88 protein-coding genes and 1 tRNA gene (1 of these 89 cut by a window edge) are annotated in these 115,343 nt (G+C 44.8%); 32 read left to right on the forward strand and 57 right to left on the reverse strand.

The window, feature by feature from the left end; genetic code table 11:
- The 3 genes from feoB to ABIE50_RS03055 form a co-directional block, all read right to left on the reverse strand.
- Positions 1-2,001, reverse strand: the 5' portion of a protein-coding gene (gene feoB, locus ABIE50_RS03045) for a ferrous iron transport protein B (RefSeq protein ID WP_209856060.1). 132 nt of this gene lie to the left of the window's left edge; 2,001 of the gene's 2,133 nt are visible here — the first part of the coding sequence; the start codon lies at positions 1,999-2,001; the stop codon falls past the left edge of the window.
- Positions 2,002-2,181: 180 nt separating this feature from the next.
- A complete protein-coding gene (locus tag ABIE50_RS03050) occupies positions 2,182-3,936 on the reverse strand; it encodes a PspC domain-containing protein (protein ID WP_209856058.1) in 1,755 nt (584 codons plus the stop codon).
- 34 nt (positions 3,937-3,970) lie between these two features.
- The gene (locus tag ABIE50_RS03055; RefSeq protein ID WP_089890425.1) at positions 3,971-4,309 is read right to left on the reverse strand and encodes a PadR family transcriptional regulator; all 339 of its coding nucleotides are present in this window, start codon (positions 4,307-4,309) and stop codon (positions 3,971-3,973) included.
- Between the two features lie 382 nt (positions 4,310-4,691).
- On the opposite strand from ABIE50_RS03055, the gene ABIE50_RS03060 reads away from it, so the two are divergent.
- From ABIE50_RS03060 to ABIE50_RS03070, 3 genes are all read left to right on the forward strand, one after another.
- Positions 4,692-4,985, forward strand: coding sequence for a hypothetical protein (locus ABIE50_RS03060; protein ID WP_142684557.1), 294 nt, complete (start codon positions 4,692-4,694; stop codon positions 4,983-4,985).
- 208 nt (positions 4,986-5,193) lie between these two features.
- Positions 5,194-6,843, forward strand: a complete 1,650-nt coding sequence (locus ABIE50_RS03065; RefSeq protein ID WP_209856053.1) for a SulP family inorganic anion transporter — start codon at positions 5,194-5,196, stop codon at positions 6,841-6,843.
- A 76-nt stretch (positions 6,844-6,919) separates the two neighbouring features.
- On the forward strand, positions 6,920-7,597 hold the full coding sequence (locus ABIE50_RS03070) for a carbonic anhydrase family protein (RefSeq protein ID WP_209856050.1): 678 nt from the start codon (positions 6,920-6,922) through the stop codon (positions 7,595-7,597).
- Between the two features lie 123 nt (positions 7,598-7,720).
- Here ABIE50_RS03070 and ABIE50_RS03075 read toward each other — a convergent pair whose 3' ends face one another.
- The 3 genes from ABIE50_RS03075 to ABIE50_RS03085 all read right to left on the reverse strand — a co-directional run bounded on the left by ABIE50_RS03075 (position 7,721) and on the right by ABIE50_RS03085 (position 11,021).
- Positions 7,721-8,857 carry a methionine aminotransferase gene (locus ABIE50_RS03075; protein ID WP_209856048.1) on the reverse strand — a complete coding sequence of 379 codons (1,137 nt, stop codon included), beginning with the start codon at positions 8,855-8,857 and terminating at the stop codon, positions 7,721-7,723.
- A gap of 95 nt (positions 8,858-8,952) precedes the next feature.
- A complete protein-coding gene (locus ABIE50_RS03080) occupies positions 8,953-10,044 on the reverse strand; it encodes a mannose-1-phosphate guanylyltransferase (protein ID WP_209856044.1) in 1,092 nt (363 codons plus the stop codon).
- A gap of 2 nt (positions 10,045-10,046) precedes the next feature.
- Positions 10,047-11,021, reverse strand: a complete 975-nt coding sequence (locus ABIE50_RS03085) for a KpsF/GutQ family sugar-phosphate isomerase (RefSeq protein ID WP_142684552.1) — start codon at positions 11,019-11,021, stop codon at positions 10,047-10,049.
- A gap of 156 nt (positions 11,022-11,177) precedes the next feature.
- Between ABIE50_RS03085 and recQ the strand changes: the two genes are divergently transcribed.
- The 4 genes from recQ (at position 11,178) to ABIE50_RS03105 (ending at position 17,352) form a co-directional block, all read left to right on the forward strand.
- Complete coding sequence (gene recQ, locus ABIE50_RS03090; RefSeq protein WP_209856041.1) at positions 11,178-13,379, forward strand: DNA helicase RecQ; 2,202 nt, start codon at positions 11,178-11,180, stop codon at positions 13,377-13,379.
- Positions 13,380-13,408: 29 nt separating this feature from the next.
- Positions 13,409-14,176 (forward strand): DUF3050 domain-containing protein, encoded by a 768-nt coding sequence (locus tag ABIE50_RS03095; RefSeq protein WP_209856038.1) that lies wholly within the window; start codon positions 13,409-13,411, stop codon positions 14,174-14,176.
- Between the two features lie 82 nt (positions 14,177-14,258).
- Positions 14,259-14,331, forward strand: a tRNA-Phe gene (locus tag ABIE50_RS03100).
- A 195-nt stretch (positions 14,332-14,526) separates the two neighbouring features.
- The gene (locus ABIE50_RS03105; RefSeq protein ID WP_209856034.1) at positions 14,527-17,352 is read left to right on the forward strand and encodes a beta propeller repeat protein; all 2,826 of its coding nucleotides are present in this window, start codon (positions 14,527-14,529) and stop codon (positions 17,350-17,352) included.
- 240 nt (positions 17,353-17,592) lie between these two features.
- On the opposite strand, the gene ABIE50_RS03110 is transcribed toward ABIE50_RS03105, so the two are convergent.
- The 3 genes from ABIE50_RS03110 to ABIE50_RS03120 form a co-directional block, all read right to left on the reverse strand.
- Complete coding sequence (locus ABIE50_RS03110; protein WP_209856031.1) at positions 17,593-18,078, reverse strand: hypothetical protein; 486 nt, start codon at positions 18,076-18,078, stop codon at positions 17,593-17,595.
- 110 nt (positions 18,079-18,188) lie between these two features.
- Complete coding sequence (locus ABIE50_RS03115; RefSeq protein WP_209856028.1) at positions 18,189-18,989, reverse strand: lipid II flippase Amj family protein; 801 nt, start codon at positions 18,987-18,989, stop codon at positions 18,189-18,191.
- 33 nt (positions 18,990-19,022) lie between these two features.
- Entirely contained in the window at positions 19,023-21,428 is a 2,406-nt protein-coding gene (locus tag ABIE50_RS03120; protein ID WP_209856026.1) for an ABC transporter permease, read from the reverse strand.
- Positions 21,429-22,129: 701 nt separating this feature from the next.
- Here ABIE50_RS03120 and ABIE50_RS03125 point away from each other — a divergent pair.
- A complete protein-coding gene (locus ABIE50_RS03125; RefSeq protein WP_209856024.1) occupies positions 22,130-23,083 on the forward strand; it encodes a carotenoid biosynthesis protein in 954 nt (317 codons plus the stop codon).
- A 40-nt stretch (positions 23,084-23,123) separates the two neighbouring features.
- Positions 23,124-24,602: a cardiolipin synthase gene (gene cls, locus ABIE50_RS03130; RefSeq protein ID WP_209856021.1), complete on the forward strand. Its 1,479-nt coding sequence runs from the start codon at positions 23,124-23,126 to the stop codon at positions 24,600-24,602.
- Between the two features lie 3 nt (positions 24,603-24,605).
- On the opposite strand, the gene ABIE50_RS03135 is transcribed toward cls, so the two are convergent.
- The 5 genes from ABIE50_RS03135 to ybeY all read right to left on the reverse strand — a co-directional run bounded on the left by ABIE50_RS03135 (position 24,606) and on the right by ybeY (position 32,656).
- Entirely contained in the window at positions 24,606-25,019 is a 414-nt protein-coding gene (locus ABIE50_RS03135) for a hypothetical protein (protein WP_209856018.1), read from the reverse strand.
- Positions 25,020-25,129: 110 nt separating this feature from the next.
- On the reverse strand, positions 25,130-26,485 hold the full coding sequence (locus ABIE50_RS03140) for an outer membrane beta-barrel protein (RefSeq protein ID WP_209856015.1): 1,356 nt from the start codon (positions 26,483-26,485) through the stop codon (positions 25,130-25,132).
- A complete protein-coding gene (locus ABIE50_RS03145; protein WP_209856012.1) occupies positions 26,478-27,065 on the reverse strand; it encodes an RNA polymerase sigma factor in 588 nt (195 codons plus the stop codon). The genes ABIE50_RS03140 and ABIE50_RS03145 overlap by 8 nt, the downstream gene beginning before the upstream one ends.
- A 343-nt stretch (positions 27,066-27,408) precedes the next feature.
- The gene (gene mnmG / locus ABIE50_RS03150) at positions 27,409-29,277 is read right to left on the reverse strand and encodes a tRNA uridine-5-carboxymethylaminomethyl(34) synthesis enzyme MnmG (RefSeq protein WP_209856009.1); all 1,869 of its coding nucleotides are present in this window, start codon (positions 29,275-29,277) and stop codon (positions 27,409-27,411) included.
- A gap of 2,953 nt (positions 29,278-32,230) precedes the next feature.
- Entirely contained in the window at positions 32,231-32,656 is a 426-nt protein-coding gene (ybeY, locus tag ABIE50_RS03155) for an rRNA maturation RNase YbeY (RefSeq protein ID WP_209856006.1), read from the reverse strand.
- A gap of 163 nt (positions 32,657-32,819) precedes the next feature.
- Between ybeY and ABIE50_RS03160 the strand changes: the two genes are divergently transcribed.
- On the forward strand, positions 32,820-33,056 hold the full coding sequence (locus ABIE50_RS03160) for a FeoA family protein (protein WP_209855995.1): 237 nt from the start codon (positions 32,820-32,822) through the stop codon (positions 33,054-33,056).
- A gap of 1,516 nt (positions 33,057-34,572) precedes the next feature.
- On the opposite strand, the gene nadA is transcribed toward ABIE50_RS03160, so the two are convergent.
- Positions 34,573-35,574: a quinolinate synthase NadA gene (gene nadA, locus ABIE50_RS03165; RefSeq protein WP_209855992.1), complete on the reverse strand. Its 1,002-nt coding sequence runs from the start codon at positions 35,572-35,574 to the stop codon at positions 34,573-34,575.
- Positions 35,575-36,346: 772 nt separating this feature from the next.
- Here nadA and ABIE50_RS03170 point away from each other — a divergent pair.
- On the forward strand, positions 36,347-38,440 hold the full coding sequence (locus ABIE50_RS03170) for a peptidylprolyl isomerase (RefSeq protein ID WP_209855989.1): 2,094 nt from the start codon (positions 36,347-36,349) through the stop codon (positions 38,438-38,440).
- 141 nt (positions 38,441-38,581) lie between these two features.
- Positions 38,582-39,088 carry a DUF2480 family protein gene (locus tag ABIE50_RS03175; RefSeq protein WP_209855986.1) on the forward strand — a complete coding sequence of 169 codons (507 nt, stop codon included), beginning with the start codon at positions 38,582-38,584 and terminating at the stop codon, positions 39,086-39,088.
- Here ABIE50_RS03175 and corA read toward each other — a convergent pair.
- Together corA and ABIE50_RS03185 are read right to left on the reverse strand one after the other, a co-directional pair.
- Positions 39,085-40,191 (reverse strand): magnesium/cobalt transporter CorA, encoded by a 1,107-nt coding sequence (gene corA, locus ABIE50_RS03180; protein ID WP_209855983.1) that lies wholly within the window; start codon positions 40,189-40,191, stop codon positions 39,085-39,087. The two genes, ABIE50_RS03175 and corA, sit on opposite strands and share 4 nt — an antisense overlap.
- Positions 40,192-40,705: 514 nt before the next feature.
- Complete coding sequence (locus tag ABIE50_RS03185; RefSeq protein ID WP_209855980.1) at positions 40,706-41,965, reverse strand: DUF3472 domain-containing protein; 1,260 nt, start codon at positions 41,963-41,965, stop codon at positions 40,706-40,708.
- Positions 41,966-42,121: 156 nt separating this feature from the next.
- On the opposite strand from ABIE50_RS03185, the gene ABIE50_RS03190 reads away from it, so the two are divergent.
- Entirely contained in the window at positions 42,122-42,826 is a 705-nt protein-coding gene (locus ABIE50_RS03190) for a type 1 glutamine amidotransferase domain-containing protein (protein ID WP_354027854.1), read from the forward strand.
- Between the two features lie 35 nt (positions 42,827-42,861).
- On the opposite strand, the gene ABIE50_RS03195 is transcribed toward ABIE50_RS03190, so the two are convergent.
- Positions 42,862-43,251, reverse strand: a complete 390-nt coding sequence (locus ABIE50_RS03195; protein ID WP_354027855.1) for a septal ring lytic transglycosylase RlpA family protein — start codon at positions 43,249-43,251, stop codon at positions 42,862-42,864.
- Between the two features lie 149 nt (positions 43,252-43,400).
- Here ABIE50_RS03195 and ABIE50_RS03200 point away from each other — a divergent pair, with 149 nt between their 5' ends.
- Positions 43,401-45,137 (forward strand): thiamine pyrophosphate-dependent enzyme, encoded by a 1,737-nt coding sequence (locus ABIE50_RS03200; RefSeq protein WP_209855977.1) that lies wholly within the window; start codon positions 43,401-43,403, stop codon positions 45,135-45,137.
- Positions 45,138-45,183: 46 nt separating this feature from the next.
- Here the strand turns inward: ABIE50_RS03200 and tamL are convergent, their stop codons facing one another.
- The 9 genes from tamL to ABIE50_RS03245 all read right to left on the reverse strand — a co-directional run bounded on the left by tamL (position 45,184) and on the right by ABIE50_RS03245 (position 65,627).
- Positions 45,184-47,688, reverse strand: coding sequence for a translocation and assembly module lipoprotein TamL (gene tamL / locus ABIE50_RS03205; protein WP_209855974.1), 2,505 nt, complete (start codon positions 47,686-47,688; stop codon positions 45,184-45,186).
- The gene (locus tag ABIE50_RS03210) at positions 47,672-52,750 is read right to left on the reverse strand and encodes a translocation/assembly module TamB domain-containing protein (RefSeq protein WP_209855971.1); all 5,079 of its coding nucleotides are present in this window, start codon (positions 52,748-52,750) and stop codon (positions 47,672-47,674) included. Before ABIE50_RS03210 ends, tamL begins: the two co-directional genes overlap by 17 nt.
- A gap of 859 nt (positions 52,751-53,609) precedes the next feature.
- On the reverse strand, positions 53,610-54,221 hold the full coding sequence (locus ABIE50_RS03215; RefSeq protein ID WP_209855968.1) for a DUF6563 family protein: 612 nt from the start codon (positions 54,219-54,221) through the stop codon (positions 53,610-53,612).
- Between the two features lie 265 nt (positions 54,222-54,486).
- The gene (locus ABIE50_RS03220) at positions 54,487-55,962 is read right to left on the reverse strand and encodes a glutamate synthase subunit beta (RefSeq protein ID WP_209855965.1); all 1,476 of its coding nucleotides are present in this window, start codon (positions 55,960-55,962) and stop codon (positions 54,487-54,489) included.
- Between the two features lie 63 nt (positions 55,963-56,025).
- Positions 56,026-60,555: a glutamate synthase large subunit gene (gltB, locus tag ABIE50_RS03225; RefSeq protein ID WP_142684529.1), complete on the reverse strand. Its 4,530-nt coding sequence runs from the start codon at positions 60,553-60,555 to the stop codon at positions 56,026-56,028.
- 510 nt (positions 60,556-61,065) lie between these two features.
- Positions 61,066-62,607, reverse strand: a complete 1,542-nt coding sequence (locus ABIE50_RS03230; RefSeq protein WP_209855960.1) for a glycoside hydrolase family 10-like protein — start codon at positions 62,605-62,607, stop codon at positions 61,066-61,068.
- Between the two features lie 89 nt (positions 62,608-62,696).
- Positions 62,697-64,562: a mechanosensitive ion channel family protein gene (locus ABIE50_RS03235; protein WP_209855956.1), complete on the reverse strand. Its 1,866-nt coding sequence runs from the start codon at positions 64,560-64,562 to the stop codon at positions 62,697-62,699.
- 49 nt (positions 64,563-64,611) lie between these two features.
- On the reverse strand, positions 64,612-65,064 hold the full coding sequence (locus ABIE50_RS03240; protein WP_209855952.1) for a methylglyoxal synthase: 453 nt from the start codon (positions 65,062-65,064) through the stop codon (positions 64,612-64,614).
- Between the two features lie 47 nt (positions 65,065-65,111).
- Complete coding sequence (locus ABIE50_RS03245; RefSeq protein ID WP_209855949.1) at positions 65,112-65,627, reverse strand: ferritin; 516 nt, start codon at positions 65,625-65,627, stop codon at positions 65,112-65,114.
- Between the two features lie 154 nt (positions 65,628-65,781).
- Here ABIE50_RS03245 and ABIE50_RS03250 point away from each other — a divergent pair, with 154 nt between their 5' ends.
- The 4 genes from ABIE50_RS03250 to ABIE50_RS03265 all read left to right on the forward strand — a co-directional run bounded on the left by ABIE50_RS03250 (position 65,782) and on the right by ABIE50_RS03265 (position 69,397).
- Entirely contained in the window at positions 65,782-66,378 is a 597-nt protein-coding gene (locus tag ABIE50_RS03250) for a NifU family protein (protein WP_079471504.1), read from the forward strand.
- Between the two features lie 110 nt (positions 66,379-66,488).
- A complete protein-coding gene (locus tag ABIE50_RS03255) occupies positions 66,489-68,186 on the forward strand; it encodes a PNGase F N-terminal domain-containing protein (protein ID WP_209855946.1) in 1,698 nt (565 codons plus the stop codon).
- Positions 68,187-68,255: 69 nt separating this feature from the next.
- A complete protein-coding gene (gene pnuC, locus ABIE50_RS03260) occupies positions 68,256-68,876 on the forward strand; it encodes a nicotinamide riboside transporter PnuC (RefSeq protein WP_142684522.1) in 621 nt (206 codons plus the stop codon).
- Positions 68,873-69,397, forward strand: coding sequence for an AAA family ATPase (locus ABIE50_RS03265; protein ID WP_209855943.1), 525 nt, complete (start codon positions 68,873-68,875; stop codon positions 69,395-69,397). The genes pnuC and ABIE50_RS03265 overlap by 4 nt, the downstream gene beginning before the upstream one ends.
- Here ABIE50_RS03265 and mtgA read toward each other — a convergent pair whose 3' ends face one another.
- The gene (gene mtgA, locus ABIE50_RS03270) at positions 69,398-70,114 is read right to left on the reverse strand and encodes a monofunctional biosynthetic peptidoglycan transglycosylase (protein ID WP_209855940.1); all 717 of its coding nucleotides are present in this window, start codon (positions 70,112-70,114) and stop codon (positions 69,398-69,400) included.
- A gap of 75 nt (positions 70,115-70,189) precedes the next feature.
- Between mtgA and ABIE50_RS03275 the strand changes: the two genes are divergently transcribed.
- Together ABIE50_RS03275 and ABIE50_RS03280 are read left to right on the forward strand one after the other, a co-directional pair.
- Entirely contained in the window at positions 70,190-70,807 is a 618-nt protein-coding gene (locus ABIE50_RS03275) for an L-threonylcarbamoyladenylate synthase (RefSeq protein WP_209855937.1), read from the forward strand.
- Between the two features lie 78 nt (positions 70,808-70,885).
- Entirely contained in the window at positions 70,886-71,188 is a 303-nt protein-coding gene (locus tag ABIE50_RS03280; RefSeq protein WP_209855925.1) for a hypothetical protein, read from the forward strand.
- 624 nt (positions 71,189-71,812) lie between these two features.
- Here ABIE50_RS03280 and ABIE50_RS03285 read toward each other — a convergent pair.
- The 4 genes from ABIE50_RS03285 to polA all read right to left on the reverse strand — a co-directional run bounded on the left by ABIE50_RS03285 (position 71,813) and on the right by polA (position 76,577).
- On the reverse strand, positions 71,813-72,958 hold the full coding sequence (locus ABIE50_RS03285) for a C1 family peptidase (protein WP_209855922.1): 1,146 nt from the start codon (positions 72,956-72,958) through the stop codon (positions 71,813-71,815).
- A gap of 128 nt (positions 72,959-73,086) precedes the next feature.
- Complete coding sequence (locus ABIE50_RS03290; protein ID WP_354027856.1) at positions 73,087-73,284, reverse strand: GNAT family N-acetyltransferase; 198 nt, start codon at positions 73,282-73,284, stop codon at positions 73,087-73,089.
- Positions 73,205-73,612, reverse strand: coding sequence for a GNAT family N-acetyltransferase (locus ABIE50_RS03295; protein ID WP_354028305.1), 408 nt, complete (start codon positions 73,610-73,612; stop codon positions 73,205-73,207). Before ABIE50_RS03295 ends, ABIE50_RS03290 begins: the two co-directional genes overlap by 80 nt.
- A gap of 145 nt (positions 73,613-73,757) precedes the next feature.
- Positions 73,758-76,577, reverse strand: coding sequence for a DNA polymerase I (gene polA / locus ABIE50_RS03300; RefSeq protein ID WP_209855919.1), 2,820 nt, complete (start codon positions 76,575-76,577; stop codon positions 73,758-73,760).
- Between the two features lie 98 nt (positions 76,578-76,675).
- On the opposite strand from polA, the gene ABIE50_RS03305 reads away from it, so the two are divergent.
- Positions 76,676-77,005, forward strand: a complete 330-nt coding sequence (locus ABIE50_RS03305; protein ID WP_142684514.1) for an arsenate reductase family protein — start codon at positions 76,676-76,678, stop codon at positions 77,003-77,005.
- Positions 77,006-77,077: 72 nt separating this feature from the next.
- Here ABIE50_RS03305 and ABIE50_RS03310 read toward each other — a convergent pair whose 3' ends face one another.
- Positions 77,078-78,172 carry a glycosyltransferase gene (locus ABIE50_RS03310; RefSeq protein ID WP_209855916.1) on the reverse strand — a complete coding sequence of 365 codons (1,095 nt, stop codon included), beginning with the start codon at positions 78,170-78,172 and terminating at the stop codon, positions 77,078-77,080.
- 366 nt (positions 78,173-78,538) lie between these two features.
- Here ABIE50_RS03310 and ABIE50_RS03315 point away from each other — a divergent pair, with 366 nt between their 5' ends.
- Positions 78,539-78,787: a hypothetical protein gene (locus ABIE50_RS03315; RefSeq protein ID WP_079471515.1), complete on the forward strand. Its 249-nt coding sequence runs from the start codon at positions 78,539-78,541 to the stop codon at positions 78,785-78,787.
- A gap of 119 nt (positions 78,788-78,906) precedes the next feature.
- Positions 78,907-80,046 carry a formimidoylglutamase gene (locus ABIE50_RS03320; protein WP_209855913.1) on the forward strand — a complete coding sequence of 380 codons (1,140 nt, stop codon included), beginning with the start codon at positions 78,907-78,909 and terminating at the stop codon, positions 80,044-80,046.
- Between the two features lie 49 nt (positions 80,047-80,095).
- On the opposite strand, the gene ABIE50_RS03325 is transcribed toward ABIE50_RS03320, so the two are convergent.
- The 7 genes from ABIE50_RS03325 to ABIE50_RS03355 form a co-directional block, all read right to left on the reverse strand.
- Positions 80,096-80,500, reverse strand: a complete 405-nt coding sequence (locus ABIE50_RS03325; protein WP_209855910.1) for a lysozyme inhibitor LprI family protein — start codon at positions 80,498-80,500, stop codon at positions 80,096-80,098.
- A gap of 65 nt (positions 80,501-80,565) precedes the next feature.
- Complete coding sequence (locus tag ABIE50_RS03330) at positions 80,566-80,970, reverse strand: lysozyme inhibitor LprI family protein (protein WP_209855906.1); 405 nt, start codon at positions 80,968-80,970, stop codon at positions 80,566-80,568.
- A gap of 1 nt (position 80,971) precedes the next feature.
- A complete protein-coding gene (locus ABIE50_RS03335) occupies positions 80,972-81,778 on the reverse strand; it encodes a class I SAM-dependent methyltransferase (RefSeq protein WP_209855902.1) in 807 nt (268 codons plus the stop codon).
- A gap of 98 nt (positions 81,779-81,876) precedes the next feature.
- Positions 81,877-83,157: a M16 family metallopeptidase gene (locus tag ABIE50_RS03340; RefSeq protein ID WP_260607384.1), complete on the reverse strand. Its 1,281-nt coding sequence runs from the start codon at positions 83,155-83,157 to the stop codon at positions 81,877-81,879.
- A gap of 42 nt (positions 83,158-83,199) precedes the next feature.
- Positions 83,200-84,438 carry a M16 family metallopeptidase gene (locus ABIE50_RS03345; protein WP_142684506.1) on the reverse strand — a complete coding sequence of 413 codons (1,239 nt, stop codon included), beginning with the start codon at positions 84,436-84,438 and terminating at the stop codon, positions 83,200-83,202.
- A 69-nt stretch (positions 84,439-84,507) separates the two neighbouring features.
- Positions 84,508-85,377, reverse strand: coding sequence for a retropepsin-like aspartic protease (locus tag ABIE50_RS03350; protein ID WP_209855899.1), 870 nt, complete (start codon positions 85,375-85,377; stop codon positions 84,508-84,510).
- Positions 85,378-85,438: 61 nt separating this feature from the next.
- The gene (locus tag ABIE50_RS03355) at positions 85,439-86,668 is read right to left on the reverse strand and encodes an aspartyl protease family protein (RefSeq protein WP_260607383.1); all 1,230 of its coding nucleotides are present in this window, start codon (positions 86,666-86,668) and stop codon (positions 85,439-85,441) included.
- Positions 86,669-86,802: 134 nt separating this feature from the next.
- Between ABIE50_RS03355 and mqnC the strand changes: the two genes are divergently transcribed.
- The 3 genes from mqnC to ABIE50_RS03370 all read left to right on the forward strand — a co-directional run bounded on the left by mqnC (position 86,803) and on the right by ABIE50_RS03370 (position 89,412).
- Entirely contained in the window at positions 86,803-87,927 is a 1,125-nt protein-coding gene (gene mqnC, locus ABIE50_RS03360) for a cyclic dehypoxanthinyl futalosine synthase (protein ID WP_209855896.1), read from the forward strand.
- Between the two features lie 202 nt (positions 87,928-88,129).
- On the forward strand, positions 88,130-88,732 hold the full coding sequence (locus tag ABIE50_RS03365) for a hypothetical protein (protein ID WP_354027857.1): 603 nt from the start codon (positions 88,130-88,132) through the stop codon (positions 88,730-88,732).
- Positions 88,733-88,869: 137 nt separating this feature from the next.
- Positions 88,870-89,412, forward strand: coding sequence for a GNAT family N-acetyltransferase (locus ABIE50_RS03370; protein ID WP_142684502.1), 543 nt, complete (start codon positions 88,870-88,872; stop codon positions 89,410-89,412).
- On the opposite strand, the gene ABIE50_RS03375 is transcribed toward ABIE50_RS03370, so the two are convergent.
- Both ABIE50_RS03375 and ABIE50_RS03380 read right to left on the reverse strand, forming a co-directional pair.
- The gene (locus tag ABIE50_RS03375; protein WP_209855880.1) at positions 89,409-90,863 is read right to left on the reverse strand and encodes an amino acid permease; all 1,455 of its coding nucleotides are present in this window, start codon (positions 90,861-90,863) and stop codon (positions 89,409-89,411) included. The genes ABIE50_RS03370 and ABIE50_RS03375 overlap by 4 nt on opposite strands.
- Before the next feature lie 58 nt (positions 90,864-90,921).
- On the reverse strand, positions 90,922-91,815 hold the full coding sequence (locus ABIE50_RS03380) for a hydroxypyruvate isomerase family protein (protein ID WP_142684500.1): 894 nt from the start codon (positions 91,813-91,815) through the stop codon (positions 90,922-90,924).
- Positions 91,816-92,029: 214 nt separating this feature from the next.
- Here ABIE50_RS03380 and ABIE50_RS03385 point away from each other — a divergent pair, with 214 nt between their 5' ends.
- Positions 92,030-92,311 carry a hypothetical protein gene (locus ABIE50_RS03385; RefSeq protein WP_142684499.1) on the forward strand — a complete coding sequence of 94 codons (282 nt, stop codon included), beginning with the start codon at positions 92,030-92,032 and terminating at the stop codon, positions 92,309-92,311.
- 72 nt (positions 92,312-92,383) lie between these two features.
- On the opposite strand, the gene ABIE50_RS03390 is transcribed toward ABIE50_RS03385, so the two are convergent.
- Together ABIE50_RS03390 and ABIE50_RS03395 are read right to left on the reverse strand one after the other, a co-directional pair.
- Positions 92,384-95,248, reverse strand: coding sequence for an outer membrane beta-barrel protein (locus tag ABIE50_RS03390; RefSeq protein WP_209855877.1), 2,865 nt, complete (start codon positions 95,246-95,248; stop codon positions 92,384-92,386).
- A gap of 42 nt (positions 95,249-95,290) precedes the next feature.
- Entirely contained in the window at positions 95,291-96,073 is a 783-nt protein-coding gene (locus tag ABIE50_RS03395) for a GLPGLI family protein (protein WP_209855874.1), read from the reverse strand.
- Between the two features lie 194 nt (positions 96,074-96,267).
- Between ABIE50_RS03395 and ABIE50_RS03400 the strand changes: the two genes are divergently transcribed.
- Both ABIE50_RS03400 and ABIE50_RS03405 read left to right on the forward strand, forming a co-directional pair.
- A complete protein-coding gene (locus ABIE50_RS03400) occupies positions 96,268-97,707 on the forward strand; it encodes a sensor histidine kinase (RefSeq protein WP_209855871.1) in 1,440 nt (479 codons plus the stop codon).
- Between the two features lie 17 nt (positions 97,708-97,724).
- On the forward strand, positions 97,725-98,411 hold the full coding sequence (locus ABIE50_RS03405) for a response regulator transcription factor (RefSeq protein WP_209855868.1): 687 nt from the start codon (positions 97,725-97,727) through the stop codon (positions 98,409-98,411).
- Here ABIE50_RS03405 and ABIE50_RS03410 read toward each other — a convergent pair.
- On the reverse strand, positions 98,408-99,244 hold the full coding sequence (locus ABIE50_RS03410) for a sensor histidine kinase (RefSeq protein WP_209855866.1): 837 nt from the start codon (positions 99,242-99,244) through the stop codon (positions 98,408-98,410). The two genes, ABIE50_RS03405 and ABIE50_RS03410, sit on opposite strands and share 4 nt — an antisense overlap.
- Positions 99,245-99,346: 102 nt before the next feature.
- Here ABIE50_RS03410 and pheS point away from each other — a divergent pair, with 102 nt between their 5' ends.
- The 3 genes from pheS to ABIE50_RS03425 all read left to right on the forward strand — a co-directional run bounded on the left by pheS (position 99,347) and on the right by ABIE50_RS03425 (position 102,363).
- A complete protein-coding gene (pheS, locus tag ABIE50_RS03415) occupies positions 99,347-100,375 on the forward strand; it encodes a phenylalanine--tRNA ligase subunit alpha (protein WP_209855863.1) in 1,029 nt (342 codons plus the stop codon).
- A 90-nt stretch (positions 100,376-100,465) separates the two neighbouring features.
- On the forward strand, positions 100,466-101,317 hold the full coding sequence (locus ABIE50_RS03420) for a 3-hydroxyacyl-CoA dehydrogenase NAD-binding domain-containing protein (RefSeq protein WP_354027858.1): 852 nt from the start codon (positions 100,466-100,468) through the stop codon (positions 101,315-101,317).
- 50 nt (positions 101,318-101,367) lie between these two features.
- Positions 101,368-102,363, forward strand: coding sequence for an NAD-dependent epimerase/dehydratase family protein (locus tag ABIE50_RS03425; RefSeq protein WP_209855860.1), 996 nt, complete (start codon positions 101,368-101,370; stop codon positions 102,361-102,363).
- Between the two features lie 171 nt (positions 102,364-102,534).
- Here ABIE50_RS03425 and ABIE50_RS03430 read toward each other — a convergent pair whose 3' ends face one another.
- The 12 genes from ABIE50_RS03430 to ABIE50_RS03485 all read right to left on the reverse strand — a co-directional run bounded on the left by ABIE50_RS03430 (position 102,535) and on the right by ABIE50_RS03485 (position 115,295).
- Positions 102,535-103,206: a hypothetical protein gene (locus ABIE50_RS03430; RefSeq protein ID WP_209855856.1), complete on the reverse strand. Its 672-nt coding sequence runs from the start codon at positions 103,204-103,206 to the stop codon at positions 102,535-102,537.
- A 60-nt stretch (positions 103,207-103,266) separates the two neighbouring features.
- Positions 103,267-104,214: a UDP-3-O-(3-hydroxymyristoyl)glucosamine N-acyltransferase gene (locus ABIE50_RS03435; protein WP_209855852.1), complete on the reverse strand. Its 948-nt coding sequence runs from the start codon at positions 104,212-104,214 to the stop codon at positions 103,267-103,269.
- A 563-nt stretch (positions 104,215-104,777) separates the two neighbouring features.
- Positions 104,778-106,136, reverse strand: a complete 1,359-nt coding sequence (gene hemN / locus ABIE50_RS03440; protein WP_209855849.1) for an oxygen-independent coproporphyrinogen III oxidase — start codon at positions 106,134-106,136, stop codon at positions 104,778-104,780.
- Positions 106,120-106,851 carry a sulfite exporter TauE/SafE family protein gene (locus ABIE50_RS03445; RefSeq protein WP_209855846.1) on the reverse strand — a complete coding sequence of 244 codons (732 nt, stop codon included), beginning with the start codon at positions 106,849-106,851 and terminating at the stop codon, positions 106,120-106,122. Before ABIE50_RS03445 ends, hemN begins: the two co-directional genes overlap by 17 nt.
- Before the next feature lie 42 nt (positions 106,852-106,893).
- A complete protein-coding gene (locus tag ABIE50_RS03450) occupies positions 106,894-107,331 on the reverse strand; it encodes a FixH family protein (RefSeq protein ID WP_209855843.1) in 438 nt (145 codons plus the stop codon).
- A 40-nt stretch (positions 107,332-107,371) separates the two neighbouring features.
- Positions 107,372-108,817, reverse strand: coding sequence for a cytochrome c oxidase accessory protein CcoG (gene ccoG / locus ABIE50_RS03455; protein ID WP_354027859.1), 1,446 nt, complete (start codon positions 108,815-108,817; stop codon positions 107,372-107,374).
- Positions 108,768-109,835 (reverse strand): cbb3-type cytochrome c oxidase N-terminal domain-containing protein, encoded by a 1,068-nt coding sequence (locus ABIE50_RS03460; protein ID WP_209855840.1) that lies wholly within the window; start codon positions 109,833-109,835, stop codon positions 108,768-108,770. Before ABIE50_RS03460 ends, ccoG begins: the two co-directional genes overlap by 50 nt.
- Positions 109,836-109,845: 10 nt before the next feature.
- Entirely contained in the window at positions 109,846-110,025 is a 180-nt protein-coding gene (locus ABIE50_RS03465) for a CcoQ/FixQ family Cbb3-type cytochrome c oxidase assembly chaperone (RefSeq protein ID WP_209855837.1), read from the reverse strand.
- A gap of 11 nt (positions 110,026-110,036) precedes the next feature.
- The gene (gene ccoN, locus ABIE50_RS03470) at positions 110,037-112,181 is read right to left on the reverse strand and encodes a cytochrome-c oxidase, cbb3-type subunit I (protein WP_209855834.1); all 2,145 of its coding nucleotides are present in this window, start codon (positions 112,179-112,181) and stop codon (positions 110,037-110,039) included.
- Positions 112,182-112,211: 30 nt separating this feature from the next.
- Complete coding sequence (ccoS, locus tag ABIE50_RS03475; protein ID WP_209855831.1) at positions 112,212-112,370, reverse strand: cbb3-type cytochrome oxidase assembly protein CcoS; 159 nt, start codon at positions 112,368-112,370, stop codon at positions 112,212-112,214.
- Positions 112,371-112,376: 6 nt separating this feature from the next.
- Positions 112,377-112,667, reverse strand: a complete 291-nt coding sequence (locus ABIE50_RS03480; RefSeq protein WP_209855822.1) for a cupin domain-containing protein — start codon at positions 112,665-112,667, stop codon at positions 112,377-112,379.
- A 192-nt stretch (positions 112,668-112,859) separates the two neighbouring features.
- On the reverse strand, positions 112,860-115,295 hold the full coding sequence (locus ABIE50_RS03485; RefSeq protein WP_209855819.1) for a heavy metal translocating P-type ATPase: 2,436 nt from the start codon (positions 115,293-115,295) through the stop codon (positions 112,860-112,862).
- Positions 115,296-115,343 lie beyond the last annotated feature (48 nt).

Raw genomic sequence — 115,343 nt, forward strand, 5'->3', positions numbered from 1 at the left:
AGCGAATGCATAGAAAATCATTAAAGATAACCCTGAAGCCAGTGTATAAACCGGCGCTCCGTCAGGCCAGGTAGCCGACGATAATTTTTCCCGGAGCGTGGCATTATTATTATCCGGATCCTCTCCTACACTGTAAAGCGTAGCCATAGTACCTACAAAAACTTCGCGGGCGGCAAAAGAAGTGATCAATGCTATACCGATTTTCCAGTCAAATCCCAACGGACGGATGGCCGGTTCAATGGTATGACCAAGCATACCTGCGTAGGAATTGGATAATTTGGCCGATTGGAACTCTTTATTAAGTACAGCTGCTTCCGGAGAATCTTCCGGGACTTTAGACAATAGCTGCTCGTATTTCGCATGTACAGGCTCCATCCTGCTCGATGGTCCGTAAGAAGCCAGGAACCAAAGGATCACAGATATTACCACAATCACCTTACCGGCATCTTTCACAAATATTTTTGCTTTCTCCACCATTGTTGTTCCCACATTGGCCCAACGCGGTGAGCGATAAACCGGCAACTCCATGATGAAGTAGCTTTTTTCCTTAATCCGCACGAACAGTTTCATGATCGCTGCGATAAAGATAGCCATGAAAAAGCCCAGCAGGTAAAGCCCCATCATAATAAGCCCCTGTAAACCCAGTATACCGAAAACCCGTTTATCGGGGATGACCAGTGCGATCATCATGGTATAAATAGGCAACCTTGCAGAACAGCTCATTAAGGGCGTTACCATTATAGTGATCAGACGTTCCTTCTTATTCTCAATGGTACGGGTAGCCATGATGGCGGGTACCGCACAGGCAACACCGCTGATAAGCGGCATCACGGATTTTCCGTTTAACCCTACCTGCCGCATAAGACGATCGGTCAGGAAGCTGATACGGGCCATGTAACCGGTATCTTCCAATATAGTGATCAAACCAAACAGGATCATGATCTGCGGGATGAATACCGCAAAACCACTGATACCAGCGAGTATTCCGTTTATAAAGAAGTCGGTGATTTTATTATCCGGCAGGGCGCTGCTCAGCCATCCACTTAACGCGCCAAAGCCGCCCTCGATCCAGTCCATCGGGTAGGATGCCAGCCAGAAAATACTTTGAAACAGGAGAAACATCACTACCAGAAGTATTACATATCCCCAGAACCGGTGCAGCAGCAGGTCGTCTATTTTTTCAGAACGCAGTTGTTTCTGCAGCGGATCAGTTTCCACTACCGTTGCTTTCATGATATGCTTGATCCGGCTATATCGCTGCATGATCTCCTCTGCCTGGATCTTCGTTTTATTAAACTGGTGTTTTTCCAGCGACTGGTGAATTGCCTGTTTACGGGCCTTGTCCACGAATGACAGATCATCTACATTAACGGCTATATGTAAAGCACCATAGTCGCTTTTTACTGGTACCGTTTTCCGGACCTCTTCAATCACGTCTTTGGCCAGTGCATTGTTATTGATAAAATCCCTGGGAGGTGTGCTGTAATGCGACCTCATTGCCAGGTCTATTACTTTCTTTATCTCTGTAACGCCTTTATTCTTCCGTGGGTTAATTGATACCACAGGCACCCCCAGTTCTCTTTCCAACCCGTCCAGGTCGATCTCCACTCCTTTCTTACGCGCAATGTCCATCATCGTGAGGGCGATGATCACCGGAATTTTAAGGTCAATGATCTGGGAACAGAACAACAGGTTGCGTTTCAGGTTGGAAGCATCTGCCACTATGATTACCAGACGGGGAGTATCTTCATTCTGCTGATTGATCAGCACATCGTAGGTAACATATTCATCGGCGCTTTTGGGATACAGGCTGTAAGTTCCCGGCAGGTCAATAATATTAGCTGTTACGCCTGATGCTATCTGGGCGGTCCCGGTTTTTTTGTCGACCGTTACACCCGGAAAATTACCCACCTTCTGGTTTAAGCCGGTGAGCGCATTAAAAAGGGAACTTTTACCACTATTCGGATTACCTACCAGCGCAATGTTTATGGGAGCCTGCATTCCTTATCTTATCCTATTTATGAATATTAATTGCTGAATGTGCAAAGTTAAACATTAATCAGCCGGTGGAATGATCCGATCGGGAAAATCTCAGAAAGGTAATCTTCTGGAAAAGATAAAGCGAAAACAAAGGCCTTGTTTTCGCTTTATCTTTTTTAAAATTAAGTGTTTATATATAGATCAACTGTGGAACATATTAATGAGGGAATAAGCCAGGAAAGATACATCTCCCTCAATTGGCTGGCTTTTTTTAACCGCTTTAACGGCGTTCTCGGCGGCTGGCCCTTTATAACGGTATCCTTCATTGGAAGAATCGGTGGCTGGTTTTTCAGGCGCCGGTTTCTTCTCGTTGGAATCATTGGTACCGTCCGGCGTCATTTTCAGGTTGAGCGGTCCGGGCTGGTCGTTATCGAAATCATTATCCCAGTCATCTTCATCACGGTTATACCAGCTCACATCATAGTTGCGCCGAACCTCGCGATCCATTTCGATATTTTTTCCTACCGGAACCCTAATGGTTACTGTAACCCGCTGACCACGGTATTTTGAGTGCGGGGGCAGGGAAAAACCTTCCGGCAGGTACAGTACGGAATCCTGTTGATTCAGGTGGAAAGCGATATCATGTGCCAGCATCTTTGCCTGTTGAACAGTACGGCCCCTGGAGAAGCGTGATACATCCACAGAAAAGCTGTCGGTTGTACTTTTCTCTATTCTTATACGGATATAGTTAATCAGTACAGTATCGTCTGCAATCAGCAGGTGATCATCAAAAAAGCTGATATCATCTCCGTTGATATCCGAAAGAATGCCAGGCGTTCTTTTCAGGATCAGCTTCCCTTTCGACGGTTGTTGAATAGCTATTGTTTCAGTTTCGGTAGCTGGTCTTCTGAAGTCTTTTACAAAAGAAGTAGCAATGATAGCGGCAAAAGCTAATCCGAGTAACCACAGGAAGGTCAGGGTATAACCCGCATAGCGGTTGCTTTCCTTTACGCCTGTGAGTTTACGGATAATAAATATTACCAGTGCAACGATCGGGATGCCTATCAGCAGGCCAACAGCAGGCCACAACAGCATACTTTGCACCGGGGCGCCGAGTAACAGATCCTTAATGGGGAATAGGGCCGCGGAAGTGGCCGCAATGGCTATTCCTGCCACTATCAGGCAGATCAGCATCACTACAGCAAAGAAATAAAAGAACCCCTTGGTAACGGCTACCAACACTTTTCCCAATCCACTGGCCAGGCTCACAAAAAAGCGTTCAATATCGTTACCTACCTGCTTGCCGCGGCCCTGAGAAAAATTTCGGATATCATCTCCTACATTTTTCATCTGGCCTTTCATATGATTTAATTCATCCTGGATAGTGGATTTTATGGTATTAAGATCCACCTTTTCTCCCCTCATTTCCAGCTTTTCCGCTGCAGTGTCGGCCGATGGCGTGGCTATCCACAGGATGAAGTATACCAGGATACCAGTACCAAAACCTCCAATTGCCAGGAGGGCAAATATGATACGGAAAATCACGGGATCGATATTAAAATAGGCACCTAAACCACTACATACGCCACTTAATACCTTGTTGTCCGGATCGCGGTACAAGCGTTTGCGGGGGCGGCGAATATATCCGGCATATGGATCATCCTCTTTCTGTTGCTGGCTGTTTTCCCCTGCAACGTCGTCGAACTGTTCCGGCGTGCCCATGGAAGCTTTCACGGCAATTACATCTTCGTCTGTAATGCAATGAGCACCTTTCTTCAGTTTATCCTGGAATATCTCAGCAATGCGGCTTTCAATATCAGACACGATTTCATCCCCACCCTCCTCTTTCGAGAAATATTTCTTCAGGCTGCCGAGATACTGATTCAGTATCTCATACGCGCTATCCTCAATGGGGATAAGGCGGCCCGAAAGGTTTATGTTGATTATCTTTTTCATTACCAGTTGATTTTAGGTTTTAGGTAGTCTTCCTTTACAGGGGTGTACTATTTTGTGTTAATTGATGTACGGCATTAGCCAGTTCGTTCCAGGTACTTTCCAGTTCCTTATAAAAGGTTTCGCCTTTTTCTGTCATGGAAAAATATTTCCGTGGGGGACCTGAACTGCTTTCTACCCAGCGGTACGTGAGCAATTCTGCATTTTTCAATCTTGTTAGTAAAGGATAAAGTGTGCCCTCCAGGATATCCAGCTTTGCTTCCTTCATCTTTTCGATGATATCTGAAGGGTAAGCTTCTCCTTGCTTAATGACGGACAAAATGCAAAACTCCAGCACTCCCTTCCTCATCTGCGATTGTGTGTTATCAATGTTCATGGCAAGTGAGCTTTAATGTTTTTTTCTAATGGTGGTTTCTGAATATAGTTATAAAGGTATTTGATAGCTATTCTTTCAACTTTACGACACAAAAATAAGAAATTTTTACTACTATGCAATACACAATACCATAGAAAGCAAAATAACTTGCTTAAAATGTTACCCGGTTAAACCAGCAAAAGCCGGTATGAGTCTGTCTTTCCCGCCAAAAAAAAGTTATAACCTGTATTTCAGAATAATGATGACCGGTTAATAATAAGGATGAATGGAATATTGCGGCTGATATCGCTTTTAATGTTAAAAGCCTTTAACATTTTTTTAATTGGGTATTTAACTATATTATGGTTATCCTCTATTACATTTGCATCAGGCGTATTTACACATGAAGAAATTAATTGGCATATTCCTTCTGACACTGATGGTGTCACAACTGCTTCCGATCAAGGAAGTTGGGAAGCTGCTGTTTAATAACCAGATTGTGGAAGAACACCCGGTTGATTGTGGTGGCGATCATATAAAGATTGCGAAGGAACTGAAGTTCTGTAAACAGTTTGATGAAATCCAATTTAATCCGCTGCTCATTCTTGGTATTTTGCAATATCATTTAATGGAAGACATTCCCAGCAATCCTGCTCAGGAAATTCACGCTCCCCCTCCCAATATGCATCTCGCATAATTTCGTTCAGCCGTTGTAGTTACAGCAGCTGTATCCTCGATTCATTTATTACCGGTTATTTTAAACACTACCCAGGCTACGTGTATCCATAAGGCGATACCTGTATTAAAGCCGTTAACGGTAGTACTATTCTATCATTGTAGCTTCCACGGTTGCGGCATCTTGCTGCTATCCGGAAGTGCGATCCCTAAACGGAAAAGCGTATTTTATGAACAAGCAAACATCATTATTCTCTAATATAAAAGGCGATTTTTCAGCCGGCCTTGTTGTTTTCCTCATTGCGGTGCCATTGTGCCTGGGAATTGCCCTGGCCTCCGGAGCCCCCCTGTTTGCCGGTATGATTTCCGGTATCATCGGTGGCCTGGTGATCGGCTTTTTAAGTGGCTCGCAAATGAGTGTAAGCGGACCCGCAGCTGGTCTTACCGCCGTTGTACTGGTAGCTATCACCAAACTCGGCGCATTCGATATATTCCTCCTGAGTGTGGTAATAGGCGGCGCCATCCAGCTTATCCTGGGATTAATCAAAGCAGGTACAGTAGCCAACTACTTCCCTTCCAATGTGATCACAGGTATGCTTACCGCTATCGGTATTATCATTATCCTGAAACAGATACCTCATGCATTTGGCTACGACGCCGATTCTGAAGGTGATTTTACTTTTTTTCAGGTAGATGGAGAAAATACTTTCAGCGCTTTGTTGTCTACGATTAACCACATTAACCTTGGCGCAACGCTGATCACCATTGTTTCCATTTTCATTATTCTGTACTGGAGCAAGATCCCGAAGCTCAATGTAGTGCCAGCGCCACTGGTAGCAGTAATTACCGGCATATTGCTCAATATGGCATTTTCCGGCAGTGAGCTGCTGGCACTGGGATCTAATCACCTGGTAACCTTACCGGTACCAAGCAGTTTTGGCGATTTCGTTAGCCAGTTCACCCTGCCTAACTTCAGCGCCATTACCAACAAGGATGTGTGGATCACCGGTATTACTATTGCTATAGTAGCCTCTGTGGAAACCCTCCTGAACGTAGAGGCCACGGATAAGCTCGATCCTATGAAGCGCCACACTTCCCCTAACAGGGAGCTGAAAGCTCAGGGGATTGGTAACATGATCAGCGGTTTAATTGGCGGTTTGCCTATTACATCCGTAATTGTACGCTCCAGCGCCAACATCAATGCCGGCGCTAAAACCAAAATGGCCACCATGACACATGGTGCATTATTATTGGTTTGTACTGCATTGATCCCGGGATTATTAAACAAGATTCCGCTGGCTACCCTGGCAGCAGTGTTGCTGGTAACCGGTTACAAATTGTGCAAGATTTCCATTTTCAAGGAAATGTTCAAAAACGGCAAGTATCAATGGGTACCTTTTGCAGTAACGGTAGTAGCCATTGTGTTTACGGACCTGCTGGTTGGTATCGCACTGGGTATGGCCGTAAGCATAATAGCCATCCTGCGCGGTAATATGAAAAGCTCTTACTATTTCAGGAAAGAGAAATATCATAGCGGCGACAGCATCCGGCTGGAACTGGCACAGGAGGTTTCTTTCCTGAACAAGGCCAGCATCCTGCTTACACTGGATCATATGCCGGAAAATATCACACTGGTAATTGATGCACATAAAACAGCTTATATCGACTTTGATGTACTGCAGACTATACGCGAATTCAAAGACATTAAAGCGCCGCAGAAAAATATCAAAGTAATCCTGACGGGGTTTAAATCTGTGTACAATATTCAAAACACACCAGACCTCTCTGTCGAAGAACAAAACCGGCTGAACTCTCCGCAGGTACACACTATTTCTTCCGGCAACCACAAGGAGTTGCTGAAAGAGCTGCAATTGAATTAAAGGCTGAAGCCTTTGACTGAAGGAAAAGCAACGGATTCTAACTCCGTCCATTTTTTAATTTCAAAAAATGACAATAATGAAGACGCTTAATAAAATATCTCAAGCCAATATATCTCCAAAGAAAGCATTGGAATTGCTAAAAGCCGGTAACACCCGGTTTGTGGATAACCTCCGCGTGAACCGTAATCTTCTTCAGATGGTGAACGATACCTCCGACGGACAATGGCCTATGGCGGCAATTGTAAGTTGTATGGATTCCCGCACCTCTGCAGAATTGATCTTTGACCAGGGGCTGGGTGATATTTTCAGCATCCGTTTAGCCGGCGCCGTTATTTCTGATAACGTACTGGGCAGTCTTGAGTACGCCTGTAAGGTAGCCGGTTCCAAATTCATAGTGGTCCTGGGCCATACTAAATGCGGTGCAGTTAAAGGGGCCTGCGATACAGTGGAAATGGGTAATCTCACCGGGTTACTGAATAAAATAACACCTGCCGTTTTTGCAGAAAAATCTGTTAAAGAAGACCGCACTTCTCACAACAGTAAATTTGTGGAAGCTGTAAATAAGATCCACGTAGAACGCTCTGTTCAGGCTATTATGGAACAAAGCAACATTTTGCGCGACATGATACAGAAAGGCGAGGTAGGTATTATCGGCGCTATTTACGATGTGGAAACCGGGATTGTGAGCTTTATGGAACATACCCTGATCCTCGAAAATAACAAACCGGCAGAGGCAACAGCAGTAGCTGTTTAACCGCCTGCGCCTTTTATAGAAGAGAATAAACTTGCTTTTTCGTAAAAAAGAGGGAGGCACCGATAACATGTTTGATCAATTATTTAAAGGCATTGACCGAACTGTTATTGGCAGCCTCCTTTTTTATATCTGTTGCAGCCGGGCTGCAGCTTGTTCCAGCGTAGCCTGCTTCTTTGCAAAGCAAAACCGGATTACATGATCATCTTTTCCATCCTGGTAGAATGCTGAAACCGGGATCACGGCCACACCAAATTCTTTGGTCATACGAATAGCAAAATCCTTATCTCCTTCATTTGAGATCCTGTCATACTTCATCAGTTGAAAATAACTCCCCTGGCTGGCCAGCGGGGTGAAACGGGTATCTTTCATCAACTCCAGGAAATAATCTCTTTTCTGCTGGTAAAACGCCGGCAACTCAAGATAATGCGACGGTGTTTCCAGGAATTTTGCCAGGCCATACTGCATGGGCGTATTCACTGAAAAGCAGAGGTATTGATGTACTTTCCTGTACTCTTTCATCAGGTGTTCCGGCGCCACGCAATAACCCATTTTCCAACCGGTATTATGGAATACTTTGCCAAAGGAAAACGTAACAAAGCTGTTGCGGAAAATAGCCGGGTATCGCAATATGCTGTGATGCTGCGCGCCGTCAAATACCAGGTGCTCATATACTTCATCTGATAATACAATCAGGTTAAACTCATCCACCAGTTTTTCCAGTTCCTTTATATCATTTTCCTGTAAGATGCTTCCCGTGGGATTATGCGGGGTATTGAGCATAATCATCCTGGTGCGGGGCGTAATTTTGCTTCTTACTTCATCCCAGTTGATCCGGTAGCCGGGAAAGGACAACGGGATCAATACCGGCACTCCGCCGTTTACCAGCACATTGGGAATATAGCTGTCGTATGCCGGTTCAAAAATGATCACTTCATCACCCGGATGTATACACGTAGCAATGGCTGTAAAAATAGCATAGGTGCCTCCCGGCGTAATTGTGATTGCCGTATCAGGATGTACTTCGTGCTGGTAAAGATGGCTGATTTTCGAGGCAATGGCATTACGGAGCTGTGAAAGTCCCGGCATCGGGGCATATTGGTTATGCCCTTGCTGCATAGCCTCATTTACCATTGCTTTCAGCTCATCGCTGCAGTCGTAATCGGGAAATCCCTGGGAAAGGTTGATTGCCTGGTGGGAAGCCGCCAGAGCAGACATGACGGTGAATATAGTAGTGCCTACGTTGGGCAGTTTTGAGATCATTGCCGGATTTTTGATATTGAAATTCAGACGTTTGTTAGCAGGAAAACTTTCCGCCATTAAATATCTGAATTTCAATATCAAAAATCATAAAATATTTACAGGAACTTCTCGCCTTTGTTGCGTTTGATTTCTCCTACATATTCCTTGATCTGCTGTTCATTTTCTTTTTTGCAGATGAGCAGCACATCCTGGGTATCTATAACGATGAACTCGTCCAGTCCCTGCAAAAGCACCAGCTTTTCATTAGGCACTTTTACCATGCATTTGGTGGCGTCTATCACTACCACATTTTTTCCCTGCACAGCGTTGCCCAGATAATCTTTTTCCAGGTTCTCATAGGCAGAGGCCCAGGTGCCTAAGTCGCTCCAACCAAAGTTGGAGGGGATAACATACACATTGCCGGCCTTTTCCATGATACCGTAATCAATGGAAATATTGGTGCATTGAGGGTATACTTTCTCCATCACCTCTTTCTCCTGTGGTGTATTGAGTGCAGGAGTGGCCTGTTCAAAGAGCTCATCTATCTCCGGGAGGTATTGTTTAAAAGCTGCCAGGATGGTTTTTACATTCCAGACAAAGATGCCGGCATTCCAGAGGAAATCGCCGCTTTGGAGAAATGTTTTGGCCAGCTCCAGGTTAGGCTTTTCAGTAAAGGTTTTTACCTGGTACACATTATCTGCCACATGTTGTGGTTCAAACTGTATGTAGCCGTAACCGGTATCGGGACGGGTTGGTTTGATGCCCAGTGTAACCAGGGCGCTGTTTTTCTGTACAAACAACAACGCGTTTAAACAGGCGCTGGTAAATGCAGGTCCATCCATAATGAGATGGTCTGCCGGTGCACAAATAATGTTGGCCAGCGGGTCCTGTTTATGGATTTTGTGAGAAATATAAGCAACGCAGGGTGCTGTATTTTTACGGGATGGCTCGCTCACAATGTTGGCTATGGCCAATTCCGGTAACTGATCACTCACCTTTCCGGTATATTGGTGATGAGTTACCACAAATATATTTTCCTTGGGGATGAACTGCGCAAAGCGTTCATAAGTCCATTGGAGGAGGGTTTTCCCTGTGTTCAGGATGTCCAGGAACTGCTTGGGATTGTCTGTGCGGCTGTGGGGCCAGAACCTGCTGCCTATTCCCCCTGCCATTATTGCCACATAAAAATGGCTGTTCAGCTGTGTCATTTCTAAATAATTCCTTCTCTGATTAAATCGTGTAAGTGAATAATTCCCTGATATCGCTCACCGTCCATCACCAGCAGTTGGGTAATATCGTGCTGGCGCATCATTTCCAGTGCGTTAATGGCCAGTTGATCCTGCTGGATCATTTTCGGGTGAAGCGACATTATATCTTTTGCCGTTACAGCTGCTGTAGGAACTTCTTTCTCCAGCATTCTGCGCAGGTCACCATCTGTAATAATTCCCTTAAGCAACCCATTTTCATCCACTACAGCGGTAACTCCCAGCATTTTGGATGAAATTTCCACAATAACTTCCCTTAAAGAACTGTTAGCCAATACCTGCGGTGCTTTATGCTGTTTGCTGAGATCTGCTACCTTAAGGTACAATTTCTTTCCTAAAGCGCCACCGGGATGGAACTTGGCAAAATCTGCTGCAGTAAATCCGTGCCATTCTATCAGGCAAACCGCCAGGGCATCACCCATTACCAGCTGGGCAGTGGTGCTGGTAGTAGGTGCCAGGTTATTTGGACAGGCTTCCTGACTAACGGTAGTATTGAGTATTAAATCTGCCTCCTGGGCTAAAAACGAGCTGGTATTCCCCACCATGGCGATCAGCGTGTTGCCAAAATTCTTCACCAGGGGAACAAGTACCTTGATTTCAGCAGAAGTGCCGCTTTTAGAGATACACATCACCACATCCTCCTCTCTGATCATCCCCAGGTCTCCGTGGATAGCATCTGCTGCATGCATGAAAAGTGCTGGTGTACCGGTAGAATTAAATGTGGCCACTATTTTTTGGGCGATAATGGCGCTTTTGCCAATGCCCGTTACCACCAGTCTTCCCTGGCATTGTGCAATCGTTTCAACAACTTTCTCAAAATCTGCATCTATAAACTGTTGCAAATCATTAATAGCTGATGCCTCCATCGCAATTGTACGCCTGGCTACCTGTCCTATATTGATAGTTTGATTCCTTTTCATGATGATTTACAAATTTATCATTTTTTAACCAGCACTGGAACGGTCTGGTAATTTATATTGATACTCCGCGCTTTTTTAAGTAACTTCGTGTCCCCTAAAAAACATATAAATATATTTCGTCATTTGTTAGTTCTTTAGAGTTAAAATTTGAATGCAATGGCTGTTGTTAAGGAACGTTTGATGGATGCATTACGCGAACACTTCGGGTTCGATTCCTTTAAGGGAAATCAGGAAAAAATTATAAATAGCATCCTCTCAGGCAAAGATACTTTTGTGATAATGCCGACCGGCGGAGGTAAATCATTATGCTATCAATTACCGGCGCTGATGAAGCCGGGTTGTGCGCTGATCGTTTCCCCCCTTATTGCGCTGATGAAGAACCAGGTGGATCTGGTAAGAGGTTACAGCAGTAAGGACAATGTGGCGCACTTTCTGAATTCTACCTTATCCAAGGCGCAGATCAAGAAAGTACGGGCTGATCTCACGGCAGGGAAAACCAAGCTGCTGTATGTAGCCCCGGAAACCCTTACCAAACAGGAAAACCTGGATTTCTTCAAGGAGCTTGAGATCTCATTTATTGCGGTAGATGAAGCGCACTGTATTTCCGAATGGGGTCACGACTTCAGGCCGGAATACCGCCGTTTGAAGGAAATGATTGACCAGATCAGTGAAAAACTGCCCATCATTGCGCTAACCGCTACTGCTACCCCGAAAGTGCAGAGCGATATCGTGAAGAATCTCGGACTAAATAAGGCTAATATCTTTATTTCGTCCTTTAACCGTCCAAACCTGTATTATGAGATCAGGCCTAAACGCAAAAAGGAACAGACGATTAAAGACATTGTGAAATTTATACATCAGCATAAAGGCAAAAGCGGTATTATTTACACGCTGAACCGTAAAACCACCGAAGAACTGGCAGATATGCTGGTGGCTAACGGTGTAAAGGCGGTGGCATACCATGCCGGCCTGGACCCTTCCACCAGGGCGCAGCGCCAGGATATGTTCCTTCATGAAGATACCGAAGTAATTGTGGCCACCATTGCGTTCGGAATGGGAATCGATAAGCCTGACGTACGATTTGTTATCCATTATAATATTCCTAAAAGCCTGGAAAATTATTACCAGGAAACCGGTCGCGCCGGAAGGGACGGACTGGAAGGGCATTGTATCTGCTATTATTCCCATAAAGATGTACAGAAACTGGAACATCTCATGCGCGATAAATCGCTCAGTGAACGTGAAATGGGCGCGCAACTGATTAACGAAACTGTGGCCTACGCGGAAAGCGCTGTATGCCGGCGCAAAGTTATTCTTCATTACTTCGGTGAACATTACGATACAGAAAACTGCGGACAATGCGATAACTGCCGCAATCCAAAAGAAAAAATAGAAGTAAAAAACCGGGTAGTGATCATGCTGAAAGCTATCCGCTCGCTTGAAGAACGCTTTGGCAGTGAATATGTGATCAATATCATCACCGGGAAAACCAGCCCGCAGATCAGTACTTACCGTCACGATAAACTTGATGTTTTCGGAGAAGGAAAAGAGTTTGATGCACATTTCTGGAATTCGCTGATGCGCCAGATGATGCTGGAAGGCCTGATAGAAAAAGATATCGAAGAATACGGCTTACTGAAAGTAACCGATAAGGGCGCCAAATTCCTCAAAAAGCCATACTCCATCATGGTGGCGCTGAACCACCAGTTTGATGAAGATACACTGGATGAAGAGGAAGAAGCAGCCGCAGAAGCACAGGCTTCCGCCGATCCTGCACTCTTTGAAATGCTGAAGGAACTGCGCAAAAAAGTATCAAAGGAAAAGAATCTTCCTCCCTTTGTTATCTTCCTGGAAACATCCCTGGAAGATATGGCCACCCAGTATCCCACTACTGTACAGGAGCTGGAAAAGATCCAGGGCGTAAGCAAGGGTAAAGCGATCCGCTATGGCAAACAGTTCCTGGACGTGATCACCAAATACGTGGAAGAGAACAATATCACCAAGCCGGACGATTTTGTGATGAAGAGCGTGGTGAATAAAAGCGGGATGAAAGTATTCATCATCCAGAATATCGATAAAAAAATACCACTCGAAACCATAGCGAAAAATAAAGAGCTCTCCCTCTCCCAGTTACTCGATGAGATGGAAACCATTGTTGCCAGTGGTACCAAACTGAACATCGATTATTGCCTGGATGAAGAACTGGACGACTATGCACAGGATGAGATCATGGAATATTTCAAAGGATGCGAAACATCCAGTCTTGCGCTCGCCAGGGAAGAACTGATTGAAAATGATTATTCGCTGGAGCAGTTAAAGCTAATGCGTATAAAATTCCTGGTAGTATACGGTAACTAATACCGGTTACCCGGGCCATACCACAACAAATGAGCATCAAACAAATACAGGAAACCATCGCACCTGTCAGGGAACAGGTTGTAACACACCCCTTATATGCTGAACTGCAAACATTAGATGATGTTCGCGTTTTTATGCAATACCATGTATATGCCGTATGGGATTTCATGTCTTTACTGAAAGGATTGCAGCAACAGCTTACCTGCGTTAATGTACCCTGGATACCAGCCGGCAGCGCTGCTACCCGTTATCTGATCAATGAAATTGTAACAGGAGAAGAAAGCGATATAGATAAAGAAGGGAACCGGTGCAGTCATTTTGAACTCTACGAACGTGCCATGCTTCAGGCCGGGGCAAACACGGGTCCTATAAACGCAATTATAGCCGGTGTAAGAGACGGTAAGGCGGTTCAGGATATATTGGCCACAGTCACCCTTCCTGAGGCCGTAAAGGGCTTTCTGAGCTTTACATTCGGGGTAATTGCCACCGGTAAGGCACATATCATGGCTGCCGTATTTACTTTTGGCAGGGAAGACCTGATCCCTGACATGTTTCTTGCCCTGGTAAAAGACCTTGATCTGAAGTTTCCCGGGAAGCTGGACACCTTCATTTATTACCTGGAAAGACATATTGAAGTTGATGGTGATCATCATAGTCAGCTGGCTATGCAAATGGTGAGCGAGTTATGCGGAACCGACAAAAATAAATGGGATGAGGCAGCTGAATACGCCCGCCAGTCACTGTATTGGCGGCATGAACTTTGGAGCGGTATCCTGAGCGAAAAAGTGATTTTGTAAAATTTTCCTGAAAAAATTTTGCAATTCAAAAGATTGTATTACTTTTGCAATCCCCTCACGAGAGAGGGCAATAAAAACGGATGGTGCGGTAGCTCAGTTGGTAGAGCAAAGGACTGAAAATCCTTGTGTCGCCGGTTCGATCCCGGCTCACACCACAGAAAGCTTCACAGAAATGTGAGGCTTTTTTTATGCCCATAAATGTACGATTCCATAATAAATACTATCTCGGAAAACGTTTGGAAAGCCTATGTATAATCCCTTTGAACTGCAGGAGTTGTGATTCCAGGGCTGCCATTTTTCAAACAAAGGAATGATGATCGCGAAATACATAATTATGTATCTTCCATAACATGAAATATGTATTAGCCTCGCTTTTGCTCCTATTATTTTATAGTTGCAGTGACACCATAACAACTGTAACCATTAACTCAGAAGAGTTATCCTCGCGCCGCAATCATGTTGCCATGAAACTGGATTATCTTGGTGAAAGCAACACCAAATTTGCCGGCGTCTCTTATACAGATAGCCTTCAAATATATAAATTGAAATCTCTGCGCATTGACGAATATGAAAATTTCGTAATTGGTGTGTCTGCTCAAAAATATACGTATCTGATTGATTCTTCTTCCGATGGAGGCCGGCACTGGACAACCATCCCCAACCCAATAGAATTACAATTCAACAACAACACGGTCTATGCAGAGCGAGTCATCGGTTTTTTTGTCAGCCGTGGTGGCCTTCATAAATATATAGTCAGTACAGAGTGTCTTTACTTTTCAATTGATAACGGCCCCTTTGAGCGATTCAAAATTGATAACAAAGGCAAAAGTTGTTTTTATGACAAAAACAATGACATTATTCTACTTTTGGGGCAACGCTTACCTCACAAATTCCCTGCAATCTTCGCTCCAGCAGGAGAAGCAAATACAAATATGTCTATGCCAATTTCCTTCTATCAGGATTCGTCACGAAGTATAAGCTATTTTCAATTCAGTAATCATCCTATAATGCCTGATACTTCCTTTGCAGGGCCGATTTTCCGTATGTTACAATCGCGGGAAATAGAAAAATATCCAACGTTCAAGGTCTTTAATGAAGAAAAATACTACCCAAAATATCAAATGACATTACGTCTTTCTGAAACGGAGAAGAGCGATACAATCCCTAAGGGAGTCAATTATTCTACCAATGACGGCGAACATGGCTTTTTCAGTGATACTTGTTTCAATCTACAAAAAGGTTACCGCCTCTTTTACTCCAACACTTCTGCTGATATGATATTTATCTGTACTGACTCTAATTTAGAAAACGATATAAGTTTCGCCTACCACGCCACACCGGTACTCACGTCAGCACTGAGTACATTATATCAATACACTATCCAGGAACAACCTCAACAAATAAATGTGACAATAGGCATTAAGAAAGGAAACATGTCAGCCACGAGAATGAATTTAAAATTATATGCTGCCAGTATACATAATGATACCAATTTTCATAAACTAATACCATTGGATATCGCATTTACACCAAATATTGATTCAACTGTATGGAAAGGAAGCTTTGATCCTTCAAAGCTAAAGCTAGAACCTGGCGATCGATACAAAATGATGATTTATTTTGCAGATCATACTAAAGAAGAGCGATTCGTCCTGGAAAGGGAATTCGTTCCGGAAAGCTTTTATACACGCTATCGGCAATGGATAACTTCGACCTGTTTTATGACAGGTTATTTGCTGATAATCATCTGTATATGGTATTTCTTTCCATTACAACTCCTATTTCTCAATCAAAAACTAAAGGCAGAAGAATGGTCCAAACTAGCCGGTGCCCCCCTTAATACCGTACTATCCGCTATTCGAATCCTATTTCCACTCTCTCTTTTTGTAAACACCCGATATGTTTACAACGCATGGATGCGTAAACACAGCGGTGTCATTAATGAACATTTTAACCGACTATATGTAGTGCGGGAAAGGAGTTCCTACATTCAGATACCCTTGTCATATCAATTATCCGGTGATACTACGCCTGTTTCTGTTAATCATCTGGCAACAATTCCACCTGCACTGATAAATCACAAACGGCTATTGATACAGATAATTGGAGAAGGAGGAATAGGGAAAACGACGCTGGGTATTCAGTTATGTAAGTGGCTTGTCAATTTTGAAAGTCACTTAAAAAGCAGTCAGGGCATTTTTATGGTAGATACAAACACCACCGACATCCTGAAAACCATCGAGGAAAAATTTAGGTTATGGATGCCAAATGAATTATTGCCTCCTTTATTTATTCAGGGTCTGTTAAAAAATAAAAATCTGGTAATATTGATAGATGCCCTTTCAGAATCCGGCGAACCAATGCAAGAGTACATTAACAATATCCACAGTCGGCTGCCTATCAATGCCATGATAATTACCTCAAGAATTCCCTACTCTTTCCAGCAATTACCCTGCTCATTTTTTTACCCACAATCATTGGACACGCAAAGCTTACTCTTTTTTGTAAGCAACTATATCGAAAATGCCAGAAACAGTGCAACCGACAAGTTTATAGGAAATATACTTACTACTGAGCAACAAAAACTGAACTTTACAGCTAAAGTAATTACTATTATACAGGATAACATAGAACATCGAATATCACCTGCTCAAGTTAAAATAATCATCGATTACTTTTTCGGCTCATTTAATTCTGCCAATTCATTTGAAACGATGCTGGCCAATATGCCTGAAAATATACTCGACATATACTATTATTATCTCTCAAGTACTAACCCAACTAATAACCATGCACCCAACTACCTATCATATGAATATTTGGTAAAAGTAGTTGAGTTGCTTGGTAGTATGAGCGTGGAAGACAACTATATTACTAAAGATATAGAAAAAGGCATAGCTAGAAACCGCATTTCCACAGAACTCCCCTACATCACAGGAGATCCGCTGCAACGATTACTTGATAATAATATTATTTACGAAAAAGAACGATTGGGAACTTACTTGTTACGTTTCAATCTTGATTCCATGGCCGAAGTTACTGCAGCTAAATATTACTACCTCAGCCACTTACAGGCCGGGACTTTACACGAATTCACTCAATTAGTAAATAACCTTACCCTCGCTGAGGGCTTTAAAACAGCTTTTCTAAGAGTATTGGGGAAAATGTCAAACTAAATTCATCCGGAGTTCCCATTCCTGCCAAAATGCTCACAAAATTTCGTGAAATCATTGCTGAAATATTTCGACCTTTCCCCGCTCCTTTCCACGAAAACGGAATAATCAGTATAAAAGCTGTTTATTCCGTTTTTTTTGCTCTTAAATGTTGCACCTGTTACTAAATCAGGTTAAAAATTGCCTTTACAAAAAGAAACCCGATCAAAGGCACTGGATTAAGTCAGAAAAGATAAAGCCTCCTCATTCTCCCGAATCCACTATTACACCAAATATCTTCCCTATAACCTCTTTCAGCTCTTCTACCCTTTCGTTAAACCGTAGCTCCGACTGGGTTACCAGTCTTTCAAAAATGTAAATACTGCCATTTTCTACCAGCTGTTTTAGCTGTGATATATTTTCCCCGCTGATCACTCTTTTATCAAACCAGCTTGAGTATAAAACGAAATAATGGATTTCAAAAGCAGATTGGTTAAAATATGACAGGATCTTCCGGATATCAAATTCACTATTGTCCAGTACCAGGTTGAGGTTAATAAGAAAAGATGTATCTGATGCCGTATGATATTGTATAACAGATTTGATTCGATGAAGCTGCTCATCAGTCCGGGAATAAGGATCCCGGGCATTTACCACAATAAATTTCTCCTTCCATGAAGCATCCAGTTTTATTGGTTGTTTGAAGATGTAAAACTGCTTCCTCCGAAATAAATATTGCAGCGTTCTCATTTTGCCGGAATGAGGGTTACCAACAACGACTAATAATTTCCGTGGGTTAAAGTTCATACTCAAAAAAACATAGAAAATATCAGAAAACTGTTAATCGATTGTGAACAGCATCATACTTTTTCTGCCAGCCAGGCAATCAGTTGCGCACAGGGTAATAGCAGCAGCTGCGCCAGTATAGTTCCCACTATACGTGCAATCACCATATACGAAACAAATCTTCTGAATGCTCCCTGCGAAAACCGGCCCAATACAACATCATCTGTAAGTATAGATAAATGCGGGTCTATAAATAACACCATTAATACCGTTGCTATCCCGTTTATAACTCCCGATAAATTGCTGGCGGTTGTTCTGTACTCCGGGTTCAGGTACGCTGCATACACACAGGATAAAACAGCAATGGTTATTATGGCGCTTGCCAGCACATTGTAAATGAAAACACGCCACGGAATATCCCGGTGGGCAGGAAGCTCCAGGAACTGTTCTTTCGTTGGCATTCGCATACTTTCCTTAACAAACTGCATTCCCGCTCCCGATAAACCAACATAAAATAACTTAGGAATGGATTTATGTACACTGAAATGCGATACAGCCTTTGTCAGCAACCGTTGAAATGTTGGGATCAGCAAAGCGCCCAATACTGCGCCAGCCGTACAGGATAAAAGAATATACCTGAATATGGCTACGTTGGAAGAAACACCCTGTTTGAGATCCTGTTCTACTGTTTTGGCCAGTAATGGGGCCTGCAAAGTATTGGCCGTACGGGATAGAAGAACAACGATATTAAAAAGAGAAAAAGTAATGGCAATCCTTCCAGTTTTTACACCTACCAGCCTGACTGCATATGATAAAGTAGTCATCCCGTTAATAAACATAGTAAGGACAAGTACAATAATAACCTGGGTTGCCATTTGGGTAAGTTTAGATGCTTGCTAAAGTAAGCATTATTCCGTTCTCAGGCTCCTCACCGGGTTGATGGCTCCCAGCCGGTGCGTCATTCCCAAAATGATCATACCTACCAGTATAGACAGGGTTCCGCCTACCACCAGGAACGGTAACAAACCAATATGAACCCTGTAGGCATATTCCATCAGCCAGCTGTTCAAAAGGTACCAGGATAAAGGCCAGGCAATAATATTGGAAACCACAATGATACCCAAGAACTCTTTTATAAACAACAACAGGATGTTCAGCCCCGACGCGCCAAGCACTTTCCTTATTCCCATCTCCTTACTTCTTTTTGCAATGCTCATGGTAACAATTCCCAGTACCCCAAGCAACACTATCATCAACGACACAACAGTGGCCGCTTTCGCTGCTTTCTGCATCTGTGTTTCGGTTTCATACAATCGGGCTATGCTGTCGTCCAGGAACCTGAAATCAAAGGGAGCATCCGGGAAAACCTGCTGCCATTTCCGTTGTAATGCAGCTATCTGCACCGAGGTGTTACCAGGATTAAAACGGAACGATAAATACCGGTATAGATTCGCCACTTTCACAGGTTGAAAGTAGATCGGGGTAATGGCATCGTGTAACGTGCCAAAATGAAAATCACGGGTAACGCCGCTCACATACAGCACCCGGCTGAAATTGTGTAAACGCAGGGGCTTGTTGATCGCCTCCTCTGCGGTTCTCCAGCCCAACGCCTTTACAGCTGCTTCATTGACAACAATTTTTGCAGAATCAGCAGCAGTGCCGTCATAAAATTTTCCAGCATCCAGTTTTATATCGTAGGTAAGCAGGTAACGCTCATCTGTTGTAAGCACAACCGCTGAAACAGCTGTACTGGAATCATTTTCCGGCCGGTAAATTCTGTTAGCCCCACTGGCTGCTCCATCGGGAATTTCATAAGCAAATGTTGCCTCCTTTATTTCCGGCATCGCACGGAACTCATCCCGCATACGCTCCATATGCGCTACGCCGGCTGCAGTCCAATCGCGTGGCACTGCGGCTGTCACCACCTTCTCTTTATTATACCCAAGGTCTGAATTGAAAAAGAAAGCCACCTGCCGATCTATTACAATTGCAGCAATAAATACTACAATTGCAGCCACAAACTGTACGGCAACAAGCGATCGCCTGAATAATAATTTCTCTTTCACATTCTTCATTTTACCCTTCAATGCAGTCACCGAAGGTTGAGCAGATAATATAAATGCAGGGTAAATGCCGGCAAGCAAACCAGTAAACCCTATAATCATCAACGGTAACACCGCAAACCAGGCCGGAAAGGCAGACAAACCCGGAATATCTTTCCCAATAATCTGACCGAATAACGGTCGGAGTATAAAAAACAATCCCAGTGATACAAAACATGAAAACGCAACCACCAGTACTGATTCCGTAATAAATTGGACCACCAGCTGCTGCCGTCTTCCTCCAATTGCTTTCCGTACGCCAATTTCCTTTAACCTCGTTAAAGAATTACCAATAGAAAGGTTTACAAAGTTTATAACCGCCATTAATAAAATAAACAATGCTACCAGGGAAAAAATAGCAATCATTTTTCCTGCAAGTCCGTTATACATTGTGATATAAGAATCCTTCAATGCCACCGGCGTCACTTCCAGAGAACGTTGAATTTCAGCAGTGGTATTGGTACTCAGCAATGTTTTTATAGGTTTCTTTAACTGTTCAGCAGTAACACCTGGCTTCAGCAATACATACCCTACGATATTGGGCGACAACCAGCTTGTAAACCCAAATTCGCGGCCAAAATAACGGATGCTGCCTGTCGACAGGAATATTTCATTTCCCGGTTTAAAGAAGTTGGTAACTGTATTAAAAGGAAGATCTTTTATTACTGCTGTTATTTCAAAATTATCATTCTTTCCATCAAAAGATTGAATCCTTATTAACTTTCCTACCACATCTGATCTTCCAAAATACTGCCTGGCTTTTTTCTCAGTTAATACCACTGCATTGGGCTTATCCATAGCGGTACGCGGATCACCATAGGCCACAGGAAAATTAAAGATCTCAAAAAAAGTAGAATCACCCGGCTGTACGCCTTCCCGGAAATGCTTATCTCCTACAGAAATTACCACGTTAATCCCGTCATGGGCATACGCTTTTTCTATGAGTGACGGATAGTTATCCTGCAATGATTTGGTTAATGGTCCTAATGTTGCAAACTCTACTCCTGTTTCCGGGTTGGCCCACTTACTTTTCAACAGGAAAATACGGTCGTTGTTTTTAATAAAATGGTTCACCCGGTACTCACCCCATGTGTATGCACCAATCAATAATACAACAGTGATCCCGATAGCCAACCCCCATATATTCACCGCAGCAAAAAAACGGTTCTTTCCCATATTTCTCCAGGCAATCAGAAAGTAGTTCTTTATCATAACCAAAAAATATGTTCATTTCTCCGCGAAAAAAATGCCGTGCTTTAATCTATTAATAATCAATATTTTTTATAGACGATTCTTGTCCGTTAGCGGACAATTTTTGTTCATTTTTGCACGCGGGATACCCTATTGCCGCAAAAGTACCTGTCCAACCATATACATTCTTTCTTTTGATTTACATAGTACGCTTATTCCCTTCAAATATTAAACTGCTTTGCATAAGCTTATACTGCTAACTCAATATATGCAGACGATTTTAAAGAAAAACAACTACAATTCGCAATACTATGACTACGTATATCCATATCAGTTATATTGCAGCGACTTATTTCCCACTATAAGGAAAACGGGGCTGTTCTTCAGTATACAAGAGATGATCATCTGAAAAATTATTGTTTTCAGTTTATCTCATGGGCATTGCAAAAAGAATGTTTAACCATGGAGTCGGATCCTTAAAAGCACTGCCGCATTAATAAAATAAATCCTTTACCGGGAACGCATTCATCAGGTGAATTCCCGATGAAAGACGGCACTCAACTGTGCTACTGGTAACGACAGGTGCCCGTACAGTAATATTCCTGATCAACAGTGGAATAGCCCGTTTTATATGCCCTGTTTCCGGAAAACAGGACGTTTTCTTTCCTTGAAAAAGGAATCACGCGCGATTTACTATCTTCAATACATTAAACAACAGGAATATGCTTCCTTTTGCCAATATGCCTTATGGTAATGCACCCGTATATTGCTTTCCGTTAACAGAGATCTGCATGTACCTGCTTTTGCTTTTATGTGGCTGGCATGCCATGAAAAAGGGTACAGCGCAGGTTGCCTGGCTATTGGGTGCACTTTGCTTCGGACTGCTGCTGGAATATGTGAACGTGGCTACCAACAGTGGCTATGTATACGGCCAATTCTGGCTCATGCTTGGAAAAGCGCCCCGTAATATTCCATTTTGTATAGGTTGTGGTTGGGCGGTCATTATTTATTCATCGCGCTTATTCACAGATAATTTCGCGTTGCCGGCGTGGGCGGCGGCGGCGCTCGACAGTCTGCTGGCGTTGAATATTGACGTGAGTATGGATGTTGTGGCATACCGCCTGCATATGTGGCACTGGGATTGGGCAGGCAGGGGGTATCCTGCTGAAACACTCACCGGTCAATGGTTTGGCGTGCCGTATGCAAATTTTTATGGTTGGTTGCTGGTGGTATTTTTCTATTCGTTCTTTAGCAGGTTACTTGAAAAAGCAGCAGTTAAAAAGATGTGGAAGGCCACACTGCCTTTGCTTTCCATTATCCTTTCCCAGGCTGCCCTGTGTCTATCTCTGTTTCCGCTGGCCAACCTGCTGAAACAGGCATTTGGCATCAGCAGTATGCATCGGCTCCTTGCTTTATTGATAATATTGATGCTATTGGTAGCTATAGGCTTTGCCAGGAGAAATAAAAAAAGTGCTCATTATTTTCCTCCGGCGGCATGGGTGGTTCCTTTGTGGTTCCACTTGTATTTCGTAACATGGTTATTTTTAGGTGGTTTCTCAGGCGAAAACAGCAGGATGACGCTCTTTTCCCTGTTGAATGTGATGGCCGGTATATTCATCCATTTACCGATGCTTATAAAGAAGCGTCCTGTAACCATTTTAGCAGAAACGTGTTAATATTAAATATCTTTTTACGGGCTTAAAATAATACTTACCGGTGGGAACATTGATTGGTTATCTAACAGGTGCTGAATGGCATATTTATATAAAAATTGGCAGTATAGTTTTGCTGATCCTTATTTTCATTGGTTTAATAGCTACTATCCTGCTTGAAAACCGTAACCCGGTAAAGGCCATCGGCTACATTCTTGTACTGGTGTTTATTCCCGTAGTAGGATTAATCGTTTATTACTACCTGGGCCGCGATTTACGCAAGAGAAGGAGGTTTACGCTGAAAGGCAGTAAAGATGAAGTATTATTTTCCAGGTACTGGGAATCGCAGAAACCACTTGTAGAACAAATGCAGGTGGAGCTCCGTCGGCTTGTCGGAAATAAACAGGAAATTTCTGCCATGCTGCTTAATACCAGGCAATCTATTTTAAGTAAAAACAACAGGGTACAATTACTGATTAATGGCGAAGAAAAGTTCCCTATGGTTTTCAGCGCATTGCGTGCCGCTAAACATCATATTCACATTGAATACTACATGATTGCTGCAGATGATGTAGGCAACCAGGTAACAGATATCCTGATTGAAAAATTAAACCAGGGTGTACAGGTGCGCTTCCTGTACGACGACATGGGCAGCGACCGGATTGGTGATATTCCAGAGCGCTTAAAAGCACATGGCGCCAGTGTATATCCTTTCTCGCCGGTACTGGTAGACTTTTACCTGAATGCCAACTATAGGAATCACCGGAAAATTATTGTCGTAGATGGCAGGATTGGCTTCGTAGGAGGTATCAATCTCGACGAGCGATACATCAATAATGGCAAGCACCCTACCTTCTGGAGAGATACTCATCTGAAAATTGAAGGCGACGCTGTGAACATTTTACAACTACAGTTTTTGATGAGCTACCGTTATTGCAGTAAAGAAGTATTTCCTTTTGCTGCACCGTTTTTTGGCCGTTCCGACCTCACAGGTACCTGTTTTGTAGATATTGTTGCCAGCGGGCCCGATTCAGAGTGGCCTATAGCCATGCAAAGCATCCTGATGGCTATCAATATAGCTAAAAGAAGGATCAGGATCGCCAATCCATATTTCATTCCTACCGAGGAATTACTTACGGCGCTGCAAATGGCAGCTTTATCGGGCAAAGATGTGCAGCTTATGTTGCCCTTAAAAGGTGATTCCTATATTGTACAACATGCAGCCCTTTCCTATCTGAAACCTTTGCTGGCAGCAGGTGTAAGAATTTTCTTTTATACCCGGGGGTTCATTCATGCCAAAACAATGGTAATAGATGATAATCTTGCCTGGGTAAGCTCTGTTAATTTCGACAACCGAAGCTTTTACCTGAATTGCGAAATAGGCGCTTTGATTTATGATACAGAGGTAGCTGGCCGGCTAAACAAGGTTTTTGAAGAAGATCTGCTGTATTCAGTTCCGGTCCAGGAAACCCGCTGGAACAAACGCAACCTTTTAAAACGGTTTATGGACGCTGTATGCCGTCTTCTCACTCCGCTGTTATAGGGCCTAATACTTCTCTTCATCCGGATCGAGGAACTCACCGTTGTCTTCTTCCAGATCCTCGTGCCTGTCCCCTCCTATGCTGTAAATATTATTTTCCTCATCTTCCTCTCCAATGGCTTCTGATTCGTCGTCCAGTTCGGCACCGGGAATATCCAGGTCATCTCCTGTTTTATCCTGCCTCCAGGTTCCTTCCTGTTCCTCGTTTTCTTTGAGCTTTTTCTTATCCGGCTGTAATTCACTGTTTCTGCGGAAAGACCCGGTCACCTCATTAATATCAAGGTCCACTTCCTTGTCCCTGTTTTTCCTGTTCATAATATCTTCACTGGCAGGATACTCAGGGTAGCCCGGGAACTGATCTTCCTCTTTTTGGGGAGGTTGTTTACCTTCCTGTCCTGTTTTATTCTTTTTATTAGCCATGATCAAAATCTTTTAGTGATTAAAAATGCAGAAAATGCCGTGCCACATCATGTAGCAGGCATTATATCAGGAAGATAACAAAGCAGGATAATGATTGTTTACAGGGTAGATCAGCGTTTTTTTCCTACCAGGTTTAATTGCAGCGACAAGCCGGCAGAATATAGCTTTACCTGTCCGGATCCTACCCCATGCAGGGGAATTTTTGCATAGGGTTGCACTCCAACAATTAATCTTCTTCCCGCCGGATGCTGGTAAAGGGCTCCTACATTCAGGATGGCAAGGTAATGCTGGTTTTTATTATTTACAGTCCATTCCTTTTCCGGAGAATATTTGTAGATGTACTGGTATTTCTCTTTCAGCATAATGTAATTTGACATACCGAGTGTGGCGCTCACGGTGTTGTTCTTTACCTGCAGAAATGTATAGTTAATATTCACGGGTATATCGAGCACATCGCAATTGGCATTTACTTTAACAAGGTCGTATGGATTGGTGTAATTCGGATTTCTATAATCACTGCGGGTGGCGCCGTATAATTTTTTACTATAAACAACACCACTTGTCACAAACCAATGCTGGTTAAAATAATAGTGAGCCAGTGCCCCTATATTAAAGCCAACGTTACCATAATTAAACGATGGAGCAACATTCAGATCTGGGCCTAATGTTACTCCGAAGTAAAGTCCTTTTGAGTTAATTTTCCGTCGCACAATTTTCTCCTGCTGGTTTTGCTGGAATTCAGTAAGTACAGCTATTTCAGACGGTTTCCCAATTTTCGTATATACGTTATAGTTAGTACTGCTTTTTATATTCAGTAACCTGAGGACGGAATATCCCGCAGTTGAATCAACAGTCTCTTTATTGTCTATTCTCTCTCTTGTTCCGGTGCTTATACCCGGCACTTTGTTATCATTATCTGTTGTTTGTTTTTCCGTTGAATATCTATCTGTTGTGTTTGTTTTTGGCAGATAGGTTCCTTCAGGCAACTGGGTTTGCTGACGGCCGGTAATTACTTTTGCTGTATTTGTTTTTGGCAGATGATTATCAGACAAGAGTACCCCTTGCTGTTGGATTGGTTTATTTACTGTTGCATTCGTTTTTTCCGGTGTGTCTGGTAACAAACCGTTTTGCTGCTGTATTTTATTTTCCGCCGGGGTTGTTTTTGGTAAATGGTGGGTGCTACTGTCTACCGTAGAGGCACCTTGCCTATTGTTAGCAGTACTTTGTTGATCAGGGGAACTCACTGTTGCACGTGAAACCGTTTTATCCGCTACTGGTGACTGCATAATCCACCACCCGAGCCCTCCCAGTACCGGCAATAATAACAGCCACCACCAGCCGGACGGACGTTTTTTATTATTACCGGCATCCAGCAGTGATTCCATTTTTTTCCAGGCATCCTGGTCGAATGGAATATCAGCTTCATTCAGCTTATTACGGATACTATTTTCAAATGCGTCATTCATTTTTGTATAAGGGCATATTTATGTCTACTCCATTGGTAGTACTCGTGGAAGCTTTTATAATCCTGTCTTTCAGTATTTTTTTTGCTTTGAATAAATTTGACTTGGATGTTCCTTCAGATATTCGCAACATTTCTGCTATTTCCTGATGCTGAAACCCTTCCATCACATACAGGTTAAAAACAGTTCTGTAAGCCGGTGGCAAAGCCTGCACATGCTTTAGCAGTTCGTCATAAGACAATTTATCAATTATTTTTTCATCTGTTCCTGGTTCCGGTACCTGGTTAATATCATCCGTAAAAACAAGTTTCTTTTTACCTCTTAGAAAATCGATAGAGGTATTCACCATAATCCGGGCCAGCCATGTTTTAAATGACCGGGAGGTATCAAATGTTTCAATGTGGTGGAATATTTTAAGGAATCCGTCGTTCATGATTTCAACAGCCTCATCTCTGTTTTGCGCATACCGCAAACAGATACTTAATGCATAGCCAAAAAAGTTACGGTATAGCACTTCCTGACTGCTGCGTTCTTTTTTGCAGCAACCGGCAATCAATTCATTAATATTATTCAGCTCGTGCACAAAAATATTCTTACCTGCTTTTGGGTATTGAGTGCGTTTTGTTTTCTTGTCTGAAAATGATAGTATGATAAAAATTTCAACTGAAAATAGATACGGCAGAGGACAACAAAAGGTTGCTTTACCAGGAAAATAATTCCTCTTGTTAAAAATCCGCTTTTTCAGCCTTTTTTACGAAGTTTTGGTTATTTACAACACTTGAGTTCAACCTGCCCATGATAATTGAATTTTGGCCCATTTCTGAAGGTCGTTTTTCTGGCTGAATTCTTATTTTTTATGCTGTACCTGCTAAAATATAAAAGGCAGACCGTAAAACAATCTGCCTTTTATAAATAACTAATTATTCCTATCGCCCCATATAAACCATCAGGATTTGTACATCGCTTGGATTGACCCCGCTTATACGACTTGCCTGACCAAGTGTATGTGGACGAATTTTATTAAACTTTTGTCTTGCTTCATTTGACAATGAAACCAGTTTTGCATAATCAAAATTGGATGGTATCACCAGATCTTCAAGCTGACTCATTTTCTGAACCAGTTCATTTTCCTTTTCAATATATACATCATACTTGATCTGTATCTCGGCCTGTTCCAGGATATCTTTACTAAATCCGGAGAGTGCGTTTCCTATTTTTTCTACACGGTCTTTCATCGCAAAAATATCAAGCCCCGGGCGTAATAGTATCTGATGCGCTTTCTGTTTCTGTGTCAACGGGGCTGAAGATCTTTCTTCAAGGAGACTGCTTATTTCTTCCGGTTCAATTGATAATTCTTTCAGGATACGTTTTATATCTTCAACTCCTTGCTTTTTTTCCTGTACTTTCTGCATTCTTTCTTCGGAAGCAAGTCCCATTTTATAACTTCTTTCTGTAAGGCGAAGATCCGCATTGTCCTGGCGTAGAAGTGTTCTGAACTCTGCCCGTGACGTGAACATCCGGTAGGGTTCTTCTGTGCCTTTATTAATCAGGTCATCAATCAATACTCCAATATACGCTTCACTCCTTTTGAGTACAAAGGGTGCCTCTTCACGGGCCTTCAGATGTGCATTTATACCCGCCATAATACCCTGGCAAGCTGCCTCCTCATATCCGGTAGTGCCGTTTATCTGACCGGCAAAAAAGAGATTCTGTACATGCTTGGTTTCCAAGGAAAACTGGAGCTGTGTTGGTGGAAAGAAGTCATACTCAATAGCATAACCCGGACGGAACATGCGACAATTTTCAAATCCCGGAACCAGGCGAAGCGCCTTCATTTGTACATCTTCCGGTAAAGAAGTAGAGAAGCCATTTACATATATTTCCACGGTATCCCAGCCTTCAGGTTCTACAAATAACTGATGTCTCTCTCTTTCTGCAAAACGGTTTATTTTATCTTCTATGCTTGGGCAGTAACGTGGACCAGTTCCCTGGATACGTCCCTGGAACATTGGAGACCTGTCAAAACCGGTACGTAGCATTTCATGTACGGCCTCGCTGGTGTAAGTGATCCAACAACTTTTTTGTTGTGCAGGTTTAATTTTTTCTGTTTCCAGATATGAAAACCCCACAATCTCATCATCTCCTTTCTGCTCTTCCATTTTGGAATAGTCGAGGCTTCTTCCATCGATGCGTGGAGGCGTACCCGTTTTCAGGCGATCGCTTTCAAAGCCCAGGGCAACAAGTTGTTCTGTTATACCAGTTGCAGCTTTCTCTGCTACCCTACCACCACCAAATTGTTTATCTCCAATATGGATCACTCCATTCAGAAATGTTCCATTCGTAAGTACTACAGCCTTTGCCTGAATTTCGTGGCCTAACCCCGTAATAACCCCATGACACCTTCCATCTTTCACAAGAAGTCCTTTTACCATATCCTGGTAAAAATCCACGTTTGGCGTTTTTTCCAGTGCCTCTCTCCATTTTGCGGCGAAAAGCATTCGATCGTTTTGTGTACGTGGGCTCCACATTGCGGGCCCTTTGGATCGGTTAAGCATACGGAATTGGATCATGGATTGATCCGTAACTATCCCGGAGTAGCCCCCCAATGCATCTATCTCTCTTACAATTTGTCCTTTTGCAATACCACCCATAGCAGGATTACAACTCATCTGAGCAATGGTTTGCATATTCATGGTTACCAATAAAACTTTGGAACCCATATTAGCGGCAGCGGCAGCGGCTTCACAGCCAGCATGTCCTGCACCCACAACAATAATATCGTATGATGGAAACATAATCAGTTTAGAAAGTGCAAAATTACGGAGAAGAAGGCAGAATTAAGCTATTAAATAGGAATGTTCCACGTGGAACATTTGAAAGCATCTAAATCGTTTATTAGTATGCTTCTATTACTACGGTACAAGGCAGAGATTGATTTAGGCAAGACTTTGCTTTTTAATATACCTGCATCAAGCTTTTATTTATGGATACAATTTCATAAGACTAAGTTTCCTAAGAGAGGATCAATGTTTCACGTGAAACATTCGAGGCGATTAATTGGAAGAAGAATTCAGGAACAAAGTGCTTTTAGATACCGCCTTCATGACTACTAAAAAAAATAATATCCTCGGTTAGTCATCCATATTAGAAGACAACATTCTCCGTGATTGGCAAGCTTATACTTCCCTTACCTAAAACCGAGAATATAATCCTGATGGCATCGTCTATTAATAACCGTATTAATGAATAAGAGAATTCCTTAAGAATATAGTCTTACTTATCCGAACAAGTCACTTTCTGCCCTACTCAACACCAATCACAAGCTGATCATTACCACATATTCACAGCTTAAAACTAAGACAAGAATCTCCAGGAAAGCCGCCTGTTAACAACTGCATTCAATGGCATAGCGAAAAGGGAAGTTTCAGCTAATCATGCTCATCAGAAAACACCGCACTTCCCCTATTTAACTCGAATTTGCAAGCTCATATTGACACATCCTCTAGCCTGAAATTTAAGGGAATGGTCACCAGGAGAAGTCCTACCCAACTAAATACGGGAAAAGGGAATAATTCCCGGTTAGTCATATTTATCAGAAAATAATGCTCTCTTGCTTAGCCCGAATTTGTAAGCAAATAATTGATACATCCTCTAGACTGAAACTAAGAGACTGGTCACTAGGAGAAGTCCCTTACAGCTAAATACGAAAAAGGGAATAATTCTCAGTTAGTCATATTCATCAGAAAACAATGCTCTCTTCCTTACTTAGCTCAAATTTGCAAGCTCATATTGATACATCCTCTAGACTGAAATTAAGGGAATGGTCACCAAGAGAAGTTGTCCCCTTACAACTAACTTCGGAAAAGGAATAATTTTCAGTTAGTCATATTCATCAGGAAATAATGCTCTCTCCCTGCTTAGCTGGAATTTGCAAGCTCATATTGACATCCTCTAGCCCGAAACTAGGGATAATCACAGACGAGTTGTTCCTTCGCAAACACATTTAATCAGTGAGTACCAAAAAGATAAACAATATTCCCAGTTAACTGCATTCATTCAGAAATAACCCATTTCTTCCAAACATTACAACAATTTACAGAGCTGATCATGCTACCTGCCCATAGCTAAAAATTAAGATAATAGTTTGCGAGGACGGGTTGCTTCTTAATAAATGCATTTAACGAATAGAGAAAAAGGAAATAATTCTCAACTAGGCATACTAGTCAAAACCAACCCAACTTTGCACTATATAACACCAATTTGCGAATTTGTTCTTATGTACCTCTGGCATAACAGCGGTCCCTGTTTTAAGTAAAAGATTTTTGCAAGCCGCCAAATGGAAATAAATTAGTCCCACTTTTAAACCCTATAGATTCCCCCCTCTTGCTATACTTAAAGGTAAGGTCTTGCGGATGCAGCCAAGTATGATAATTTAGTTAGCAGCCCCTTCAGAGCCCTTTTTTCTCGCTATACTTTGTGCGGGATTATGCAGAAAAAAGTTGAGGTTTCCGGGCTAATTCTGTTCATTCCAGTGGGAGCTTCCCTTTCTCAGCCCATTTATAAGCAATGCAACTTTTAAAGCCCTGCGAGATACTGATTATCCGTCCAATACGGTATGATATTCTCTCCTCAATCTCTAAACTTAAGCTACAAAGGCGGTTAATGCGAACAACATAAATCCGTTCATAGTTGCAAAGAATTCCTTTTTGATTAAAATACCAGGCCGAAGAAATCTTCAGAGACAATTCATTTAAGAAATCTAATTAGCCCATTCATAACGGCTCCTTAGTGTTGCTCAGAGGTAAAATGAAGGTTAAAAATTTAATCAGATTAAAAATTTGAACCAGCAGTTTTCCTGTTAGGAAAAGTTTGTAGCCGTACTCATACATAAATATATAATCCACAGCCTTCTTCAGAAGTTAAAGTTCACGTTTCCTCAAGTGTTTTTTGTTTCATGCAAACAACATATAAGGCATCACCGCCTTTTCCAATTATATGCCTGTAAACATGGGGAATAAGTACAGATAAGCCAAACATTGCTTACCTGCAGGTTAGGAGCGATTGATTTAGGGCGTTATAGAAATTTGGGGATCCTTGCCTAACCAAGTTCCTGTTTCAGAAAGATGCCGACGGTTCCAGGAAACTGCGTTATTGTCTTCTTTACGAGATTATGGTTACCTAAAGCAAATAAATACATTTAATACATGGTCCAGCCTTGCATATTCAGTCTTTATCCTTGTTAGGTCTACAACCCGGTTTTGACTCTGAAGATGATTCAATCCTTTTTAATCTTCGCCCTGCTTCGTTGAAGTTCTGTTGCGTCTGGCCAAAGAGCCTGGTAATCTCTACAGGGATATCAGGTAGAACTTATTTACAAGTATCATTGTCTGACAGATAACCCGCTATGGCTGACAGATGCTAAAGTCTCCAAAAATTCAATTTACTTCCTCTATAAAACGTCAAAAGCTTGCCCAAGTGAAAAGATCATTTTTGTTTCAATATTATTCTTTCGTAAGAAGAATTTGCCTCAATGGTCGAATTAACCAATGCTCCTTACATCCGATAAACACAATGTTTCACGTGGAACATATCGGGCGGTAGAGTAGAGCAGCTAAATTTACCAAACCTTGAATTACATTCATACAATCAGAAAAGAACCATTTGATCTTCTATAAATTGAAATGGTCTCAAAATTACGATTCTGTAGAGAGATGTTCCACGTGGAACATCTCTCTACAGAATCGTATATCATTCTCCAAAATATTTTTTCAGATACTCATCTTCCTTATTCCTCATTAAGGCAGCATCTTTTTTACTTTTATCTTTAAAGCCACATAAATGAAGTGCTCCGTGAAAAATCACACGATGCAGTTCATGAGCCACCGGCACCTTAAACTTCTCTGCATTTTCAAGAACCCTGTCAATGCTGATATATATCTCGCCCTCTGTAATAGCGGGATCCTCTCCCATTTCAAAAGTCACAATATCCGTATAGGTATCATGCTGTAAAAATTGCCTGTTAATTTCAAGCAAGTAGGTATCCGAGCAAAAAATATAATGCAAACTCTGCAAACCTTGTCCCTCTGCAGCAAAAAGATCGTTGAGGAATAATTTGAGCTTGCGCTTTCCTTTTAAATGATCTTTTACCTCATGCGATGTAAACTGAATGGCCATCTATGTTCAAAAAATTTAAATGGATGTAAAAGTAAAGTGAAATTTTGTTTTGCAGGACCTTTCTTTTTGCATATTGCCCATACAGAGGTAACTTTGCTTATCATTCATAAGTATGCATCCCAATTATGCCGGTACAAAGTTTAAACAGATTAACAAGTAGGAAATGAAAAAAAGCGTTATAAAATTATCGTCCCTGTCAACTGGAAAAAGCGCAGTGATTATAGAATTTGCAAAGGACGATCTTCATATTAAACTGATGGAAATGGGCTGCGTACCAGGTGAAACAGTGAAAATTGAAAAAATTGCTCCACTGGGAGATCCTATCTCCATTATGGTAGCCGGTTACAATTTATCGCTAAGAAAAACTGAAGCCGATCATATTTGGGTAGAGGAAATTTAATTCTCTGCCCTTTTTATTGATCAAAACCAAGAAAATTTCGTTAGAAAAGATATTTTCCCTCGTAGGAAATATCTTATATCTCCAAATTTTACCTATTTTTTGGAGATTTACTGAAAAATTCCACTCTTTTTATCAAAAGAAACCTCATTTCTCACTAAAAAGGAATTTTTACTCACATTTCTTGCTTCCCAAATACAATTATTTTTAATCACCACATCGTTTAAAACGAAAAGCCGGATATTCTCATAAAATTCGCAGCTTCTACTAAAAAAGATCAGAAATTATCCTTAACAATACTTCCCCCTCTTCCCAAACGCTAAAAAATCAAAGTCAAATCCCTTTAGTAACTCCCCTGAGAATTGTGCGATTGAATAAGTGGAAATATCAAAAGAAAAAAATCCATTCTTATGGCATAGCCAATCCATTCTGCTTTGCGCCAATTTAAATTTCCCGGATTTCCCAAGAAAATTTTAAATATTGATTTCTCAGCTCATTTATTGCTGGTTTAGAATCTGTTAAAATAGGTTGCTTCCAGGGATTCTCTCTACATTTTACAGTATTCGATTCTCAACGCACTATGAGCACGCGGAGAATTCAATATTCACCTATTCTCCTCGATAGTGGAAGCCAGAAATATTATAGCCAATTCTCAGCTCATTCATAGTATGCTTAGAATTGCATGAAACCAGGCATCCTGTAAGTATCCGTATAATATCACCAAATATTCAATTCTCAGCCTGCTTCCAAGGCGCTGAGAATTGAATGAAATAAGTATATTCCGGGAGATCCCCATCTTCACTTAACTCTCAATGCGTTATAAGCCGCCTGAGAATCAGCTGCAAATAGAAATTCCGTGGTTACCCCGGAAAAATATGGAATATTGAAATCTCACAGCCTTCATTAAGTCGTGCTCAACACAATTAGAAAATCTATATCGCAGAAAACGCTGTGTATAACGCATGTAAAGGCGCGTCTTAAGGAAAAATGTCATCTGATGACTCTTCATAAACTTAAAATGAGTGACGCGACGATCTACCGGAAAACAAAAACCCGGGGTTACTCAATCATTCAACTGAATAATCAATTCTCAGAGCCTTTAAAAAATGGCCCGCAGGAGTTTCAGGAAACTAAATTCAATACCTGCATTACATTGAGAGTGAAAATATCACATTCTCAGGCCAATGGCAGTGCTCTGAGAATTTAATATTCAAAAAAAACCTTCACTTACCCAATGATCATTTATTTTTTTGAATTCTCAGCTCGTTTGAAACAGTTTTGAAACGCTTTCAACATCAAACAGAAATAGGTGGCTTTATGGGTGGAATGACCGGGGGTCTTACAAATTAACTGTCAAATATTAATTTCTCAGGGGCTTCATAATGAGATGAGAATGAATTGATTCGTATCTAAATACGAAGGCCGCAAGAATATTGATTTCTTACGGCCTTCGTGAATTAAAGACTATTCTATATGATAAAAATAAAATCTAAATAAAACTGTAAATCAACATCTTATATTAAAGTCCTGCTTGAGCACTGATTTCCAGCATTCGCTCAATTGGCTTTTTAGCCGCTATTCTGAGACTTTCTTCCATCGCTATTTCCGGCTGTTCATATTCCATACACAGATAAAGCTTTTCCAGCGTATTCAATTTCATGTGCGGACAATCATTACATGCACAGGCATTATTAGGTGGTGCAGGAATAAATGTTTTACCAGGATTTTCCTTTTGCATCTGGTGAAGAATACCAGTTTCAGTAACTACAATGTATTCCTGAGCATCATCTTTCTGACTAAATTTCAGCAAACCCGTAGTGGATCCAATATAATCAGCAATCGCCAACACTGCTGGTTCACATTCCGGATGCGCTATCACTTTGGCTTTAGGGTGACGAACTTTCAATTTAGTGATCTTCTCCAGAGAGAAAATTTCATGTACCATACAGGCACCGTTCCATAAAACCATGTCTCTACCCGTTTTTTTGATCAGATAGGCCCCTAAATTCCTGTCAGGTGCAAATATGATCGGCTGATTGTGTGGGACGCTTTCAATGATTTTTTCGGCATTGGAGCTCGTGCAAATGATATCGCTGAGCGCTTTGATACCTGCTGAGCAATTAATATACGAGATCACGATATGATCAGGATAACGGTCCCTGAACTTTTTAAACAACTCCGGGGGAGCGCTATTTGCAAGAGAACACCCTGCTTTCAGGTCTGGTAACAATACTTTCTTCTGCGGACTTAAGATTTTTGCGGTTTCTGCCATAAAGTGCACACCGGCAAAAACTATTATGTCTGCATCCGTTTTAGCAGCCTGCTGGCTGAGCCCCAGACTGTCTCCGATATAATCTGCTATATCCTGGATATCAGGTTCCTGATAATAATGCGCCAAAACAATCGCATTTTTTTTCTTTTTCAAATCTGTTATCGCTTCAAACAAATCCAGAGAGGGATCGACTGATATATCCAAAAATCCGTTGTGTTGCAAATTTTTTTTCGCTTCAGCGATTTCCATAATCATAGCTATATACTTATTTAAATATTTAAAAGAAAAAGCCCACTACTATTAGGGCTGTGAATATGTGGAAATTTAATTTCCGGCTCATGTACAAATGTAGTTGTTATTCCTTTTTACTACGCTTTCCACAAGAAATTAACATGCTAATTCCGCGTCAATACTGATTTTTCATACTTTCATCCACATACGTGGATATCCTCCGGCGTGAAAATCTTTTTAGTCAGTAGTGTATTAGGAAAATGTTAAAAGAAGACATTTACTATTCACATTTCCAGGTTTGGATTTTTAAGGGTAAATTCTACTACAATAACAAAATTAGTTTTACCTGTGGATTAGGGGCTGTTTTCCCACCTTATTTTGCGTTTTACAGGGGTTTTTACACATCAAATGTGGAAAAGAAAACTCAGGGAATGAAAAATGGTCAAAATGCATACAGCAGCGGATTAGCCCCTTTTTATTCACATTTTTATGTGGATTTGAAAAAAAGCTTTTTTAACATTTGTGTATAACCTTTTTCAAGTTTCTGACACTTAATTTCGGTTAAACAGCCGTTCCCATCGGGGTTTAAAAATATGCAGTGTTTGGAAAAAGGAACCCTGGAAATATCCCCCTCATGTGGAAAACCTGTGAATGTTACACAGTCCACGAAAGTGTTATAAATACCTGAAACCCTTTACTGCATTGGGTTTTGAAGCAAAAAATACTCTTTTGCAGTTACAGTTTATTTATTCTATTTTTGCTATCCTTAAAAATGTAGACTATATAATATATGTCAGTAATTCAGAAAATCAGGGACAAATATGCCGTCGTGATCGTTGTAGTGATTTGCCTGGCTATTGTTAGTTTCCTGTTGCAGGATGCCTTTTTTGGCAAGAGTTCTCTATCCCGCCGCGATACAAGCGTGGGTAAAGTAAATGGTGAAGAGCTCGATTTATCAGAGTATCAACGCCGTATTCAGGACGCAGAAAACAATGCGCGTCAGCAAATGCCCAATATTGACGAACAAACACGTCAGTATATCCGCGAGCAGGTTTGGAACGAGTTTCTGAATGAACAAATTATGCAGGCCCAGTATAAAATATTGGGTGTTGACGTAACAGAGGCAGAAGTAGTTGACCAGATCAAAGGTAAGAACCCCAACCCGGTAGTTGTACAGCAGTTTACCCGTGACGGCCAGTTCGACCGCAATGCTTTGCAACAGGCTATTTCACAGGCCGGCAGTAACCCGCAGATCCGGGAAGGTTTACATCAGCTGGAAAGCTATATTGCCAAATACCAGGAGCGTTTAAAATATGTGACCCTTATTAAACAAGGTATATATTATCCCAAATGGCTGGCAGAACAACAACAAAAAGATAACAGCCAAACGGCAACAGTATCTTATGTAAGTGTTCCATACGCTACTATCGCTGATTCTACTATCAAGGTAACAGATGCGGAACTGGAACGTTTTATCCAGGACCACAAACAGCTGTTTAAAGTAGAAGAATCCCGCAAAATTGAATACGTATCATTTGATGCCATTCCTTCCCCTGCGGATTCGGCCGCAGCCATTCAACAAATTATGGCAATGAAGCTGGAACTTGATACTACTACCAGTGGTAATATCGCTGGTTTTATAAATCGGAACTCAGATATTAAATATTATGACGGATATGTTTCTAAAAACGAAGCTAAAGTTCCTATGAAGGATTCTATCGTGAATCTGCCTGTAGGAGCCGTTTTCGGACCATATTATGATAATAACCTGATAGTGTTTGCCAAGATGGTGGATCGCAAGAATATGCCAGATAGTGTAAAGGTTCGCCACATTCTCATCGCTTCAGGAGCTCAGGGTGGTTTACCGGACTCTGTTGCGAAAAAACGTGCTGACAGCCTTGAACTGGCAGTGAAAGGCGGTGCTGATTTCAAAGCCCTGGTAGACCAGTTCTCAGATGATCCGGGCAGCAAGCAAACCGGAGGAGAATATGATCTCACACCATCTTCCCAATTTGTTCCTGAATTTAAGGATTTTGCCTTCGAAGGTTCAAAAGGCCAGACTAAAGTGGTAAGAACACAGTTTGGCTACCATGTAATTCAAATCATGGATCAGAAGAATATTGGTCCTGCTGTTAAAGTAGCCTATCTGGGTAAATCTGTAGAAGCCAGCAAAGAAACTAATAACAACGCATTTAGCGCTGCCAGCAGTTTTGCAGGCAAGAGTGGAAATGCTGCGTCTTTTGAAAAAACAGTACAACAGGAAAAGCTGAATAAAAGAATCGCTGATAATGTGCGCCCCATGGATTTTGTAATCCCTGGTATCGGACAATCACGTGAACTGGTGCGCTGGGCTTACGAATCAAAACAGGGAGATGTAAGTAAAGTATTCACTTTCGATGATAAATATGTAGTAGCTGTTTTAACCAGTGTGCGTAAAGAAGGAACGGCTCCGCTGGCTGATGTAAGGCCCCAGGTGGAAGCAGAAGTTAAAAAGCATAAGAAGGCCGAACAGATCATTGCTAAGCTGCAAACTCCTGCTACACTCGATGCAGCCGCTAAAGCAACTAACCAACCAGTGCTCAAGGCAGAGGGCGTTTCTTTCGCCACTCCGTTTATTGCTTCGTTGGGCTTTGAACCGCGCGTTGCCGGTGCAACATTCAATAAGAAATGGGGTACTGCAGCCGTATCTGCTCCAATTGAAGGTAATGCAGGTGTATACGTAATTAAGGTAGACAGCTTCCAGCCATCGGGCCAACCGGCTCAGGACGTCGCTTCCCAACAGGCCGCTTATGAACAGGGTGTTAAATCCATGCTGGATCAGCAACTGTTTGAAGTGTTGAAAAAGAAAAGCGATGTGAAGGATACCCGTGGTAAATTCTTCTAAATCACTACATTTTTTACTGACATAAGAAAAAGGGAAGCAGACACTGCTTCCCTTTTTCATTTTCCACGGTTAGAGCTTAGGACCACTGTATTCATATTCCTCCCCCGATATTCGTAAATTTGTATCTTAAATATGGAAAAAATGGACGAAATCATAAATAAAGTAGCACAGAGTGGATTGGAAACGATTGACCTGGAGGAATTTTATCCCGAAGGGGAAATCGTGGTATTTGATTTAAAGGATTACCTGTTTATGGGGCTTATCCTGAAGGAAAAGGATTTCCGGGCAGCGATGCAGTCGCACGACTGGGAGCAATACCGCGGAAAGAATGTAGGTCTGGTATGTACTGCAGATGCTGTTGTTCCTTTGTGGGCTTATATGCTTGTAATGACAAACCTGGAGCCGGTTGCGGCCTATGCTGCTTTCGGAAACGCGGAATTTATACACAATACCCTGTATCTCAGGAATCTGGGTACAATTGACATCTCTGCTTTTGCCGATAAAAGAATTGTAATTAAAGGATGCGGTGATAAACGCGTAGGAGAAATAGCTTATGCAGAAATTACCCGTTTGTTGCGTCCCGTGGTAAAGAGTATCATGTATGGAGAACCCTGTTCTACAGTGCCTGTATACAAAAAGAAGGGTTAAAACCAGCCACGTTTCCGGAAAATCAGGATCATTAGTACCAATAATATGCCCATACCTCCCAGAGTATAATAGTATCCGTTAGGAGACGCCAGTTCGGGCATATGCTGAAAATTCATGCCGTAAATACCGGCCAGCAGTGTTGGCGGAGCCATCAATGTGGTTACTACTGCCAGCACTTTCATAATTTCATTCATCTTCAGGTTTAGCTGCGTATGATACATCTCCTGTAAATTTAATACCATATCCCGGTAGTTATCTGCCAGGTCATTGCATTGAATGATGTGATCGTATACGTCCTTGTAATATTTCGTTACTTTATCATCCAACAGATCATTTTCACTTTTAAGGAATCCATTTACCAGCTCCCTCACCGGTGCAATGGCTCTTTTGAACAGGAAAACCTGGCGGCGTAAATAATTGATCCGTGCCAATGTGCGGGTATTGGGCTGGTGCTGTACGAGGTCTTCCATCATTTCTATTCTTTCCCCCAGTTTATCCATTACGATAAAATAGTTGTCGATAATTACATCCAGTAAAGAGTAACAGAGATAATCAGCCCCACCATTACGAATACGGGATCCTGTAATCAGCAGCTTGTTACGCACAGGATCGAATACATCCCGCGCGGGATCTTCCTGGAAGGAGATCACGAAATTCCTGCCTAGTACAATGCTCACCTGTTCCAGATCAATTGAGGAAGTTTCACTGTTGAAGTAAATCATTGGAAGTAAACAAAACATCCGGTCATTGATCTCATCCATTTTGGCGCGCTGTCCCGTACTTAAAATGTCCTCTTCCAGTAAGGGATGTATCATAAATTGCTCGCACACAGCATGCACCTCTTCTTTCCGGATGCCGTCAATATTGATCCAGCTTAACTGTGGGGCAGATGCATACCGGAAGGTGTCTTCTATTTTATTCAGCACGAGCTCTGAACAAAGGTTAACATTGTAGTCAAAAACAGTGATCTTGGTTTCTGCCGCAGGTTTCCTGGTAGTTACACCTTCTGCCGGGTTAAAGTTCATGATACGTTGCTTCTTCACCTTGAATGGGTTAAGTACCTGTACCATGCCGGGAATAGGCAATTTCTTTTTGAAGGCCATATGTGCTGATGTTATCAGAATTGATTACCGAATTTAAATCAAAATAGCAGAGCGAACAACCACTATGCTCCAATAATCAGATCAGTAACAGAAAATTTGAGCAATGAGGGGTACACCCGGAAACGCTGGAGGAAAATGAAAATAAATGCGCCACCTAAATCCCATGGGGTATATGGACTAATCAATTGGGTCTGTTTTCTTTTTATGCCTGATAAATAAAACGTCGCCAGGCAGTGGAAATGCCTGGCGACGGGGGTTGATACAGGATATGGTAGTATAATGAGCAGCATGTTTTCAGGCTTGCCGCTAATTCTCAAATCGTGGATACGTCCAAAAGTGGATAAACGTTATATTTCCCATTTCAATATCGGCTGATGTCTGTTTGTGCAGATATCAGGAAAAAACCAACATAATCATGCAAAGCAGCAATTTAACTGGCAGGGGACCACTTAAAAGTGGTTGTTCCAACCGCAGATAAACTGCAGCCGGTTGATACTTACCGTTCTAAGAATTATCAGAATTTTGGTAATTCAATAACGGGAGGCGTACCTGTTGCCTGGCGCTCAAACAGATCCTCATATTTTGCATTGGCAGGTTTGAAACCACTGTTCCATAAATAGAACCATCCGTTTTCAGAGCCACCGCCAAAGTCGAGCCGGTCTTTGGCTCTGGCTGTTGCGTCATTGGAGAACTTTGCTTTGGTGAGCTCTATCCATTCACCGGTGTTGGTTTTTATCCAGTGGTTACCGAAATATCCTTTGCGGCCAAGATGGCCATTTTCAAAAGAAAAGTTTTCCAGGAAGGAATAAAGATGGCCCATATACTTACCATCTTTGGGCGCTCTGAAACTGGCAATCAGTTTCCACTCATTATGTTCCGGAACATAAAAATAGGCAGTATAGGTGGTGGTATTTCCTGTTGGTACACTGTGCATCAGGAAACGGTAAGTATCACCGGCTTTCCAGCTATATACCCAGTGGCTATGACCTCCTGTTCCTTCCCCACCAAACCCGCTGGCTTCTACACTATCTCCTTTTGCAAGCATTACCACCTGGTCTTCATATTTTACCTTACTCCGCTCCTGCGGCTCCCCTCCTGCATCCCAAACAGAAAAGATAATTCTTCTTTCCGTGGGTGAATTAACCTGCATTCCAAAGTAGCCCCTGTGGAATCCGCAAGACATGAAATAGGTACCCAGTTTATCTTCTCCCTCCGGAACTTTAATTTCTCCATAAAACCACTCTACATTTTTACCTTCAGGAACAGGATAGTTTAAGTGTACAGAAGCTGCGCGGCGCCAGGGTTTGGCATTATATTGAATGTCTTTGACAGCGGAACCCGAAAGGTCAACACTTTTTACATCTGCATATATATTCCCTTTCTTCTCCACACCTTTCAATGATATACAATAGAAGCCTGCCTTCTTTACAGACGTTTGCAACACGGGAATGTTTACAAAATCATTATTGGAAGGAATGCTAACTATTTTTTGAGTTTCATTTACAGTAACTAATATTTTGCTTTCGGCGTCTGCTTTTGCCTGTAAGGAAACTTTGAGTGATCCGGGATTGGCCACATGAAAATAAAAATTGACGGTGTTACTGTTCTCTGTCCAATGAATAACGCCGTGGCGCTCATTGATTTCTACATGTTCTTCTACCGGATCGGCATAGGCGGTAAAGCCGGGAAGCTCTGCCACAGGGGCCTGCGCAAGTGTGTTGTTTGCAGCAAAGGGAATAGACAGCATTGCTGCCAGGAGCGTTTTCTTGTTCATTGTTCTTAATTGTATAGTTAACAAATAAAGCAGCATCCGTTCCCAAAAGCAATTAAGAAAGGAAAAAATTACAAACAGATGAGAATCCGGTTTCTGCAACGGTTTGGGCATTAAATTATACAAGCGCAAACGTACTGATCTTATGGGAAAGATGCTATGCCTGAGAAATTACAAAGGGAATTGTTTTTGTGGCAGAAGAATACGTTGCCGCGGTATTTATCTGCCGGAGGCTGGATATTTTCAAACTATTTAAAACATTATTTTATGGAAAATCAATTAAAAGATAAGAAAGTAGCTATCGTGGTTGCCAACGGATTTGAGGAAGTAGAACTTACAAAACCGTTGGAAGCATTGAAGAATGCCGGAGCTACCGTAGATATTATTTCTCCGGAAGAAAAAACGGTGCGTGCCTGGGCCGAAAAAGACTGGGGGAAAGATTATCCGGTAGACAAAAACATAAAGGATGTGGTTGCCTCCAGCTATGATGCGCTTGTATTACCGGGAGGCGTGATGAATCCGGACCATTTGCGTACGAATGACCGTGTGATCGCTTTTGTTACCGGGTTCTTCGATGAGAGTAAACCTATTGCAGCTATTTGTCACGGCCCGTGGACTTTAATTGAAACCGGAGAACTGGATGGCCGGAAGGTAACATCCTACCCTTCATTAAAAACAGATCTTGAAAATGCAGGGGCTTTATGGACAGATGAAGAGGTGGTAACTGACAAAGGATTGGTTACAAGCCGGACACCAAAGGATTTGCCGGCATTTTGCAGAAAAATGGTCGAAGAAATTGCTGAAGGCCCGCATGATCAACGGGGCGATGCAGCACATAAAGGAGGAGTACATCAATTAGGATAATTATTATTTACAGGAGTGGGGCGTCTCACTCCTGCTTATTTTTTCTTCTTCTTTTTGTATTTCACTTCTACATTGGCAACGCCGGTATTGAGCATGCCTATCCGGGAGGCAGCTTTGTGCGACAGGTCAATAATCCGGCCTGGTACAAACGGTCCCCTGTCGTTGATGCGGACCTTTACGCTTTTTCCATTGGCAATATTGATAACGGTAACACGGGTACCGAAGGGAAGTGTTTTGTGTGCGGCTGTAAGCTCCCGCTGGCGGAAGGTTTCGCCACTTGCTGTCCGTTTACCATCGAAGGAATTGGCGTAATAGGAGGCCTTTCCTGTTTCGGTGATTTTCCGGCTACAGGAAGTGGCGCCTGCCATTACCAGGATAATGAAAAGCAATATCCAATTGCGTTGTGAGGGTGCAGGGATATACATGCGGATAGCGATTTAGACAATAGTCTAAAAATAAGTCAAATTTCCGATGCTTTTATTGGGAGGAAAGGTGGAATTTGATGAATGGCATAATGTTGAACAATATAGATGATCAACTGTTTTTATCAGGCACTCATTCTAACAAATTTTATATGGCAAAACTTGTAGCGGATCAATTGGTTGAAATGCTGGCAACGGCCGGCATTAAACGTATTTATGCTGTAACCGGCGATAGTTTGAATCATATTAACGATGCCGTGCGTCGTGATGGCCGGATCCAGTGGATCCATGTAAGGCATGAGGAAACTGGCGCTTATGCTGCAGGCGCCGAAGCGCAGTTGAACGGCCTGGCTTGTTGTGCCGGTAGCAGCGGGCCGGGGCATGTGCATCTTATTAACGGATTATATGACGCGCACCGGTCGGGCGCGTCGTTGCTGGCAATCGCCTCTACCTGCGCGACCAGCGAATTTGGAAGCGATTATTTCCAGGAAACCAATACCATCAAGCTATTTGATGATTGTAGTCATTATAACCAGGTAGCTGCTACAGCAGAACAGGCGCCGCGCATGCTGCAGGCTGCTTTACAACATGCAGTACATAAGCATGGCGTAGCGGTTTTAGGATTACCGGGAGATGTGGCTGCCGCTGATGCAAAGGATATTCCTACTGCTACAAGGCTTTATCGTCCGAAACCGGTTATTTGTCCTTCAGCCACCGAGTTAAAGCAGCTGGCAGGTTTACTTGCAGAGGCAAAGAAAATAGCCATTTATTGTGGATTGGGCGCCGTAGAAGCGCACGATGAAGTGGTGGCACTTTCAACGTTATTAAAAGCGCCGGTGGCCTACTCGTTCCGCGCCAAAATGGGAATCCAGCATAATAATCCAAATGAAGTAGGCATGACTGGTTTGCTGGGACTTGCATCGGCCTATAAAAGTATGCACGAAGCAGATGTATTGCTGCTGCTTGGAACAGATTTTCCCTACACTCCTTTTATTCCTGAAAAAGCAAAGATCGTCCAGGTAGATATACAACCAGAAAGACTGGGAAGAAGGGCCACCCTGGAGATGGGACTGTGCGGGGATATCAGCGATACGCTAAAGGCGCTTTTGCCTATGCTGAAAGAAAATACAGACCATAATTTCCTGGATGAAATGGTAGCGTTTTATAAGGAAGTGAAAAAGAAAATGCAGACTTACGTGGAGGATACCGGAAAAGAAAATGCTATCAGTCCCGAGTTTGTGGCTTCTACCCTCAATAAAATTGCTGCCAACGATGCCATTTTTACGGTAGATACCGGGATGACGAATGTTTGGACGGCCCGGTACCTGGAAGGCACCGGTAAACGTACGCTGCTGGGGTCCTTTAATCATGGTTCAATGGCCAATGCTATGCCGCAGGCAATTGGCGCGGCGTTGGCCCAACCGGGCCGGGAAGTGTATGCTCTGTGTGGCGATGGGGGATTAACGATGTTGCTGGGAGACCTGATGACGATAAAACAGTACCAGCTCCCCGTAAAAGTAATAGTATTTAACAACCGGGCCCTGGGAATGGTAAAACTGGAGATGGAAGTAGCCGGGATTCCCGACTGGCAAACTGATATGGTGAATCCTGATTTTGGCGCCGTAGCAGTGGCCATGGGGTTCACCGCTTTTACGATCCGTAAACCGGAAGAAGTGGAAAGTGTTTTAGCCAAGGCGGCTAAAACAGAAGGGCATGTGCTGGTAAATGTGTTCACCAACCCGGAATCATTGGCGATGCCGCCAAAGGTGGAGTTTGCGCAGATGAAGGGATTTGCGCTCTGGATGGGAAAACTAATCCTGAGCGGAAGGTATGAAGATGTATTTGATGCAGTGAAATCGAATTACAAGCACCTGAAAGATGTGTTATGAGTATATATTTACGGGGAGATGATTTTAAAATCATCTCCCCGTAATATTAGAACGGATACCCGATTGCAATATTAAGAATCAGGTTCTTTTTGCGCCATTCAGGATCACTGAAATCTATTTTGTCCAACACCCAGCGCTCGTTTTGAGGCAGATAAGGAACACGGAAAGGTATTGCAAGATCCAGTCGTACCACTACAATGGAAGCGTCTATGCGTAGGCCCACTCCCCCACCTACGGCAATGTCTTTATAAAAAGTATTGAAGGCAAACTTACTACCGGGTTTATCGGGTACTTCTTTCTGCAACCAGATATTTCCGGCATCTATAAACGCTGCCACGTTAAATACACTGGCAACATGTACACGCAGCTCGGAGTTGAACTCCAGTTTAATATCGCCGGCTTCATTGGCCAGCAGGGCAGATGTATCTACCGCAGGGTTGTGATAAGATCCCGGGCCCAGTGTACGCGCCCTGAATGCCCTGATACTGCTGCTTCCGCCGGTGAAGAACTGCTTCACGAAGGGCAGCGTAGAGGAGTTGCCGTATGGCAAACCATATCCGATCAGAAGGCGGTTTACCCATTGTTTTCCTTTGCCTAACTGCCAGTAGTGCCGCGCTTCGGCGGTAAACCTTTCATATTGCGCAAATGAATTTCCCAGTAAAGTTTTCTGACCGGTATCATTTTTTGGAATGATCAGCCCGGCAATGTTCCCGGAAATATCAATATTGCCACTCAGGTAAAAACTATGCACACGATTGGCCTGCTGGTTGTTATAAGTGATGGTATAGTTGCCTCCCAGGATAAACTGCTTTTCAATGGCATTACGTTGACTTGGATCATTCCTCAGGATACTATCGTATGCAGGTGTTGTTTTGGTAGGCAATACATATGTAAGCGCAACGGGTGCGAATATGTGACTCAGGTACTGAGTGCGCTGCCACAGGTACTGTAGCTGTAGCGTATATGCGTTAAGGTTATACAGGTCTGCACGGCTGTATAATTCATAGCTGGCGCTTATCCTCGTTTTAGGAACATAAGGGGTACGAATGTTCAGTCCTCTGAAGGGAGTGATGAACCGAGGGAAAGTAACGGCTACTTCTCCGCCCAGGCCATATGAATTGGACCCGCCTGCGTTTTTATTACCGGTTTGCCATTCCAGGCCTCCGCGCAAGCCTATTTCCAGTAATGCCGCAGAATGCAGCCAGTTACGGTTTTTAGCGGTTATCTGTATCTGGGAGCCAATAAATCCATTTGATTTGGAGGTTCCGCGTAATTCTGTTTGAAGGGAGCGACGTTTGTAAGGCGTCAGGAAAAGTTTGGCGTCCAGCCAGCCGCTGTCGAGTGCTACCCTGTTGTTTACCATGGCGCGATAGGTGCCTGCCTGCGATGTATCGCGGGCATAGGCAGTGTCCCGACGATTAAAATTTCTGCCGGAGCTGTCTCTGCGGCTGGTGCTGTCTCTCCTGCCACCGGCATCTCTCCTTCCAGTAACATTTGCACTGCCGCCGGTTAAGTTGTGAATGGAGGTATCGCGCACAGGAGAGAACTGTCCTTTCACAAATTTGAAAACTCCCAGGTTAATCAGTCTTTGCAGTGTGATATTGTGTGAACTCAGACGATATAAACTATCCGGACGTAAAAAAACAGACCGGTCAAATGCAGAAGATTTGAAGCGGTGCGCAGAATCTACGATATAAATGCCTTTGTATTTTACAGGTGTTCCCTGTGTGGAAGCGGAGTCATTATCCAGCGAATAATCGGGGAACAACACAATATCATGCATTTTGTAAGGGCGGAGCGCCAATAGCGGTGTGTTATCTTTTATCTTTACAAATAAATCAACAGTCCCGTTATTGGTACTATCTACCTGTACCAACAGATAATCCGGTGTAAAATAATAATAGCCCTGTTCTTTTAGTGCGGCGTGTATACGTTCACGTTCGGCCTTTATGGAATCCAGCGAATAATTGGCCCCGATGATCAGGGAGCTTTGCGGTTTGGTATATGTTACTGTTTTGCCAATGGCACTACTGTCTGTTAAATAGGTAACACTTTTAATGGTATACCGGTGGTTAGGTGTAGCTGTATAATTAACGGAGGCTTTTTTCTTCCCGGATAATTTAACAGCAGATACTACACCTGCCTGGAAATAGCCGTTATCTACCAGGTATTCTTCCAATACTTCAGATGTGTAATCCGGTTTGGCCTGGCTTAGTAATACCGGCGGTTCGCCCCATTTTCTACGCAGCAGGTAATTTAATCCTTTTCCTTTTGGCTCATTGCCTAAGTTATACAGCCAGAGCTTTATAGGCATGCCAAGGAATCTGCGGTTCCTGTTGGGACGGATCCTTTTATTCATTCCATCAACCAGGTTGCTATAGTCTTTGGGTTTCTTTCTGACAATAGTATCTGTGATCCACTTTACGTTGCTGCCAGTATATAGCCGGTCGCCTTCAGGTACGGTGCGCGTGGTACTGCAGGAGCTGATGACCAGGTAAGCAAGGCATACAAGGCAACAGTAAATGATCGTATGACTATTTGCTTTTCGCATCGGGCGTTGTCGTATTTTTATCGTCTTTCTTATTTTTTTTTCTATCGCGCAGTTTTTGTTTTTTAGTATCAGACTTGGATCGTTGCAGGATCTCCCGGAATTCATCATAGTCCATGATCAGTGCAAAGGCAACACCTGTTTCCACTACCTGGCCTTCGATGATTGTCTGACCGTCGTTCCGCTGATAAACCCGTATGCGGTAACGGCCATCGCGGGTAAGTTTATATTCTACTGAAATATCGCCGATCAGTGAGCTGGCGCTTTGCTGATTACCCTGCAGCATGATATTGGATCCAACGGAAACGGTTAAACGGTCATTGAACAGTTGCTTTGATGCGCCTACTTTGAGATTGGTAGTTTCCTGTGCAGTACCGGTAGAATAATCTTCCTGGTTTTGCAGATCGAAATTCAGATCAACCCCTTTGATCAGGTTGCCAGCCATATTATTGAGCTGTTGTGAAAGTATTTTACTTACACTGTTTTTTGCTGCCTGTCCCACACCGGATCCGCCATCGAGAGTGTTCATGGGATCGTCCGGAATAAAGGAGTTCAGTACCAGTAATCCCATTACCTGTTTATTCAGTTCTGATGGCACCTGGTTAATCTGTTTCAGGCGGTTGTACGGAGTTCCGTTGAGAGTGTTCCTGTCTTTCTCAGCCAGGTCGAGACGGAAGCTGATATCCGGTTTCATCAGGTTGCCTTTGATCATCAGGTATACCTGGAAGGGCATCCGCTGCTTGTAGGTATTGCGTTGTTCGGCCGACATGCTCTGTAGCTGATCCGCAACAAGGTCGTAAGCCGGTGCATTTACCGTGTATTTAGCGGTAATATCGAGATCGGCGCTGGTAGCATCACCATTGAAGGAAATGAAGCTTCCCTTCTCTATATCGAAGGAACGTTTAATGAGCTGGTTCAGCGACATTTCGTATTTACCTTCTGTAATTTCATAACGGCCGGTAAGACTCAGTTTACTGCTGGGGTCCAGGGTAGCGTTAATGCTTGCGGTACCTTTTGCCTGAACATAATCACCGTTTTGTGAGTCAATAATGATTTTGATGACAGATTCCGGCGTGATATCAAGGTTACCAGAGAGGAACATGCCCTTTAACCTGGTAGTTTTAAATTTGATGCTATCTTCACGAGCCAGCAGCGCAGAGTCTATAGGATTGGATTTATCTACAAACTCTATTACTCCTTCCCTGTTGGCTAATCCGGGTTCCTCCTGCGGTAAGGTCATGGTTACGCTCGATTTATCGCGCAGCTTTACCACAGCATCAATTCTTGGCAGATCCATTGATCCACGGATCTTCACTTTACTGTCTATATAAGCCGGGCCATAGATCCACTGATCCGGATTTTGCTGACGGCCCAGGGCCATAAAGTTATCTGCGGTAACATCGAGATTGAAATTGTACCTGGTAAGATCGCGGGTATTAATACGGCCATCTACCACCAGTTCATTATTAGCGCTGTCTGCTATTACCAGGTTATTCAGTTGTATACCGCGTTCATCTATTACAATATCTTCATCGGGCAGGTGGAAAGTGCTACCTATCATGGTTACCATGCCTGTGGCGTTGTCGAAATGCAGGCTTCCCAGTACTTTGGGTGCAGACGGAGTTCCGGTGATATTGAACTGGCCGTTGGCATTGCCCGACATATGGGTAACATTGCCCATTGTAAAAGGTTCCAGCGAGGCAACACTTAGTTTATTAATATCCAGTTGGGCATTGATGGTGCTATCATAAGTACCGTCTACCCGGATATCGTTGTCATTCCCGGTTAGCCCCGCCGTAAGTTTATACTGATCCGGGCCGCTGTTTTCCACGTTGGCCTCCAGTGTTCCCATACGTGTATTCTTCACCGTTAGACTGTCTACTTTCAGTACGGCATGTATGAGTGGAGACTGATTCCAGTTACGCACGGTTGCTTCTGCATTCAGGACACCATTAGCCAGCAATGTATCAGTAGCAAGAAGGCCGGTGATAGTAGATAATTTAAAGTTGGTAATATTTGCCTGGAGGGTAGGAATGGCGCTGGTATCTGCCTGGGTGGCAATTTGTATGGATTGGTCGCCTTGTGATAGTTTGATATTAGCGGTATCAGGAGCGCCATTTTTCATCCGAAGAATATTATTCTCAGCTACAGTCCATTCCTGTTTGTTTAGCAACAGCCCGGGTTTAAGAGACAGCTGCATGGCGTTCTCCTTCAGGAAGGTGAAAATACCGCCCACCTTGTATTTGGGTTGTCTTTTAACATCATCCAGCACCACATCAAAATCAACTACGCCGGTATTGGCATATGCAGTAAGATAGGTGTGCTGCAGGGGGAATGAAGGGTGCGCCATACGGGCCAAGGAAGCGCCCAGTCGTAAAGAGGTGTCCTGAATGGCCAGGCCCAGACGTAGACTATCGACCTGCAGGGAATCATAATTAATTTTAGGAAGATACGCATTCAGCGTAAGCAGGCTGCTGTCGCTGTTTAGGCGCCCATTCATCACCAGCGGTACTTCCATGCGCAGGGTGGGGATCATTTGTTGCAGGCTTTTAGGCCATAGCAGGGATGCGTTCCATTGCAGCATTTGCCCCGAAGGCACAGTTACAATACGTCCGGAGTCTGCCGGCAGCAGAGGTTTGTTGATAATATTGGTGAACGCAGCGCCCACTTTTGTATAGTCGATATGACCATTAGCATTGACCAGGCCGAACGGACTTTTTAAAGTAATGTATTGTTGGTCCTTGTATTCAGCCGTCAGGGAAATACTGTCGAGCGGAAATACCTGGCCTTGTGTGGCGATCTGCCATTTTGTTAAGAAGGCGCCGCCTTCTATGCGCTCAGGTTCAATGCTGTTAAAGTCTGCTACGAGGTTTCCCTGTACCGTTAATGGTTCTGTATACCAATGAGTGGTATAAAGGTCGGCCTTTGCCACTTCCATATTTACTTTCAGGGCCTGAATGGTAGTATCCACCAGTTGCCCGCTGATATCAAAGGTAGCGGTGATGGCAGTGTCTGCGCTTTCGCCTTTTGCTTCAAAGGCGCCGTTATTAATACCTGCAGTTACGTTCACGTCGTGGTACGTATAGGCGTTATAGGTAGCTTCATCCAATTGGGCAGCAGCTTTTGCCACCATTTGTTTTATCGTATAGCCCTGGCCGGTAGCGCTTAGTTTTCCCGACATCCAGCCATAGGTGGTATCGTATAGCATTGCCCCAGGGTTAATGCGGAAGTATGGAATACTGATGGTATAGCTGCTGTGGATGCTATCGGTAATGTTTACCAGTTGTGCGTTGATATTAGCGTTGGCGGTTTCGCTTTTCAGTTGTAATTGCGTTACGAGATCTTTCATACCTCCTTTAAACATACCGGTGATCAGCATGTTTTCCGGCAGGCGTGGCGTATCAGGTAATGTACCGGCGGGTAACCAGGCCCGCAGCGGTTTGTTGCCAGATTGTATGTAAATGGAAGGAAGATTGGCACTGAGGCGGTCCGGATCGGTAGCATGAAACACCTGGCCGTTGTCTGTTTTAATAAGATTGCCTTCGTGATCGTTGATGTAAAGCTGTTTGATGTTCAGTTCTCCCAGTGTACCTTTTAATATAGCCGCCAACGTTAGTTGCTTATTCCAGAGGGGAGCAAAAGATTTGTTTTTGCGGGCATCAGGAACAAAAGGCAGCCATTCTCCCAGTGCCACCTGTACAGAATCGAGATTGGCATCCAGTCCAAGTTGATCCAGGTGGTCGGAAATGCCCGACCAGAAAGGAACGGTTATAATTACCTGTTTGCGGAAAATACTTTTATTGGTTTGCAATAAGAAATTACGCAGGGCCAGGGAATAAGGTGTGAACAATACATCCATATTAGCTTTACGGATGGTAAAGCCGGATTTATCCCGGGCGGTCAGCGATTTAATGCCTGCCATAATGCTGTCGGGCTTATACCGGATATTGTTGATCTTACTGGAGAAGCCTGTCAGCAGCAGATGATTATAATCGGGATCAGTACTTGCTGCTTTGGGTGCTGGTCCGCCATTATCATAGCGTAATGCCAGTTTATCAAGATTTACCTGGTTGGCCATTACCTGCCATGTGTTAGGCGTGGTATCCTTTGGAGAGGTGGTAACAGTATCTTTCCCCGGCACCATCATCAACAGGCCGGCGGTATTGCTGATCGTCAGATCGCCCACCTGTATACGGGTGGAGTCCTGGTCCAGGTTGCTATTGCGTAGCTGGAATGCGCCTATTTTCCATGCAGTGGAGATGCCCATGCCTTCATCTGCATAGAGGAAGCTGCTGTTATTGATCTGCAGTTTTTTCAGCAGCAGATGCAGTGATGCGCTGTTGGTATCGGCGGGTGGTGGTGGGGGTGCCGCGGAGGTAACAGCTGGTGCTATGTATTGTTGCCTGAAAAAGCCTTTTAGTCCGTCGATAGCGATGCCCCTGAACGCATAAATTCCATCGTCAATCAACAGGTCGTCCGGATCCACATGCAAATTGTCCCAGGTGAGTATGGCAGACATTCCGCCGGGGGCATCTGTATAACTTACTTTCACTTTGCGCAGGGAAATATCTTTCAGCCTGAATTGCAGGGTAGTGCCTGTTTCCGGGGCAAGGGTATCTGGTTTATCGGACGGAGTTACAAACGCATCTACTGCAAACTGGTAATTGAAAGCGGAGTCGCCGGTACGCCGGTATACATTTACCAGCAGGGTGTCCCATTCCAGTTTGTCTATTTTCAGTTCATTGCTGATCAGGGAAAGAAGGTTGTAATGTACTTTCAGGGAGCCGGTATAAAATAGGGCCTGGTTGGAGGTGTCGGCCACATAAACATTGCGAAGCTCCAGGTATTGCCAGCCTCGTGCGCGCAAATAACCGATCTGTACTTTTGTATGCAGTTTTTTCCGCAGGTATAGTTCTCCCTGTTCTCTGAGGTAGTTCTGAACTCCGTTCAGCTGTAGTAATAAAACAGCCATTACGGGCAGTAGAAGCACCGCAACAATAATCCATATAAGCCATCGCCACCAGGGGCGGCCGTGTTTTTCTCCGGTTTCTGCTGGTTCTGTCACTATGATGTATTACAAGCGTAAATTACTGAATATAAACGCAAATGCGCACTTATGGTTTACTTTGCCGGCAGGATAGTGTAACCGGGGCGCTTGCCTGCGGGGTACAACAAAATCCATACCTCTGGATACAGGAATAAAATAGTAATTGCAAGAATACATTAAATACGGTAACGGACATACTTTTTTTGGAGAGGAAGTAAATGGGGTGAGTAGTAAAATGCACATATTGGCGAAATGGAGATATGGGAAGACCGGATTAAAGATTATTTTTTAATTATCCAGCTTGAGGGCATTTCTATCTTTTTTTTAGATTCGTTTTCTGACTTATCCATGTCTTCTGCGGGAGGAAGGGGCCTCTTTCCGGCAGGGCCTTTCTAATAGCGGTATTGTTATCTACATGTTCTTCAGTGATATCATCTTCCCCATTCAGATCAATATTATGGCTGGTAATTTCTATGGCAAGATCTTTTGCCTTAATGGCGATGGTGGAGAGGAAACCGGCCAGTGCCCCTGTTTTCGGGAACCGCCAGTTTCTTCTTCATATTACGTTGTGGAGAACCCTCCGAAAAGGGCTTCATCGCCTTAGGAATGTATCCTGACAAACCCGTTGTCATCCACTCCCCTTTCACAGATAATTCCAGACAACATTTTTCCTGATCCGGATAGTTTTTCCGTGGCGTTGGCACGATCGCGATGTCCAGTAACCGTTTTTCAACAATTTCCTGTTTACGGGTTTGTACCGCGAAATAGTGTTGAGCAGAAGCGATGGGAGCTTTTGTGTATCTCCGCTTTGGGCGGTGAATAGCAGACGTAGCGGATGGGCGCAATTCCAACAGTGTCAAGATGAATGAAATTCCGATTACTTTATTTCCGGTTTATTTCTTTGGTTGAACCTGAAAATATAGTATTCAAGCTGGTCTTTCTTCTCCCGGTCATTTCGGAATTCATTGAGCAATACACTGTCTTGTGGAAGGATATATTTTTTGAGATTATAGGCAGATAACTCCAGTACCTGGCCTGTTACCACATTCAATACTTTTTTGAGGACCACTGGTGTGCTGATACTGTTTGTAGTCATATCAGCCTGGTTTACATATCCCCGGGAGGGTTGTATGGCATGTAATGCATATATACAGTAGTAGCCTATTTCCTGTAACTTATTGAGCCCATTATCTTTAATGTAGATATTTTTTCCATCGCAGAAGCCCCAGTAATTTTTTAGTTTATGTTCCTGTCCTGAAGCATCCCGGAGCACCAGTTCATTCCGGTTAGCCAGCAGGTAGATCTGGGCCGCAGTACTACGGTTTTTGATTACCAGGTCGCCTTCTTCGGAAGGGTTATTGGATTGAAATTCTTCAAAGGTTTTGTACAACCCCTTTTTTAGTTGGGGTGCATCTGTAATCAGCTCCATTTGGGCTGCTGCAGAGAAGCCCAGCAATATAAAACCCCAAAAGCACAACAGTTGTTTCATAATAAACAAATGTATCGGGTTTGAGGTGGGCGGATAACCGGAAATAGCTGAACACCGGCTTTGTTTCTGCTGATGTCTGATTTATGTCTTTAAAACCGGGGAGAACAAAAGATTGGAGGCCTCTGTGTAAAGACCGGTACAGGGAGAAGAGACTGCCCGAGCTGTCTTTCTGAAAAAATTATAGGCCGGGTAAAAACCCGGCCCGGCTGAAGGTTACAACAAAATCTAAACCTGCTTATGAGAAAAAATTTGATTTACAGTTGAATTATAAAGCCATTGCCTGCAGTGAATGGTCTTTGCTTTCCAGCTGGGAGCTGCCCATCAGGAATTCGTCCACTTTTCTTGCACACTCACGGCCTTCACTTATTGCCCATACCACCAGTGACTGTCCGCGGCGCATATCGCCGGCAGCGAACACTTTAGGGATGGATGTCAGGTAATCCTTTTCGGTAGCTTTCACATTACCGCGTTCATCTCTTTCCACTTCCAGCTGATCCAGTAAACCGGTGTGCTGCGGATGTACGAAGCCCATAGCCAGTAAGGCCAGTTCGCAGGGTACATCTCTTTCGGAACCGGGTATTTCTGTGAATTTGGCCGGTCTGCCATCAGCGCTGGAGGTCCATTGGAGGTCTACCAGGCGCAGAGCTTTCAGGTGGCCGTTGTCATCTCCGATAAAAGATTTGGTGGCAATGGCCCATTTACGGTCTGCCCCTTCTTCATGGGAAGAAGATGTTTTTAAGATCATCGGATAGGTAGGCCATGGCATAAATGGTGTGCGTTCGCCAGGAGGTTTTGGTAACAACTCCAGTTGTGTAACGCTGCGGGCGCCATGACGGTTACTGGTTCCCACACAGTCGGAGCCGGTATCGCCACCACCAATCACGATCACATTTTTGCCTGTTGCCAATATATCACTGCCTTCTACCGCAATATTGCTAACTCTTTTATTCTGCTGCTTCAGGAAGTCCATTGCATAGTGTATGCCTTTCAGCTCACGACCCTGGATCGGAAGATCGCGTGGAATGGTGGAACCACCAGCCAGCACAATTGCATTGTATTCTCTCAGCAGATCATTGGTGCTAACGTTTACGCCTACGTTGGCATTGCATTGAAACACCACTCCTTCTTCTTCCATCAGTTTCACGCGGCGGTCTACTACCCATTTTTCCAGTTTGAAATCTGGGATACCATAGCGTAAAAGTCCGCCTGGTGCATCGTCGCGCTCAAATACTGTTACAGAGTGGCCTGCATAGTTCAGCTGCGCGGCGGCAGCCAGACCAGCCGGGCCGGAACCGATCACCGCTACTTTCTTGCCGGTACGCATACGCGGTGCTTTTGCCTGTACCAGGCCTTTATCGAAAGCTATTTCAATGATATGTTTTTCTATTTCCTCGATAGCTACCGGGGGCTGGTTAATACCCAGTACACAGGCACTTTCACACGGAGCCGGGCAAATACGGCCGGTAAATTCCGGGAAGTTATTGGTAGAGGATAATATATCATACGCTTCTTTCCAATCCTGGCGGTATACGGCATCATTAAATTCCGGTATTACGTTACCCAGGGGGCATCCGCTGTGGCAGAAAGGCACACCACAGTTCATACAGCGGGCGGCCTGCTGATTCAGTTTATTATCCGGGAAGCGTTCTACAAATTCTCTATAGTGACTAACCCTTTCCCGGGGATCCGCTTTCCCGGGCTGCTCGCGTGTAAATTCCAGGAATCCTGTAGGTTTACCCATAATTTTCCTCCACAAGTCCCTTACCTGCAAGGGATATTTTGATGATGAATGTTAATTGTTCAATTAGTGACCCACTTTCTGGCCCTGTGTTTTAGCTGATTTCAACGCTGCCTTGTATTCTTTCGGGAATACTTTCACGAAATGACGCAGTTGGTTTTCCCAGTCTTTCAGGATAAACTTCGCTACCGTACTGTTCGTATAGGCATGATGTTTAGTAATCAGGTCCTGCAGCTGTGCTACATCTTCCTGGTCCAGCGGATCCAGGTCGATCATATCCCTGTTGCAGTGGTTGGCGAAAGTGCCTTTCACATCGTACACATAAGCGATACCGCCGCTCATACCTGCTCCGAAGTTGCGGCCGGTTTCACCCAGGATCACCGCTTTACCGCCGGTCATGTATTCACATCCGTGATCGCCTACTCCTTCCACTACTACAGTAGCACCGGAGTTACGCACACAGAAACGTTCTCCTGCCTTGCCGCGGATGAAAGCCTCGCCGGAGGTAGCTCCATAGAAACAAACGTTGCCCGCAATGATATTTTCTTCTGCCTTGAATCCTGCTTCTCCATGTGGATAAAGGATCAGCTTGGCGCCAGACAGCCCTTTACCGAAGTAATCGTTGGCTTCTCCTTCCAGTTCCAGCGTTAAACCTTTAGTGGTAAAGGCGCCGAAGCTCTGTCCTGCAGACCCGATGAACTTGAAATGCAGGGTATCTTCCGGTAATCCTTCGCTTTTGTAGCGTTTGGATATTTCGTTAGACAGGATGGTACCAATAGTACGATCTGTATTTTTTACAGGGAATTGCTGGTACACCCTGGCTTTCTTTTCCAGTGCGGGCTGTGCGGCCTTCAGCAGTTGCCAGTCGATCACTTCACTGATGCCGTGATCCTGTTCTTCCTGTTTGTACAGGCCTGTTTCGGCAGAAGCTTCTTCTTTATATAAGATCGGTGACAGATCCAGTTTCTGTGTTTTCCAGTTGGTGATGTTATCGCGCATCTGGAGGCATTCTACCTGGCCTACCATTTCGTTGATGGTACGGAAGCCCAGGTCGGCCATGATTTCGCGGAGCTCTTCCACGAGGTAGGTGAACAGGTTTACCACGTGTTGCGGATCGCTGTTGAAGCGTTTGCGCAGTTCCGGATCCTGGGTAGCAACACCAACAGGACAGGTATTTACATGGCATTTACGCATCATGATACAACCTTCTACTACGAGGGCTGCGGTGGCAACACCCCATTCTTCGGCACCCAGTAAAGTAGCGATGGCAATGTCGCGGCCGGTTTTCAGCTGACCATCTGTTTGCAGCACTACCCTGCTGCGGAGCTTATTCTTTACCAGCGTCTGGTGAGATTCGGCCAAACCGAGCTCCCAGGGTAAACCGGCATGTTTGATTGAGCTTATCGGGGAAGCACCGGTACCGCCATCGAAGCCAGAAACCAGGACCACATCAGCATGTGCTTTTGCAACACCTGCTGCGATAGTTCCCACACCTGCTTTAGATACCAGTTTCACGCTGATACGGGCGGCACGGTTGGCGTTTTTCAGATCATAGATCAGCTGCGCCAGATCCTCGATAGAATAAATATCGTGGTGAGGAGGCGGAGAAATGAGACCCACACCAGGTGTGGAGTGCCTTACTTTCGCGATCCAGTCGTCCACTTTATGGCCGGGCAACTGTCCTCCTTCGCCGGGTTTTGCACCCTGCGCCATTTTAATCTGTAATTCATCGGCATTGGTCAGGTAGTAGCTGGTAACCCCAAAACGGGCGCTGGCTACCTGTTTGATGGCAGAACGCATTGAGTCGCCGTTTTCCAGCAGCTCATAGCGCAGCTCATCTTCTCCACCCTCACCGGTGTTGCTTTTTGCACCGATACGGTTCATTGCAATCGCCAGTGTGGAGTGTGCCTCGTGTGAAATAGATCCAAAGCTCATAGCACCGGTAGCAAAGCGCTTGAAGATGCTGGTAGCCGGTTCTACTTCATCAATTGAAATAGACGGACGATTCTTTTTGAAAGTGAACAGGCTGCGTAAGGTGGCGGCCTTTTCACTTTGATCGTTTACCGCTTTAGAATATTTTTTGAAGGCTGCATAGTCGCCCATACGGGTGGCCAGTTGCAGATAGTGAATAGTAGTTGGATTAAAGAGATGGAATTCTCCTTTACGTTTCCACTGGTATACGCCACCTTCTGTTAAACGCTGTACCGGTGTTTCTTTACGGCCATAGCCCATCCAGTGTTTAGCCAGTGTTTCGCGGGCAATTTCATCCAGACCGAGGCCTTGTATACGGGAAACGGCGCCGGTGAAATATTTATCCACTGTTGCCTGGTTGATACCCAGTATTTCAAAGATCTGCGCACCCTGGTATGATTGCAGGGTAGAGATACCCATCTTGGAAAATACTTTCAGCAGCCCATCGCAGATTGCTTTGATATAGTTCTTCTTCAGTTTATCTACATCCAGTGTGGTATCCAGTTTGCCGTTCAGCTTCATATCGCGGATAGTGCTGAGCGCCAGGTATGGGTTAATAGCGGTTACGCCAAAGCCCAGCAGGCAGGCAAAGTGGTGAACTTCCCAAACATCGCCGGCTTCTACGATCAGTCCTACCTGGCCACGGTAACCCTTGCGGATCAGGTGGTGGTGAACGGCGGAAGCTGCGAGGATAGATGGAATAGCGGCATGTTCTGAATCGATAGCGCGGTCGGACAGGATGATTACTTCAAAACCATCTTCCACTGCATCTACCGCGTAGCGGCATAAGCGGGCCAGTCCTTTTTCCAGGGAGCCGGGCTTGCCGTCGGCCTTGAAATAGGTGTGTAATGTTTTGGCCTGGAATAAACCGGTATCGATACTGCGTATCTTTTCCAGCTCGTGGTTGTTGAGGATCGGGTGACGCAGTGCCAAACCGTGGCAGTGCAGCGGATCCTCATCCAACAAGTTACCATTGTTGCCCACAAAGGTAGCCAGCGACATTACCAGTCTCTCCCTGATAGGATCAATAGGCGGATTGGTTACCTGTGCGAACAGTTGTTTAAAGTAGTTACAGAGGTGCTGTGGCTGGTTGCTCAGTACTGCCAGCGGGGTGTCTGTGCCCATGGAACCAACAGGTTCCTTGCCATCAATAGCCATTGGGGCAATGATGTTATCCAGGTCTTCAGTGCTGTAACCGAATGCGCGCTGGTATTTAAAGATCTGGTCGTGCTCCAGGTGAGTAAAGGTTACTCTTGGTTCAGGCAGTTCTTCCAGGCGGATCTTATATTTATTCAGCCATTCGCCATAAGGTTGCTGGGAGCAGATCTGTTGTTTCAGCTCTTCATCCCCTATGATGCGGCCCTGGTCCATGTCTACGATAAACATTTTGCCAGGTTGCAGGCGGCCTTTTTCTTTGATATTTTTTGGATCAATCGGTAATACACCGGCTTCAGAAGCCATGATCACGCGATCGTCTTTTGTTACTACAAAGCGGCTTGGACGTAACCCGTTACGGTCGAGGGTAGCGCCAATAATTTTACCATCAGTGAAGGAAATGGAAGCAGGACCGTCCCATGGCTCCATGAGAGAAGCATGGTATTCGTAAAATGCTTTCTTTTCTTCACCCATATCTTCATTACCATCCCATGCTTCAGGAACCAGCATCATCATTACATGTGGCAGGGAACGGCCTGTCATGGTGAGCAGTTCAATCACGTTATCCAGGCTGGCGGAGTCGGACTGGCCTTCTTCCACGATGGGGAGCAGCATTTCCATTTCTTCTTTGGTGAAGTATTTGGAAATAAAGTCCCTTTCGCCGGCGCGTAACCAGTTAAGGTTGCCCTTCAGCGTATTGATCTCACCATTGTGGGCGATATACCTGTACGGGTGAGCCAGTCTCCAGCTCGGGAATGTATTAGTCGCAAACCTGGAGTGGATGAGAGCAAAGGCAGAAACCATTTTCTCATCGCTCAGGTCTGTATAATAATGACGTACCTGGTAAGTGGTGAGCTGACCTTTATATACAATTGTTTTATAAGAGAGGGAGGCAATGTAAAACAGTGACTTCTCTTTAGGAACTGTATTGCGAACTGTTTTGGAAACATAGTTACGGAGCACAAATAATTTGCGCTCAAAGATTTCCGGATCACTGATATGATAAGGACAGGCAATAAATACCTGTTCAATTTCCGGTTCTACAGAAAGGGCAGATTCACCAATGCCATCCGGGCGTACCGGTACTTTACGGTAGCCAAGAATCTCCAGGCCCAGTTTCTCTGCGCTGCGTTGAAAGATCTCGCGGCATTCTTCACGCCAGCGTGGTTCTTTCGGAAAGAAGACCATGCCCACACCGTATTTTCCAAATTCCGGTAACGCGATGCCCAGTTTCAGGCATTCATCATACAGGAACTCATGGGGCGTTTGAAACAGTATCCCTGCACCATCACCCGTATTCTGCTCACAGCCGCAGGCTCCGCGGTGTTCCATGTTTTCCAGCATGGTTAAGGCATCACGAATAATATGGTGGGATTTACGGCCCTTAATATGGGCAGTAAATCCTGTTCCGCAGGCATCATGTTCAAATTCCGGACGGTATAAACCTTGCGTTTGCTTCACTTCATCCATTTGGTTTAGATTTTTTGCTTTGGCACACCCTTCCCTTCAGACTTGCGCCGCGGGTGATGGTGTACGATATAATTCGGGAACGGTTTAAAGATACTAAAGGAATGCGGTATTTTTTATATAAACTTTTGTTAGACGGTTAAAATTTAGAAAAAAATAAAAAGATACCTCGAATTGTTAGAGTTTTTAAAAAAATGAATGCTCCCTCAGGACAAATTGGACTGGTTTTACGGCTCAGCCTGACAGGCTTACCTGGTTCGCCGAAAGGAGCTTCCTTTACGACCGGGGTACTTTTTGCCCTCTATATATTATATTTGGATAATACCTTTTATTAATATGATGTTGCGCTGGGATCTACCACGTCACTTCAGCATACAGATGCCTTCCCGGATCTGAAACTTCCAGCTGAAGCCACAGCCATTGATATGGAAACGGGCGCATTGATTTCTAATGCACCATCCCATAGTAACACCGGGCCATCACAGTTGATCACACTAAACTTTGTCCCCGCGGCTACGGCTCAAAAAGGAACTGCGCCTTGCCATTTACCTGCCGCATACGCAATGGTTCGCTGATGTGGCTTTCATTCTGCATCCTGTCGAGCGCCGTTACAATATAGGTATACAGTTTTCCTTTTACATAAGTGTGGTCCTTAAACTCAGGATCAGACGACTGCTGCAGGATACCAATTATTTTCGTAGGGTCGCTTACGTTAATTGCCTCATTTTGCTCAAACCGGTATAATACATATTGTTTGGTATGACCGCTGGTGTCATCATCAGCCCAGTGTATTTCCAGTCCACCAGGCCTTTCAAAGGCATCAATAAAGTAAGGGGCCTCCGGAGTTTCTTTAGGCAGCCATTGCATAATGGGCCGCAGGGCCGGGTATTTATAAAGGCGGGTACGCAGTGCATCTTCAATGCCAAGGGGGTTGCCGCGGAAAGAGGCGGCGCTGTAAAACATACTTCCCTGGATAGTGTTCAGTGTCCTTGCCTCTTCTATTTGTGCCGGTAATTCATTCGGGTTTTTCCAGGCTGCATTGCTGCCTATACGGTATACGCCATGACCGATATATACCTGCCGCCCGTAACCATGCTGGCCCCACCAGTTCAGTAATATTTCATAGTCGGCCAACCGGTGCCCGCGCTCCCAGTAGATCTGGGGTGTTACATAATCAATCCAGCCATTCTTCAGCCATTTCAGGATATCAGCAAACAGGTCGTCGTAGTTGGTTTGGCCACCTTTGGTATATGAACCTTCAGGGTCTTTGTCTTTATTACGCCATACGCCAAAGGGGCTGATGCCAAATTTAACCCAGGGCTTTTCCGCTTTTATTGCCACGCTCAGCATTTTTATAATAGCGTCTGTATTGGCGCGGCGCCAGTCGTCCCGCAGCATATTATTGCCGTAGAGCCGGTAGGAGCTGTTATCGGGGAATTCTTTTCCGGGAACCCGGTAAGGATAAAAATAGTCGTCAAAATGTACGGCATCTATGTCATAGCGTTTTACCACATCACGGATCACCGCAGTTACATATTCGCGCACTTCAGGAATGCCCGGGTCAAAATATTTTTTATTGTCGTAGGTAACAAACCATTGCGGTTTCAGGCGGGTAATATGATTGGGGGCCACGCTGCTGCGACTGATATTGAACACCGCCCTGTATGGGTTAAACCATGCATGAAACTCCATACCGCGCTTATGGGTTTCCTCTACCATGAACTGTAAAGGATCATAATACGGATTTGGAGCCTGCCCCTGTACGCCGGTGAGATATTCAGACCAGGGCTCATAAGGCGAAGCATAAAAGGCATCGGTAGCCGGGCGAACCTGTACCACTACAGCGTTCATACCATTCCGTTGCTGCTGATCAAGTATTGCGACGAACTCCTGTTTTTGTTGTTCTGTGCTCAATCCCCGCCTGGAGGGCCAGTCAATATTTTCCACAGTGGCAATCCATACTGCTCTCAGTTCACGTTTTGGAGGCAATTGTGCCCATGCCTGCTGTATTCCAATGATCGATAGTATTACGCCTGCTATAAATTGCTTCAACATGAGCCTGACTTTTTTTAACGTAAGATGCGAAAATAGCAAAAAGCAGGGCTGATCCGATACAAATATGTGATTCTTATGAAGATAGCGAACTAATCTTTTTCCATCTTAAGCTTTGTAGCCGGTGCCTGGTAATCTTCCGGTAGGTATTCTGCGGGGACTGTGGTCATGTTGCCATCGCGGTGTGCAATAAAGTGGGGCGACATAATTTCAATACCCTCCGCATTGAATTCATCTATAATATGCCGGTGAAGATCAGAGTAGATGACCGCCATTTTATGGAAGTGATCTGTATATACGTTGATTTCATAGGCGATGGCGAAATCATCGAGACTGGTTTGCAGTACAAACGGGGGCTTGTTTTTCATAACGCCATCTGTGGCTATAGCGGCTTTGATCAGCATTTCATGAACTTTTTTCCAGGGTACTTCATAGCCAATAGTTACAGTAGTGTGTAAGATGAGCCCGAGATCTTTGCTGGACGTGGTAAAATTAATGGTATGGCCGTTTAATATACTGGCATTAGGTACTGTGATTTCCTCGTTTTTGATGGTACGAAGCCTGGTAACAAGCAGGTTTTTCTCTATCACATCTCCTGTAATTTCCCCGATCTTAACCCGGTCGCCGATCTTAAACGGGCGCATATACGTAATTACAAAACCCGCTATCACGTTGGCAATGGCGGAAGATGAGCCCAGTGAAAACAGGATACCAAGAAAAACAGATACTCCCTGGAATATTTTTGAGTCCGACCCTGGGAGGTAAGGGAATATTACCACGAACATAAAGGCATATAACAGGAATTTCACGCCGCTTCCGGTGGGCCTTGCCCAGTCGGGGTAAAAACCATTGATAGTAAGATTGCCGGTTGCCACTTCTTCCGCCAGGTAATTCACAAATTTCACCAGGTATCTTGTTATCAGGTAGATCACGATGATTGTAAGTAGTTTGGGGAGATAGTGAAGGAATCCCATCAGGATGGATTTGATGGGAGATAATGTCCAGCTGATCAGTTTATCGGCAATCCCTTTTGTCCATGGAAAAATGCTGAATACAAAGGGCAGGGTAATATAAAAAACAAGAAGAATGGCGATGATCCGCACGATGCGCAGGAGATTAAAAACTATGCCTACCTGCTTTTGCTGGTTCAGCAATGCATATTCTTTTACTTTAACCCCCTTAAAATAGCGGTCTTTTTCCCGTACAATTCTTCTGCGCAGTTGTTTGAACAAACGGTTGATACCATAAACGATGAAGGAAAAAACAAGGATGATCAGAAGTAGCCATCCTATGCGGATGAGAACACTCTGAAAACTGCTGTCTTTCTTTTCCTGCAGTATTGCATTGCGCACAGTTGTTGCATATTGTTGTGCTACCTGGGTTTTATCCTGTTCCAGCCACAGTGCGTCATCGTCTGTTACACTCAGGAGCACCAGCTCGTTATAGATGACATCTATATTGTTTTCATTGGGTATAACTTTTATTGAGTCAGGAACAAAAAAAGGATCGTTGGCAAGCTGCACCAGTTTGTGCTCAATGTTCTGTGCCCGGTCGCTCGGATTCAGGGGGCCGAGTCTATTGTAGATATAGAAAAGAGTATCGTCACGAAAAGGTACTACCGGGATACCCTTGCTGATGGCTTTTAACCGGAGAATACGCTGGGTGGCGGCGGCTTTTTTCAGGGAATCGGCCATTATGAAAGCAGCCAGTTTTTGTTGCAGTTCTTTTTTGCGGTGGTCATTATCGTTATTGATTTCCGCCAGTTGTTGCTGCAATTGCTTTTTTTGTTCATTGTCTGCTTTCTGCAGGGAATCGCTTTCTCTTAGCAGGCGGGTGGTCAGGATCAGTTGTGAATTGGTGAGGGAGTCGCGGCCGGCCTTACTGCTGTCGTTTTGTGCATGGCATGGGAAAGCCAGGCCAACCAGTATGGCTGCGAAGAAGAGGGTATAAATTTTCATTCCCGTAGCTTTTATTTAAAGTACGGAAAATTCAGGAAGCAGCGGTTGGCTAAATCTTTCTTTTCGTATACTGGCTATAATCCGGAAGAATGGCTTCATATTCCTGGTGCATCAGAGGGGATGTCAGGAGAAAATCCGCAGATGCCCGGTTGCTGGCCATCGGGATATTCCATACCACGCCGAGGCGAAGCAGGGCCTTGATATCCGGGTCGTGAGGCAAAGCCTCCATCGGGTCCCAGAAAAAGATGATCACATCGAGTTCCCCGGTGGCCACCAGGGCGCCGATTTGCTGGTCGCCGCCCAGGGGACCACTCAGGAGTTTTCTCACAGATACATCCAGCGCCTGTTCTATCAGCTGGCCGGTGGTGCCGGTTGCATACAGTTCATGCCGACTAAGTACCGTTTTGTTATAAGTGGCCCATTCTATCAGCTCCGCCTTTTTATGGTCGTGAGCAATCAGTGCAATTCTTTTGCGTGCTTTTAAAACTTTGGATGTTTGCATATATGGTTACAAAAGTAATAAGTGGCACGCAGAAATTAAATCAGATATTAGTGCCTGTCGTTGGTATCCAGGGTGGCAAGATCCCGGTCGAAAATATAAAGACCGCCCTTGTCCTCCCCTATCAGCTTTAATTTATCGAGGATATGGCGGGCAAGGCGCTCTTCTTCAATTTGTTCGGTAACATACCATTGCAGGAAATTGTGTGTGGCATAATCCTTTTCCTTCAGGCACATATCCACCAGGTTATTAATTTCTTTGGAAACCAGCAGTTCATGGCTGAACACATGTTCAAAAATGGCATGGATATTCTTAAATTTCACGGTAGGTTGCTTTAAAGCCGGAACCAGGCCATGACCGCCCCTTTCGTTGATAAACTTCAGCAGCTTCAGCATATGGGCTCTTTCCTCATCGGAATGCCGGTACAGGAACTGGGCCACGCCGTTATACCCCTGCACCTCCGCCCAGGAGGCCATAGCGAGATAATATTGGGAGGAGGCTGCTTCCATCTCCACCTGCTGGTTCAGCGCATCGTAAATTTTGGGAGAAAGTTCTTTTAATAACATAATGAAAAATTTGTATAATATGTAGAAGATCAAGGAGTGACGGGGATATTACTGGGAACTATATCCGGATTGGTAATTTCAATAGGCTACATTCAGATGCATCCCGGAAATCTGCCTGAAAAATGTTACCTTTGCAGAAGTAAATTAGGATAAAATGATTAAAACAGGAAATCCAATCATCAGCATATATACGGAGATGACGCCAAATCCGGAAACCATGAAGTTTGTGGCGAACAAGCTCCTGTACCCCGGTAAAAGTATTGATTTCCCGGATGAAGCCAGTGCAAAACCGTCTCCTTTAGCCATAGAGCTGTTTAGCTTCCCTTTCATCAGAGGCGTATTTATTATGGCTAACTTTATTACGCTTACCAAAACCAGCGAAACCGACTGGAACGATATAATTCCTACCGTGAAGGCCTTCCTGAAAGAATACCTGGAAGACTCCCGACCTGTTATCAATGAAGATGAGGTAGTAATTACCAAATCTACTGCGAGCAATGAAGTGAGTGCAGATGATACAGACGTGGTAAAACGGATCAAGGAATTACTTGAAAACTATGTGAAACCGGCAGTTGAAATGGATGGCGGCGCCATTCAGTTCAAAGACTATGAAAATGGTACGGTTACACTGATGTTGCAAGGTTCCTGTTCGGGCTGCCCCTCCTCCATGATCACGCTGAAAGCCGGTATTGAAGGCATGATGAAGCGCATGATCCCGGAAGTGAAAGAAGTAGTGGCAGAAGCAGAATAAGCCATAGTTGAGTGAATGATAGTGTTAAACGAAAGCACAGTCTTTATGGCTGTGCTTTTTTTTAGCATTTATCGGAGCGGTATCCCTGATAATACAAGCAAACAGCTACAATGAGAAAACTACTACTGATCATTACCGGCTTGATCCTCGCCCTGCAACCGGTACAGGCGCAAAGAAAGAAACCGGTGGACAGCGCATCGGCTATTATCACCTACGGCTTCAGCAGCAACGGGAAAGAAATTCCTGGTAACGGGCTGCAATTGATCATCGACCATCAGCGGGCACACATTGTTCCCGGCAATGGTAAACAGAAGGAACAGCAGTTCCTGGAGCTACAGGAGCAAATGACCCTGCAAGTGTTAAGTCTTCCCAACGGGGAAGCATATACGCTGAAAAAAGCATTTTCTGAATATACCACACCTGAATTATTGCCCGATACCGCCACCATACTGGGATATCCCTGTAAAAAAGCCAAACTGTTTATCAGGTCTAACACCATAGAAGTATGGTATACCAACGCGCTGCCACTGAAGGGCACGCCAAATATTACTATAGCACCAGGCCTTGGCCTGGTGCTTAAAATAGTGCGTAATGGTAACAGCGAAACCCTGGCAAAAAAAATTACCTGGGGCAAAGTGACCGGAACGGCGTTGGCCTGGCCTTCCAATACCGGTATCCTGGTAAATGACGCCGCATATATGCGGCAGGTGATCGACAGCCGGTACACTACCCTGCCGGTATTTGACCAGGAACAGATCAGCTGGGGCAATAACACGCCTAATCCCCCGGGGGAACAGCTCAATCAAACCTATCATTTTGCAGGCGGTACAGTCATCCTTAAAAAAATAAATTTACCGGCAGCCCGGAAAGGAGAAACACTTTTTGCGGAGCTTACCCAATACTCCAATGGTGATGCCTACGACAGAACAGGTTCGGTATTTATGATCCCGGCAGATAAAGCCACTTCTTTCCTGGACGGCCTTCAGAAAGGCGTAGGGGCGTTACCGTTATTCACCGCTAAAAATGGAAAGCAATACCAGGGCATGGTAGCAACGGACAATTATTTACCTGCCATGGAAGTGCTGCGTTTCTTCACACCATTCGGCGTCCGGCAGTTTAATAACCAGGTAAAAATCGCCGGTTACAACTGGGCCGATTCCGTGATCTATAAACAGGATATCACCGAGCTGCATGGCCGCCTGCAGGGCGATGTATGGCTGGGCGTTTATATTGGCAACTATGATAAAGGCGGTCATAAAGTAAGCCTTAGTCTTAAATATTATCCGGGTGATCCGGAAGACGAGAACCGCCCGGCAGCCAACTGGATATATCCTGTTTTCAATACCACCAATCTGATGGAAATGGCCGGGCAGGAATATGCGACCCTCTTTGATAAAGACTCCCTCAGTGTGACCGTCAACATTCCGGAAGGCGTCAGAAATATTCAGTTAAGATTCCTGACTACCGGCCATGGTGGCTGGGGAGGTGGCGATGAATTTAATCCAAAGCAAAATGAAATTTTTGTAGATGGAAAACGGGTATATCATTTTATTCCATGGCGCACAGATTGCGCGACGTACCGTTTGTTGAATCCTGCTTCCGGTAATTTGGGCAACGGGCTCTCTTCCTCTGATCTGAGCCGTTCCAACTGGTGCCCGGGTACGCTTACATCCCCGGTATTCATCTCTTTACCAGATATCACTCCGGGACAGCATACTATACAGGTAGCTATTCCACAGGGTAAGCCGGAAGGTAGCAGCCAGAGCTTCTGGAATGTATCCGGTACACTGATAGGAGAAAAAAAATAATTTTCCGGGATGTGGTATTAGCCGCATCCCGGTTGACATAATCCGGAATTATTGATCCACATTCGCATTATGAACGATTTATACCAGGGTATATTAGAAGGTCTTCACCAGATGACCTGGCTGGAAGCAGTAGCTGTTTTCTTTGCTGTCTTATCGGTCATCTTTCAAAAAAATAATAACATACTGGTATATCCTACCGGTATTGTGAGCACAGGTATTTACACCTACCTCCTGTCCAGGGAGCATTTCAAGCTGTATGCGGATGCTGCGCTGAATGCATATTACCTTGTGATGAGCGTATATGGATGGCTCTATTGGGCAAAGAAAGGCCCGGAACAACCTGCTACACCGGTGATGCGCAGCAACAGCAGGGAACTGCTTACCGCCATTTTTATAGCCCTGGCCGGCTGGGGGATTTTTTATTTCCTGTTAAGCCGTTTCTCCGATTCAAATGTACCGGTAATGGATGCCTTTGTATCTGCCACTGCCTGTGCAGGTATGTGGCTGCTCGCTAAACGGAAGCTGGAGAACTGGATATTGCTGAATATTTCCAACCTGGTGGCTATCCCGCTGTTGTTGTACAAGCACCTGTATCTTACTGCCGGATTAACTATCTTTTTATTTACCATCGCTATATTCGGGTATCTTAGCTGGAGAAAAGAGGTGTTGCAAAGAGAAGAACATACATGAAGAAAGTAGTTGTTATAGGACCTGAATCAACGGGGAAAAGCTCGCTCAGCGAAAAGCTGGCGAAGCATTTCAATACCGTATGGACGCCGGAATATGCGCGTGAGTACATCGATCAACTCCAACGGCCGTACGAAGAAGCTGATCTTCTGCAAATTGCAGCCGGCCAGGTAGCACTTGAGCAGCATATGGCCAGCCGGGCCAATGAAGTATTGATCTGTGATACTGATCTGTACGTGATCAAGGTATGGAGCGAACATAAATACGGGCGTTGTGATCCACGTATTCTACAGCAGATAGCCCGTCAGCGTTGTGATCTGTACCTGCTTACTTATATTGATCTGCCCTGGGAGGAAGATCCGCAAAGGGAATATCCGGACCCCGAAATGCGTCATTATTTTTATAATATTTACCGGGAGATAGTCATAAATTCCGGCGTGGAATGGAAAGATATCAGGGGCGGATATGAAGAGCGTGAAGCGCTGGCAATAGCTGCTGTGCAACAGTTGCTGCACCGGCGCTGATTATTTCCTGCCGGTAACCAGTTCCATTATATCCGGGTCGGGCGAGAGATTGCGCATTTGTACAAGTATTCTCCGCTGCCGGTAAGATGTGATCCGTGCAGGCGGATTGATGGTATATTTAATTGGATTAGGTAAACAGGCGGCTATCATGGCGGCTTCTTCCCTGTTCAGGCTGGCTGCATTTTTATGGTAGTTTACCTGTGCCGCAGCTTCCACACCAAATACCCCCTCTCCCATTTCTGCCACGTTCAGGTATACCTCGAGGATACGCTGTTTGCCCCATATTTTTTCGATCATGAAGGTGAAATATACTTCCAGGCCCTTCCTGAACCAGCTGCGACCCTGCCAGAGGAACACGTTTTTAGCAACCTGCTGACTGATAGTGCTGGCTCCTTTTATTTTTTTGCTTTGCTGGTTATGCTTCATTGCTTTTTCAATCGACTTAAAGTCGAATCCGTTATGGTCTGTAAAAAGCTGGTCTTCGCTGGCTATTACGGCCAGTTTAGCATGTTGGGATATTTCATCATAGCTCACCCATGTTTTCTGCAGTTTTTTGTCTGTTCCCCAGAGGCTGAACCAGCTGGCTATTTCAGTGATAGTAATAGGCGGATTCACCCATTTCAACAGCAGGATGTATAAAAATTGCGCAACAATTAAAACCAGTACTACCCTCTTCAGTCTCCTCCACGTTCTGGGAACAATGCCTTTTAAATTCATCGCGTAGGTTTAGAAAAATCGGGACGAAAGGTAGGCTAAAAACCTGAAAGTGACGCACAATCGTTAACTTTATATATGCTATTAAACGTACATCCGGATAACCCGAATCCCCGTCATTTAAAAACGATCATTGAATGTTTGAAAGACGGAGGGATTATTATTTATCCAACTGATACGGTGTATGGCCTGGGTTGTGATATTACACAACATAAGGCCATAGAGCGTATTGCAAGAATTAAGCAGATAGATCCGAAAAAAGCACAGTTTTCGTTCATCTGTTATGACCTGAGTCATTTGTCGGACTATGCGAAGAGCGTGGACACGCCTGTTTTCCGTATGTTGAAAAAGGCATTACCCGGCCCATACACATTTATTTTACCGGCCAGCCGGCTGGTGCCTAAATTATTGAAAACGAAAAAAGACACGGTGGGTATCAGGGTGCCTGATAATAATATCTGCCGCACTATTGTGAAAGAATTGGGCAACCCGATTATGAGCACCACGTTGCCGATAGATGATTACGTAGAAGAATACACGGACCCGGAGATCATTTATGAGAAGTTTGGAAAACAGGTAGATATTGTGATAGATGGGGGCCCGGGCGGTATGGGCTTTTCTACAGTGGTGGATTGCACGGGTCCGGTGCCGGAACTGATCCGTGAAGGCATTGGAAGTTTTGAAGAAATATCCTGATAATATATGCAGAAACGATGGTGGATTTGTGTGTTTTGTTTATTCTCGGGTATAATAGCCGGAGCGCAAACCCGCATAATGAAACCATTGTCGTTGGCGGCCATGAAGCCGTCGTCTTTTGATTTAACAGACACCCCTGTTTTCCGGCCGGCCGGCTTCGGGCAAAAACCGGTTAGCACATTTTCTTCTTTGCCTCATACATTCCCTGCCCGGGAACCTGTAGCTGCCCCTGTTTACCGCTTTGCCCCTGATGCTTATTACCAGCAACATTTTGGGTTCTTCTGCAAAAAGGAATGGGCCTGGCAGAAACAAACCGGGTTACCACTTAAATTCCGTTTAGGAAGCTATTCTTATGCCCAGCAGCAGGAAGGAAAACGCTGATCTCTTTTATTGTATTTATTTTGAAAGATAATAATTGACAGAGTCAATGATAATTAGTTGATCAGGGCAAATATATTTTAAAAAGACAAATATGAGAAATGGCCTGAAAATAATGGTTTAATGCCGGGGGTTGGGATGCACTGAACACAATGATCTCCTTTGCATAGCTGTTAAAATCACCTGCTCTGTAAAACGGTTATGATAACAACGTGTGTTCCAGGAATAACGTCTGCATCTTCTGATTCTAAAAAAGGGTTAATGATCTAAGATAATAAGCCGGTTCATTTCTGGAATCTCATGACCTCCAACTCCAACAATGATGGGACCCATGACGCTGAACGTTTATTTTGAACCGGAACAGATCCCGACCTGGCAGCCTTGGACCTTTTTTATTATCACATCCAAAGGGGGAATAGGCGGCCACTTGTTCCATGCGCTAAGCAGATGGTATGAGGCATTTTCCTTGCACCAGCTTCAGGTAAAAGAGAAGGAGGTATAGCGGTTTTGAAAGCAGATCCGGTAAAAAAAGAGCCGGTCTAAAACAAGACCGGCTCCTGGAGTATTTTTTTCTGGGGAACAGTTTTAACACATAGTCCCCCTTCTTTTTCTATCTCTCTAAAAAAATTATTTAATACCCAGTTTTTTCGCGATATCTGCCGGTAACGCTTTTTTGTTTACCATGTAGCAGGTGGTTTTATATGCGAAGTATGGCTCAGAAGCATAGAAATATCCCTGACCGGGGTTATCGGTGCCCCAGGAGTTTTTCACCCGGAAATATTTATTGCCATTCTGATCTTTCACCAGGCCTACAATGTGCATACCATGATCATCCTGTGTCTCGAAGTTATCGAAAGCTTTCTGGCGAACTTCAGGAGTAATGGCTTTTTCTTTACCAGGCTCCAGGAAAACATTTTTTCTTTCTTCGGCAGACATATCAGCCCAGTCTTTTTCAGGAACAATGGCCAGTCCGTCTTTGAAGTTGAATCCTTTTTCACTTACATCGGCAGCCCATGCAATGGTGTAACCATTCATGATGGCATTTTCAGCGATGTTGGTAAAGTCATTCAGGTTTACGTTATATACTTTTTCCCAGTTCCAGTTATCCGGCACTTCCAGTACAAACTGTGAATTGTATGGGTGATGCGTAAAGGAAGAAATCAGTACATAGTCATCCGCATTCAGGCCCAGTTCTTTTGCAAAAGACTGCGGTGTATAGGATTTACCGTTATACTGGAATTTTTCTGGGGCATCGCCCATATAGGCATTGAGCACACCGTCAAAAGCTTTTGACCAGTCGGGGTTGATAGTGCCCTGTGCGTTACCGATTTTATTCACCATGCCTTCCAGGAGACTTTCCATTTCGGCGTGGTTGTATATTTTATCTTTGTTGCCATCGTATACACTTTGCGGAACCAGGCCGTATTCGCGGAGGCAAAGCAGATCGTCGGGGAAGCCACCGCCTTCACCGAAATTGGCTTTTCCGTGCATACGTACGTAGTTGGCTGCCTTTAAAGGATACATTTTGCGTACAACATACATTTCACTGAGGTTCAGTCCTTTGTTTTTACCGGTACGCAGTATTTCTGATTCAAAGAAAGAGAGGCCGGAAAAAGACCAGCAGGTGCCGGTACGGCCCTGGTTCTGTACATCTCCTGCATCCAGGTTTTTTAAAACGGTAAACTGGTAGCGGCTTCCCTCCACGTTGGTACTGTTTTGTGCAAAGGCTCCAACGCTGCAAAGCATGGCAGCGCACATTATCCATTTCTTCATGAGTATATCAATGATTGGTTTAAAAACAAGGACCAAAAATAAGGGAAAGTGCGTATTAGACAGACGAAAAGATGGATGAACGGGGCTTGCTACAGCTACTTTTTAATGATTGTTCACTTGAATTACAGTTATTTTTCCTGGTAGTGATTCCGGGTAATCTCCCATTCCCAGAGATCTTCTCCTTCTTTATTTTTAAATGTACCTACAAATCGCATCCCTGCTTTTTGTAATATTTTAACGGAGGCATTATACTCTTCTTCCGTGTGGGCAATTACCCGGTGAACGTATGAGTGTCCGAATGCAAAACGGATAAGCCCTTCCGCCATTTCGGTCCCCAGTCCTCTTTCCCGGTAATCGGGCGGCTATTTCATAGCCCATTTCCACTAGCCCGTCTTCATTGGGTTTGCCTTTAAAACCGCCGGCGCCAATTAAACGCTTATCCGCGCGGTGAATCACGAGGTAAAAGAACCAGCCCAGCATGGCAGGGTCGTTGCGCAACTTATCATATGCTACCAGTACCATTTCAGGATACTCTGTCCAACCTTCCGGAATAGAAATACCAAGCAGGTCGGCCAGGTGATCGTTGCCCTGTAATAGCAATTCGAAATACTCCAGTGAGCACGGCAACAATTGTAGTCGAGGTGTTTGGATCATGTTTGAAAACTAGTAAACTGTTTTGGGAAATACAATAGTGGCTTTTTGCATTTAATTCATTAGCTTTTAGCATTTAACAACCCCGCCGGGAGAAAATTTCCCGGGTCAGTTATTACCTGCTAAAAGCTATTGCTACAGCCGAATTTTAATGCGCTTCCAGCCAGTTGTTACCGGTGCCCATTTCCGCTTCAACCGGAACGGCCAGGGGCAAGGCGTTGCGCATGAGATCTAATATAAGGGGTTTAATAATATCCAGTTCAGAGCGATGCGCATCAAAAACCAATTCATCATGTACCTGCAGGAGCATGCGGGACTTGAGATTTCGTTCCTTGAATGCTTTGTGTATGGCGATCATTGCCAGTTTTATCATGTCTGCCGCCGTGCCCTGGATGGGCATATTAATAGCATTCCTTTCTGCAAAGCCACGTACCACCGCATTGGAAGAGTTAATGTCCTTTAGCCAGCGTTTGCGTCCCAGCAGGGTTTGAACATATCCTTTTTCGGAAGCAAATTTTATCTGGTCGTCCATATATTTTTTGATAGACGGATACTGTGCGAAATAGTTATCGATCAGCATTTTGGCCTCGCTGCGGGGGATACCGAGGTTTTCAGACAATCCAAAAGCGCTTACGCCATAAATGATCCCGAAGTTGACGCTCTTTGAATTACGCCTCATATCCGGGGTAACGTCTTCCAGCGCTACGTTATACACTTTGGCGGCGGTAGCAGCGTGAATATCTATTCCTTGCTGAAAGGCTGCCATCATTTCTTTGTCTTCACTGATAGCGGCAATAATACGTAATTCAATCTGTGAGTAATCAGCAGAGAGCAACACGTATTCCTCGTTGCGGGGAATAAAAGCTTTCCTGATTTCACGTCCCCGGTCTGTGCGGATCGGGATGTTCTGGAGGTTAGGATTATTGGAGCTTAAACGGCCGGTTACTGCCACTGCCTGGTTATAGGAAGTATGTATCCGGTTGGTACGTTTATTCAGCAATAACGGTAACGAATCTACGTAGGTGGATTTCAGTTTGCTCAGTTCCCTGAAAATAAGAATATCCTCTACTATTTTATGTTTGTTGGAAAGCTTCTGCAGTACGTCTTCGCCAGTGGCGTACTGGCCGGTGCGTGTTTTCTTTGCTTTGGGATCCAGTTGTAATTTTTCAAACAGTACTTCACCCAGTTGTTTTGGGGATGCCAGTTTGAAACGCACGCCAGCCTGCTCGTATACACTTTCTTCCGCCCGTTTGATCTCTTTTTCCAGTTCCCTGGAGTAATCTGCCAGTGCCTGGGTATCGAGGGCAATACCTTCATACTCCATATCGGCAAGCACTTTCACGAGTGGATTTTCAATATCATAGAAAACTTTGTCCACCGCCTTTTCAGGCAGCATCGGCGCAAATTTTTCTTTCAGCTGCAATGTGATGTCGGCATCTTCAGCAGCATATTCTTTAATTTTTTCTATCTCCACATCCCGCATGTTGCCCTGGCCTTTTCCTTTTTTGCCGATGAGCGATTCTATGGAAACCGGCTCATACTGGAGGTATTGGGCGCTGAGCGCATCCATGCTCCTGCGGCCTTCCGGTTCAATCAGGTAGTGAGCGAGCATGGTATCGAACAGGGAAGTGGTAATTTCCATGCCATACCATTTCAGGATCAGCATATCATACTTGATATTCTGCCCGATGAGCACAATACTGGGATGCTGGAAGAGAGGGGTAAATTCATGAATGATGGCGCGTGCCGCTGTGTTATCTGCCGGCATGGGGATGTAGTAGGCAGATCCTCTTTTGAAGGAAAAGCTCATGCCTACAATTTCTGCTTCATTGGCATCCGTGCCGGTTGTCTCCGTATCAAAAGAAATTTCGGATTGCTGCAGTAATTGCTGTAGCAGGGCAGTCCTTTTTTCCGGGGTATCGATTACCTCGTATTCGTGAGGTGTATTATGAATATTTTTATCCGCCTGCAGGATATTGCCGGTTTCCACTGTTTCTTCCGTGGTTACGGTAACTTCTTCTGTAATTACGGTGGTTCCGAAAAGATCTGTTTGAACTACCCGTGCTTTGGCTTCCACACTGGCGCTGCCGGCAAATCCTTCTCCCAGTATCCTTTTGCCAAGTGTTTTAAATTCCAGCTCCATAAAAATGTCGGTGAGCTTTCCTTTATCACAATCTTTGATACAAAAATCCTCTTCGTGGAAGGTAACCGGTACATTGGTGATGATAGTGGCCAGTTCCTTGGAGAGCAGGGCATTTTCACGGCCCGCTTTAATCTTCTCTCCCATTTTACCGCCAATGGTATCGGCGTTATCCAGCACATTTTCGAGGGTGTGATATTGTGCCAGCAGTTTCATTGCTGTTTTCTCGCCAATGCCGGCAATACCGGGAATATTGTCTACGGCATCGCCCATCAGGCCGAGGATATCAATTACCTGGTGCACGTCCTGGATCTGCCATTTTTCGCATACTTCCTTCGGCCCCATGATTTCTTCCTTGTTGCCCATGTATGGCGGTTTGTAGATAAACACGTTATCACGAACCAGTTGCCCATAGTCTTTGTCCGGGGTTACCATATACACGGTATAGCCTGCATCAGCAGCCTGCCATGCCAGTGTGCCTATTACGTCGTCTGCTTCATAGCCATCCAGTTCTACTACAGGAATATTGAATCCTTCAATGATCCGTTTTATATCCGGCAATGCATCCAGGAGGTCTTCTGGGGCATCTTCGCGATTGGCTTTATAATCAGTATAAGTTGTATGACGTTCGGTAGGCGCATGCGTGTCAAACGCAACGGCTATATGGGTAGGCTTTTCTTTGTTGATGAGGTCCAGTAAAGTAGTGGTAAAACCAAACTGCGCATTGGTGTTTCTTCCCGCGCTGGTAATGCGGGGATTCCTGATCAGGGCGTAATAAGCCCTGTAAATCAGCGCCATGGCGTCCAGTAAAAATAATTTCTTTTCCATTGCTAAACCTACATGATTTAATTTGAATCTGCAAAATTAAGATAGTACTACCATATAAGGTGAGGATGTAACTTTACAAATAAAAAAAATAAAAAAGAATGAATAAAATTTATCATTTGTCGACCTGCAGTACCTGTAAAAAGATACTGGAAGAAACGAAGGCAAAGGAGCGGGGATTTATATTACAGGATATTAAGAAAGAGAAGATCACCCCTGCCCAGCTGGATGAAATGAAAGCGCTTTCCGGCAGTTATGAATCCTTGTTCAGTCGCAGGTCGCAGCAGTACCGGCCAATGGGGTTGCATGAAAAAAAATTAACGGAAGATGATTATCGCAGCCTGATATTACAGGAGTATTCTTTTCTGAAACGCCCGGTAGCGATTACAAACGGAAAGATTTACACCGGTGCGGATGTAAAAAATATTTAAGGGAGATGTGACAGATACCATCTTGAGGAAGGCCGTCCGATGATCCGGACGGCCTTTTTTGTTGAAATAATATCAGAGGGATTGTACAAACTGCTGTACTACCTGTTTGTACTGGTTCATATCCTGTTCGTGGTGAAAAGACCGGAAGGGGAAACGGGCCGCTTCGTCCAGTGCAGTTTTCAAATGAAAACGTTCCTGCGGAAGGGAATAGAAATACCCTTTCTCCATCAGGTATTCGCCCAGGTAAACCTGCTCTGACTGACCAGGTGTAGGGATAAGGATTGCTTTTTTATTCAGTTTGGCCAGATCCATCAGGGTAGTGTACCCGGAACGGCTTAATACCATATCAGAAGCCAGCATGGCCTCGTTCAGTTCACTGGCATTGAGGTGGTTAACCTGCGTAACCCCCGGTGCTACCTGTACATGCTGCGGGGTGCCTGGTTTACCGCTTACAATAAGTGCGGTGATAGATAGCTGTTTGATCTGGTCCAGTACCAGCTTTTCCAGGTTGGAGCGCTGTGGCTCCGGGCCGGAGATCAGTACCAGCAGGTCATACTTTTTGGCAACGCCAGGTTGGGGCTCGAACCGGCTCAGGCAGCCGATATAAGTTACATGCCTTGGCAGCCGGCCGGGATGTGCCAGCTCGCCGGAGAGGTTATTGTTGCCGGCAAAATCGGGGATCCAGCAGGCGCTGTATTTGTTAATGAAACGATAATTTATTTTCTGCAGGGTTCGCTCTATCCAACCACCAAATGGCGTTTTAATGAGAAGCTGGTGCGTAATGAAAACAGTAGGTATATTTTTATGATATAAACCAAAACGGTTGTCTGAAATCACTGCATTTATTTGATACTCAGCTACTATCTTCTTCAACCACCGCTGTTCATAGTTCACCGAGCGGAAAATCTTTGGTATTTGCTGGATGATTTTCAGCCCGAAAAACTGCCCTTTTTGTGCGTACTGAATGCGGTACCCAGGTAACGGGAGTATGGTCAGTTGTGGAAATTCCTGCTGTAACAAGGCAGCATGTTTGCCTTCGGCTGCAATAAAAACCTGACAACCTGCGTTTAGCATTTCACGGATGAGCGGAATATCCCGGGTGGCGTGTCCAAGGCCCCAATCCAGGGGAACGATTAAAATTTTTCGGGACGCAATAATTGTGGACAAATATTTTAATATTTTTTACGAATTTAGCTTAAATTACAAAAGGGCATTGTTAAGAAAAGGTAAACACTTTAAAGAAGGGATTTAAAAATAGCCAAGTATATAACTGCAGTATGAAAAGTATAAAATGGATCGTAGTTTTTTTTCTTTGCGGATGTTTAGTGATGGAAGGATGTAAAGTTTTTAAGAAAAACGATTGCGGCTGTCCTACCATGAATAAAAAAAGAATGCACTGATAAGAAGATCTGTTTGATAGCAACGACGACTTTGACAACGACTGACAACTAACAATTTTTGCCTTATCTTTTTGAACTATCCTTTGATACCTTGGCCAAACAATATTTCGGGGAACAGTCAAATTTTTTATTCATGAAACCTGTAGATAGAGATTTATTAATCCTGCTACATGAAGATAGGTACACGGAACAGCAGATCCAATCTGCGGTGAGACAAATCAGCGAAATGCTTTCGTTGATTGAGACGATGGATTATCTCTGTGCAGTTATGGAAGTTATGGATTGTAACAAGAGTCGGATTACCAGCAAACGAACAGTGCTGGAAAAAGCAATTTCACGTAAGTCGCACAAGCCATTCGAATTTATTATTCACAAGAACTAGTAGCCTTACCTCTACAAAATTCCCGTTATAGTAGCTTTGACCCGCTGCCCTTATCTGCCTGGTTTGCTTTTTTTTAAATTCTTGTTGTACGTTTGCCATCAAATAAACGCAATTTACTGATGGCAGATTTTTCGCATCTGCAGGATTTTTTACATCCTGTCTCAAAAGCATTTTTAAACGACGACCAGGAATACGACCCATTCCAGGTAGGAGGCGTGGTGGATGCATACGAAGATGATCACCATCCGGATATAGATGCAGCTGATATTATTCTGCTGGGAGTTGGAGAGGAAAGAGGAGATGTATCCGGTAAAACAAACACCCATGGCCCTGATGCCATACGCAGAGAGTTCTTCAGACTTTATAACTGGCACCGCGATATTAAACTGGCGGATGTAGGTAACCTGCTGCCGGGCGCTTTCCTGGCAGATGCATATGCAGCCATGAAAACAGTAGTAGCAGAGCTGTTATCCGCCAATAAAACCGTAATTATCCTCGGAGGTTCCCATGATCTTACTTACCCGCAATATAAGGCCTATGCGTCGCAGCAACTAATTATTGAAGCTACTGTAGCAGATGCGCTGATAGACCTGAAAGAAGACTCCGGTATACGCAGCGAGCGCTTTCTGATGGATATACTTACTGAGCAGCCTAATTACCTGCGGCATTATAATCATATCGGATTCCAAAGTTATTTCGTACATCCGAGAATGTTAGAAACGCTGGATAAGCTCCGGTTCGACTGCTACCGCCTTGGACGTATCCGGGAGAACATGGAGGAGGCTGAACCGGTACTGCGCCATTCAGATCTGTTCAGTCTTGATATCAACATTATCAGGCATACAGACGCCCCTGCCAACCAGCTTTCACCCAACGGCTTCAGTGGCGAAGAAGCCTGCTCCCTGGCCAGGTATGCCGGTATGAGCAGCCGTCTCTCCTCTTTTGGCATTTATGGCTATCGCCCTGAGAAAGATAAAGAACACCTAACTGCCCGGCAGATCTCACAGATGATGTGGTATTTTATGGATGGGCGTGCAGTGAAAAATAAGGAAGCGCTGTTGGATGACCGCGACGCTTTCTGGGAATTTCATATAGCCTTCTCCGATATAGAAACCGTTTTTCTGAAGAGCAAAAAAACCGGGCGCTGGTGGATGCAGCTACCCGACAGCGAATTTGTGCCTTGTGCATATAACGATTACCTGATGGCCAGCAACAATGAAATGCCGGAGCGCTGGCTGAGGCACCAGGAGCGGCTTTGATCATATTTTCACTCCGTACAGGGGGTATTCATTGTACGGAGTGAAAATATTAAATACTGAGCAGGGTGGTTAGTCTTTCCCTGATAAAAGCAGCTTTATTATCCGTAGAGATCATCTCATCATCCAGTCCTTCCATGGTGCGTTTGTGCATCTTTTCCACCCGCTCATCTATCTTCTTAAAATACTCTTCTTTTTTTGTTTCCCATGCCTGTTGCTCTTCCTGCAGCAGCTGTTGTTTCCCGCTGTCAAGGCTCAGGTAGAGATGTTGAAGAGTGGTATTCAGTAAACTGTCCAGCTGCTTATAGTAGGTAACTGCACAGCTATACATATCGCGGCTACTGCCAAGGCATTGCTGGTAGCGGTTTTCAAGTGTGTCCAGCGCTGTTTGTTGCGGTGATTGTGAATACGCTTTCGAACACAGAAATACCGTAAGAAAAATTATCAGGTTTCGCATAGGTACTGTGTGATCGTCAAATATACAAATTATATTTAATAAAATACTAATATTAATAATAATAATCATTGGTTCCCCTGTTTATCCCCGATGGAACCGGTGCATACATCTCCCTGTGGGAGCCCGTTTAGCCATACCCGAAGCGCTTCGGTACGCTGATTAGTAAGTTCGGTCATGTAATTGGCCCGGCACATTGGAAACACACTGCCATAGCTTTTAGCGGCAGCCGGGTACATGGCCTGAACCTGTGCATCACGGAATTGTATCCAGATCCGCTGTGCATCTTTCAGATTTTTGATGAACGCTTTGTTGGCCGCATAGTCTTTCAGTATCAGCTGGTAAATATCATTCAGCTTTTTATCGGCGTTTTTATATTCCTGGCCGGCCTGCTTATTCAGTTCCGACTGCGATTGTGAGAAGGCGGCCACGGCGCCTGAGATCAATAAAAGAAAGATAAAAAAAGATTTCATGTTATAACGGTTTGAAGAATTTAAATGCATATACCATTGGCAGCTTTCCTTCCATTCCCCGGATATAAAAGCGCCCGTTTTTTTCAATAGTGTTACTAAAACAATTATAGGGAGAAAAATCGACCTCCCGGAATATCTGCAGCTGCAGGCCCTGAGTAATTAAAGAGGAAACGATTTCACTCAACGGATGATTCCATGAATAGGACGCATGCCGGATGTTGCTTCCACCATCTGTATACGTGCCTTCTGTTTCCTCCACTATGGTTTGAGTGTTGAAATAGCTATAGATGATTTCTTTAAAATTATTATCAAACATCCAGATGGCAGGATGAAAATCCGCCATTACAAATGAGCCGCCGGGTTTCAGAAAATGATTCACTACAGCCGCCCACTTGTCGAGGTCCGGTAGCCAGCCAATGGTGCCATAAGAAGTAAATACCGTATCAAAAGTACCATCCACATGATCCGGTGTGCTGTAAAGATCGCAGCAAACGAAGCTGGCTTTTCCTTCAAGCCCCGACTGTTTGGTGAGTTCATTTGCAAGTGTAATAGCCGCATCTGAAAAGTCCACGCCTGTTACGACGGCCCCCATCCTGGCCAGTGATAAGGAGTCTTGCCCGAAATGACATTGCAGGTGAAGCACCCTTTTATCCTGCAGTGTTCCAAGCAAAGGTAACTCTATCTCTTTGAGCGAGTTTTTCCCGGCAAGAAATCCGGGGATATCGTAAAACTCAGAACCTGCATGAACGCCAGTACGCTGATTCCACAGTTCCTTATTGATAGTAATATAATCCGGTAAGGAATCCATTATAGTTGCGTTTAAATGTCGGGGATAATATAGGTTCTCCAAAAATAAAAGGTTCCCATTAATGGAAACCTTTTATTTTTTGTTAAAAACGTATTTTTTTAAATCACTACAAGCTCGTAAAAATCACCTGGTGTAAAATATTGCTGGGCCAGTTGCTGTAATTCTTCGGCTGTAATGGTTTTAATTGTTTTGATATTGTTATAGAAATAGCTTTCATCAAGATCGTTGAGAATAAGGTTTTTCCAGCGCTGGATCAATTGGAATGCACCATCCAGGTCGCCAAGGATAGAGCCGATCATATAATTGCGCACAAGATCCAGTTCTTCTTTTGGAACAGGTTCCTGCTGGAGACGCTGCAGTTCTTTATAAATTTCATCGATCGTTGCTTCGCAAACATCGCGGCCTGCCTCTGTTTGAATGTTCAGTGCACTGGTTTGCCGGAAGTTATATAACTGGGAATAGATACCATATGTGTAACCTTTCTCCTCCCGGATGTTGCTCATCAGGCGGGAACCGAAGTAGCCGCCAAAAATAGTGTTCAACACCAGCATCTTGGGAAAATCGGGATGGTAGCGGTTAGGAAAATGACGTGCAACGCGCACGGCGCCCTGTACACCGTTTTCATCATTAAAGATCCGGAATTTTTTTTCCTCAGCCGGTTGTATAGGCAGGTCAAGTTTTACCAGATGTGTTTCCCCATTCCATTTGGTGGTGCCAAAGTATTGGTTCAGCAGCTGGATCATGTTGGCCGGAAGGTTACCCGCTACAAAGATCTTACAGTTGTTGTAGGTATAATGTTTTTTATAAAAGGCCTGCAGGCCTTCGGATTGTAAGGCATCATACGCCATCATGGAGCTTACACGGCCATAAGGATGGAACTCGCCGAACAGGTATTTATCAATAAAGCGGTTGCCTACAAAGTCGCATTTGAGCAGGTTGACGGCCAGTTTTTGTTTCTGGTTCTGTTTATACAGGTTCAGTTCTTCTTCCGGAAATACCGGGTCGAGGATCACTTCCTGCAGCACCGGCAGCAGTACTTCCGTGTGTTTGGTAAGACAATGAAGCGTATAGGTGGCATTTTCATGGTATGCATTACGGTTAAGGTAAGCGCCATGATAATCTATGTTTTCGTTGATTTGCTGGGATGTGTGTTTACTGGTGCCATTTTTCATGAGAAAGTTGGTAGCAGTGGCTTCCAGGCTTTCGCTTTCATACCAGGTACCAGCGGGAAACACCAGTTCCAGCTGTAATGTTTCCTGTTCATCAGATTTCATTACATATACCGGAATGCCGTTGTCCAGTGTGTACTGTTCATACGGTTTCAGTTTTATATCGAAATCCACCGCATCTTTGATGGGAGGGGCAATCGTTCTGTTCATGATGTGTTATTTAAAGGGTGAGGGCTGGATGAAGCCACTGTGCTAGCTGGCAGCGTAATAGTAAATGGTATTTGAATTTTTTTCATCAAAAAGAAGTGCTGCTTCTTCATGGATGGCGGCAGCAGTTACTACCTCATAATTTTCAAATTCGCGGTTCATTAGTGCGGCATCGCCCAGCAGTTCATAAAAGGCCAGATTGTTGGCGCGGTTCAGTAAGCTCATGTCTTCGAAGGCCAGTAAACTTTCGACGCGGTTTTTTACTTTTTGCAATTCCCGTTCTGAGATAACCTCCTGTTGCAGTTTTTCGAGTTCCAGCTGGATCCCTTTTTCTGCATCTTTCATTTTAACACCTTTTACCAGCTTTCCTTCTATGGTTAGTAAGCCGGCGTCGAGGCTGCCAAAATGATAACACTCAATATTACTGAATAGTTTTTTTTCTTTTACCAGTACCTGGTGCAAACGGGAGGAACTGCCGCCGCCCAGGATGTCGGAGATCAGGTCGGCTGCATAGTAGCGTTTATCCGTACGGGCGTACATGTGATAGCATTTGTACAGTGCATCCAGCGGAACATTGGCTTTTACCTCCAGTTTGTGCGCTGCGGTCTGTGGCGGTTCCACCGGCAGGTTACGCTGATATTTTTCCCCTGAAGGGATATCGCCAAACCATTTTTCCGCAAGGGCTTTTACCTGGTCTACCGTAACGTTGCCGCCTACGGCAAGTATGGCGTTTACCGGGCGGTAATATTTAAAGAAAAATGCTTTTACATCTTCCAGCTTCGCATTCTCTATATGGGATAATTCCTTCCCGATGGTCATCCAGCGGTAGGGATGCGTAGTGTACGACAGCTCCCGCATTTTATGCCATACATCTCCATAAGGTTTATTGATATAATGTTCCTTAAATTCTTCCGACACCACTTTGCGTTGTACATCCAGGCTTTTTTCATCGAAGGCGAGGGAAAGCATACGGTCGCTTTCCAGCCAGAAGGCTGTTTCGATATTTTCTGCAGGTAGCTGGATGTAGTAATTGGTCAGGTCGCTGGTTGTGTAGGCATTATTTTCACCGCCGGCCATCTGTAAAGGTTCATCGTAAGAGGGTATATTGATGGATCCCCCAAACATGAGGTGCTCAAACAGGTGGGCAAAGCCCGTTTGTGCCGGGTTTTCATCTCTCGCTCCTACATCATAAAGTACATTTAATACCGCCATCGGCGTAGTATGGTCTTCGTGCACAATCACCCTCAGTCCGTTTGCCAGCGTAAACTTATTATAATGGATCATATCTTTTTATTGGTCAATACGGTAAAAATAGGGAATTACCGTAAGCTTTTAGCCCAAACCAGCAAAAAGCTACTCCAGGTACAGCTCCTTTTTGTCGTAATTAATGATAAGAGTATAGTCTTTCCAGATATCATAGCCAATGGAGCCGGCTACTTCGGTAAATACCCCGAGGTCATCGATGTCTTTGCTGTAGCTTACCGGTACATTGGGAATACTGCGGCCTCCCATTTCCAGTGAAGGCACGGAACTATTGATATAGTACAATACCTTCAGCATATCCTGTACGCGGTCTGTATTGATAGTGGGAAGCAGGGTATTGAGTTTGTATTTATCTACATAGGGCCAGTTAAAAAGGATACCATAGTCGCCACCGGTGGTAATATGATAATGACCGGGTAACCGGCGCCCATCCGGCAGCTGGATAGATGCATCAATCACAGGAGTGCTGAAGTTAAGCTGAAAATGCAGTAACCGGCCGGTATTTCCAATGGGTGTTTTCCCTGATTTATAAAGTACCAGTTGTTTGGAGCGGTAGTCTATTTTTACAATATACAGTTTCAGCAAGGCGATGCCTATGATCCCATCTACAGGGCCAAGTGTGCTGAGGTTTTCCAGGTATACTTTCAGGTACGGAATACGGAGCTCTTCCAGATAAATGGCATTGATGGTGGCCAGTTCTGTTTTAGCCATTGCATTGTTGGTGCCGGTTAGAAAGGCATTGCCGGCATTTTTCAGCTGTAATTTGGCGGCCGTATTGGTGTGCAATACAGTAACTTCCGCCCCGCTGTCAAAAATAAAATGAAGGGTATCTGCGCTTCCTGAAACAACTACCGGAATAACCACCTGCCGGTTGATAAGCTCAAAGGGAATAACGGCTACCGGTTTTGAATTATCTGTTACTGGTGCTGACGAGCCTCTGCGCTGGGCATGGGCAGGCATTAGGGCAAAGCTGTATAAGATGGTTACTGTCAATAAAAAGCGCCACATGACACAAATAACGTCAAAGAATACTTTTTATTGGCAATTTTTTAATGAGAAGTTCTTTATCACGGCTTATCAGGCAGGTGGCCCGGGTGCCTATATTTTTGAGCAGTTCGCGGAACAGCTGGAGGTTGGGGCCCAGGTTGTTGTTAATGCCCATGATAATATCGCCCGTGCGGAAGCCGGCCTTTTCAGCCGGCGATCCTTTGATGATATCGGTTACTTCTACCCTTCCGTCGATCAGGTAAATGATCAGGCCTGTGTAGGAATAGTCGAACATATCACGGAAATGCGTATTGGGCAGCATGTATATCTCCTTCTTGCTGTAATTGAGCGTTATGTTAAAACGGCGTAGCAAATCGTTCCCTATCATTCCGCCAAGAAAAGGATAAGCGGTAACGTTGCTTTTATCGTCAAACACGTAAGTCGGCACATTCCGGAAGCTGTAATTGCCGATCCGGAATTCATTTACGGTGGTGAGCGACATGGTCATTTTGCCGCCAAGGCCCTGGGCTTCCGTTTGTATGATCTTTTTGGCGCGGCGCCTTTTGCCCTGTAATACACTGCTATCGTTCACAAACTGGGAAGACAGTAACAGGCACATACCAGCGCCGGTATCGAAATAATAGCGGTTGGTGATGGTGCGCACGGCGTTTTTCAACGGGGCGGATATTAACGGAATCTGTGTGAGAGACGGCCGTAATAGCTGGCCTCCTTTGGGGTAAGTATATTTTCCTTTGGAGTAAATAATAATTTCTTCTGTATCATAGTCGATCGTAACAATATACCGGCTCAGTAAACTGTATCCGATGATGCCATCTACCTGGATGCCGTACACCTGGCTGATCAGTTCATAGTCGTTGATATGAAAATCAAGACTATCAACCTTTAGGCCGGGGAGCTTCAGGGAATGGTGCCGTGCAAAGGAAACGGGTTTGGAGCTGCCGAGCCCTTTGATGATCCGGTCGGAAGGTTCCATGGCTATGCCCAATCTGAGACAGGTGGTTGTATCCAATGAAATGCCTGCACTGCCGGTATCGAGGATAAACTGAAGGGTATCGGGGTAATTGCTTACCAGTGCCTGCACAACTACTACTCCCCCATAGTATTGCTTAAAGTGGAAGCGGGTGATCAGCATAGCTTCGCGAGTACTATCGTTATCGAACGTGGCATTTCCGGCTTTAGTGCTCATTGATGTACCGGCGGCTGCCAGAAGCAGCATGAAGCGTAACAGAATTGGTTTAAGCATACGTGGTTGATGCAGGGAATGTGTATTGCTATAAATTTAACATTAAATAGTGTTCGTATAAAATATTTTTATTACAGGCGGTAATTGCCTAAATACTACCTTTGTTAAAGTTATTCAGGGTTAGAAAAATGCATATGGAACTTCAGGATTTATACAAAAAGGCGCAGAACTTTGAGTTTCTGACAGCAGCAGAGGGCGTTTACCTGTTTGAAAATGCTCCGCTGGCCGAATTAATGGAAATAGCCAATGAGTTACGCAAGCAGCAGGTTCCGCACGGAAAGGTAACCTGGCAGATAGATAGGAACGTTAATACCACCAATGTATGTACGGCGAACTGTAAGTTTTGTAATTTTTATCGTATTCCCGGCCACAAGGAGGCCTATATTACACCTATCGAAGAGTACAAAAGGAAGATCGATGAAACTCTTAAGTATGGCGGTGATCAGCTGCTGTTACAGGGTGGGCATCACCCGGAACTGGGCCTCAGCTTTTATGTAGATCTCTTCAAACAGCTGAAGCAGCTATATCCCGAGTTAAGATTACACACACTCGGCCCCCCCGAAGTGGCACATATTACCAAGCTGGAAAAAAGTACGCATATAGAAGTGCTTCGCGCGCTGCAGGAAGCGGGAATGGACAGTCTTCCCGGCGCCGGTGCAGAGATACTGAACGACCGTGTACGCCGTCTTATCTCCAAAGGTAAATGCGGCGCTCAGGAATGGCTGGATGTAATGCGCGCAGCACATAAGCTGAACATTGCTTCTTCCGCTACCATGATGTTCGGCCACGTGGAAACAGTACTGGAGCGGTTTGAGCACCTGGTAGACATCAGGCAGGTGCAAAGCGAAAAACCGGAAGGGCATTACGGGTTCACCGCTTTCATTCCCTGGACCTTCCAGGACGTAGATACCCTGCTGGCAAGGATCCGTGGCGTGCATAACATGACCACGGCTGAAGAATATATCCGCATGATTGCCATGAGCCGCATCATGTTGCCGAACATTAAAAATATCCAGGCATCCTGGTTAACCGTGGGTAAGCAGGTGGCGCAGCTTTGCCTGCATGCCGGCGCTAACGATTTTGGTTCTATCATGATCGAAGAAAACGTGGTAAGTGCCGCCGGAGCCCCTCACCGGTTTACCTACCTGTCTATGCAGGAGGCTATCCGTGAAGCTGGCTTTGAACCACAATTACGTACACAACTGTACAAATTCAGGGAGCTGCCTGCAGCTATAGAAGAGCAGGTAATCAATTACTGATAGGAAACATTTATACTTAAAGGCATGCCCGCAACGGCATGCCTTTTTTATTGTGTGTAAGTTATTCATTAGCAAATTATTAACAAGTCTCAAAGAATTGTTAAAACTATCATGTGCATGTTACAAATTGCCCGGTTCTACGTCTAACAGATACAAACCAATAAAAACTAAAGGAGGGAATATGAAAAAGCTGGGTCTTATCATGGCAGGATTTGCAATCATAGCCATGGCAGCCTGCTCAAGCACCAAAGTAACGTCTTCCTGGCGTTCAAATGATGCACAGCAACTGCAAAAGGATAACAAAATAATGGTAATGGCGCTGGTACCTCAGAAAGACCGTACACTGCGCAGCCAGATGGAAAATTATACTGTAACGGAACTGAGGAAAAAAGGGTATAATGCTGTATCCGCACTGCAAACCTATGGTCCCAACGACATGGCTAAAATGACAGAAAAGCAGGTGTTGAAGCAGTTACAGGGCAGTGATGTAAACCAGATCATGACCATTGTAATGCTGGATAAAGGCAGGGAAAGAAACTTTGTTCCCAATTATTCGCCCTACGGTTATTATGGCTTCTGGCCTTATTACTCAATGTGGTCATCCCGGATGTATGCTCCCGGATACTATACCTATAACACCAAATATCAATGGGAAGCCAACCTGTATGATATGAAGAGCGGACAAATGCTGTACTCTGTGCAGTCACAGTCTTTCGACCCGCCAACAACGGAAAGAATGGCCGTATTATATGCTCAGCAGGTAGTAAGAGATATGGCAAAGCAACAGTTGTTAGCGAAACAGTAAATGGTAATAAGTAGAGAATAAACAGCCGCTGGCTCTTAGTTCCATATAACAGGACTAAAGGTCAGCGGCTATTTACTGCGCGCAAATTGGATTTTACAGGAAATCGGTGTAAGTTTAGCACCCTTTTAAATCCAGTTATGTTCGAAATAACCGTTAATGAAGATATATACCTACGGCAATTACAGGCCCCGGATGCCCCATTGGTATATAAACAGCTGGATGTATCACGTAAAAGTCTGCGCAGGTTTTTACCCTGGGTAGATTACAATACCAATGAAGAGCACTCTCTTCGTTTTATAGAACTGATGTTACGCAAAGCCGAGGAACAGGAAGCTATTGCATTGGGCGTATGGTATAAAAACCAGTTTTGCGGAGTGATTGACCTGCATGGGTGGGACCACCAGTTGCAGAAAGCAGAAATAGGCTATTGGATAGGAGAAGAATTCCAGCGGAAAGGCATCGCTACCGCCGCATGCAAAGGGCTTATTTCCTTTGCCTTTAAAAAGCTGTACCTGAATAAAATAGAGATCCGCTTTGTGCTGCAGAACGAGCGTAGCGGGCAAATCCCGATTAAGCTGGGATTTGCCAGGGAAGGTACTTTACGACACAGTGCCAAACTGCACGGGCAATATGTGGATATGGTGGTGATGGGGGTATTGCGGCAGGACTGGAAATATTAACTTTTCAGCTGGTTGCGCACTTTACTGTGTTGCTTACCATAAAGTTCATAGATCACCATACCTATTGCCATCCATACAATAAGACGTAGCCAGGTGTCCCAGGGCAGGAAGGCCATCATAACAGCACAGGTTAAAATACCCATGATGGGCACAAATGGTACCCATGGCGTTTTAAATGCCCGCGGAGCATCCGGCATAGCATACCGCATGATCCAAACCCCAGCGCATACAATTACAAACGCCAGCAGTGTACCAATGCTGGTCATCTCCCCCACTACTCTTATAGGCACCAGTGCAGCAAATAAGCTTACAAACACACAGAAAAGTATATTCGATTTCCAGGGAGTACGGTAACGGGGATGAACATCAGAAAAAATCTTTGGCAGTAATCCATCTTTAGACATACTGTAAAACACCCTCGATTGTCCCCACAGATCTACCAGGATCACGGAAGTATATCCTACAATGATAGCCAGTATAATCATTTGGCCGAGCCATTTGTAGGGCGTATGTGCGATGGCGATGGCCACAGGAGCCGCACTGTTTTTGAATTCTTTATAAGGCGCCAGGCCTGTGAGCACATGTGAAAACAGGATGAAAAGGACCGTGCAAACAGCCAGCGATCCAAGTATGCCTATGGGCATATTACGCCGTGGGTTTTTGGTTTCCTGGGCGGCGGTGCTCACAATATCAAAGCCGAGGTACACAAAGAAGATAACGCCGGCTCCGCGCAGAATGCCCGATATGCCATATTCGCCGAAATTGCCCGTGTTTTTAGGGATGTAAGGGGTAAGATTGGCCGGCTGTATATACTTCCAGCCAAGAGCAATAAAAACAAGCACTACGCCCACTTTGAGCGACACTACCACTGCATTCCATATGGCAGAACCTTTGGTGCCCCGCATCAGGATGGCCGACATCAGTATGATTACCAGTGCGGCGGGAAGATTGAAATAGCCGTGCGTTGTTACGCCATTGGCCAGGGTGATGGTTTCAAAGGGAGAATGTGAAAACTGTGCGGGGATGTATATTTTGTAACCTGCAAGGAACGCCACCAGGTAGTTGGACCAGCTAATGGCCACTGTGGCGGCGCCTACAGAGAACTCAAGTACCAGGTCCCACCCTATGATCCAGGCCAGCCGCTCGCCCATAGTTGTATAGGCGTAAGTGTATGCACTCCCCGCTACCGGGATCATAGATGCAAATTCAGCATAGCAAAGGCCGGCAAAGGCGCAGCCAACACCAGCCACTACGAAAGAAAGGGTAACTGCCGGCCCGGCGTTATTACCGGCTGCGGGCCCTGTAAGGGAAAACAGCCCCGCACCGATAATAACACCCAGGCCCAGCATCAGCAGCTGAAAGCCATTCAGTGTACGTTTGAGGGTATCTTTGTTTTCACTGGCCGACTCGCTGAGCAGCCATGATAAAGGCTTTTTATAATATTGATTCATATTGTATACCCTACTGTTTTAGTAGACTGGTCCGCGAAAGTAGGATATATTTATGAATTTAAGCGAGATCGCAGATGCTTATGGCCTGGCGAAGAGATGCGATCTGGTCTTTATGAGCCGGAATAAACTCCTGTGCCACATGTCCTTTAAAGCCGGTTTCGTAGATCGCTTTCATTATAGCCGGGTAGTACAGCTCCTGGGTTTCGTCAATTTCATGACGGCCTGGTACGCCGCCGGTATGGTAATGCGCAATATATTCGTGGTATTCGCGGATGTTGCTGATTACATCCCCTTCCATGATCTGCATGTGGTAAATATCATATAGCAGCTTAAAATTTGGAGAACCAACTGATTTACAGAGCTCTACGCCCCAGGCAGTATGATCGCACTGGTAGTCGTGGTGGTTTACTTTACTGTTCAGCAGCTCCATTACCAGGGTTACTTTTTTCTTCTCGGCATAGCCAACCACCCTTTGCAGGCCCTTGGTACAGTTTTCAATACCTTCCTGGTCGCTCATACCTTCACGGTTACCCGAAAAACAGATCAGGTTAGTGAAACCGGCTTTCGCAGTTTCATCTATATAATGTTTAAAATACTCTTCCAGTTTATCGTGGTGGGCTACTTTGTTAAACCCTTTGGTGATACCCCAATCCGGCCCATTACTGGCCACCATGGCGGTGATCATGTCATTCTTCTTCAGGATGTCGAAGTCCTTCGGATCAACAAGGTCTATGGAGTTAATGCCTATCTTTTTGGCGGCCTTGCACAATTCATCCAGTGGTATATTGTAACACCAGGCGCATACCGAGTGGTTGATTTTTCCTTTCAGTTTTTCGTCTACTGCCTGGTCGTGGGCAGATACCCTGTTGGAAAGGGATGATAACGCAGTGGATGCTAATGCCATAGTGGCCACTTTTTTAATCATATCGCGGCGTGAATTTTCCTGATGCATAAAAAGGTTTGCTTTAAAACTGCCATCAATGTAGTCGAAATTATGCGTACTTACAAGCGTGGTACTCCTTTTAGGGGCAAAAATAACGTGGAAATACGCATTTTATTTTTCCAGTAAAACCAACCGCACTCATCCCGCGTTAATATTGTAGATTGCAGTTAGTTTCGAAATTTGGTAAGTAATTTGTTTATGTATTGAAAAGCGGAGGTTGAAAATGGAAAAAAAATATACTCCCAGTTTGTGGATCTGTATCCTGATGGATGTTTTGGGCTGCGCCAGTTATGCAGTGCCGGTATTAGGAGACGTAAGCGATTTTATCTGGGCCCCCATTTCTGCTATTATTTTCTATCGCATGTTTGGCGGCACCATTGGTACTTTCGGCAGTGTTTTTAACTTCATGGAAGAGCTGTTCCCGGGAACCGACTTTATCCCCACTTTTACCCTCTCCTGGATCCTGAAGCGGGTAAGGGCTCCCAGAAGATCAATGTCTATTTAAATAATTCACTGATAAAAAAAGGGGTTATTAATCTGTGATGATTAATAACCCCTTTTTATTATGAATGATTAACTAGAATCCTCTTGGTCTCATTCCTCCACGACCGCCTCCCGGTGGGAATCCCATGCGGTTGCCTCTTTCGCCCCTGCCTGTATTGCCACCAAACTTGTTCAGGAAATAGGTGAAGCTTACCATGAAGTATTGCTGCAACACATTGCTCTGAACATCCTGGATGTAGTTGTCTGCTACGGTGCGGGATACACTGATATATTGTCTCAGCAGATCAAATCCCTGCACCTTGATCATCCCCTGCTTTTTAGGAAATACATACTTTGAAATGTTGGCGTTCCACATGGTGGAGGAAAGGTTATACCCTGCCTGCCTGCCCCGGTTCATGGTACAGGTGATATCGCTGCCTATCATGAAACCCAGTGGCAGATTAATGTTGAAGTCTGTATTGATGTTATAATCCAGATAACGGGTATCGCTTGCACCGGCGCTTGCCTGTGAATAATTGGTGGCGTTGTAGTTGATGCTGCCACCCAGTGAAATATCAAAAAGCTCTTTGTACATATAGCTCACGTTGGCCGATTGCGACAGCTGAAATGTATTGGTGCTGCTGTTTCTGCCATTGCTTACAATCACATCTTTACTGTAACCCACAGAAGTTCCGGTGTTCAGGTTTTGTCCTGGTGTTTTAGACAAAGGGATGGAGTTATGCACCATACCAGATACATTGAAATTGCCGTTCACATTTACCGGCTTTACGGTTTGTTTACCGGTTTCAGGATCCAGTGTGGTGGCATTGATAATTTTATTTACTGTGTACCCACCGTTTAAGCGGGCAAACAGTCCCCTGAAAGTGATATTGTTAAACGAGTTGTAATTAACGCTCAGGTTGTTGTTGAACGACGGTTTCAGGTCGGGATTACCTAATTGAATATACAGCGGGTTACTGTTGTCGGGAACCGGCGCCAGTTGCTGTACAGAGGGTTGCTGGGTGCTTCCGTTATAGTTTACCCGTAACCGTTTGTTCTTTGAAAATGTGTAATTGAAAGATGCCTGCGGAGAGAAGTTAACCGTGTGTTGTGTGATCAAACTGTCTTTCCCCGTGAGGAAGGAATGGGTGTTGTTGTCCAGGTTATTGAACAATACATTCAACCCGATGGAGTAATCGTACTTCAGTTTATTGGTACGTATGGCAAAGCCGGCCTGCTGGTTCAATGTGCTGTTGGTAAAAGCATTACTCAGCGAGTCGTTCATGATATTATACTCTCCTTTCCCATCATCGTAATCGTAGGTGTATTTAGTGCTGTTGCTGTTGTATTTGGTGATGCCATAATTGGCTTCCAGGAAACGATCCCTGCCCAGCGGTTCTGTATAAGTAAGGTTCACACCTTCGTTACGGCTGTTGGTGTTTATCTGGTTACGCTGATTAAAGTTAACGAGGCTATCAACAGAAACGTAGTTAATGCTGGACTTTACATAATTCTCCTGGTCGTTATCACTGTTGTTGTAATTGAAATTAACGCTGAGTGTGCGGCCTGGTTTTCTGAACCGTTTGCGGAACAACAGGGAGCCGCCATAGTTTTCATTATGGCCCTGACCATCGTTATAGGTAAGTCCCCTGTTCAGTGTATCCTTATTGGTATTCAACGACAGGTTATCTGTAACGCTGTAGCTGTTGCCGTTTGTAAGGGAATATGTCGGGGAAAATATCAATGAATGAAGGGAGTCGATTGTATATTCCACCCTGGCAGAAAAGCGGTTGTTGCTGTTGTCTGTTTGTGAAGTGGAATTGGTGTTATCGTAGTTGGTAGTGGCGTTACCTTGTTTATCGGTACTGAATGTTTGCTTCGCTGTTTTTTGTTCTATGTTGTTTTTGGTATCATTGAAGAAGTAGCTGCCATTGACGATCAGGTTTTTGCTGAAGTCCTGGTTGAAATTGAGACCGGTGTTCCAGTTACGGGTGATACCGCTGTTGTTGCCTCCGCCAAGGGCCATTTGCATACCGCGTCCGCCCCCGCCACGTCCTCCGCCTCTTCCGCCGCCGGCAGAGCTGAAGCTCATGGCATCCTGTTGGGTATAGCCCATATTGTTAACATTATTACCTCCGCCAAGCAACGACATTTGCTGGTTTTCCCGGAAGCGGTTTAAACTGAGGGACACGCCATAGCGATCGTCTGTACCATAGCCGGCAGTGGCGCGGCCAAACAGCCCTTTCTTCTTATCTTTTTTAATAGTGATGTTGATCGTTTTTTCTGTTTGTCCGTCGTCGATCTGCGTAAACTGTGCCTGGTCTGATTTGCGGTCTATCAGCTGTACTTTGTCAATAATATTTGCAGGAAGATTTTTGGTAGCCAGTTTGGGATCGTTGCCAAAAAAGGGTTTGCCATCTACCAATACCCGGGTAACAGTTTCTCCCTGGGCGGTAATAGCGCCGTCCTTATCTACCGTAACACCGGGAAGTTTCTTCAAAAGGTCTTCCACTACTGCGTTTTCACGGGTTTTAAAAGCATCGGCATTAAATTCAAGGGTATCTTTTTTTACTACAATGGGGGGCTTTTCATCCAGTATCTCCACGGCATTGAGGTTTACTCCTTTGAGCACCATCGGGATGTTGCCGAGGGATAATTCCTTATGATCCTGGTTGATCTGTAATGATCTGTTGATGGGTTTATAGCCCAGGAAACTTACATACAGCCGGTATGCGCCGTCCGCTACATTGGCCAGTTCAAAGTTGCCTTTATTGTCTGTCATGGTGGTAGTGGCAACGCTGGAATCCTTTGCATTCAGCAGCACTACCGTGGCAGCGGGCATGGGGTCCCTGGAGGTTGAGTCAGTCAGTTGGCCTTTAATCTTTCCTTGTTGGGCCTGGGCCTGCACATGTATAATGCCCAAACCCAGTACCATCAAGAGTTGTATAAGTATCTTCATAATAGAAATTAACAGGAAGGGGAAAGTTAGGATGAAATTTATTTATTGTTGTTGCCGCTTACGTAATTTCTCCATTTCCTGTTTCCTGATTTCCCTCATTTGTTCCTGGCTTACTTTTTCTGCACCGGCAGGTAAGGCAAGATCCGTATCTGTTATAGCTTTCAGGCTAACGCTTTTAGCGGTGAAAGCGCGTCTGCTGCCTTCGGCAGAAAGCACTACGGCGTTACTGTCGGGTAATAATCCGTTCACCGGGGAGAAACTGAACGGCAGTTCGGTGGTATACCAAACGGTGTAGGTATCGTCTTTCAGCTGTATGGTGGCCTTTTTGCAGGTATACCCGGCTATCTTTTTGGTTTTGTCAGACGATTTGTTATTAGCGGTAAAGATATAGTCTTCTTCCGTGTAATAAGTTTTCTTATCATCGCCGAAGGTGCTGAACACCTGCTCATACTTTTTATTGGCGAGATCTACATACTGTGCGTTGAAGCCTCCGCCGCGTCCCATTCCCATGCCTCCTGGCCGTGGTCCGCGCCGGGCCGAGGTATCTCCTTCGGGGCGTTGTCTTCTGCCGCCGAACCCGCCGCCTTCCGGTCGTTCCGTGGTGAGCTTGCCGATGTTGTTATTAAAGGTAAATACCTGCTTAAAGGTGATAACATCCGGGATTTCGGGTGCATCATCACCGCCCCGCTGGAAACCGCGCATCCGTTCCGGGTCTGTTTTAGCAGTTACTTCATATTCTATAATACCTGATTGTTGAGCAAATACCGGGGTGGTGGCAGCCAGCAGCGTAGCTGCTGCAATGAATAAACGGATAGTTCGATGCATACCTGATTGATTTTATTAGCACAAAAGTGGACCTTCGTTTTCATTTTTTCGGTTAAAAACCTTTATTTACTGTTATTTACTGTTAAGGGCTGTCTGTAAGCGTTAATATTCCTTATTTACTGTTAATTACTGTTAAGGGATTGTCTTGTTTTCCCTGCGGAATGGATAGTTTTGTAAGGATCTTAAAATCTTTCATGCGACAAAGAATCAGAAATATTCTCATCCTCATGTCTGTCTGTATACTGGGCATATTTCTGTTCCAGGGATACTGGCTGTATAATTCTTACAAATTAAGGGAAGAGCAGTTTAATAAAGAGATCAATGAATCGCTCCGGATGGCAGTATTCAATAAACAGTTTTCTGATGTACGCCGCTATATCCGCTATTTTGGAAAGGATAAAGACTCACTGAAGCTGCCTATGCGCGGACTGGCCAACCAGCTGGAAGAAATCGGGATGCCCAGGGGCCGTCATTTCAAAAGCCAGCGCTTCGACCGTTACCCCGGCCCTCCTCCTACAGAAGCTACCCCGGGCGACTCACCCAGCACGGTATATGTGGATACACTGGCCAGGCAGATCTCTGAATTCCTCATTACCAGCAACTTACATAACGATAGTACCAATCTTAAAAAACTGGACTCTGTATTCAAAGTGGAGCTGGCCAACCGGCAAATTGCCACGCCTTATGAACTGGATACCTTCCACCTGAACTATAGCGGCTTTGAAAGAGAAACATTCAGGGACAGTATCCGGCGCAGAGAGCCCAGGCAAACAGCCAAGATCCCTTTTAATCCTGCCAGTAACCTGTTTGTACAGGCCAGCTTCGATTCTCCCCTGCAGTTTATTTTACAGAAGATGATCTGGACCCTGCTCAGCTCACTGGTATTGCTGGTACTTACTACCCTCAGTTTTATATACATGCTCAGAACCATTCTGAAACAGAAAAAGCTGTCGGAAGTAAAGAATGATTTCATCAACAATATGACGCATGAGCTGAAAACGCCTATTGCCACGGTATCTGCAGCGGTGGAGGCATTACAGAATTTCAATGCCCTGAACGATCAGCGTAAAACACAAACCTATCTCGACATCTCAAAGAATGAGCTGCAGCGCTTGTCCGACCTCGTGGAGAAAGTATTGCATATTGCTGCCGAAGAGAAAGAAGATATAGAACTGTTCCGCGAAGAAACAGACCTGAATGAAGTAATTGACAACATACTTTCCAATCACCAGCTGAAAGCCGGAAAACAGCTCCAGGTCCGATATGATAATAACCTGGCAGGTAAAATGGTGTACGTGGATAAAACCCATTTAGCCAATGCTGTCAACAACCTGGTGGATAATGCCATTAAATATTCAGGGGAAAATGTACAATTATACCTGCAAACCAGCCTGGAAAATGGTATCTTAAAGATCAGGGTGAAGGACAATGGTATTGGTATTCCTAAGGTATACCAGAGTAATATTTTTGATAAATTCTTCAGAGTGCCCACCGGTAACCTGCATAATGTAAAGGGGTTTGGCCTGGGATTAAGTTATGTGCAGAAAATAGTGGCTATGCATAGCGGCTCCATCCATGTGCAAAGTGAGCCTGATAAAGGCAGTGAATTTACGATTATCATCCCTTCTGCTTAACCATATAAAAGAGATTTATGCCCAAAGTATTATTGATAGAAGATGAGGTACAGCTCGGACAAATCGTGAAAGACAGCCTTGAAATGAGGGGGTTCGAAATGTTGTATGCAGCCGATGGTAAAGAAGGACTGCGTATATATCAGCAGGAACGCCCTGATGTGGTGGTGTTGGACATCATGATGCCTAATATGGATGGCTTTTCTGTGACCGCGGAGATCCGTAAGCAGGATAAATTCACCCCCATTATTTTCCTGACTGCCAAGTCGCAAACGGCCGATGTGGTGAAAGGGTTTGAACTGGGCGGAAACGATTACCTGAAAAAGCCCTTCAGTATGGATGAGCTGATAGTGCGTATTACAGCACTGCTGAAACGCTTTGGCGACAATCCCGGCGCCCGCCAGATGGAAGAAGGCGCAGTGACCATTGGCCAGTACATCTTTAACTATACCAAGCAAACCCTTGCCAGGAATAATTCCATTGAATTCCTGTCGCACCGCGAAGCTGCTATTTTACGCCGTTTATACGACAACAAGAATGAAGTGATGGAGCGTAAAGCTGTGTTACTGGATCTTTGGGGAGATGATAACTTTTTTAATGCCCGCAGTATGGACGTATTTATTACTAAGCTTCGCCGGTACCTGAAAGATGACTCCCGTGTTCAGATCGTAAATATCCGGGGGGTGGGATATAAGCTGATCTTTTAATGGTTCATTGCCGGGTCGGATTCGAAGGTGATGCATACCCGGGTGCCTTCCACGGTATTTCCTGCGCCAGGCAGATCGGAGATTTCAATATTGAATTGTTTATGGTACATGTCGCGGTAAAGGGTGGCCCTTTCCATGCATATTTCCATGCCCCTGGAGTGATGGTTGCCGCTTTTCAACCCGTCATGATGATATTGCAGGGCCTGCACTCTTCCTATGCCGTTGTCTGTTATTTCGCAGGTATATACGTTAGGCGCCAGCTGTATCCACTGAACCTGTAAGTGCCGGTTTTTATCCTTATGCATCAGCCCATGCCAGATGGCATTTTCCACGAATGGCTGTACCAGCATACAGGGTACATACAGCTGCGTTGCAGCGATCCTGGGATCGATAAAGAGCGTATACTCAAACCCGTTATTGGTGCGTAATTGTTCCAGTTTCAGGTAAAGTTCCAGCATGTCCGTTTCTTCCTGTAACGGGATAAAATTCTTATCTGCCAACATTAATACTTTTCTCAGCAAGCCGGCAAACCGGGCAATATATTCCTGTGCCAGAGCGGTTTCTCCCATCATTAGCGTGGTATAGATACCGTTGAGGCAATTGAACTGGAAATGAGGGTTTACCTGCGACTTCAGATTTACGAGCTTAAGCTCTGTCAGCTGCTGGCTTAAAAGATGGGTTGCTTCTTCCTGTTGGTGGTTGTTCCGGATCAAAGCTTCGCTACTGCCTTTGAGAAGAAGGTAACGGGAACGGTAATGGAGGGAGAGGAGAAAAAGAATGATAATGCCGGCTGCAGCCAGTAACAGCATAACAGTGTTTATAGTGACAGGCATAACCCTCTTGATTTGCTCACGAAAATATACGTCATTTCCGGCAAAAAAGGAGCAGGGGGGAAACCTCGCCAGTTTACGCCTAAACGCTTATCTTTGTTGTTTATGGAACAGTTAGTACAGCAAATAGCAGCCTACAAAGAAGAAATAGCGGCTTTTATGCCTGCCGGCGCAGCGGATCTGGAACAGTACCGCATAAAATTCCTGGGTACAAAAGGTATTGTGAAAGCTCTTTTCGGGGAGATGAAACAGGTACCAAACGACCGTAAGAAAGAGTTTGGCCAGATATTAAACGAATTTAAGCAACTCGCAGAGGCCCGCTATGAGCAGTTCAGTGACCTGAAAGAAGCTGATGGCGCCGATGCCGGCGATATAGATTATACTTTGCCGGCAGCTCCTCACCGCCTGGGCACCAGGCATCCTATCAGCCTGGTAAGGAATAAGATCATCCGCATTTTTGAGCGGCTGGGCTTTACCATTGCCGAGGGCCCGGAAATTGAGGACGATTGGCACAACTTCTCTGCGTTGAACCTGCCGGAAAACCATCCGGCCCGTGATATGCAGGATACGTTCTTTATCAGTAAGAATCCCGACTGGCTGCTGCGTACCCAAACTTCTTCCGCCCAGGTAAGGGTAATGGAAGAGGGCAAATTGCCTATCCGCATTATCAGCCCGGGAAGGGTATATCGTAACGAAACCATCTCCGCCCGCGCGCACTGCTTCTTCCACCAGGTAGAGGGATTGTATATAGACGAGAATGTTTCTTTTGCAGATCTCAAACAAACACTGTATCACTTTGTTCAGGAAATGTTTGGCGAAAACACCGGTATCCGTTTCCGCCCTTCTTATTTCCCATTCACGGAGCCAAGCGCAGAAATGGATATTGTATGCTTTATCTGCGGTGGTACCGGTTGTAACGTATGTAAACAAACCGGCTGGGTGGAAATCCTCGGTTGCGGAATGGTACATCCAAAGGTACTGGCCAACTGTGGGATAGATCCTGAAAAATATTCCGGCTTTGCTTTCGGGATGGGGATAGAAAGGATCACCATGCTGAAATACCAGATCAAAGACCTGCGCCTGTTTTCTGAGAATGACACCCGTTTCCTGGAGCAGTTTGAAGGGGCAGTATAAATATTATTACCAGGCTATTTGGATTTCACATAAATGCAGCGGAATTTCTCCGCTGCATTTATGTGAAATCCGGATGAAAAACCTCAAAAAGTGATTCAAACTATTGCCGTATGCGGCGCTGGCACTATGGGTGCCGGGATAGCACAGATAGCAGCCTATAGCGGATTTACTACTTTGTTGTTTGATATACGGCAGGATGGTCTCGACAAGGCCGGTGCACAGATTGAGAAGAGCCTGACAGCAGCCGTAGAAAAAGGTAAACTGACCCCTGCAGATAAAGCCGGCGTGCTGCAGCGGCTTCGTTTTACCAGTAATATCAACGAATGCGTAGCCGATGTGATCATAGAGGCTATTGTAGAAAGGATAACCGCCAAAACCGCACTCTTCAACCAGCTGACAGCTATCAATTCCGCCGAAACTATTTTTGCCTCCAACACATCTTCCCTGTCTGTTTCTGAAATTGCTTCCGCTGTTAGTGTTCGCCCGTCGAGGGTGGTAGGAATGCACTTCTTTAATCCCGCACACCTGATGAAACTGGTAGAAGTAGTAAGCGGAAAAGAAACAGCCCCGGAAGTGGCCGAAGCCATTTATGAGCTGGCGCAGAAAATGGGGAAAGTACCGGTAAGGGTGAAAGATTCCCCCGGCTTCATTGTGAACAGGGTGGCCAGGCATTATTACCTGGAAGCCATGCATATCGCGGAACAAGGTTTGGCCGACTTCAGCACTATTGACCAGCTGCTGGAAGCTGCCGGGTTTAAAATGGGCCCGTTTGCATTAATGGACCTTATAGGTAACGATATCAACCTGGCAGTAACACAGTCGCTGTACGATGCCTTTGAGCAGGCGCCCCGGTTTAAACCAAATGCACTGCAAGAACAAAGGGTGAAGGAAGGAAAGCTGGGACGTAAAACAGGATTGGGTTTTTACAGGTACGAACAATAACAGGTTTTAGTTATTTTTGAACCTTCTTTAGAAAAAGAATTTTAGTCTTCATGATTTTAGTAACCGGCGGTACAGGTTTTTTGGGTAGTCATTTAATAAGGGCATTGGTTGCTGCAGGGAAACCTGTGAGAGCATTGTACCGCAAACAACCTTCTCCCCGGTTGCAGGATATTTCAGATAAAATAGAATGGGTGCCGGGTGATATCCTGGATGTGTGCGCCCTGGAAGATGCCATGCAGGGTGTAACACAGGTATATCACTGTGCTGCCGTAGTTTCTTTTCAGGCTGCAGATAAAGACCGGCTCCTGAAAATTAACGTTGAAGGCACCGCCAATGTAGTGAACATGGCATTGGATGCAGGGGTTAAAAAGTTGTTGTATGTAAGCTCTGTAGCGGCTATTGGGAGGGCAAAGCCCGGGGCTGCTGTAAATGAGGAATGCGAGTGGGAAGACAGTAAAAACAATTCCCGCTACAGCATCAGTAAGTTCCAGGGAGAAATGGAAGTATGGAGAGGTATTGCAGAAGGGCTTGAAGCTGTGGTAGTAAATCCTTCCATTATCCTGGGCGCCGGATTCTGGGACGATGGTTCCGGCTCCCTGCTCAAAAACGCCTGGAAGGAATTCCCTTATTATACACAGGGTGTAAACGGTTTTGTAGATGTAGAAGACGTGGTAACTGCCATGATCCGGTTGATGGACAGCAATATTAGTGAGCAACGGTTCATCTTGTCGGCCGACAACTGGAGCTACCTGCAATTATTTACCACGATGGCACGGGCGCTTGGTAAAAAGCCGCCCCATATTGCTGCAAAGCCATGGATGGCAGAAGTAGTATGGCGGCTTGAAAAGGTGAAAGGGCTCTTTACCGGCAAGCAACCACTGATTACCAGGGAAACTGCCCATACAGCACAGCTTAAGGTGTACTATGAAAACAAAAAGATCTTAGCCGCCTTACCGGGATTTCAGTTCCGCCCACTGGAGGAAACCATCCGTAATATTTCGGCTGCTTATCTTCGCGAACGGGGCGTGGCCTCTTCTCAGGATTAAAGCGGATTTTGTCCTGGAACACTGATTTTGATGATTTCGCTGATATTTTTGAAATATTTAAGGGAGACAAAAGCAAATAACTTGCTTCTGTCTCCCTTAATTTTTAACCGCTTAAAAAGATATCATCAAAATCATCAAAATCAGTGTTCCAGGACAAAATCCGCGTGTTACTCAAAACAGGAAAGCAGCTATTGCGGCGGCTAATGTTTTGGCTATTTCAGGAGGTACCTCTTTACCCATCCATACCCTGGGTTTTTCACCGGGGATCACTGCAGCCACGGGTTGCCCGCGGTACTGAAATTCATAGCACACATTTTCATAAGAATTTACCTTGCCATACCGGTTATTGGCAGTAATACGTATATCTGTATCCGTAGATCTCAGCACACCTGCCGGTTTGTTTTCATTCAACTCCAGGTAATGAGGGCTCTTAACAATCATTTCCCAGCGTTTTAAAGGCTCATTCCTGGTACCATTGATCAGTGCGTAGCGAAGCTCTGTACCGGCCGGTAACCCGCTTAAATAGGCAGGTAAATCACGGTTCGAGAACACAATGGCGGTAGTGTTCATAGTTTGTATCAACAGGTGCTCCTCATTACCGTTCAGATAAAAATTAAAGGCGTTTTTAGGGTCTTTGATGAAGGTTGCTTCCGCTACCCCATTTTTACGGGAAGTAGTGGAATAAAGGCCAAAAGAAATGGTTTTAGCGGTAAGCCAGCCGTCTTTCACCTTCACTGGCCACTCCTGGTCGCTGGTGTATAAGGATGATTTGGCAATGGTGGGCTTGGTGGTGGTACAGCTCCAGAACAGCAGGGGGATTAAAGCAATAGAGAGATATTTCATGAAACGGGTGGTTTGACTATTAAAACGCCGGGTGCTTGTTAGTGCTCCCGGCGTTAATGATTATCTGGATTCTTTCAGTTTTGCCCACATCTCAGGGATACGTTTTACCCAGGCGAGTTCTTTCTTTTTTACCCTGGCATCTTCTGCGGGGGTACCGAAATATACTTTACCTCCTTCCAGGGATGAGGGTACGCCACTTTGTGCAAGTACAACGGCGCCTTTACCGATAGTAAGATCTTTATTTACTCCTACCTGGCCCCAGAGGATCACATTGTCTTCGATTTTAGCTTTGCCGGCCACACCTACCTGTGCGGCAATAAGGCAGTTCCTGCCTATCACGGTACCATGACCTACATGGATCATGTTATCCAGCTTAGTACCCCGGCCAATGATGGTATCACCACTTACGCCTTTGTCGATAGTACAACCGGCGCCCAGTTCCACATCGCTTTCAATGATCACTCTTCCGCAGCTCTCCAGTTTATCGTACATCACTTCCCGCTCAGCTCTTTTCTTAAAGTAAAAAGCGTCTGCACCAAGCACAGTACCTGCATGAATAATTACGTTGTCGCCAATTTCACAGTGGTCGTAAATGGTAACGTTGGGATGAATGAGGCAGTTCCGGCCGATGCGCACATGGTTGCCAATGAATACGTTGGGCTGAATAATAGTGCCCTCTCCTATCACGGCGCTGTCGCTGATGGCTTTGGTTGCCGCCTCGAATGGCCTGAATCTTTTAACCAGTTTTACATATGCACTGAACGGGTCGTCCAGTACCAGGATTGCCTTGCCTTCGGGACAAGGCACTTTTTTGTTAATGATAATGATGGTTGCTGCCGATTGCAGACTGGCGTTATAGTATTTCTCAAAGTCAACAAACGAAATATCCCCCGGTGTAACCTTATGTATTTCATTGATGCCTGTGGCCATCAGTTGGCTGTTGCCAACCAGCTCTGCGCCTATATATGCTGCTATCTCCGTTACTGCAACAGGTGCTTCGAACTTCATATACTCTGAATTATTGAATGATGTTTAAGAAGCAACAAAGGTAGTAAATCGGCAATTGCAACAATCAAATTATGAAGGCATGATAACCGGGATTGGAAAGTTTCAATCTACTGTTATCCACAATTATTTTAGTAGTGTGAATAAAATTTTTTGTAAATTTTTTCTTTTGTGATGAAATTCTTTTTAATATTGTGTAGGGAATTTTGTTTCCCTGTACTTACTAACCCATTCACATAACAAGAAAGTCTGATTGTTCCAACGGTCAGACTTTTTTTATTGCCTCTGAAACCCGCATGAATAAAGCATTACAGCAGATTACATTTTCATCTTACTAAAATTCACACTTCTCTGATCCTCTTTTTTATACCCTTTTCCCGGTAAAAGCATAAACCGGTTGACGCCCTCTTTTTTTCAAATTTTGGGTTTTTCTACCCCAAAAGCAGGGAATTGTCTTATCCGGGATTATGATGATTATGATGATTTGAGTTTTTATCTGTTTTTCATTTATCTGCTCAATTAAAAAGTAATCATCATAATCCCGGATAAGACAAAAGCGAAAGGCTTTATATAGCCGTGCTAAATAATTGTGAATGTGGTACTTGTCGCCACAGTCTTGCATCAAAGGCCATACAAATGTTACGGATAAACGGCCTTCCACCAGGCATTACCAACACCTTCTGAGGCAGCACCTGTACCAGGCCATCCTTCTCCAGCTCCTGTAATCGCTGCAGCCCTTCAGTTACCGCATCACACTGTGCATCTGCCTTGTTCCAGGTAGTTTCAAACCTGCACATCAGCTCATGAATATGCTTACGCAGCAATCTGTCTTCTTCATTCAGGATATGGCCCCGCACAACGGGAAACCTGCCTTTGTTCACCAGCTCCTGGTACTTATCTACCTTCTTCTCATTTTGAGCGTAGGCATACCAGCTGTCGCCAATAGAAGATGCTCCCAAACCAACCAGCAGTGATGTATGGGATGCGGTGTATCCCATGAAATTACGGTGCAACCTGCCTTGAAGGAAAGCACTATGCAATGCCTCTCCGGGCAGTGCAAAATGATCCATACCAATCTCTGTATAACCATTCCCGTCGAACAGTAATTTACCCAGCTCATACAGCTGTCTTTTTTCTTCATCTTTAGGAAGATCCGCTTCAGTATAGCGTCGCTGACCGGTCCCTTTTATCCAGGGAACATGTGCGTAACTGTAAAAAGAGATCCTGTCGGGGCGCAACCGGACAACCTTATCAATAGTGTCCTGCATACTCTTCAGTGTTTGTAACGGCAGCCCGTAAATAAGGTCAAAATTAACAGAGGTAAAGCCGATCTTCCTGGCGTTCTCTACTACGGAAGCCACCATCCCGAATGGTTGCAAACGGTTAATGATTTCCTGTACCCGCATATCAAAATCCTGTATGCCTAAACTGATTCTCCTGAAGCCCTGGTTGTACAATTGCTGAAGATGCTCCGGCGTGGTATTGCCCGGATGCCCTTCAAAGCTCAGGCTGGCATCGGGCAGCAGTTCTGCTGTTTTATAAATCCCGTTCAGCAACATGGCTAAATTTGCTGCACTGAAAAAGGTGGGAGTACCTCCGCCAAGATGTATTTCCCGGATATGCGGGCGCCCGCCGAAAGTATCAATGTACAGCTGCCACTCCTTCAGCAATGTTTCAATGTATGGCACCTCTACCCCATGATTAACGGTAATATGCTTATTGCAACCACAGTAAGTACACATGCTTTCACAAAAAGGCAGGTGAATGTATAAACTGATCCCGTCTTTACCGTTCGACTCCCGGAAGGAACGCTGCAGTAACGTTTCCCATTTTTCAGGATGAAAGGTATGCTCGTCCCAGTACGGAACAGTAGGATAACTGGTGTACCGCGGAGCGGCCACATTATATTTACTGATGAGGCTCATGTTGATTGGATGGTTTATGACAACAATTTTCAACTACATGTTCAGTACCGGATGTGAGCACTGGGCTGATGTAGGGAATGCCCAGGTTCAGGCCACGGAGGATCAGCAACACACCCATGATACTGACTGCTACCGGCATCATGCGGCGTATCCGGTTGCGTACCGGTAAGCTAACCAGGCAACTGAAGTAAGTAACACCGGCCATTGCGGGTAAGGTACCGGCGCCAAAGGCTGCCATGAACAGCATTCCTTTCAGCACGTCGCCGGAGGCAATGGCGCCGGTAATGCCCAGGTATACCAGGCCACAAGGCAGAAGCCCGTTCAGGAAGCCAATGGCATACAAAGTGCTGAAACGCTGCTCCCGTAACAGGCTTCCCAAAAGGGATTTTATTTTTGAAGTAAAAACTCCGGGGAGATGCCTGCCTTTTGTTAATCTTACGCCCGCACTTTTCAATATCACCAGCAACAGGAGTAAACTACCGGTAATGATCGATAACCACTGTTGCAACCCACCCAGGTATAACTGCCTGCCCAACCAGCCAAAGAACAGTCCAAGAACAGAATAGGCGCTGATACGGCCCGCATTGTATAACCCAATGCCCGCCAGCTTCCTGGCGCCCGTAAGATGCTGTACAGGCAGCGTTAACGCAATGGGGCCGCACATGCCTATACAGTGAAAGCTGCCCATAAAACCCAGTATGAAAGAGGCGATCATAATGTGTATATCTTTTGTAATTTTTTAAATAACTAACTCGGCTCAATTAATATTTATCAATTGTTCCTGGTAGTAAGGCAAATTGTTTATGGTCCATGCCACTTTCACTTTATACGGTCCGCGGATAAACAATCCCCTATCAATAAACTGTTGCCCCTGCAGATCAGGTTGAAGAGGAAGCAATATGTCTTTACCGGAATCAGAAGGCCGGTAAAAAATGAGTTTGCCGGTGATGGACCGGTTACGCAGCTCAGGCGGAAAAGAGATCCGTACCCCGGTATCTTCCTGCGATATATTTACAGGGGCCGACAGCCTGCCCGCGTTTTCTTTTCCATCAATTACCTGTTGGTATTTCAGTTCTTCGCTGTAGTAGTCTGGTGTTACCATGTCAATCCTGGTACGCATGCTTTTGGTGACGAGGGCTAAAATACCGGCGGCAAATACTGCGAATACTATGATGATCTTATGTCCCCAATTCATGGTAATATTTTTTTAAGATGATATAAATGCCCTACCCTGTTTATTGCACCGGTCCTAAAAACGTGGTGCGTATGCGGCTGATCCTTTCTTCTTTTTCATAAAGACCGACGTACAAAGCAGATTTACGTTGATGCACGGATACTTTTGGTAACACGATAAAGAAGGTGCCTTCTCCCTGTCCTTCTGCCTTTACATGGATCACTGCATTACCGATCATGGAAACTACCCCGCTCTCATCTTCCAGCTTCAGCTCCACAGGGATATCCCTGCCTGTTTTATTCACGAGCTTTATACGGTACAGGTTCGATAAGCTATCCGCCCCCCTTTCCTGGTACAGCATACCCGCAGTGCGCATAATAGTGCCGCTTACCGGTTTCCGGCTTCCCAGCATAAAACTGATAGCGGTGAGCAAAATTGCCAGCACAGCGGAGTATACTTTAAGACGGGGTGTGAAACGTAGCTTTTGTTTGCTGGCAATGCCGTTTTCAGAAGCATACCGGATCAGTCCTTTCGGCCGGCCGGTTTGTTCCATCATGAAATCGCATGCATCAATACAGGCAGTGCAATTCACACATTCCAGCTGGGTGCCGTTCCGTATATCTATCCCCGTAGGGCATACCTTCACGCACTGCATGCAGTCGATACAATCGCCATGTGCCCGGGACTCATTTTTGCGGAATTTTCCCCTTGGCTCTCCTCTCACGTAATCATATGCCACAAGGATAGAGTTCCTGTCCAGCAACACGCCCTGTAAGCGGCCGTAAGGGCATACAATCGTACAGATCTGCTCCCGCATAAAGGCAAATACGCCATAGAATACCCCGGAAAACACCATGATGGCAATAAAACCTCCTGCATGCAATGACAATGGCTCGTTGATAATTTTTTCCAATGCTCCGGCTCCGATGATATAAGCGAGGAATATGTTGGCAATAAGGAAAGACAGGGCATAAAAAGCAATGTGTTTCCCTGTTTTCCGGATAATCTTGTTAGTGTTCCATGGTGATAGCCGTAACATTTTCTGCGCAGCGGCGTCCCCTTCTATCCAGTATTCCAGCCGGCGGAACAACATTTCCATAAAAATGGTTTGTGGGCACATCCATCCGCAGAAAAGCCTTCCGAATGCCATTGTAAACACTACTATAAACAGAATGAAGGCCAGCATTGCCAATCCGAAAATGAAAAAATCCTGAGGCCAGAAAATAGCACCAAAAAGGATGAACTTCCCTTCCACCACATTCAGCATAAACAAAGGCCTGCCATTTATGGAAATAAACGGCAGGCTGAAGAAAACACTAAAATACAGGAGGCTAACCAGGCTACGGATATTATACCAGCGGCCTTTAGGCTGCTTTGCGTATATCCAGCTGCGTTTGCCCTGCCTGTCAACGGTAGCTATTGTATCTCTGAATGTGCTGTTGGTCATAACCGATGCTTTATTCTTTTTGTCCCTGCGGTTCTTTGGCATTCGGAGGGTTGGTGCCATATAAAGTTTTGATGTAGCAGGCTACCTGCGCCAGTTGCTTAGGTGAAAAATCCTCCTGCCAGGATTTCATTCCTTTGTCGGCCACACCGTACTTGATTGTTTTAAATACTTCATTGAGCTTACCACCATGCAGCCAGTAATCGTCTGTAAGATTGGGCCCCACCACTCCTTGTCCCTGGGGGCCATGACAAGGTGCACAGTTGGAGATGAATATCTTCTGACCTGCAGCTATATCGGCTGGGTCGGTAAGCATGGTTACATTGTTTTCATCGATGTTATTGGCGGCTTTCTTCAGGTATTCCTGTTTGGCAATGGCAGCCATCTTTTCTGCTGCGGCCAGTTCTTCCAGCTGGCTGGGCGCTGAGTGGGAAATTTCCGTACGCCAGAAGTATACCACACCAAAACAAACGGTGAATATAAATCCCCATTTCCACCAGGGAGGCGTGGGGTTATTAAGCTCGTGGATGCCGTCGAAGTTGTGCCCCATGTCTTCTTCTGCTTCTGCCGCGGCGTCCACCGTTTTGGTTTTATTGATCTTTTCCAGCCACGACACCCGTGGTTTACCCGGAGCGGTTTTTTTTGCCGGTTTGGGTTTTCTTTTGATGCCCACCAGGTAACGTAGCAGGAATAAAAGGCTGATGATCACAGACAGCTCCAGTATAATAACGGATACCAGCAGGTAGAAAGATGTTTGCGGCAGCCTGGTAACCTCCGGGTTGCTGGCGTAGGAGGCCTCCTGTGCGAAGGCGCTGTTCCCGATGAGCGTCAGCACAACAATACCCCCGGTTACCAGCATCTTGCCGGCATCTTTTTTCATCTTCTCCCGGAAAATATCCATAGCGCCCAGTACCGCGTTGGCAAGGATGCCAATGGCCAGTAATAATCCTCCGGCTACAGCCAGTAATACAAGGGCTACCGGATCGGGTAGCCCGGAAGCCCCCTGGGTTCCGCTATCTGCGAAGGCGGGGATACCGCATAATAAACTGCCGGTCAATAGCTGTATAAACTGCTTATTCATGATGTTTCTTTTATTGGGGATTTGCATCGTCATTTTCTAATGGAATACGGCTGATATGATCCACCATTTTTTTATCGGCTTTGAAAGCCCAAAATGAAGCGGCTAGAAAAAAGGCAGTAAATAACAGCAACGATGCCATCGGGTAAACACTGATGCCGGATATAGATTCCAGGTAGTTAATGAACTTCATGGTATTGTATTTTAAAACTCGGTTTTATCCGCTACCGGTGAAGGTTGAGCAGCTGATTTAATATCTTTTCCCATCCTTTGCAGGTAGGCGATTAGCGCGATAATTTCACGATCGGCTTTGATCGGCACTTTATCCTTTTGCAGGGATGCTGTAATTTCTTGTGCCTGTTTTTCAAGATCGGCATTGGCCTGTTGTTCATAACCGCTGGCATAGGGAACGCCCAGTTTCCGCATCACGTTGATCATAGCAGGCGTTTTGCTTTTATCTACCCTTTGTTCAAACAACCACGGATAAGCAGGCATAATAGAGCCTGGCGACATAGAAGTGGGGTCGAGCATATGGTTGAAGTGCCAGGAGTCAGGATATTTGCCGCCAATCCGCGCCAGGTCCGGGCCGGTACGCTTGGAACCCCATTGGAAGGGATGGTCGTATATAAACTCGCCGGCCTTGGAGTATTCGCCATAACGGGCTACTTCATCACGGAAAGGACGGATCATCTGTGAGTGACAGGTATAACAGCCCTCCCGGAGGTAAATATCCCGGCCATGTAGTTCCAGTGGCGTATAAGGTTTTACGCTGCTGATGGTTGGGATGTTACTGCGGATAAGAAAGGTTGGCATCATTTCCAGTAGTCCGCCAATAGCTACCACTACCAAACTGAATACCACCAATTGTATGGGCCGGCGCTCTATCCAGTTGTGCCAGTGCGTTTTACCATGCGTAACAATTTCTTTAGGTAATGCCGGAGCTTCTGCTGCTTCGTTGGCAATAAATGCACCTTTCCGGATCGTTTTGGAGAGGTTTACCACCATAAGTACCAGGCCGCTGATGTATAATATGCCTCCCAGTGCGCGCAGTGCATACATAGGCACTATGGTGGTTACTGTTTCCAGGAACTGGTATTTCAGTTGCCCTTCTTCCGTAAACTGTTTCCACATCATACTCTGTGTAAAGGCTGCCCAGTAAAGAGGAATTACATAAAAGATGATGCCCAGTGTGCCAATCCAGAAATGGGTATTGGCCCATTTGCGGGAATAAAGCCGGGTGCCGAAAATGCGGGGGATCATCCAGTAAAGGATACCAAAAGTAAGAAAGCCATTCCAGCCGAGTGCGCCTACGTGAACATGCGCAATAGTCCAGTCGGTATAGTGACTGATGGCATTCACGTTTTTCAGTGACAGCATCGGTCCTTCAAAAGTGGCCATACCATAGCAGGTAAGTGCCACAACAAAAAATTTCAGGATGGCATCTTCCCGCACACGGTCCCATGCGCCGCGCAGGGTGAGCAGGCCGTTGAGCATACCTCCCCAGGAAGGTGCAATAAGCATAATACTAAAAGCAGTTCCCAATGATTGCGCCCATTCAGGCAAAGCGGTGTACAGCAGGTGATGCGGGCCGGCCCAGATATAGATAAAGATCAGCGACCAGAAATGGATGATAGACCAGCGATAGGAATACACAGGCCTGTTGGCCGCCTTTGGCACAAAGTAGTACATCAGTCCCAGGTAAGGGGTGGTGAGAAAAAATGCCACTGCATTATGTCCGTACCACCACTGTACCAGCGCATCCTGTACGCCCGCATACCAGCTGTAGCTTTTGAACAGGGATAAAGGGAATTCAAAGGAGTTAATAATATGCAGCATAGCAATGGCTACCCATGTGCCAATGTAAAACCATATAGCTACGTACAAGTGTGATTCGCGCCTGCGAAGGATAGTGCCCAGCATATTGGCGCCGAACACCAGCCATATAAGTGTAATGGCAATATCGAAAGGCCACTCCAGTTCTGCATATTCCTTGCCGGTGGTATAACCCAGGAATAGCGTAAGGGCGCCTCCTGCAATGATGGCCTGCCACCCCCAAAAATGGATCTTACTCAGAAGATCGCTGAACATACGCGCTTTACAAAGCCGTTGCAACGAATAATATACGCCCATGAAAATACCATTGCCCACAAATGCAAAAATGACGGCGTTGGTATGTACGGGCCTCAGCCTGCCGAACGTGACGGGTGCAAACCCCATGTTAAGACCTGGAAGTACCAGTTCCAGCGCTGCCCACAACCCGGCCAGCATGCCTATCAGCCCCCAGAACATACAGGCATAGGCAAACCATTTCACCGTGCGGTTGTCGTAATAAAATTTTTCGAGTGACATAGCGGTATTTGAAGGTGTTGATAAATGCGTTTATTCGTTCACGTTATCTGTCTTATTGTCAAAAAGAATGCGGCGCGCCGGTGAGAAATCATCTTCGAACTGACCATTTTTTACCGACCAGATAAAGGCGCCAAGGAAGCCCATTGCTACAAGTAAACTAACACCCAGTAAAATGATGATAACGCTCATGGCTATTTATTTAATGAGGATAAATCGTGCTGTTTCCAGTGCCTGCAGAGCATGTATTTCGTTGGCGCCAAAGGAGAAAACATCACCGGATCCGAGGATAGTCACTTCTTCATTGAGCATAAACGCTATCCTTCCTTCCAGTATAAGTATCATAGCATGAGCAGCCGATGTATGCGGCGGAATCTGGTGCCCCTGCTGCATAATGAGCAGTGTGGCGTCAAAGCGTTTTGTTTTCAGTATAGCACAGCTCTTCACTTTTTCATTTCCCGCTACCTGCATTACGTTCATTCCTTTCATGGCTGTTGTGTTGTGATGTAATTACCATGCTTCTTTTTGCGGCATGCCTCACCCGTTGCGTGTAAACAGCCTTTTCAGCGGCTGTTTACACGCCCATTTCGCACGGGCTTATTTGAGGTGTTGCTTAGATTCTACTATGTATCGTATAATAGCAAAGGTAAAAGGGGCTTACCGTTACCACAATGATTTTACTCAACCAGGAATATGACTTTTATCATTCAATTGTACTAACGCTTTACTGTAAAGTATTTTACCCTGCCATTCGCTGCATGCAAAAGTGATCAGGATAATGCTTACAGAACTGGCAGGCATCAGTATGGCAGCTACCAGCGGCGATAAGATCCCCTGCACAGCAAAGTATAAACCGGTAATATTATATAGCAGCGACAATGCAAAACTGACCAGGATAATCCGTTTGTTTGCTTGGCATAAACGGATAAAAGACAGCAGCAGCGGTAATTGCTGTGCATGTAATATACCGTCGCTTGCCGGTGTAAAATTGTTGCTGTCTTCTGTTAATGAAATACCGATATCGCTTTGTTTCAGTGCACCGGCATCATTTAATCCATCGCCGATCATCATTACCTTTTCTCCTTTTTTTTGCAGGGAGATGATATAAGCGAGTTTATCGGCTGGTTGTTGTTCAAACATGAGCGTGGCGTCATTGCCCATCAGCTGCTGCAACTGCCTGATAGTATGGTTGTTGTCGCCGGAAAGTACAGTCAGCGTATACCTGGTTTGCAGCTGCTGTATCAGCGGCCGCAAGCCGCTGCGGTAGCTGTTGCGGATCGTAAATAAACCGTAAAGCTTTTCGTTGACAGATACATAGACTACACTTCCCGTTTGTTCATTTTTACGGTGGGCGCCGGTGAAATCCGCATTGCCCAGCCGGATAAAGTGTCCTTCCACCCAGCCGCATACGCCTTTGCCGGGGAACAACCGGAAATCGTTTGTTTGTTGTGGTAACGGATCACCGCAATACTGAACTATTGCCTTGCTTAAGGGATGTGTGGATTGCGCTGCCAGCGTGGCTATTCTTACTTCCTGCGCAGGGGTAAGCGGGTTGCCGTAATAGATAACTGAACTACCTGTTTTGCCGGTGAGAGTACCTGTTTTATCGAATACAATATGAGTAACGGCAGCCATGTTTTCAATGGCCTGGGCATTGCGCAGGTAAAGCTTATGCCGGCTCAGGATCCGCAGGATATGCCCGTTGGTAAAGGATGAGGCCAGGAGCAATGCACAGGGGCAGGCAATGATGAGAATAGCTGTTACTGCAGGCCATATACGGCCGGGCTCATACAACCACCAGTAGCAGGCAGTGAGTGCGGCAATCAATAGTACTATCCAGGTAAAATAGCGGCTCAGCAGATGTACAAACGATATCTGTTTCTCTTCCCTGTTTTTTAGCTCATCGCGGTTCCATAAACTGGTCAGGTAACTTTGTGCCACCTCCTTTATGACCAGTATTTCCAGGTTACCATCCAGTTGCCTGCCACCGGCATAAATAATTTCCCCGATAGCCTTGCTTACAGGAGCGCTCTCCCCTGTAACAAAGCTGTAATCTATCAGCGCTTTGCCTCTTACAATAATGCCATCCGCAGGCACCAGCTCGTTGTTATGGATGCGAATGGTATCGCCGGATCTGAGTTCCGGCAGCGCTACAGCTATTTCCTTTTCTTCTTTTATAACGCTAACGGCTATAGGGAAATAGGCGGTGTAGTCACGGTCAAATGAAAGCCCGCGATAGGTTTTATCCTGTAACACTCTTCCTGTAAGCATAAAAAAAACAATACCCGTCATAGAATCAAAGTATCCCGGCTGGCCATTGATTACTTCCGAGAGGCTACGCACAAAAGTGACGAAGATAGCGAGTACAATAGGTACGTCGATATTGAGGAAGCCATGCTTTAAGCCGCTCCAGGCCGACTTATAAAATGCCTGTGCGCTATACAGCAGTACAGGCAATGCCAATACCAGGTTCATATACCGGAACAGCTGGTTAAATGTAGCATCAAGGCCACCCGCGCCGGCAAAATAGTCGGGGAAGCTCAGCAACATGATATTGCCAAAGCAAAATCCTGCAACGCCCAACTGGTACACCAGCTGCCGGTTAGCAGCAGGTTTTTTGTGTTGCAGGTCCTGCAGGCTGATATAAGGCTCATACCCGATAGCCGTTAAAATTTCGGCTATCTTTCTTAAAGAAGTAAGAGTGTGGTTATAAATGACCAGCACTTCTTTCTTATTGAAATTAACAGTTACCCGCTGTATTCCCTCCTCTAAACGATGCAGGTTTTCCAGCAGCCATAAACAGGAGCTGCAGTGGATCTGTGGTATATAAAAGGAAACATGTGTTTGGGTATCATCTTTGAAAAGATGGAGTTGTTGTGCAATTTTCTCATCATCAAGGAAGGCAAACCTGTCGCTTCGTACCGCTACCCGCCGGCTGATACCTGGTTTGGAATTAAGGTCATAATATTCGCAAAGATTGTGCTGGTGCAGTATTTCATATACTGTTTTACATCCTGTACAACAGAATACCTTATCCTGTAAACTAATATCGTTATCAGTACAGTTTTCCCCGCAGTGATAGCAGGTGGTATGGGTATTGGCGGAACAAGCGGGCATGAGGATGGTCTTTTGAACTGTTACAAAAGTACCGGTAGCTGCAGAGAG

Source organism: Chitinophaga sp. OAE865, assembly GCF_040546735.1.
Taxonomy (GTDB): Bacteria; Bacteroidota; Bacteroidia; order Chitinophagales; family Chitinophagaceae; genus Chitinophaga; species Chitinophaga polysaccharea_A.

Coding starts and splice junctions, on each gene's coding strand:
- gltB (WP_142684529.1), bottom strand. CDS start 60,555: ATGGATGAAGTGAAGCAAACGCAAGGTTTATACCGTCCGGAATTTGAA.
- ABIE50_RS03105 (WP_209856034.1), top strand. CDS start 14,527: ATGAAATATGTATTAGCCTCGCTTTTGCTCCTATTATTTTATAGTTGC.
- ABIE50_RS03425 (WP_209855860.1), top strand. CDS start 101,368: ATGATTTTAGTAACCGGCGGTACAGGTTTTTTGGGTAGTCATTTAATA.
- ABIE50_RS03195 (WP_354027855.1), bottom strand. CDS start 43,251: ATGTATATCCCTGCACCCTCACAACGCAATTGGATATTGCTTTTCATT.
- ABIE50_RS03115 (WP_209856028.1), bottom strand. CDS start 18,989: ATGGCAACCCAGGTTATTATTGTACTTGTCCTTACTATGTTTATTAAC.
- ABIE50_RS03060 (WP_142684557.1), top strand. CDS start 4,692: ATGAAGAAATTAATTGGCATATTCCTTCTGACACTGATGGTGTCACAA.
- ABIE50_RS03400 (WP_209855871.1), top strand. CDS start 96,268: ATGCGACAAAGAATCAGAAATATTCTCATCCTCATGTCTGTCTGTATA.
- ABIE50_RS03190 (WP_354027854.1), top strand. CDS start 42,122: ATGCCTGAGAAATTACAAAGGGAATTGTTTTTGTGGCAGAAGAATACG.
- ABIE50_RS03185 (WP_209855980.1), bottom strand. CDS start 41,965: ATGAACAAGAAAACGCTCCTGGCAGCAATGCTGTCTATTCCCTTTGCT.
- ABIE50_RS03480 (WP_209855822.1), bottom strand. CDS start 112,667: ATGAAAGGAATGAACGTAATGCAGGTAGCGGGAAATGAAAAAGTGAAG.
- ABIE50_RS03175 (WP_209855986.1), top strand. CDS start 38,582: ATGGACGAAATCATAAATAAAGTAGCACAGAGTGGATTGGAAACGATT.
- ABIE50_RS03405 (WP_209855868.1), top strand. CDS start 97,725: ATGCCCAAAGTATTATTGATAGAAGATGAGGTACAGCTCGGACAAATC.
- ABIE50_RS03250 (WP_079471504.1), top strand. CDS start 65,782: ATGATTAAAACAGGAAATCCAATCATCAGCATATATACGGAGATGACG.
- ccoN (WP_209855834.1), bottom strand. CDS start 112,181: ATGTCACTCGAAAAATTTTATTACGACAACCGCACGGTGAAATGGTTT.
- polA (WP_209855919.1), bottom strand. CDS start 76,577: ATGGAAAAGAAATTATTTTTACTGGACGCCATGGCGCTGATTTACAGG.
- tamL (WP_209855974.1), bottom strand. CDS start 47,688: ATGCGAAAAGCAAATAGTCATACGATCATTTACTGTTGCCTTGTATGC.
- ABIE50_RS03385 (WP_142684499.1), top strand. CDS start 92,030: ATGGAAAAAAAATATACTCCCAGTTTGTGGATCTGTATCCTGATGGAT.
- ABIE50_RS03450 (WP_209855843.1), bottom strand. CDS start 107,331: ATGAATTGGGGACATAAGATCATCATAGTATTCGCAGTATTTGCCGCC.
- ABIE50_RS03320 (WP_209855913.1), top strand. CDS start 78,907: ATGGCAGATTTTTCGCATCTGCAGGATTTTTTACATCCTGTCTCAAAA.
- recQ (WP_209856041.1), top strand. CDS start 11,178: ATGGCTGTTGTTAAGGAACGTTTGATGGATGCATTACGCGAACACTTC.
- ABIE50_RS03265 (WP_209855943.1), top strand. CDS start 68,873: ATGAAGAAAGTAGTTGTTATAGGACCTGAATCAACGGGGAAAAGCTCG.
- ABIE50_RS03085 (WP_142684552.1), bottom strand. CDS start 11,021: ATGAAAAGGAATCAAACTATCAATATAGGACAGGTAGCCAGGCGTACA.
- ABIE50_RS03255 (WP_209855946.1), top strand. CDS start 66,489: ATGAGAAAACTACTACTGATCATTACCGGCTTGATCCTCGCCCTGCAA.
- ABIE50_RS03445 (WP_209855846.1), bottom strand. CDS start 106,851: ATGATCGCCTCTTTCATACTGGGTTTTATGGGCAGCTTTCACTGTATA.
- ABIE50_RS03305 (WP_142684514.1), top strand. CDS start 76,676: ATGAATAAAATTTATCATTTGTCGACCTGCAGTACCTGTAAAAAGATA.
- ABIE50_RS03315 (WP_079471515.1), top strand. CDS start 78,539: ATGAAACCTGTAGATAGAGATTTATTAATCCTGCTACATGAAGATAGG.
- ABIE50_RS03140 (WP_209856015.1), bottom strand. CDS start 26,485: ATGAATGACGCATTTGAAAATAGTATCCGTAATAAGCTGAATGAAGCT.
- ABIE50_RS03345 (WP_142684506.1), bottom strand. CDS start 84,438: ATGATCCATTATAATAAGTTTACGCTGGCAAACGGACTGAGGGTGATT.
- ABIE50_RS03230 (WP_209855960.1), bottom strand. CDS start 62,607: ATGTTGAAGCAATTTATAGCAGGCGTAATACTATCGATCATTGGAATA.
- ABIE50_RS03170 (WP_209855989.1), top strand. CDS start 36,347: ATGTCAGTAATTCAGAAAATCAGGGACAAATATGCCGTCGTGATCGTT.
- ABIE50_RS03370 (WP_142684502.1), top strand. CDS start 88,870: ATGTTCGAAATAACCGTTAATGAAGATATATACCTACGGCAATTACAG.
- ABIE50_RS03460 (WP_209855840.1), bottom strand. CDS start 109,835: ATGAATAAGCAGTTTATACAGCTATTGACCGGCAGTTTATTATGCGGT.
- ABIE50_RS03430 (WP_209855856.1), bottom strand. CDS start 103,206: ATGAAATATCTCTCTATTGCTTTAATCCCCCTGCTGTTCTGGAGCTGT.
- ABIE50_RS03295 (WP_354028305.1), bottom strand. CDS start 73,612: ATGATCCAAACACCTCGACTACAATTGTTGCCGTGCTCACTGGAGTAT.
- ABIE50_RS03065 (WP_209856053.1), top strand. CDS start 5,194: ATGAACAAGCAAACATCATTATTCTCTAATATAAAAGGCGATTTTTCA.
- ABIE50_RS03280 (WP_209855925.1), top strand. CDS start 70,886: ATGAAACCATTGTCGTTGGCGGCCATGAAGCCGTCGTCTTTTGATTTA.
- ABIE50_RS03200 (WP_209855977.1), top strand. CDS start 43,401: ATGGCAAAACTTGTAGCGGATCAATTGGTTGAAATGCTGGCAACGGCC.
- nadA (WP_209855992.1), bottom strand. CDS start 35,574: ATGGAAATCGCTGAAGCGAAAAAAAATTTGCAACACAACGGATTTTTG.
- mqnC (WP_209855896.1), top strand. CDS start 86,803: ATGGAACTTCAGGATTTATACAAAAAGGCGCAGAACTTTGAGTTTCTG.
- ABIE50_RS03435 (WP_209855852.1), bottom strand. CDS start 104,214: ATGAAGTTCGAAGCACCTGTTGCAGTAACGGAGATAGCAGCATATATA.
- mnmG (WP_209856009.1), bottom strand. CDS start 29,277: ATGTTTCCATCATACGATATTATTGTTGTGGGTGCAGGACATGCTGGC.
- ABIE50_RS03275 (WP_209855937.1), top strand. CDS start 70,190: ATGCTATTAAACGTACATCCGGATAACCCGAATCCCCGTCATTTAAAA.
- ABIE50_RS03095 (WP_209856038.1), top strand. CDS start 13,409: ATGAGCATCAAACAAATACAGGAAACCATCGCACCTGTCAGGGAACAG.
- ABIE50_RS03125 (WP_209856024.1), top strand. CDS start 22,130: ATGCTTCCTTTTGCCAATATGCCTTATGGTAATGCACCCGTATATTGC.
- ABIE50_RS03110 (WP_209856031.1), bottom strand. CDS start 18,078: ATGAGAACGCTGCAATATTTATTTCGGAGGAAGCAGTTTTACATCTTC.
- ABIE50_RS03245 (WP_209855949.1), bottom strand. CDS start 65,627: ATGTTATTAAAAGAACTTTCTCCCAAAATTTACGATGCGCTGAACCAG.
- ABIE50_RS03355 (WP_260607383.1), bottom strand. CDS start 86,668: ATGCTTAAACCAATTCTGTTACGCTTCATGCTGCTTCTGGCAGCCGCC.
- ABIE50_RS03215 (WP_209855968.1), bottom strand. CDS start 54,221: ATGAAACAACTGTTGTGCTTTTGGGGTTTTATATTGCTGGGCTTCTCT.
- ABIE50_RS03380 (WP_142684500.1), bottom strand. CDS start 91,815: ATGCATCAGGAAAATTCACGCCGCGATATGATTAAAAAAGTGGCCACT.
- ABIE50_RS03235 (WP_209855956.1), bottom strand. CDS start 64,562: ATGAAAATTTATACCCTCTTCTTCGCAGCCATACTGGTTGGCCTGGCT.
- ABIE50_RS03340 (WP_260607384.1), bottom strand. CDS start 83,157: ATGAACAGAACGATTGCCCCTCCCATCAAAGATGCGGTGGATTTCGAT.
- ABIE50_RS03240 (WP_209855952.1), bottom strand. CDS start 65,064: ATGCAAACATCCAAAGTTTTAAAAGCACGCAAAAGAATTGCACTGATT.
- ABIE50_RS03350 (WP_209855899.1), bottom strand. CDS start 85,377: ATGCCTGCCCATGCCCAGCGCAGAGGCTCGTCAGCACCAGTAACAGAT.
- ABIE50_RS03390 (WP_209855877.1), bottom strand. CDS start 95,248: ATGAAGATACTTATACAACTCTTGATGGTACTGGGTTTGGGCATTATA.
- ABIE50_RS03465 (WP_209855837.1), bottom strand. CDS start 110,025: ATGAAGTTCATTAACTACCTGGAATCTATATCCGGCATCAGTGTTTAC.
- ABIE50_RS03290 (WP_354027856.1), bottom strand. CDS start 73,284: ATGGCGGAAGGGCTTATCCGTTTTGCATTCGGACACTCATACGTTCAC.
- ABIE50_RS03135 (WP_209856018.1), bottom strand. CDS start 25,019: ATGGCTAATAAAAAGAATAAAACAGGACAGGAAGGTAAACAACCTCCC.
- ccoG (WP_354027859.1), bottom strand. CDS start 108,817: ATGGCACCAACCCTCCGAATGCCAAAGAACCGCAGGGACAAAAAGAAT.
- hemN (WP_209855849.1), bottom strand. CDS start 106,136: ATGAGCCTCATCAGTAAATATAATGTGGCCGCTCCGCGGTACACCAGT.
- ABIE50_RS03070 (WP_209856050.1), top strand. CDS start 6,920: ATGAAGACGCTTAATAAAATATCTCAAGCCAATATATCTCCAAAGAAA.
- ABIE50_RS03285 (WP_209855922.1), bottom strand. CDS start 72,958: ATGAAGAAATGGATAATGTGCGCTGCCATGCTTTGCAGCGTTGGAGCC.
- ybeY (WP_209856006.1), bottom strand. CDS start 32,656: ATGGCCATTCAGTTTACATCGCATGAGGTAAAAGATCATTTAAAAGGA.
- ABIE50_RS03375 (WP_209855880.1), bottom strand. CDS start 90,863: ATGAATCAATATTATAAAAAGCCTTTATCATGGCTGCTCAGCGAGTCG.
- ABIE50_RS03050 (WP_209856058.1), bottom strand. CDS start 3,936: ATGAAAAAGATAATCAACATAAACCTTTCGGGCCGCCTTATCCCCATT.
- ABIE50_RS03160 (WP_209855995.1), top strand. CDS start 32,820: ATGAAAAAAAGCGTTATAAAATTATCGTCCCTGTCAACTGGAAAAAGC.
- ABIE50_RS03395 (WP_209855874.1), bottom strand. CDS start 96,073: ATGCATCGAACTATCCGTTTATTCATTGCAGCAGCTACGCTGCTGGCT.
- ABIE50_RS03120 (WP_209856026.1), bottom strand. CDS start 21,428: ATGATAAAGAACTACTTTCTGATTGCCTGGAGAAATATGGGAAAGAAC.
- pheS (WP_209855863.1), top strand. CDS start 99,347: ATGGAACAGTTAGTACAGCAAATAGCAGCCTACAAAGAAGAAATAGCG.
- ABIE50_RS03055 (WP_089890425.1), bottom strand. CDS start 4,309: ATGAACATTGATAACACACAATCGCAGATGAGGAAGGGAGTGCTGGAG.
- ABIE50_RS03080 (WP_209856044.1), bottom strand. CDS start 10,044: ATGACACAGCTGAACAGCCATTTTTATGTGGCAATAATGGCAGGGGGA.
- ABIE50_RS03325 (WP_209855910.1), bottom strand. CDS start 80,500: ATGCGAAACCTGATAATTTTTCTTACGGTATTTCTGTGTTCGAAAGCG.
- mtgA (WP_209855940.1), bottom strand. CDS start 70,114: ATGAATTTAAAAGGCATTGTTCCCAGAACGTGGAGGAGACTGAAGAGG.
- ABIE50_RS03365 (WP_354027857.1), top strand. CDS start 88,130: ATGGCAGGATTTGCAATCATAGCCATGGCAGCCTGCTCAAGCACCAAA.
- ABIE50_RS03485 (WP_209855819.1), bottom strand. CDS start 115,295: ATGCCCGCTTGTTCCGCCAATACCCATACCACCTGCTATCACTGCGGG.
- pnuC (WP_142684522.1), top strand. CDS start 68,256: ATGAACGATTTATACCAGGGTATATTAGAAGGTCTTCACCAGATGACC.
- ccoS (WP_209855831.1), bottom strand. CDS start 112,370: ATGAGCGTTATCATCATTTTACTGGGTGTTAGTTTACTTGTAGCAATG.
- ABIE50_RS03330 (WP_209855906.1), bottom strand. CDS start 80,970: ATGAAATCTTTTTTTATCTTTCTTTTATTGATCTCAGGCGCCGTGGCC.
- ABIE50_RS03075 (WP_209856048.1), bottom strand. CDS start 8,857: ATGATCTCAAAACTGCCCAACGTAGGCACTACTATATTCACCGTCATG.
- corA (WP_209855983.1), bottom strand. CDS start 40,191: ATGGCCTTCAAAAAGAAATTGCCTATTCCCGGCATGGTACAGGTACTT.
- ABIE50_RS03410 (WP_209855866.1), bottom strand. CDS start 99,244: ATGCCTGTCACTATAAACACTGTTATGCTGTTACTGGCTGCAGCCGGC.
- ABIE50_RS03220 (WP_209855965.1), bottom strand. CDS start 55,962: ATGGGTAAACCTACAGGATTCCTGGAATTTACACGCGAGCAGCCCGGG.
- ABIE50_RS03335 (WP_209855902.1), bottom strand. CDS start 81,778: ATGGATTCCTTACCGGATTATATTACTATCAATAAGGAACTGTGGAAT.